Source organism: Rhodanobacter ginsenosidimutans, from assembly GCF_042655685.1.
Taxonomy (GTDB): domain Bacteria; phylum Pseudomonadota; class Gammaproteobacteria; order Xanthomonadales; family Rhodanobacteraceae; genus Rhodanobacter; species Rhodanobacter ginsenosidimutans.
This window is the reverse complement of sequence record NZ_JBHSMM010000006.1, coordinates 56,366-171,708: the sequence shown is the minus strand read 5'-3', so window position 1 is coordinate 171,708 and position 115,343 is coordinate 56,366. Positions and strand designations below refer to the sequence as shown.

Annotated in this window: 72 protein-coding genes and 1 pseudogene (1 of these 73 cut by a window edge); 56 read left to right on the top strand and 17 right to left on the bottom strand. The window is 66.0% G+C overall.

What is annotated here, in order from left to right:
- Nucleotides 1-548: the 3' portion of a VOC family protein gene (locus ACFPK0_RS16065; protein ID WP_377342145.1), read on the top strand. 280 nt of this gene lie to the left of the window's left edge; 548 of the gene's 828 nt are visible here — the last part of the coding sequence; its start codon lies off the left edge, out of view; its stop codon occupies nucleotides 546-548.
- 180 nt (nucleotides 549-728) lie between these two features.
- Here ACFPK0_RS16065 and ACFPK0_RS16060 read toward each other — a convergent pair whose 3' ends face one another.
- A complete protein-coding gene (locus ACFPK0_RS16060; RefSeq protein ID WP_377342143.1) occupies nucleotides 729-2,207 on the bottom strand; it encodes a GH1 family beta-glucosidase in 1,479 nt (492 codons plus the stop codon).
- 109 nt (nucleotides 2,208-2,316) lie between these two features.
- Nucleotides 2,317-3,888: an alpha-N-arabinofuranosidase gene (locus ACFPK0_RS16055; RefSeq protein ID WP_377342141.1), complete on the bottom strand. Its 1,572-nt coding sequence runs from the start codon at nucleotides 3,886-3,888 to the stop codon at nucleotides 2,317-2,319.
- Between the two features lie 376 nt (nucleotides 3,889-4,264).
- Here ACFPK0_RS16055 and ACFPK0_RS16050 point away from each other — a divergent pair, with 376 nt between their 5' ends.
- The 7 genes from ACFPK0_RS16050 (at nucleotide 4,265) to ACFPK0_RS16020 (ending at nucleotide 11,983) form a co-directional block, all read left to right on the top strand.
- Nucleotides 4,265-6,049 (top strand): diguanylate cyclase, encoded by a 1,785-nt coding sequence (locus ACFPK0_RS16050; RefSeq protein WP_377342139.1) that lies wholly within the window; start codon nucleotides 4,265-4,267, stop codon nucleotides 6,047-6,049.
- A 153-nt stretch (nucleotides 6,050-6,202) separates the two neighbouring features.
- Nucleotides 6,203-6,622 (top strand): TonB-dependent receptor, encoded by a 420-nt coding sequence (locus tag ACFPK0_RS16045; RefSeq protein WP_377342137.1) that lies wholly within the window; start codon nucleotides 6,203-6,205, stop codon nucleotides 6,620-6,622.
- Nucleotides 6,623-6,873: 251 nt separating this feature from the next.
- On the top strand, nucleotides 6,874-7,476 hold the full coding sequence (locus ACFPK0_RS16040; RefSeq protein ID WP_377342135.1) for an OmpA family protein: 603 nt from the start codon (nucleotides 6,874-6,876) through the stop codon (nucleotides 7,474-7,476).
- A 235-nt stretch (nucleotides 7,477-7,711) separates the two neighbouring features.
- Nucleotides 7,712-8,755 (top strand): tetratricopeptide repeat protein, encoded by a 1,044-nt coding sequence (locus ACFPK0_RS16035; protein ID WP_377342133.1) that lies wholly within the window; start codon nucleotides 7,712-7,714, stop codon nucleotides 8,753-8,755.
- Between the two features lie 230 nt (nucleotides 8,756-8,985).
- On the top strand, nucleotides 8,986-10,197 hold the full coding sequence (locus tag ACFPK0_RS16030; RefSeq protein ID WP_377342130.1) for an MFS transporter: 1,212 nt from the start codon (nucleotides 8,986-8,988) through the stop codon (nucleotides 10,195-10,197).
- Nucleotides 10,198-10,467: 270 nt separating this feature from the next.
- A complete protein-coding gene (locus tag ACFPK0_RS16025; protein WP_377342128.1) occupies nucleotides 10,468-11,580 on the top strand; it encodes a GGDEF domain-containing protein in 1,113 nt (370 codons plus the stop codon).
- A gap of 217 nt (nucleotides 11,581-11,797) precedes the next feature.
- Nucleotides 11,798-11,983 (top strand): hypothetical protein, encoded by a 186-nt coding sequence (locus ACFPK0_RS16020; RefSeq protein WP_377342126.1) that lies wholly within the window; start codon nucleotides 11,798-11,800, stop codon nucleotides 11,981-11,983.
- A 251-nt stretch (nucleotides 11,984-12,234) separates the two neighbouring features.
- On the opposite strand, the gene ACFPK0_RS16015 is transcribed toward ACFPK0_RS16020, so the two are convergent.
- On the bottom strand, nucleotides 12,235-12,675 hold the full coding sequence (locus ACFPK0_RS16015) for a CHRD domain-containing protein (RefSeq protein ID WP_377342124.1): 441 nt from the start codon (nucleotides 12,673-12,675) through the stop codon (nucleotides 12,235-12,237).
- Nucleotides 12,676-12,953: 278 nt separating this feature from the next.
- On the opposite strand from ACFPK0_RS16015, the gene ACFPK0_RS16010 reads away from it, so the two are divergent.
- The gene (locus ACFPK0_RS16010) at nucleotides 12,954-13,478 is read left to right on the top strand and encodes a DUF3016 domain-containing protein (protein ID WP_377342122.1); all 525 of its coding nucleotides are present in this window, start codon (nucleotides 12,954-12,956) and stop codon (nucleotides 13,476-13,478) included.
- A gap of 7 nt (nucleotides 13,479-13,485) precedes the next feature.
- Here ACFPK0_RS16010 and ACFPK0_RS16005 read toward each other — a convergent pair whose 3' ends face one another.
- On the bottom strand, nucleotides 13,486-14,112 hold the full coding sequence (locus tag ACFPK0_RS16005) for a trimeric intracellular cation channel family protein (protein ID WP_007080380.1): 627 nt from the start codon (nucleotides 14,110-14,112) through the stop codon (nucleotides 13,486-13,488).
- A gap of 152 nt (nucleotides 14,113-14,264) precedes the next feature.
- Here ACFPK0_RS16005 and ACFPK0_RS16000 point away from each other — a divergent pair, with 152 nt between their 5' ends.
- Nucleotides 14,265-15,191 carry a M14 family metallopeptidase gene (locus tag ACFPK0_RS16000; RefSeq protein WP_377342119.1) on the top strand — a complete coding sequence of 309 codons (927 nt, stop codon included), beginning with the start codon at nucleotides 14,265-14,267 and terminating at the stop codon, nucleotides 15,189-15,191.
- A 39-nt stretch (nucleotides 15,192-15,230) separates the two neighbouring features.
- On the opposite strand, the pseudogene ACFPK0_RS15995 reads toward ACFPK0_RS16000, so the two are convergent.
- Nucleotides 15,231-15,386: pseudogene (locus ACFPK0_RS15995) on the bottom strand (HupB); the annotation flags it as partial.
- A 178-nt stretch (nucleotides 15,387-15,564) separates the two neighbouring features.
- Between ACFPK0_RS15995 and ACFPK0_RS15990 the strand changes: the two are divergent.
- From ACFPK0_RS15990 to ACFPK0_RS15930, 13 genes are all read left to right on the top strand, one after another.
- Nucleotides 15,565-15,774 carry a hypothetical protein gene (locus ACFPK0_RS15990; protein WP_056085530.1) on the top strand — a complete coding sequence of 70 codons (210 nt, stop codon included), beginning with the start codon at nucleotides 15,565-15,567 and terminating at the stop codon, nucleotides 15,772-15,774.
- Nucleotides 15,775-15,857: 83 nt separating this feature from the next.
- On the top strand, nucleotides 15,858-17,150 hold the full coding sequence (locus tag ACFPK0_RS15985; protein WP_377342117.1) for a phospholipase D-like domain-containing protein: 1,293 nt from the start codon (nucleotides 15,858-15,860) through the stop codon (nucleotides 17,148-17,150).
- Between the two features lie 172 nt (nucleotides 17,151-17,322).
- A complete protein-coding gene (locus ACFPK0_RS15980; RefSeq protein ID WP_377342115.1) occupies nucleotides 17,323-18,945 on the top strand; it encodes a carboxylesterase/lipase family protein in 1,623 nt (540 codons plus the stop codon).
- Nucleotides 18,946-19,435: 490 nt separating this feature from the next.
- Nucleotides 19,436-20,881: a glycoside hydrolase family 125 protein gene (locus tag ACFPK0_RS15975; RefSeq protein WP_377342113.1), complete on the top strand. Its 1,446-nt coding sequence runs from the start codon at nucleotides 19,436-19,438 to the stop codon at nucleotides 20,879-20,881.
- 41 nt (nucleotides 20,882-20,922) lie between these two features.
- Nucleotides 20,923-23,373: a GH92 family glycosyl hydrolase gene (locus tag ACFPK0_RS15970; RefSeq protein WP_377342111.1), complete on the top strand. Its 2,451-nt coding sequence runs from the start codon at nucleotides 20,923-20,925 to the stop codon at nucleotides 23,371-23,373.
- Between the two features lie 230 nt (nucleotides 23,374-23,603).
- Nucleotides 23,604-26,759 carry a TonB-dependent receptor gene (locus tag ACFPK0_RS15965; RefSeq protein ID WP_377342109.1) on the top strand — a complete coding sequence of 1,052 codons (3,156 nt, stop codon included), beginning with the start codon at nucleotides 23,604-23,606 and terminating at the stop codon, nucleotides 26,757-26,759.
- Nucleotides 26,760-26,830: 71 nt separating this feature from the next.
- Nucleotides 26,831-29,191 carry a GH92 family glycosyl hydrolase gene (locus tag ACFPK0_RS15960; protein ID WP_377342107.1) on the top strand — a complete coding sequence of 787 codons (2,361 nt, stop codon included), beginning with the start codon at nucleotides 26,831-26,833 and terminating at the stop codon, nucleotides 29,189-29,191.
- A 50-nt stretch (nucleotides 29,192-29,241) separates the two neighbouring features.
- Nucleotides 29,242-31,212, top strand: a complete 1,971-nt coding sequence (locus tag ACFPK0_RS15955; RefSeq protein ID WP_377342105.1) for a glycoside hydrolase family 76 protein — start codon at nucleotides 29,242-29,244, stop codon at nucleotides 31,210-31,212.
- An 81-nt stretch (nucleotides 31,213-31,293) separates the two neighbouring features.
- On the top strand, nucleotides 31,294-32,169 hold the full coding sequence (locus ACFPK0_RS15950; RefSeq protein WP_377342103.1) for an endonuclease/exonuclease/phosphatase family protein: 876 nt from the start codon (nucleotides 31,294-31,296) through the stop codon (nucleotides 32,167-32,169).
- A 94-nt stretch (nucleotides 32,170-32,263) separates the two neighbouring features.
- Complete coding sequence (locus ACFPK0_RS15945) at nucleotides 32,264-34,093, top strand: glycoside hydrolase family 2 protein (protein ID WP_377342101.1); 1,830 nt, start codon at nucleotides 32,264-32,266, stop codon at nucleotides 34,091-34,093.
- Between the two features lie 282 nt (nucleotides 34,094-34,375).
- Nucleotides 34,376-37,888: a glycosyl hydrolase 2 galactose-binding domain-containing protein gene (locus ACFPK0_RS15940; RefSeq protein ID WP_377342099.1), complete on the top strand. Its 3,513-nt coding sequence runs from the start codon at nucleotides 34,376-34,378 to the stop codon at nucleotides 37,886-37,888.
- Nucleotides 37,889-38,042: 154 nt separating this feature from the next.
- Complete coding sequence (locus ACFPK0_RS15935) at nucleotides 38,043-41,225, top strand: TonB-dependent receptor (protein ID WP_377342097.1); 3,183 nt, start codon at nucleotides 38,043-38,045, stop codon at nucleotides 41,223-41,225.
- Nucleotides 41,226-41,456: 231 nt separating this feature from the next.
- Complete coding sequence (locus ACFPK0_RS15930) at nucleotides 41,457-43,811, top strand: GH92 family glycosyl hydrolase (RefSeq protein WP_377342095.1); 2,355 nt, start codon at nucleotides 41,457-41,459, stop codon at nucleotides 43,809-43,811.
- 16 nt (nucleotides 43,812-43,827) lie between these two features.
- Here the strand turns inward: ACFPK0_RS15930 and tsaA are convergent, their stop codons facing one another.
- Entirely contained in the window at nucleotides 43,828-44,370 is a 543-nt protein-coding gene (gene tsaA / locus ACFPK0_RS15925) for a tRNA (N6-threonylcarbamoyladenosine(37)-N6)-methyltransferase TrmO (RefSeq protein WP_377342093.1), read from the bottom strand.
- A 207-nt stretch (nucleotides 44,371-44,577) separates the two neighbouring features.
- On the opposite strand from tsaA, the gene ACFPK0_RS15920 reads away from it, so the two are divergent.
- A complete protein-coding gene (locus ACFPK0_RS15920; RefSeq protein WP_377342091.1) occupies nucleotides 44,578-46,347 on the top strand; it encodes a diguanylate cyclase in 1,770 nt (589 codons plus the stop codon).
- On the opposite strand, the gene ACFPK0_RS15915 is transcribed toward ACFPK0_RS15920, so the two are convergent.
- A complete protein-coding gene (locus ACFPK0_RS15915) occupies nucleotides 46,340-46,873 on the bottom strand; it encodes a DUF6630 family protein (RefSeq protein ID WP_056085524.1) in 534 nt (177 codons plus the stop codon). The two genes, ACFPK0_RS15920 and ACFPK0_RS15915, sit on opposite strands and share 8 nt — an antisense overlap.
- A gap of 193 nt (nucleotides 46,874-47,066) precedes the next feature.
- Here ACFPK0_RS15915 and ACFPK0_RS15910 point away from each other — a divergent pair, with 193 nt between their 5' ends.
- On the top strand, nucleotides 47,067-48,755 hold the full coding sequence (locus tag ACFPK0_RS15910) for an ArnT family glycosyltransferase (protein ID WP_377342088.1): 1,689 nt from the start codon (nucleotides 47,067-47,069) through the stop codon (nucleotides 48,753-48,755).
- A 32-nt stretch (nucleotides 48,756-48,787) separates the two neighbouring features.
- Here ACFPK0_RS15910 and ACFPK0_RS15905 read toward each other — a convergent pair whose 3' ends face one another.
- Entirely contained in the window at nucleotides 48,788-49,387 is a 600-nt protein-coding gene (locus ACFPK0_RS15905; RefSeq protein WP_377342086.1) for a YrbL family protein, read from the bottom strand.
- 114 nt (nucleotides 49,388-49,501) lie between these two features.
- On the opposite strand from ACFPK0_RS15905, the gene ACFPK0_RS15900 reads away from it, so the two are divergent.
- Nucleotides 49,502-51,493, top strand: coding sequence for an LTA synthase family protein (locus ACFPK0_RS15900; RefSeq protein WP_377342084.1), 1,992 nt, complete (start codon nucleotides 49,502-49,504; stop codon nucleotides 51,491-51,493).
- A gap of 53 nt (nucleotides 51,494-51,546) precedes the next feature.
- On the opposite strand, the gene ACFPK0_RS15895 is transcribed toward ACFPK0_RS15900, so the two are convergent.
- Nucleotides 51,547-52,014 (bottom strand): Dps family protein, encoded by a 468-nt coding sequence (locus tag ACFPK0_RS15895; protein WP_377342082.1) that lies wholly within the window; start codon nucleotides 52,012-52,014, stop codon nucleotides 51,547-51,549.
- A gap of 136 nt (nucleotides 52,015-52,150) precedes the next feature.
- On the opposite strand from ACFPK0_RS15895, the gene hrpA reads away from it, so the two are divergent.
- Nucleotides 52,151-56,308 carry an ATP-dependent RNA helicase HrpA gene (gene hrpA / locus ACFPK0_RS15890; protein ID WP_377342171.1) on the top strand — a complete coding sequence of 1,386 codons (4,158 nt, stop codon included), beginning with the start codon at nucleotides 52,151-52,153 and terminating at the stop codon, nucleotides 56,306-56,308.
- 73 nt (nucleotides 56,309-56,381) lie between these two features.
- On the opposite strand, the gene ACFPK0_RS15885 is transcribed toward hrpA, so the two are convergent.
- The 4 genes from ACFPK0_RS15885 to ACFPK0_RS15870 form a co-directional block, all read right to left on the bottom strand.
- Entirely contained in the window at nucleotides 56,382-57,746 is a 1,365-nt protein-coding gene (locus ACFPK0_RS15885) for a DUF697 domain-containing protein (protein WP_377342080.1), read from the bottom strand.
- 12 nt (nucleotides 57,747-57,758) lie between these two features.
- Nucleotides 57,759-58,322, bottom strand: coding sequence for a YceI family protein (locus tag ACFPK0_RS15880; protein ID WP_377342078.1), 564 nt, complete (start codon nucleotides 58,320-58,322; stop codon nucleotides 57,759-57,761).
- A complete protein-coding gene (locus ACFPK0_RS15875) occupies nucleotides 58,319-58,900 on the bottom strand; it encodes a cytochrome b (RefSeq protein WP_056608555.1) in 582 nt (193 codons plus the stop codon). The genes ACFPK0_RS15880 and ACFPK0_RS15875 overlap by 4 nt, the downstream gene beginning before the upstream one ends.
- Before the next feature lie 165 nt (nucleotides 58,901-59,065).
- Nucleotides 59,066-60,547 carry a GTPase gene (locus tag ACFPK0_RS15870; RefSeq protein WP_377342076.1) on the bottom strand — a complete coding sequence of 494 codons (1,482 nt, stop codon included), beginning with the start codon at nucleotides 60,545-60,547 and terminating at the stop codon, nucleotides 59,066-59,068.
- Between the two features lie 135 nt (nucleotides 60,548-60,682).
- Here ACFPK0_RS15870 and ACFPK0_RS15865 point away from each other — a divergent pair, with 135 nt between their 5' ends.
- Nucleotides 60,683-64,282 carry a hybrid sensor histidine kinase/response regulator gene (locus tag ACFPK0_RS15865; RefSeq protein ID WP_377342073.1) on the top strand — a complete coding sequence of 1,200 codons (3,600 nt, stop codon included), beginning with the start codon at nucleotides 60,683-60,685 and terminating at the stop codon, nucleotides 64,280-64,282.
- A gap of 121 nt (nucleotides 64,283-64,403) precedes the next feature.
- Here the strand turns inward: ACFPK0_RS15865 and ACFPK0_RS15860 are convergent, their stop codons facing one another.
- Both ACFPK0_RS15860 and ACFPK0_RS15855 read right to left on the bottom strand, forming a co-directional pair.
- Entirely contained in the window at nucleotides 64,404-64,823 is a 420-nt protein-coding gene (locus ACFPK0_RS15860) for a DNA polymerase III subunit chi (protein WP_056085515.1), read from the bottom strand.
- An 89-nt stretch (nucleotides 64,824-64,912) separates the two neighbouring features.
- On the bottom strand, nucleotides 64,913-66,397 hold the full coding sequence (locus ACFPK0_RS15855; protein WP_377342071.1) for a leucyl aminopeptidase: 1,485 nt from the start codon (nucleotides 66,395-66,397) through the stop codon (nucleotides 64,913-64,915).
- Nucleotides 66,398-66,495: 98 nt separating this feature from the next.
- Between ACFPK0_RS15855 and lptF the strand changes: the two genes are divergently transcribed.
- The 28 genes from lptF (at nucleotide 66,496) to ACFPK0_RS15715 (ending at nucleotide 113,523) form a co-directional block, all read left to right on the top strand.
- A complete protein-coding gene (gene lptF, locus ACFPK0_RS15850) occupies nucleotides 66,496-67,611 on the top strand; it encodes an LPS export ABC transporter permease LptF (protein ID WP_377342069.1) in 1,116 nt (371 codons plus the stop codon).
- Nucleotides 67,608-68,699 (top strand): LPS export ABC transporter permease LptG, encoded by a 1,092-nt coding sequence (gene lptG / locus ACFPK0_RS15845; RefSeq protein WP_056085512.1) that lies wholly within the window; start codon nucleotides 67,608-67,610, stop codon nucleotides 68,697-68,699. The genes lptF and lptG overlap by 4 nt, the downstream gene beginning before the upstream one ends.
- A gap of 371 nt (nucleotides 68,700-69,070) precedes the next feature.
- Complete coding sequence (gene tssB, locus ACFPK0_RS15840) at nucleotides 69,071-69,583, top strand: type VI secretion system contractile sheath small subunit (protein ID WP_007080353.1); 513 nt, start codon at nucleotides 69,071-69,073, stop codon at nucleotides 69,581-69,583.
- A 4-nt stretch (nucleotides 69,584-69,587) separates the two neighbouring features.
- Complete coding sequence (gene tssC, locus ACFPK0_RS15835; protein WP_056085511.1) at nucleotides 69,588-71,081, top strand: type VI secretion system contractile sheath large subunit; 1,494 nt, start codon at nucleotides 69,588-69,590, stop codon at nucleotides 71,079-71,081.
- 119 nt (nucleotides 71,082-71,200) lie between these two features.
- The gene (locus ACFPK0_RS15830; RefSeq protein ID WP_377342066.1) at nucleotides 71,201-71,701 is read left to right on the top strand and encodes an Hcp family type VI secretion system effector; all 501 of its coding nucleotides are present in this window, start codon (nucleotides 71,201-71,203) and stop codon (nucleotides 71,699-71,701) included.
- Between the two features lie 80 nt (nucleotides 71,702-71,781).
- On the top strand, nucleotides 71,782-72,579 hold the full coding sequence (locus ACFPK0_RS15825) for a type VI secretion system accessory protein TagJ (RefSeq protein ID WP_235577670.1): 798 nt from the start codon (nucleotides 71,782-71,784) through the stop codon (nucleotides 72,577-72,579).
- Between the two features lie 16 nt (nucleotides 72,580-72,595).
- Entirely contained in the window at nucleotides 72,596-73,099 is a 504-nt protein-coding gene (gene tssE / locus ACFPK0_RS15820; RefSeq protein ID WP_056085508.1) for a type VI secretion system baseplate subunit TssE, read from the top strand.
- Between the two features lie 5 nt (nucleotides 73,100-73,104).
- Nucleotides 73,105-74,988, top strand: a complete 1,884-nt coding sequence (gene tssF / locus ACFPK0_RS15815) for a type VI secretion system baseplate subunit TssF (RefSeq protein ID WP_377342063.1) — start codon at nucleotides 73,105-73,107, stop codon at nucleotides 74,986-74,988.
- Entirely contained in the window at nucleotides 74,952-75,974 is a 1,023-nt protein-coding gene (gene tssG / locus ACFPK0_RS15810; RefSeq protein WP_377342061.1) for a type VI secretion system baseplate subunit TssG, read from the top strand. The genes tssF and tssG overlap by 37 nt, the downstream gene beginning before the upstream one ends.
- 96 nt (nucleotides 75,975-76,070) lie before the next feature.
- Nucleotides 76,071-78,815, top strand: a complete 2,745-nt coding sequence (gene tssH, locus ACFPK0_RS15805; RefSeq protein ID WP_056085505.1) for a type VI secretion system ATPase TssH — start codon at nucleotides 76,071-76,073, stop codon at nucleotides 78,813-78,815.
- A gap of 116 nt (nucleotides 78,816-78,931) precedes the next feature.
- Nucleotides 78,932-79,897: a ribosome-inactivating family protein gene (locus ACFPK0_RS15800; RefSeq protein WP_377342058.1), complete on the top strand. Its 966-nt coding sequence runs from the start codon at nucleotides 78,932-78,934 to the stop codon at nucleotides 79,895-79,897.
- Nucleotides 79,898-80,136: 239 nt separating this feature from the next.
- On the top strand, nucleotides 80,137-80,985 hold the full coding sequence (locus ACFPK0_RS15795) for a hypothetical protein (protein ID WP_056085504.1): 849 nt from the start codon (nucleotides 80,137-80,139) through the stop codon (nucleotides 80,983-80,985).
- 50 nt (nucleotides 80,986-81,035) lie between these two features.
- Entirely contained in the window at nucleotides 81,036-81,323 is a 288-nt protein-coding gene (locus ACFPK0_RS15790) for a PAAR domain-containing protein (protein WP_056085503.1), read from the top strand.
- 98 nt (nucleotides 81,324-81,421) lie between these two features.
- Entirely contained in the window at nucleotides 81,422-82,714 is a 1,293-nt protein-coding gene (locus tag ACFPK0_RS15785) for a tetratricopeptide repeat protein (RefSeq protein WP_377342169.1), read from the top strand.
- Between the two features lie 84 nt (nucleotides 82,715-82,798).
- A complete protein-coding gene (locus ACFPK0_RS15780; RefSeq protein WP_377342055.1) occupies nucleotides 82,799-84,832 on the top strand; it encodes a type VI secretion system Vgr family protein in 2,034 nt (677 codons plus the stop codon).
- Between the two features lie 18 nt (nucleotides 84,833-84,850).
- The gene (locus ACFPK0_RS15775; RefSeq protein ID WP_056085501.1) at nucleotides 84,851-85,396 is read left to right on the top strand and encodes a DUF6931 family protein; all 546 of its coding nucleotides are present in this window, start codon (nucleotides 84,851-84,853) and stop codon (nucleotides 85,394-85,396) included.
- A complete protein-coding gene (locus ACFPK0_RS15770) occupies nucleotides 85,389-85,532 on the top strand; it encodes a hypothetical protein (RefSeq protein ID WP_156458441.1) in 144 nt (47 codons plus the stop codon). Before ACFPK0_RS15775 ends, ACFPK0_RS15770 begins: the two co-directional genes overlap by 8 nt.
- Nucleotides 85,533-85,534: 2 nt before the next feature.
- Nucleotides 85,535-86,851: a type VI secretion system-associated FHA domain protein TagH gene (gene tagH / locus ACFPK0_RS15765; protein ID WP_377342053.1), complete on the top strand. Its 1,317-nt coding sequence runs from the start codon at nucleotides 85,535-85,537 to the stop codon at nucleotides 86,849-86,851.
- A 162-nt stretch (nucleotides 86,852-87,013) separates the two neighbouring features.
- The gene (gene tssK, locus ACFPK0_RS15760; protein ID WP_377342051.1) at nucleotides 87,014-88,351 is read left to right on the top strand and encodes a type VI secretion system baseplate subunit TssK; all 1,338 of its coding nucleotides are present in this window, start codon (nucleotides 87,014-87,016) and stop codon (nucleotides 88,349-88,351) included.
- Nucleotides 88,352-88,391: 40 nt separating this feature from the next.
- Nucleotides 88,392-89,705 carry a type IVB secretion system protein IcmH/DotU gene (gene icmH / locus ACFPK0_RS15755; RefSeq protein WP_377342167.1) on the top strand — a complete coding sequence of 438 codons (1,314 nt, stop codon included), beginning with the start codon at nucleotides 88,392-88,394 and terminating at the stop codon, nucleotides 89,703-89,705.
- A gap of 16 nt (nucleotides 89,706-89,721) precedes the next feature.
- The gene (tssM, locus tag ACFPK0_RS15750) at nucleotides 89,722-93,222 is read left to right on the top strand and encodes a type VI secretion system membrane subunit TssM (RefSeq protein ID WP_377342049.1); all 3,501 of its coding nucleotides are present in this window, start codon (nucleotides 89,722-89,724) and stop codon (nucleotides 93,220-93,222) included.
- Nucleotides 93,223-93,226: 4 nt separating this feature from the next.
- Nucleotides 93,227-94,807, top strand: a complete 1,581-nt coding sequence (gene tagF, locus ACFPK0_RS15745; protein ID WP_377342047.1) for a type VI secretion system-associated protein TagF — start codon at nucleotides 93,227-93,229, stop codon at nucleotides 94,805-94,807.
- Entirely contained in the window at nucleotides 94,804-95,523 is a 720-nt protein-coding gene (locus tag ACFPK0_RS15740) for a PP2C family protein-serine/threonine phosphatase (protein ID WP_377342045.1), read from the top strand. The genes tagF and ACFPK0_RS15740 overlap by 4 nt, the downstream gene beginning before the upstream one ends.
- A 13-nt stretch (nucleotides 95,524-95,536) precedes the next feature.
- A complete protein-coding gene (locus ACFPK0_RS15735; protein ID WP_377342043.1) occupies nucleotides 95,537-99,214 on the top strand; it encodes a bifunctional serine/threonine-protein kinase/formylglycine-generating enzyme family protein in 3,678 nt (1,225 codons plus the stop codon).
- Nucleotides 99,211-99,540, top strand: coding sequence for a hypothetical protein (locus ACFPK0_RS15730; protein ID WP_056085496.1), 330 nt, complete (start codon nucleotides 99,211-99,213; stop codon nucleotides 99,538-99,540). The genes ACFPK0_RS15735 and ACFPK0_RS15730 overlap by 4 nt, the downstream gene beginning before the upstream one ends.
- A 501-nt stretch (nucleotides 99,541-100,041) precedes the next feature.
- Entirely contained in the window at nucleotides 100,042-101,715 is a 1,674-nt protein-coding gene (locus ACFPK0_RS15725) for a ShlB/FhaC/HecB family hemolysin secretion/activation protein (protein ID WP_377342165.1), read from the top strand.
- Between the two features lie 11 nt (nucleotides 101,716-101,726).
- Complete coding sequence (locus ACFPK0_RS15720) at nucleotides 101,727-112,394, top strand: filamentous hemagglutinin N-terminal domain-containing protein (RefSeq protein WP_377342041.1); 10,668 nt, start codon at nucleotides 101,727-101,729, stop codon at nucleotides 112,392-112,394.
- Entirely contained in the window at nucleotides 112,387-113,523 is a 1,137-nt protein-coding gene (locus tag ACFPK0_RS15715; protein WP_377342040.1) for a hypothetical protein, read from the top strand. The genes ACFPK0_RS15720 and ACFPK0_RS15715 overlap by 8 nt, the downstream gene beginning before the upstream one ends.
- 15 nt (nucleotides 113,524-113,538) lie before the next feature.
- Here the strand turns inward: ACFPK0_RS15715 and tssA are convergent, their stop codons facing one another.
- Complete coding sequence (gene tssA, locus ACFPK0_RS15710) at nucleotides 113,539-114,597, bottom strand: type VI secretion system protein TssA (RefSeq protein WP_056608488.1); 1,059 nt, start codon at nucleotides 114,595-114,597, stop codon at nucleotides 113,539-113,541.
- A gap of 166 nt (nucleotides 114,598-114,763) precedes the next feature.
- Complete coding sequence (locus ACFPK0_RS15705) at nucleotides 114,764-115,258, bottom strand: GspH/FimT family pseudopilin (protein WP_056085492.1); 495 nt, start codon at nucleotides 115,256-115,258, stop codon at nucleotides 114,764-114,766.
- Nucleotides 115,259-115,343 lie beyond the last annotated feature (85 nt).

Genomic DNA, 115,343 nt, shown 5'->3' with positions numbered 1-115,343 from the left:
GCGAGTGGTTCTCGGTGCACGACCCGGAAGGCAACGAAGTGCAATTCGTGCAACCGGCCACCAGCGACACCACCGCCGTGGCCGGTGCGATCAGCGGGCGCATCATCCACGTCGGTTACCTGGTCCACGACCGTGCCAGGGAAGATGTGTTCTACCGCGATATCCTGGGCTTTCGCCCTTACTGGCACGGCGCGATGAAGGAAGGCGCGGTCGACTGGATATCCCAGCAGGTACCCGATGGAACGGACTGGCTGGAATACATGATGGTGGGCCCGGGCTCGACGGTACCGCTCGACCATGTCGACGCCCATCAACTGGGCGTGCTCAACCACCTCTCGCTGGGCGTACCGAACATGGAGGCGGCGGTGACGACGCTGATCGACCAGGACCGCTTGAGCCCACGCCACGACGGCCCGCAAATGGGTCGCGATGGCAAGTGGCAGGCAAACCTCTACGATCCGGACGGCACTCGGGTGGAGCTGATGGAGTTCCAGCCCGTGGCCAAACCGTGCTGCTCTCCGTTTACGGCCGAGAGCCCGAAACAGTAAGGCGTTGTGCGGTGCACCCCGCTGCGTCGGGTTTGCCGCCGCAAGTTCCGTTGAATGGGCCGGCGGGGAAAAGTAATTCGCCCTCCAGCGGAGGGCGAATTACTCGAGCGTCGACGTCAACGAAGCAAGGTGCTGGTGGCGATCACCGCGGACTGTTCCAGCGCAGAAAATTTCGAGACGTCACACGATCCTGTTCTGCCGGATCACTTCCTTGTACCAGGCCGCGCTGAGTTTCGGGGTGCGCTTTTGCGTGGCGAAGTCGACGTAATGCAGGCCGAAGCGTTTGGTGTAGCCGTCTGCCCATTCGAAGTTGTCCAGCAGGCTCCACAGGAAATAACCCTTCAGCGGATAGCCTTCGGCGACGGCGTGCTGGAACTGCCCGACGTAGTTGCGCAGGTACATGATGCGGTCGGCATCGTCGATGTGGCCGTCGGTGACCGGATCGTCGGCGGAGGCACCGTTCTCGGTGATGTAGATCGCCTTGGGGTTCCACAGCTCGCTGGTCATGCGCACGCCCCAATACGCCACCTCGGGACCCACGACGAGCCACGGCGAGGCCATGCGCGGCGACGAGGGGATATGCGGGATGTATTTGTAGCCGGCGGGGCTGTCATCGGCGCGCACCCATTCCGGCGCGTAGATGTTGAGCCCCACGAAATCGAGCGGGCTGCTGATGATCTTCATGTCGCCGGGCTCTACCTTCGGTGCGGCGGTGCCTTCCTGTTTCAGGTATTCGTCGATGTAGCGCCCTTCCATGATTGCCGTCATGAACATCGCGTTGTTCTCGCGCGTGGCCTTTTTCGCGGCAGCGATGTGCTCGGGCGTGTCGAACGCGGGCAGGAAGAAGACGGTGTTGTCCGCCAGCCCCACCTGCGTGCCGGGCTTGCTGTGCGCGCGGATCGCCTGGACGGCCAAACCGTGGCCGAGGATGCCGTGGTGGCGGACCTGGTTGACCTCGGCCTGGGGCAGTTTCAACCCCGGCGCCTTGATGCCGGAGCCATAACCCTGATCGGTGAAGCAGCGCAGCTCGTTCACCGTCATGAAGTGGTGCACGCGGTCGGACAACTGGCTGGCGACGAAGCCCGAATAGTCGGCCAGCGCATAGGCGGTGTCGCGGTTCTGCCAGCCGCCGGGCAGCGCGGCGGGAAGATCCCAATGGAACATCGTGACGTGGGGCTCGATGCCCGCCGCCAGCAGCGCGTCGATCACCTTGTTGTAGTGATCCACACCCTTCTGGTTCGGCTTGCCGCGCCCCTCGGGGAAGATGCGTGACCAGGCAATCGACAGGCGGTAGTTGCGCACGCCCAGATTCTTCAGCAGCTCGATGTCTTCCGCATAGCGGTGGTAGCTGTCGCAGGCCACGTCGCCGTTGTCGTTGTTGGCCACCTGCCCGGGCGTGTGGGAGAAGATGTCCCAGTTGGTCTTGCCGCGCCCGTCCTCGTCGACGGCACCCTCGATCTGGTAGGCGGCCGTGGCGCAGCCCCAGCGAAAATCCTTGGGGAAGGTGTAATGGATTGGATGGATGCGCGGTCGCGCCGATGTGGCTTCCATGGCCTTGGCGGCCGATGCCGCGGCCAGGCCTTTTCCGAGTGCCAGGGTGGAGGTGGCGGCGCCGGTGCCAAGCACCAGGCCCGTCCGCAAGAAGTCCCGTCTTTTCATCGCTGTCCCTTCCTGTGAGTTTGCACGATAGGTAGTTGCCGACACCGGCGGTAAAGATCGCATGATGCATCCGAACGGGGCCGCTCCGCGATGGAGCGGCCCCGCACGGTCAAGGCTGCAGCGACACCACGGTCACCGACGCGGGTGGCAGGGTCAGCACGATGGCGCCGTTCTTCAGCGCGCCGCTGATCGACCGGGGCGCCACGGTGCGCGGATGGTCGAAGGTGTTGACGCTGTCGACCTTCGGCGCGCTGAGGGTCTGGCCGTTTGCCGAGGTCGCCTTGAAGCCCAGCGCGGCGGCGTCGACGTCCAGCGGCCGGTTCGGATCGAGGTTGGTCAGCGACAGCCAGACCTTGCCGTCCTTGCCCCTGGCGGCGATGGCGTCGAGGCGCGGCAGGGTGGTGTCGCCGTGCACGTAGGAGCCGGCGTCGTAGCTGACGGGGATGAAGGTGGCGTCCTGGAACGGTACGTACATCTTGAAGACGTCGTAGGTCGGCGTCAGCACCATCTTCGGGCCGTCGGTGAGGATCATCGCCTGCAGCACGTTGATCATCTGCGCGATGTTGGCCGCGCGCACGCGGTCGGCGTGGCGGGCGAAGATGTTGATGTTGAGGGCGGCCAGGATGGCGTCGCGCTGGCTGTTCTGCTGCATCAGGAAGGCGGGGTTGGTGCCCGGCGTCGGCGCCAGCCATGCGCCCCACTCATCGACCACCAGCGCGATCTTCTTCTCCGGATCGTATTTGTCCATCACGGCGGACTGCTTGTCGATCAGCGGGCCCATCTTCAGGGTTTCCTTGATCACGTGCGCGTAGGCCGATTCGTCGAAACCGGTGGACGGCATGTGCGGCGGCCAGCCGTCGTAGATGGTATACGAGTGCAGCGACAGGCCCTGGATGTCGAACGACCAGCCATGGCGTTCCTTCCATGTCTTCATCACCGCCTCGGTCCAGGCGGTGTCGTCGGTGCCGGGGCCGACGGCAATCTTCATCGACGGCTCCTTCGCGTTGTAGCTGCCCACGAAGCGGGCGTAGCGGCGCAGCTCGGCGGTGTATTCGTCCGGCGTCATCAGGCCGCCGCAATCCCAGCTCTCGTTGCCGATGCCCATCATGGCGACGCGGTAGGGCGCGGGGTGGCCGTTGGCGGCGCGCAGCTTGGCCAGCGTGGTGGGCTGGTCGGCGGTCATGTACTCCATCCAGTCCTGCGCCTCGGCCACGGTGCCGGAGCCGACGTTGAGCGAGATATAGGCCTCGGCGCCGACCTGCTTGGCGAAGTCCATGAACTCGTCGGTGCCGAAGGCATTGGAGTCGACCACGTTGCCCCAGGCCGTATTGACGCGCGTGGTGCGGTTGGGGCCGATGCCGTCACGCCAGTGGTAGCTGTCGGCATAGCAGCCGCCGGGCCAGCGCACGTTGGGCACCTTGATCGCCTTCAGCGCGGCCACGACGTCGTTGCGGATGCCGCGCGTGTTGGGGATGGAGGAATCCTTGCCCACCCAGATGCCGCCGTAGATGCCATGGCCGAGCTGTTCGGCGAACTGGCCGAAAAGGTGGCGATCGATGGTGGCGCCGGGCTTGCCGGCATCGACGGTGAGCCGGATCGCCCGGTCGGCGGCGTTCGCTGGCGCCGTGGCGGCGAAGGCGGTGGCCAGCGCGCACAGGCCGACGGTCATGAGATGACGCATGGGATGTCCCCTTGGATGGTCGGTGGATGGTCGGGTGAGCAAGGACGGGGGCACGATGGCGGGTTGGGGGTGTAGCGACGATTCCCTGATCCGCACCGGCGGCCGTCCGAACGGCTGAGCATGAAACAAAACACGGTGTCAGGGCCAGTTCCCGCCGCCGCCGGCCGTGCGGCGGCGCGGCGCGCTGCGCTTTAGGGTGGCGGCTGGGTAAGATGGGCGGCACAACCCTGGTGGGGTGCATCGGGGCAGGGGGGCCGCATGAGGTCATCGAATCGGACCAGCGCAGGGAGACTTCGGGTGGTCGTGGCCGGTACGACGTTTCCGGTGGGCGGTTCGCGGGCAGGGCGCGGGGATTCCGCCATGCACCAGATGTCCCATGGCGCGTAATCCGCCAGCCATTGCGTGGCGGCGGCGCCTGGGCGCGTTTGGCCTGGCTGTTGCCCTGCTTCTCTGCGGCACCGCGGCCCTGGCCGATGCGCCGGCGACGGATTCGGCAACCTTGCTGGCGCAGGCGACGGCGATCCGCGCGAAGGATCATCCGCGCTTTCTGCAGATGCTGGACCAGCTTCACCGCCGCCAGCCGACGCTGTCGTCCAACCAGCAATGGCAGCTGCGTCTGCTGGATGGATGGGAGGCGTTGTTCGAGGGGCAGTATGCGAAGGCCGAGCCGCTGCTTCGCGATGTCGTTGCCCACGGCGACCTGGATCAGCAGAGCCTGGCGAACGGCATGTTGCTCAACATGCTGGCCATCAAGCACCGCTATGACGAGGCTTTTGCGCTGGCCGAGCAGCTGTCGGCCGTGCTGCCGCGATTGCGCGACCGCCACGCTGCTTACGTGGTGTTGTCGCAACTTTCCCAGCTGATGGCGTCGGCCGAGCAGGTGCAGCCGGCGGTCGACTATGCCCGGCAGATGGAGCGGCTCACCCCGCCCGGCGAGTCGCTCTGCCGACCCTACGTCTACCTGTTCGGTGCCTTGAACGCCAAGGGCGACCTGCCGCCCACCGACCCGGCCTATCGCAAGGCGATCGACACCTGTGTCGCGGCCGGCGAACCGATTTACACCAATACGGTGCAGCTGGACCTTGCCCGGCGGCAGGCGGACGTGGGCGATGCCGCCGCGGCGCTGGCCTTGCTCAAGCGCATCGCGCCGGGCGTCATGGCGCAGAACTATCGCGCCCATGTCTACGTGCTTCAGAGCACGTTGGGTTATGCGTACTGGGTCAGCGGCGACGCGGCGTTGGCCAAGCGGTGGGCGCTGGCAGCGTTGGCGACGGATGCGAAGGGCGATTTCGAAGGGCTGTCGGAAAACGTCTATCGCGTGCTTTACGAAGTGGAGAACAAGGCCGGCGATTACCGCGCCGCACTGGACTATTACCGACACTACAAGGATGTGGAATTCCGTTCGGTCAACAACACCCAGGCCATCGCGCTGGCCTACCACGCCGTCCACCAGCAACTGGCCATCCACAAGCTGCAGGTAGCCGAGCTGGGCAGGCAGAACAGCCTGCTGGAACTGCAGCAGGCGCTGGACCGCAAGGCGATGGAAGCCAGTCGGCTTTACGTTGCCCTGCTGCTGGTCGTGCTCGCCTCGATCGGCTTCTGGCTGATTCGGCTCAAGCGCTCGCAGCTGCGCTTCAAGAGGCTGGCGCGCCGCGACAGCCTCACCGGCATCCTCAACCACCAGCATTTTGTGTGGGAGGCCGAGCAGGCACTGCGCTACGCGGAAAAATCCTCGCGCCCTGTCTGCGTGGTGGTCATCGACCTGGACCACTTCAAGCGTATCAACGACACCTACGGGCATGCGGTGGGTGACGCCGTGCTGATCCGCATCACCGCGCTGTGCCGCGCCCATCTGCGCTCCATCGACGTGTTTGGACGGCTGGGCGGCGAGGAGTTTGGCCTGGTGCTGCCGGAATGCTCACTGGATGATGCGATGGAGATCGTCGAGCGGATGCGTGCAGCCATCGCCACCACCCTGTTCGACGAACAGATCGTCGAAGGCGCGATATCGGCCAGTTTCGGGCTGGCCTCCACCGACGGCAATGGCTACGTGTTGCCGGCCCTGATGGCCAAGGCCGATGCGGCCCTGTACCAGGCCAAGCACCGCGGCCGAAACCGCATCGAGATGCACGCCGGGAACGCCAGCTTCGTGCCGGCGTGACGGTGGAAGGCCGCCAACACCATGAGCGCGGCCGCGTTTTGAAGTGCGTACACTTGCCGGGCGTCCTGCCCGCTGCCGTTTGCAAGCGACGAGTCTGATGGACGACCGCGGCCGGCCCGTGTTGGCCGGCGTGCATCCGGGTTGGGGGGCGTCATGGGTTTGGACAGAAAGTATCTGGTGTGGGCACTGGGTTATGCCGTGGTCGGCATGGGCGTGGGCATCTACATGGCCGCGTCGAAGAATCACGCGGAGTACGTGGCGCACGCGCACATCCTGCTGGTGGGTTTCGTGGTGTCGTTGGTGTACGGGCTGATCCACCGGCTCTGGCTGCACCAGCCGCGCAAGGCCATTGCCCGGACGCAGTTCGTGCTGCACCAGGCCGCCACGGTGGTCCTGCTTGCCGGATTGCTGCTGCTCTATGGCAACGCGGCATCCGAGGCGGCGCTCGAACCGTTTCTCGGTATCGGTGCCATCGGCGTTCTGTTGGCGATGCTGTTGATGATCTTCATGGTGATCAAGTACGCAACGGCCGCCGAGGTGGCCGCGCCGGAGCTTCTTCCTCCGGCCGCCTAGACGTCTCCAGCAGCCGCGCTGGATGGGCCATCAGCCTGGAGTGCGCCCCGGATTGATCGGGGTGGAGCGGTTTTTTTGCCGGCCCGGCACGGTCGATGCGCTTTCCTGGCCCGTTTCAGGCTTGCCGTGCGCGGTCGCCGAGTCAGGCCATGTAAATATTTCCGCGGCGTGGCGATGCTAGGTTGGACGACGCCCGAGCCGGTGACTGCGTCTGTGCCTGAGGTCGCCGGCTCCTTACCCGAGGAGAAGCCATGATCAACTCGACGATGCGAAAGGTGTCCGTTCCGCTGTTTATTGCGGCCGTGGCGCTGGGTGGTTGCACCCACTACGTGAAACAGGCGGACTTCGATTCGGCAATCGCCGAGTTGCGTGCCAACGACCAGAAGCAGCAGCAACAGCTGGATTCGCTGACCCAGGAAATGCAGCAGCGATTCGCCAAATACGATGCCCAGATCGCCCAGATGGGCGGCCGGGTACGCGTTGATACCGCGGCGCACTTTGCGTTCAACGACGCCACCGTGCGCGATCAGGACAAGCCCTTGCTGGATGATTTCGCCAAGGTCATCAGCAGCCACTATCCCGGCGCGACCGTCACCGTCGAAGGCTTTGCCGACCCCGCCGGCTCCAGGAGCTACAACCATCGCCTGGGCAAGCAACGTGCAAAGGCGGTGCGTGATTATCTGGTAGGCACGGGCCTGTCGGCCGACCAGCTGCGCGCCGTGAGCTATGGCGAGGACAGCAACCGCCAGGTGGATCGTGGCCAGTCGCGCGATGCGGGCGCATCCAACCGCCGTGTGACCCTGGTGGTGGATTTTGCCGGCAGCGCCAGCAACACGCAGGCCAGCGCCGGCTGATTGCCGGCAGATCACATGTGACATCCCGACAGGGGCGGGGCGCGCTTTTCCGAAAGTCGCGCGCCGCCCCTGTTTTTTGCCGCCGCGAGGTGACGTTGCGTTGATTTGACGCGCTGGATGCCCCGGTTTTCCGCGGCTGCCGGCCCGTTTGTGGCAGCACTGGTCAACGCGCCCGAAAAGGTTAGACTGGCCCCAGTAACCATTCCCGCCCCTCCCCAGGCGTGGAGGTTTCGACATGGTCATTCTGGCGTACGCAGCGTTGCTTGCTGTTGCCTCGACTGTTGCCCCGTCTGCACCGGTGACGCCGGTGTTGCCCGCCATGCCGCGCCCGGAACAGGTCATGGCATTGCCGCCCGAGCTGCGCACACAGTTGCAGGCGCAGGTGATTGACGGGGGTGGCTCGCGGCGGTCACGACTCGAGCGGTTGGCAGGTTTCCTGTTCAAGAAGACCGGCCTGGGCATGGAGTACGCGGTCGACGCCACGTATACCGTCGAACAGGCGTATCGCACGCGCAAGGCCAACTGCCTCACCTTCACCCTGCTGACCGTGGCGCTGGCGCGCGAAGCGGGCCTCGATGCCTATGGGCAGGAGCTGCTCGACGTCGTGTCGTGGCGCGCGGAGCAGGATGTTGTCTACGGCTTCAACCACGTGAACGCGGGAATCCTGATCGGTCAGTCGCACTACACGATCGATGTGGCGCGGGACCTGCTGACGGCGCGCAGCCCGCCCCAGCGGATTACCGACAAGCGCCTGCTGGCGCTGTACTACAACAACCGTGCCGCCGAACTGCTGGTTGGCGTCATGCCCTCGGTAGCCGATCCGTACATGGCGATGGCATTGAAACTGGCGCCGGACTATCCCAGCGCCTGGGCCAACGCGGGCGTGTTGAGCCTGCGCAAGGGCGACCGGGCAACCGCCGAACGCGACTACCTGAAGGCGCTGGAACTGGATCCGGAAAACTCCAGCGCACTGGTCAACCTGGTGACGCTCTACCGGGACGGAGGCGAGGAGGCGAAACGCGCCGCCTACGCACGGCGGCTGGAGAAGATCCAGGCGAAGGACCCCTACTTCGAGTTCGTGCAGGCCGAGGGCGAGGCAAAGAAAGGGGACTACGAGGCGGCCGCGCGGCACTATCGCCAGGCCATCCGCCTGTACGACAAGGAGTCCCGCTTCTTCACCGGGCTGGCCCACGCCTATCAGCAGCTGGGCAAGGAGCGCGCGGCCGAATCGGCCTTGAATCGCGCCGCCACGCTCGGCCGCAGCACGGCGGGGAACTAGCTTCCGGCGGCGCCCGGGACGCCTGCCAAAAGTTCAGTCCCGGTTGCCGCGCGGCGGCCTAAGCTGTGCACTGCGAAACCCCTATGCCGACGCCGCCCAGGCCGTTGCGGCCTGTCCTGTAAGGTAGGGGCGGGCCGGATCATCCGGCTGCCTCTGCTCCCTTCTTCGCGTCGCCGTCGAAAGCCTGCCATGGGCGGTACAGCGCGCACTGCCCATCGCCTGCCTACCTCATGCTGTCCACCATCCGCACCGCGACACCGCTGCTGCTGAGTACCGTCTTCCTGCTGATGGGAGTCGGCCTGCTGCACACGCATATTGCGCTGGAGGGGCGTGCGCTGGGGTTTTCCGTGGCCATGATCGGCGTGCTGACGTCGGCCTACTACGCCGGGTTCCTGCTCGGCACCTATACCATCCCGCGGCTGACGCATCGCATTGGCCACATCCGCACGTTTGCGTTCTGCACATCGCTGGTGGCGGTGGTGGTGCTGGTGCAGGCGCTCGATCCGGTCTACGGCGTGTGGCTGGTGCTGCGCGTGTTGCAGGGCCTGCTGCTGGTCGGCTTGTACGCAATCATCGAAAGCTGGCTCAACGCGGTGGCCGAGCCGGCACATCGCGGTTCGGTGTTTGCGGTCTACATGATGGTGAACCTGGCGGCCAGCGCCACGGCGCAGCAGCTTTTGCGCATCCCGGGCGAGGGCTTCGTGCTGTTCTGCGTCGTGGCCATCCTGTTCTGCGCCGCCAGCCTGCCGGTGGTGCTGACCACCCAGCCGCAACCCCAGCTGCGTTCGATGCCCAAGGTGCAGGTCAGGCGCCTGTTCCGGCTCGCGCCCACAGCGCTGGTCAGCGCATTCATTTCCGGACTGGTGCTTGGCGCGTTCTGGGGCTTGCTGCCCTTGTATGCCGCTGCGCGTGGGCTGGGTGCGGGTGACATCGGCACCTACATGAGCGCGGCGATTGCCGGCGGCGTGGTGCTGCAATGGCCGCTTGGGCGTTTTTCCGACCGCATCGACCGCCGCCTCGCGCTGTCCCTGATCAGCGTCGTCGCGGCGCTGGCGGCGGTGGTCAACCTGTTGCTGCCGACAGCCGGTGGAGTGGTGGCGATGATGGTGATCTTTGTCTTCGGCGGCATGAGCTTCACCCTGTATCCGATTGCCGTGGCGCACCTGGTCGATTACCTGCATCGCGATGAATTGCTGTCGGCCTCCAGCACCGTGCTGCTGGTCAACGGCGTCGGCTCGGCGGTAGGGCCGCTCTTGGCCGGCGCACTGATGTATTTGCTGCGGCCGGAACTGCTGTTCGTGTGGTTCGCGGTACTCGACGGCGCGTTGGCCGCCTACGCGCTGTACCGCTTCACCCGCCGCAAGCGCGAGGTGACGGCGGACGACAACTTCGTGCCGCTGGTGAACACCACACCGACCGCGCTGGGCCCGCGCGCGCCCTGACTTTCTGCCCTGCGCGGTCGATGCGGCGAAGGCCCACGCTGCACCGTTCCACCGCGCGCCCGGCATGGAGGCGCGGCGCGCAAGCTGTTTTTTTTCGTGGCCGGAAGGCATGCTTCGCCCGTGGCCGTCGTCGCCATCGGGCGGCGTCGCCATCGACTTGGCAACAGGGGGCATCAGGATGACCGGAGTCGGGCCGCACTTGTCAGCCCCCTGCGACTGTCGGCGATCGACGATGTTTGGCCCCTCCGCGTGCCGTTCGAACGTATTCCGATGCCACTGAATATCGGCGCTGCCACACCGCCCCCGAACGGCGAGCACCGGCCGGAGCCTTACGCCGGCCGGGAGCGCAAGCGCGCGGCGCTGCTGGCGATTTTTGTGCTGAGTTGGGTCGGCACCACGCTGGCCTGGGCGTTGATGGAATCGCGCGGCGTCTCCTCGCCGACCTTGCGTGCGGTGTTTGCGGCAAACATCGTGTTCCATCCGCTGATGTTTGCGATGGTCTACTGGCGCCTGCTGCCCGAACCGGTGGTCGACCTGAGCTGCCTGCTGTTTGCCACCGGCGTCTGCGCGGCCTGCATGGTGCTGCGGCTGTATTTCCCCTCCTACGGTGGGCGCATCGACCTGGAGCCGTTGTATCTGTGGATTCCGGTGATTTATGTGTTCGCCTTCATCGTGGCCGGGCACAAATCCAGCCTGCGCATCTCGCTGGGGATCATGGCGCTGTTCCTGGTGATCAGCCTGCCTTACCTGCTGCAGTCACCCTCGTCGCGGTTCGCCAACTTCACCGTCCAGCTGCACATGGTTTCGGCGGTGCTGGTGGCGGCGCTGTATTTCTTCTCCAGCTACCAACAGCGCCTGCAGGCGGCGCAGCTGACGATGGACGAGCTGGCCACGCTGTCGCATACCGACGAGCTGACCCGGTTGCCCAACCGGCGCCGGATCTCGCAGGTGGTCGGCTACGAACTCACCCGCTTCGAGCGCTATGGTCGCGGCTTCGCGCTGATCATGCTCGACATCGACCACTTCAAGGACGTGAATGACCGCTTCGGCCATCCGGTGGGCGATCGGGCACTGAAGGCGCTGGCGCTGCGCGCGCGGCAGGCCTTGCGCGATGGCGACACGCTGGGCCGTTGGGGTGGCGAGGAGTTCGTGATCGTGCTGCCCGAGGCGGGGCTCGACGACGCGCTGCGCAAGGCCCACGCGCTGTGCGCGCACGTGGCACGCGCGCCGCTGATCGACGACCTGTCCATCACCATCAGTTGCGGCGTGGCCAGCGTCACACCGGCCGATACGGCCGAAAGCCTGTTCCATCGCGCCGACGCCGCGCTGTACGCCGCCAAGCAACAAGGGCGAAATCGGGCGGAGAGTGCGGCGCCGGCTTGATCGGGCGAGCGCGCGGCGGGCGACGCAACAGGATATGAAAAGCCGTCCGGCTCGTCGGAGGCCGGTATCGAACCAAAGGGGAATGGGATGTCGATCGTCTGGACTTTGCTGGGTACGTTCGGGCAGCTGATGCTGGCCGTTTGCCTGTTCATGCTGGTCGCCTTCTCAGCGGGAGGCCTGGTCAACGGCGGCGATTTTCGGCCGGCTCAGGTGAGGGGTGCTGGATCTGTCGGCGCTGGTGCTGCCCGGCACGTGTTTGTGGAGCGCGGCAATCGTGCTGGTTCGGCACTGGCAAGGCGCTGGCGCGCAGTCGTACGCGTGGTATGCGCTGCCGCTGGGCGCGACGGCCCTCTACCTGATTTATTTCAGCTTCCTGGTCCATCAGTCGCGGGGCGGTCGGTGAATCGAGGCGAGTCGGCAAGCGACTCGCGTCCTGGGGAAAGGTCTGATCAATCGGCTTTTCCTCGTCATTCCGCGGGAGCAGGAATCCAGCGTCTTTTCTTTGCATGGCCTGGAGGCGCTGGATCCCCGCTTGACCGGCCGTTCGGCCGTTGAAAAGCGCCTCGCTGGGATGATGGGCAAAATCAGAGTTTCCCTGAGGCAACGCACTGGATTCTTCCGGCCTCTCAATCTGCCGTAGTGCGTGGGCTGGCGTTACATCCCCGCTGATTCGTCGACCTTCATCTGCGCGCGTGCCTCGCCCTTCGGGTGCGCCTTGGTGTGCAGGTTCACATAGGTCGCGCCGTCGAGCATGGCCGACTGGGTTTCGGCGTCGATGGTCACCGTATGGCTCATGCCGGTCTTGTACGGGCCGGGGATGAGTTTCATCACGCCGGCTTCCACGCCCGGTTTGGCCGGCCCATGGAAGTGCGCGATGGTGACCGGGCCGCTGAGACCCTCGTAATCGATGGTGTATTTGAGCTGATGCGTGGTGGTGTCGAGGGTGGCCGCCACATGCCCCGAGGGCTGGTTGGCGGCGCCGTGCTCACCGGCGAAATCGCCACTGAGGGAAACGTCCTTGGCGATGGCGGCGGTGGAGAAAGCGAGCATGGCGGCCACGGCAAGTGGCAGCAATGTGCATGGCGACTTCTGCATGGTGGAATCCTCTCGGTCGGAATGCCGGTGCGCCCGGCGGGGTGGTCCGATGAGGTCGACGCGTGGGCCGGCAACCGGATCGGGGGGCGAGTGTGGACCCCCGTGCGTGCAAGCAGCGGCAAGGTTTCCGCAAACCTGCGGCGGGGCCGATCCGGCGATGGCTGCGGTTCACCGAACGCGTGGAATCGCGGACGTATACTGGGCCGGAACCGGCTGCCCAGCAGGGCTTTCCCCCGCCAGGCGCTGACGCTGCCCTGACCCGCTTCGGGAGACTTGCGATGAAACTTTCCTCCACGCCACTGCTCGGTTGCCTGGCCGTGCTGGCGCTTGCCTGCGCCAGCGTGCATGCGGCGCCGCCACCGCCGCCACCGACCAACGTCACCGTCCACTACACCGACCCGAAGCTGTTCACCGAGACGAAGCGCAGCGCGTTCGCGCATCCGATCGATGCCAATGGTTATCTGAACCCGCTCAAGGATTACATCGCCCAGCGTGCGTCGCGCATCCTGGCGCCGGGGCAACGGCTGGACATCACGGTGACGGACGTGGACCTGGCCGGCGAATACGAGGCGTGGCACGGACCGAAATTGAGCAGCGTCCGCATCATCAAGAACCGCTATCCGCCGCGGATCGATCTGGATTTCACGCTGTATGGTGCCGACGGCAAGGTCCTGCGCCAGGGCAGCCGCACCTTGCGCGACATGTCCTTCATGGATCGTGCGGGCATCAGCGACAACGATTTGCTGCGTTACGAAAAGCCGATGATCGACCGCTGGCTGCGCCAGGGCCCGGACAAACTCTGAGGCGTCGTCAGGCGTCCGGGTCGCGGCCGAACCGCGGCAGGTTCCAGTGGCGGTGCAGGGACAGGAAGCGCAGCGAAAAACAGAACAGGATGGGCAACCACGTCGCCCACACCGGCGGCCAACCCAGGCGCTCGCCGATCACCGTCATGGCGGCGCCGGCCAGCGCCGCCAGTGCGTAGATTTCCTTCTGCAACACGATCGACACGCGGGTCAGCAGCACATCGCGCGCCATGCCTCCGCCGATCGCGGTAACCATGCCCAGCAACACCGCCACCTCCGCGTTGTGGCCGAACAGCAGCGCCTTGTGCGCGCCGTACACCGCAAACAGGCCCAGGCCCATCGCGTCGAACAGGCGCACGGGGTAGGTCAGCCGTTCCACCCACGGGTACGCGGCGATGGTGAACAGCGCGGCGATCACCGCGGTGAGCAGGTAGCGCCAGTCGGACAGGCCCGCCGGCGGGATCGCGCCGATCATCACGTCGCGCGCAATGCCGCCGCCGCAGGCCGTGATGTAGGCGATGGCGAGGATGCCGAACAGGTCGAGCTGGCAGCGCCGCGCCGCGGTGGCGCCGCTGATCGCGAAGGCGAACGTGCCGGCCAGATCCACCACGTTGAAAAGCAGTTGTTCGTTCATGCCGGTTCCATCACCCGCGCCGCGCGGCGATTCCTGTCGAACAATCTAGCCGATCCGGCGGTGCGAAGAGCATGGTGCCGCACCGCCGCGTTGACCCGGCGGTTCCGCACCCGGTGCTACAGTGCGTGGCTTTCCACGGCGGGAGCACGCGCATGACGACAAGCCAGTCAACCTATCCCATCGGCACGCCAGGCCGTCCGTGGGGCGAGGCGGAAGTGGCGGCCTGGCAGTCGCGCCAGCGCGTGCAGCGCAGCTACCCGGCCGATGTGCTCAATGCCGTCGACGCCCTGCGTTCGCGCTTCGACGTGATCCCCTATGGCCAGCTCGATTACCCGCCGGACAGCTACCCGCTGCTGGCCATCCGCAGCCGCGACTGGCGTGATGCCTTGCCCTGCGTGCTGGTGACGGGCGGTGTGCACGGTTACGAAACCAGTGGCGTGCATGGCGCGCTGCAGTTTGTCGACCGGCATGCGGCCGATTACGCGGGCAGGGCCAACCTGATGGTGGTGCCGTGCGTCAGCCCCTGGGGCTACGAGCGGATCCATCGATGGAACATGCTGGCGCTCGATCCCAACCGTTCGTTTCGCGACAACAGCCCGGCGCAGGAATCGGCGGCGCTGATGCGCCTGGTGGCGCCGTTCCGCGATCGCGTGCTGGTGCACATCGACCTGCACGAAACCACGGACACGGACGAGTCGGAATTCCGCCCCGCGCTGGCCGCCCGCGATGGCGTGGCGTACGTACCGGGCGAAATCCCCGATGGTTTCTATCTGGTGGACGACAGCGAGCATCCGCAACCGGCGTTCCAGCAGGCCATCATCGACGCCGTGGCCAAGGTGACCCACATCGCACCGGCCGATGCCCGCGGCGAAATCATCGGCTCACCCGTGGTGGGGCCGGGCGTGATCGCCTATGCGCTGAAGGCGCTGGGGCTGTGTGCCGGCATCACCGATGCGCCGTACAAGACCACCACCGAGGTCTACCCCGACAGCCCGCGCGCGACGCCCGAACAATGCAACGCCGCGCAGGTGGCGGCGGTATGCGCGGCGATCGACTACGCGTTGCAGCAAGCACGCTGAGGCGCCGGTCCAGTGGGGCGAGGGCGGCGCGGCGGGTCAGGATTTCTTGCCGCCGCCGTCCTGCTTGTTCACTGTTGCCCAGGCGATCCGCTCGGCGGTCTTCTCCGACTTGCCTTCCTTCTTCTCGCTCTTCTCGATGTGCGCCGCCTGGCGCTTCTGCTTGTCGGTGTAGGAGGATTTGTCGCCTTTCGACATGACACGCTCCGTTGGGGGATGGGCGCTCACCGTATCGAGGGCAGGGTTAACCGGCAGTCGTGGATCGGCTGCGACGACGTGAACAAAAACCGCCGTACTTGCAGGCCTCGTCTTCACGTTGCCTGCCACGGGGCTGTGGCATTGATGTGGCTCCACCATCGAGCTGCGAGGTCACCCCATGAGCCAGGCCCATCAGGAACGCACCTTCGAGGACAGCGGCAAATCCTTCGCGGCGATTTTGAACAGGCAGGATGACGGGTTGTTCAGCGCCACCGTGAGGCTCCCCGATGGGTCGCTGCGTACGGTACCCGCGGAGCACTTCGCAAGCGAGGATGAAGCCATGGAGGCGGCGCAATCCTTTGCGCACGAGCTGGTTGGTTCCTGCTAGATCCACACGTTTGGGCGGCAGTCGTCGCGGGCGAGAGGAGATGGCGCGCCTTTCATGGCGATGAAGACACCGAGGATGGCGCGATGGCAATGGTGGCACGGTGGCGACGACACCTTCTCTGGCTGCTGATCGGCGCGCTGGGGGCGGCGCTGATCGGCATCATCCTGCTCAACGTCTGGCCGCAGGAAAACCAGCTGGAGCAGCGGCTTGGCCATGTGAGTGCGGTGGAAAGCGCGCAGTTCCGGCGTGAGATCGGCACGCTGCTGGGGCCAAGCGTCAGCGTGGGCAACGCGGTGGCGGATTTCCAGAATGGCGAGGAAATCTTTCCCGCGATGCTGGCGGCGATCCGCGGTGCCCGCCACAGCATCAACATGGAAACCTACATCTACTGGTCGGGCGAGGTCTCGAAGCAGTTCATCGCGGCCTTGACCGAACGCGCGCGGGCCGGCGTGAAGGTGCATGTGCTGGCCGACTGGCTGGGCTCCACCCGCATGAAGCAGGACGCCATCGATGCATTGCGCGATGGCGGCGTGCGCTTCGAATATTTCCATCCGCTGCACTGGTACTCGCTCGACCGCATCAACAACCGCACCCACCGCAAGCTGCTGATCGTGGATGGCGAGGTCGCGTTCAACGGCGGCGTGGGCATCGCCGACGCGTGGGAGGGCAACGGCATGCAACCGGATCGGTGGCGCGACATGCAGTTCCGGGTGGAGGGGCCGGCCGCGGCGCAGATGCAGGCCATCTTCGGGGACAACTGGCTGGCCACCACCGGTGAAGCGTTGCTGGGCCCGGACTATTACCCCGAAACACCGGCACGGGGCGACCTGGCGGTGCAGGCATTCGCCAGTTCGCCCGACGGCGGCAGCGAGAACATGCAGCTGATGTACCTGATGGCGATCAATGGCGCCCGCCGCCGCATCGACCTGGAAGCGGCCTATTTCGTGCCCGACGAACTCACCCTCACCGCGCTGCGCGATGCGATGAAGCGCGGCGTACGCGTGCGGCTGGTGGTGCCCGGCCCGCACGTGGACAGCAAGGTCGTGCGCAACGCCTCGCAGGCGCAATGGGGCGCGATGCTGCAAGCCGGCGCACGCATGTACCGCTACCAGCCCGCCTTGTTCCACAACAAGCTGATGATCGTGGACGGCTATCTGACCATCGGCGGCTCGGCCAATTTCGACAACCGCTCGTTCCAGCTCAACGACGAATCCAACATCAACATCTACGACCGCGCCTTCGCCGCGCACATGACCGAGGTGATCGACCAGGACATCGCGCGCTCGCACGAGCTGACGCTGGCGCAATGGCGCGAACGGCCCTGGCGCCAGCGCGTGTTCGACTGGCTGTCGTCGCAAGCCGCCGAACAGTTATAGCCCTGTGTAGGAGCGACTTCAGTCGCGATGCTTTTCAAGTTGCGACATGGATCGGAAACATCGTTGCCAACGATCCTCCCGCATCGTCCTTCGAACGGAATCGTTGCGGAACGTGCTGCCGTCCACGCCGGAATGTTTTACGCTGCCCGGACTCTCTCCAGGACGCCATCCGATGAAACTCCCCCTCGTATTGCGCCATCCCCTGCATCGCGGTGCGGCGGTCGCGGCGACGATGTTGCTGGCCTGCACAGCGCTGCCAGCCAACGCCGCAGCACCAACCGTGTCGGTGGCGGCGGGCGCGATAACGGGCAACAGCGCCACTGTGGATGGCGTGGCGTTGCACGAGTTTCACGGCATTCCCTACGCCGCGCCGCCGGTGGGCGCGTTGCGCTGGAAGCCGCCGCAACCGGTTGCGTCGTGGTCGGGCGTGCGCAAGGCGCAGCGCTTCGGGCCGCGCTGCATGCAGCGTCCCATCTTCAGCGACATGGTGTTTCGCAGCGACGGCGTCAGCGAGGATTGTCTCTACCTCAACGTGTGGACGCCGGCGCAAGCGAACGGGAAAAAGCTGCCGGTGCTGGTGTATTTCTACGGCGGCGGCTACGTGGCGGGCGATGCGTCGGAGCCGCGCTACGACGGTGCCAGCATGGCCGCGCAGGGCATCGTCACGGTGACGGTGAATTACCGGTTGGGCGTGTTCGGCTTCCTGGCCTTGCCCGCACTGGCCGCCGAATCACCGCAGCACGCGGCGGGAAACTACGGCTTGCTGGATCAGAACGCGGCACTGCACTGGGTGCAGCAGAACATCGCCCGCTTCGGTGGCGACCCCGCGAAAATCACCATCGGCGGCGAGTCGGCCGGCTCCATGTCGGTGAGCGCATTGATGGCCTCGCCCCTGTCCAAAAGGGTGATCGCCGGTGCCATCGGCGAGAGCGGCGCGTTGATCGCACCGCTGGCGCCGCTGTCGCTGGCCGTGGCGCAACAGCGCGGCGAGAAGTTCATGGCGCAGGTCGGCGCCGATTCGCTGGCGGCGTTGCGCGCCATGTCCGCCGATGCCTTGCTGCAGGCCACGGCGCACAAGTCCACGCCACGGTTCGCGCCGGATATAGACGGCTATTTCCTCACCGAGCCGCCGGCGGCCACCTTCGCGCGCGGCGCACAGGCGGCCGTGCCGCTGCTGCTGGGCAGCAATTCACAGGAAGGTTCCCATGTCGGCCTGCTCGATGGAAAAGCCCCCACGCCCGCCAACTATCGCGCCGCGCTCGATCGCCTGTTCGGCGCGCAGGCGCAGCGCGCGCTGGCGCTGTATCCGGGCAATGATGAGGAAGCGGTGAAGCGCTCGGGTACCGCGCTGGCCGGTGACATGTTCATCGCGCACAGCACCTGGCGCTGGATGGATATGCATCGCCACACCGGCAACGCCGCGGTGTATTTCTATTATTACGACCAGCCGCGACCGGCCAAGCGCCAGCCCGCGGCAGGCGAGACCGCCGATGCCGGCGCCGTGCACAGCGCCGAGATTGAGTATGCGCTGGGCAACCTCGACGGCAATCCTGTCTATGCGTGGACGACGGATGACCGCGAGACTTCGCGCATGCTGCAAGGCTATTTCGCGCAGTTCATCAAGCACGGCAATCCGAACGGCGAGGGCATGCCGGCGTGGCCGGCAACGACCGAATCCGCCGGCGGCCTGCTGCGCCAGACCATCGACGCGCACCCGCGTAGCGTGGTGGACAACGGTGCGGCGCGGCAGGCGTTCCTGCAACAGTTCTACGCCAGGCAGCCGGGCGCGCTCTAGGCTTGTCGCTTCCTCATGGTTGGTGAACGAGCGCGTGTTGTCGCGCCGATCACCACCGGCGGCCGTTCATGGGAATAGTGGCTGACGCGACCTGTCGGGGGTGCCTTCCACGCCACGTTGTGCTCTGGATATCCAACGGCCTGCGCGATGGCGGTGAGCACCTCTCGTGCGGCGCCGCGACCTGCGTGAAGCAGCGCGCTCCCAACGACAGAACGTTCATGTGACGGCCAGCACATGCGTCGTGTTGACTTCATCGGGGCGGGTGGGTAACGTTACCTGAAACCCGGGAGTGGGTTGTTTGCACGTGAAATTCATGTGCATTCGATCTCAGGTTTCGTGCACGGGAAGCTCCGGTTTCTCCGCATGGCCTGGCTCTGAAGATTCGAAACGTCCGGGGAGGACTTCGAATGATGAACAGAGAGACCGGAAGCGTGCATTGCGGTGGTAACGTCACCACGCTGGCTGGCGGCGCCCGCCGCGCAGAGTGCGCATGATCCACGGCCGCCGCGACATGCTGAAAATGATGGCGCTGGCCACGGGCGGCGCGATGGTTGGCCGCGTCTCCAAAGTGATGGCCAAACCGCAGCATCAGGCGTTTCGCAGCCGTCGCCCGCCACCTGCGCAGCGGCGGTTTGTCAGCCCTGCCGTGGAGCAGTTGATCGACCGGACCAAGGCTGGCATTGGCGATCCCGAGTTGGCCTGGCTGTTCGAGAACTGCTACCCGAACACGCTGGATACGACGGTGCATCTGGGCACCCTGCGTGGCAAGCCGGACACGTTCATCGTCACCGGCGACATCGACGCGATGTGGCTGCGCGACTCCTCGGCGCAGGTCTGGCCGTACCTGCCGCTGGCGCCCCGCGACAGCGGATTGCGCCGGTTGTTTCACGGCCTGATCCAGCGCCAGGCCCTGTGCATCTCGATCGACCCCTACGCCAACGCCTTCATGCCCGATCCGACCCAGCGCAGCACGCTGGACTGGGCGCAGCACGACCACACCGACATGCGTCCGGGCGTGGCGGAGCGCAAATGGGAGATCGATTCCCTGTGCTACCCGATTCGTCTGGCCTACGGCTACTGGAAGGCGACCGGTGATGTGGCCCCGTTCGACCAGGACTGGCGGGCGGCGATGCACACCGTGCTGCAGACGTTTCGCGTGCAGCAGCGCAAGGACGGCCCCGGCCCGTACCATTTCCAGCGCACCTCCGAGGTATCCACCGAGAATCCGCCCCTGGGTGGCTACGGCAACCCCGCGAAACCGGTCGGGCTGATCTTCTCGATGTTCCGCCCCTCGGATGACGCCTGTCTGTATCCGCTGTTCGTTCCGGCCAATTTCTTCGCGGTCACGTCGCTGCGCCAGCTAGCCGAGATGTCGGTGGCCATCCATCACGACGCGGCGTTCGCACGCGATTGCCGTGCGCTGGCCGACGAGGTGGATGCGGCGCTGAAGCAGTACGCCGTGATCCACGACGAAAAGGGCGGGGATGTCTGGGCCTACGAAGTGGATGGCTACGGCAATCAACTGTTCATGGACGATGCGAACGCACCGAGCCTTTCCAGCCTGCCGTACCTCGGCGCGCTTGCGCAGGACGACCCGCGGTACCAGCGCACGCGCGCGGCGGCGTGGAGTCATCGCAATCCGTACTTCTTCAGCGGCACCGCGGCGCAGGGCATCGGCGGTCCGCACCAGGGCTTGCGCATGATCTGGCCGATGTCGCTGATCATGCGCGCGCTCACCACCCGCGATGCCGGCGAGATCCGCCAGTGCCTGCACTGGCTGAAGACCACCCACGCCGGCACCGGTTTCATGCACGAATCCTTCGACCAGGACGACCCCGCGCATTTCACCCGCACGTGGTTCGCCTGGGCCAACACGCTGTTCGGCGAACTGATCGTCGACCTGGCGCATCGTCAACCCGAGTTGCTGCGCACCTGAGCGCCTCGGCTTCACCCGTTTCCGCGACCGGAGCACTTTGCATGGTTACCCGTCGACGTTTTCTCCAAGGTTCCGCCACCGCGCTGGCGCTGCTGGGTACGCGTTTCGCCACCTCGCCGGCGTTCGCCGCCGGTCTTGCCGGTTCCGGTCGTGATGCTTCCGGCGCGAATGCTGCCGGGCTCACGCGTTACGTCGACCCGTTCATCGGCACCGGCGGCCACGGCCATACCTATCCGGGCGCCACGCTGCCATTCGGCATGGTGCAGCTCAGCCCGGATACCAACGACAACGGCTGGGATGCCTGCTCGGGTTATCACGAGGGCGACGGCTCGATCATGGGCTTCTCGCATACCCATCTCAGCGGCACCGGCGCCGCCGATCTGCTCGACGTGCTGGTGATGCCGGCGCAAGGCGCGGTGCAATTGCAGCCGGGTGCGCGCGGGCGGCCCGACATCAACTACGTTTCGCAGTTCGACCTGAAGCCGGCGCCGGGAACCCCGCAGCAATGGCCGGTGGATGCGGTGGTCACGCCCGGCCCGGGTTACCGCTCGCGCTTCGACCGCAGCACCGAGAGTGCCCGTCCCGGCTACTACCGCGTCACCCTGAAAGACCACGACATTCTCGCCGAGCTCACCGCCACCGAGCGCACCGGCCTGCATCGCTATACCTTCAACCGGTCGGGCGACGGTCACCTGCTGGTCGATCTTGCCCACGGCTACAGCGATTCCCCGACCGAGCCGTGCCGCGTCTCCGACGCGACCTTGAAGCTGGTCGGCAAAGACACCCTGGTCGGTTCGCGTCGGGTGCACCAGTGGGCGAACGGTCGCCACATCTATTTTGCGATGAAGCTGTCGCGGCCGATCGACAAGGGCGTGCTGTACAGCGACGACAAGGCGTTGCCGGGTGGCTCGCTTGAGGCCAGCGGCACGAATCTCAAGGCCGCGCTGCACGTGAAGGATGCCTCCAGCGCGCCGTTGCTGGTGAAGGTCGGCATCTCCGGCGTCGACATCGACGGTGCGCTGCGCAACCTCGACCGGGAAATGCCCGATTGGGATTTCGATCGTGTCAGCGAGGCCGCCAACGCTGCCTGGGAACAGGAGCTGGGCCGCATCGCCATCGACGCGGCCAGCGACGAGATGCGGCGCATTTTCTATACCTCGCTGTATCACACGATGCTGGCGCCCACGCTGTTCAGCGATGTCGATGGCCGTTATCGCGGCATGGATCTGGCCATCCATCAGTTGCCGCAGGGTGCACACAACTACAGCACCTATTCGCTGTGGGACACGTACCGCGCGCTGCATCCGCTGTTCACGCTTTACCAGCCCGAGCGCGTGCCGGATCTGGTCAACGGCCTGATCCGCATGGCCGCCGAGAGTCCGGAAGGGCCGACGGTGTGGCCGCTGCAAGGCGTGGAGACCGGCTGCATGATCGGCTACCACTCCGCCTCGGTGATCGCCGAAGCGCAGGCGAAGGGTTTCAAGGGCATCGATATCGAAAAAGCCTGGCCGCTGTATCGCAAGCGCGCGATGGATGACGATTACCGCGGCCTGCCGTACTACCGCAAGCTGGGCTACATCCCCAGTGACAAGGAAGGCGAGGCGGTCAGCAAGACGCTGGAGTATTGCTACGACGACTGGGCGGTGGCGCACATCGCCGATGCCGCCGGTGCCGCGGCCGATGGCAAGGCCTTGCGCGCACGCTCGCGCAACTACCGCCATGTATTCGACAAGCAGGTCGGTTTCGTCCGTCCGCGCGACAGCGAGGGCCGCTGGCTGGAGGACCCGTTCGATCCGGTGGCGATCGGCCACTCCGACAAGTGGCGCGACTTCACCGAGTCCAACGCCTGGCAGGCCACCTTCCTCAACCAGCATGATCTCTACGCCTACATGCAGCTGTTTGGCGGCGAGGCGGCGTTCGAGAAGAAGCTGGATGGGCTGTTCAACGCCCCGCCCAGCGTGCCCGGCAACGCGCCACCGGATATCGCCGGCCTGGTCGGCCAGTACGCCCACGGCAACGAGCCGAGCCATCACATCGCCTACCTGTATGCCTACACCGGCACGCACCACAAGACCCAGGCGCGCGTGCGTTCGCTGCTCGACACCATGTACCGCGCCGCGCCGGATGGCCTGGCCGGCAACGAGGATTGCGGGCAGATGAGCGCGTGGTACGTGATGGGCGCGCTGGGCTTGTATGCGGTTGATCCGGTCGGTGCCACCTACGTGTTCGGCAGCCCGCTGCTGAATCGCGCGGAGGTGGCGCTGGGCGACGGACGCAAGCTGGTGGTGACCACCGTCGGCAACGGCGCGGACACGCCTTACATCCAGTCCGTCAGCTGGAACGGCAAGCCGTGGACGCGCAGCTGGATCAGCCATGCCGAGCTGGCCGCGGGCGGCACGCTGACCTTCCACATGGGGCGCACGCCGAACAAGCAGTTTGGCCACGCCGTCGAAGACCGGCCGCCCTCGTTCGGCGCCGCCGCGGCGGTCTGATCATGGCCATGGCCCACCACTTTCTTCCGCCGATGATGGTCTGCCTGAGTATTGCCCGCGGGCGGGGCACGGCGATGGAGCGCGTCGGGATCGTCGACAACCGCTGGACACGCACGAGACGCGATACCGACACATCGTGATCGTGATGCGGGCACCGTTTTTTTGTGGGACCCAAACAGGGGGTCACCGCGCTTTGCAAAAGCGCATGCAGAAATTACGGGGACAAGAAGATGACCCATCTATCGCACGTGTTTACGCGCAAACCCTTGTACGCCGCACTGGCGTTGGCGACCTTGTCGTTTGGTGGCCTGGGCGTGCCTGCGGCCGCCTTCGCCCAGGCATCGACCCCCGCCGACACCCCGGCCGCGTCGCCGGCGCACGCGCCGCAAACCAGCGACAGCAGCAATCGGCGCAAGGCCCGCAACGCCACTCAGCTGCAGACGGTGGTGGTCACCAGCTACCGCCAGTCGATCGACCAGAACGTGCAGGACAAGCGCGATGCCAACGCCATCGTCGAGGTGATCAACGCGCAGAACATCGCGCAGTTCCCCGCCAAGAACATCGCCGATGCGCTGGCGCACGTGCCCGGCGTGGTCATCAGCCGCGAATCGGGCGAAGGCAAGACGGTCAGCATCCGCGGTCTTGCGCCGGAGTTGACGCTGACGCAGTTGAACGGCAACTACGTGGCCTCGGCCGATACCTCGGCCAGCCTCACGCGCTCGTTCAACTACACGTTGATGCCGGCCAACATGTTCTCCGAGATCAAGCTCTACAAGAGCTTGGAGGCGCGGCTGGACGAAGGCGGCATCGGCGGCAATGTTGATCTGCGCACACGTCGCCCGCTGGAGATGGCGGCGAACGACGGCTTCATATCCCTCAACGGTGCCGGCTCCGACAACAGCAGCAAGATCACCCCGCAGATCTCGGCGCTGTGGTCGTGGAAGAACAAGGACGAGACCTTTGGCGTGCTGATTGCGGGTTCGTACCAGAAACGCCGCGACATCAACTACACCGCCAATGCCAACAGCTGGCACTGGTGGGACGACGACTGCACCGACCTTGCCACCTGCACCTCGCCGGCGACCGACGTCAACGGCAAGCCGTATGACGCCGACGTGGCGCCGAATATCGCGCTGTGGTCCGGCGGCGGCGTGGTCGACCAGGCCGGCAACCAATACTCCGGCTACTGGATGCCGCAGCAGTTTTCCACCAGCCGCAACCAGCTGGACCTGAAGACCAAGGGCGTGCAGGCGACGGTGGAGTTCAAGCCCAGCGACCGCCTGCTGCTGACCGGCAACTACTTCCGCTTCCAGCGCCAGCAGGACCAGATCACCAATACGCTGGAAATCCCGGAGTGGGGCCTGCCCAGCAACCACGACTTCACCGACCAGCAGGGGCGGCTGCTGGCACCGAACGGCCTGACCTTCGACCGGTCCGGCACCGTCGTCACCGGGGCGAACTACGTGCTTCCGGCGGCCGGCGTGGGCTGCAACTCCACCACCAACCCGAGTACCGGCGACCAGCGCCAGGCGGTGGACGTCTGCTCCACGGAAATCCCGTGGTTGAACGGCAACTATTCCGTCGAGAAGGCCACCTCGCAAACCGTCAACATCGAGGGTGAGTGGAACACCGGAGGCAACCTCAGCGGCTCGTTCAATGTCGGCCGCACCTGGGCCACGGGCGGCCCGTCGGTGGAACTGGGCATGGCGGCCAAGCCGCGCAACTTCGTCAACGGCCAGTGGGTGGACGGCAGCAACGGCGCGGCGTGGACGCTCAACGGCAAGCCGACCATCACCGCCGCGCCGGACGTGCTGAAAAACATGCTTGCCGGCGCGGGGCAGGTCGATCTTGGCTCCACCGGCTCCAACATGGTCAACACCAGCAACTCGCAGAACTTCGCCCAGGCGGACTTCACCTGGGCCTTCGATTCCGCCTGGATGCAATCGCTGCAGTTCGGCGTGAAATACACCGACGCCCACGCCCAGCAGCAGAACAACGAGGTGCGCTGGTACTGCAAGGGCACCACGTCGAAGTTCCAGACCTGCGACCCGTTCGCCGGCCAGCTGCCCCCCGATTTCCTGCTGCCGAACGAGCTGGACGGCAACAGCGAGGTCTACAACGACAGCATCTTCCCGGCGATCAATTTCCCGGCCTATTACAACCACCTCAACCAGACCTACGACCGCGTGCTTTATCCGCACCCCGAGGACAAATCCTCCATCCAGGAGAAGATCGCCTCGGCCTATGTGCAGGCCAACTTCGATACCGGCACGGTGCGCGGCAACGTGGGCCTGCGCTTCGTCAGCACCAAGCAGGACCTCACCGTTGCCGACCAGATCACCACCAACAACGCGGTGTACTACCACGATGCGGGCGGCAACATCCTGATCTGCCCGGCGTCCGGGCTGAACCAGGCCGGAGGCGCCTGCGCACCGGGTGATTTCCAGTACCGGCCGAACGAGGAGGCGGTGATCCAGACGTACTCCAACGCGACCACGGCCAAGCGCTACAACAAGCTGCTGCCCAGCTTCAATGTGGCGTGGAACCTGACGGACGACTTCGTGTTGCGCGCCGCCGGTTCGCAGGCGATGGCCCGTGCCAACTACACCGACTTGGCGCAACTGGGCAGCCTGACCTACAACAGCCAAGAGTACTACGACGACCGCAAGCAGTTCGGCGCGCCCTTGCCCGGCTGGTACGGCAGCGGCGCCAATGCGGACCTGAAGCCGTTCACCGCGACCCAGTTCGACGTGGCCGCCGAGTGGTACTACGGCCCGCACTCGGTGGTGGGCATCGACCTGTTCAAGAAGAAGGTGAAGAACTTCGTGGTGCCAGTCACCGTCAACAACATCACGGTGAATGTCGGTGGCACACAGGAGAACTTCCTGCAGTACAGCACCAATGCCAACGGCCGCTCGGGCACGTCCAAGGGCATCGAGTTCTACGCGCAGCACACCTGGGACATGGGCTTTGGCTACATCGCCAACTACACGCTCAACAAGACCAACGAAACCCCGGTTTCGCTGGGCGACACCCAGGTCGGCAAATCGGAGCTGATCGGCAGTGCGAAGTACGCGGCCAATGTGTCGCTGTTCTATGAAAAGCATGGCCTGTTGCTTCGCGCCAGCGACAACTGGACCGGCCGCACCATGCGCGGCCTGGCGTCGGGCCTTCCGGTGTATTCGCAGCCGTACCACCAGATCGATCTGAATGGCGACTACGAGTTCAACAAGCACTTCATGCTGACCGCGTCGATCATCAACCTCACCAAGTCCACCCCGCACTCCTACCTGGGATCGGACACCCGCGCCCGGCTGGATTTCCTGGAGTACGCCGGCCGCCAGTACTACCTGGGCGTCACCTACAAGTTCGGTGACGGTGGTTGAGAAACGGACGGGCGGGATCGGGCAGTCGCCCGCTCCCGCCGGATGACTTCCGTTTCCCGCAGGAGCAGCAGATGAATCCAGCGATCCCCGATCGGCGCGCCGTGCTCGCCGTGGCATTGACGATCGTCGCGTTCGGCGGCGTCGACATCGGCTACGCGTGGGCCGCCGAAACGACGCGGGCGGCCGTGGCGCCGGTCGACGAAGCCAATCCCCTGGTCGGCACGGCGCCACTGGATCAACCGCGCCTGATCGGCAACGCGCCTCCGCCGGGCGAGCCCCTGTATTCGGGCATGACGTCGCCGGGCGCCAGCCTGCCCTTGAGCGCGACCGAGGCGGCGCCCGTCAACATCAACGCCGACCTCAGCTTCGCCACCGGCGTGCCGGTTTCCTACGGCTATGGCCGCCCGGCGATGGTCGGCTTCACCAGCGGCGGTTCCACCTACGGCGCGCGCGGCGAGCCGATGATCATGCCGGTGGTGGGCGACTGGACGGTGCCTCCCGATTACGCGACGTCCTATTACGACAAGGCCAGCGAGAAAGCTTCGCCCGGCTACTACGCCGTCGACCTTGCCACGTTCCACACCCGCGTCGAACTCACGGCGACGCAGTGGACCAGCCTGATGCGTTTCACCTTTCCGGCCAGCCATCGCTCGAACGTGGTGGTGAACCTACGCCGCGCCGGCGGTAAGGTGACCGTGGTCGGCGATCGCACACTGCGAGGCGTGGCTCCGGCAACGCGCGGCGACCACGACGGCAACGGACGATTCTTCACCGCCGAGTTCTCGCGCCCGTTCACCCGCTTCGGCACCTTCCACGCGACCGTCAACGACAAGGGCGAAGGCCTGGGCAGGGAAGACGTGCAGGCCGGCCGGTGCACGGTATCGGGCAGCTATGCCGGCGCCTACGTCACCTTCGATACGCGAGCCGGCGAGCAGGTGCTGGTACGCGTCGCGCACGGCCACACGGCCGACGAGGCCGACCAGCGGCTGCATGCGGCGGAGGGCGATTTCGATCGCGCACATGCGCAGGCGCGCACCGTGTGGGCACAACTGTTCGACCGCGTGGCCGTCGACGGCGGCACGCCGAAACAGCGCATGCTGTTCTACTCCACGCTCTACCACTCCTTTGCCAGCCCGCGTCTGATCGCGCGGAAAGGCGAGCGTTACACCGATGCGAACGGCCAGGTCCACGTCGCCGGCTACGACCGCTACGGGCCGGTACCGTTCTGGGATACGGGGCGCAACCAGATCGCCTTGCTGATGCTGCTCGAACCGCCGGTGGTGCAGGACATCATGCGTTCCGAGCTGGATCGCGCCCACGAGCGCGGCTACATGAACACCTCGTTCCACGGCGACCACGCGGTGCTGCTCTACGACGGCGCGATGCGGAGTGGTATCACGTTCGACTACGCCAGCGCCTACGAGGCGCTGCGCAAGAACGCGATGGACCCGAAGGGGCCGCGTGGCTATCTGGCCGAGTACATGAAGAACGGCTGGATATCCGACATCGTGCCGCCGGGAAATCCCAGCCCGCCCTATGCGGGCGGCAAGGCCGGCGTCGCCACCACGCTGGAATATGCCTGGGACGATCACGCGCTCGCCGATGTCGCCCAACGGCTCGGCAGGAAGGACGACGCGGCGATGTTCCTGCGCCGTGCCGCGAACTGGCGCAACGTGTTCGACCCGTCCACTGGTTTCATGCGCGGCAAAACCGCGGACGGCAAGTGGATCTCGCCGTTCGATCCGGCCGAGCCGTACTACAACTTCATGATGAAGGAGGCCTCCGGCTGGTCCACGCTGTGGCTGGTGCCGCATGACGTGCAGGGCCTGATGAATGTGCTCGGCGGACGCGATGCGTTCAATGCCAAGCTTGATGCCTTCTTCTCCACGCCGTACCAGCCCAAGGGCATCTGCCGCGATTGCACGGGCGTGATCGGGCAGTACGTGCAGGGCAACCAGCCGGACCAGCAGGCGGCGTATCTCTACGCATGGAGTGGCCAGCCGTGGAAGACGCAGGCGCTGACCCGCCGCATCCTCGCCGAGTTGTACGGCAGCGACGCCACCGGCTACGGCTATCCCGGCATGGACGACCAGGGATCCACCTCGTCCTGGTACGTGCTCAGCGCGATGGGCTTCTATCCAGTCGATCCCGCCAGTGCGGATTACATCATCGGCAGCCCGGTCTTCGACCGCGTGCGACTGCGGCTGGGCAATGGAAAGCTGTTCGAGATCGTGGCGCGCAACAACTCCGACCGGAACATCTACATCCAGTCCGCCAGCTTGAACGGCAAGCCATGGACCAAGCCCTGGTTCAGCCATGTGGACATCGCCAACGGCGCCACGCTGGTGCTCACGATGGGACCGACGCCGAACAAGACATGGGGTGCGGACGCGGTCGATGCACCGCCGTCGATGTCCGCGCCCAAGCCCTGATTTGCGGGACAACGACTTCGTTTCTTCTGCTCGAGAGGAAGGCCCAGACCATGAACCCGAACACGCAAACCTCGCTGACATTCCTGTCGCGCAAGGTCCCGATGAAAGCCGCCACCGGCGTGGCCGCCGGGCGGGCAGGTTTCCTGGCGGGGCTGGCTGTCGCCGCGCTGCTGGCCTTCGCGCTGGCATCGTCGGCCAGGGCCATGCCGGGCCCGGCGAGCCCGCGCGCCGACGGCTCGACTGCCGTCGCGCGCGCCCGCGTGGTGGCGGACGTGCTAATGAGTTCATACGAGCCGGACAAGGCCTGGTTCCCGTCCAGCTGGTGGAACTCGGCGGTGGCGCTGCAAACCGTTGGCGACTACATGCAACGCACCGGCGACCGTCGTTATCTCGGTCAGCTGGACAACACGTTCGAGAAGGACAAGGGCGCGTTCCCGCCCGGCGTGCTTTCCGGTGACCCCCTGCTTGGCAACTTCACCAGCCGCGCCATCGACGATTCCGAATGGTGGGCGCTGACCTGGCTGCAGGCGTACGACCTCACCGGCAACCGCAAGTACCTGGACATGGCGGTCACCATCGCCAACTTCGTGTACGGCTACTGGGATACCAGCACCTGTGGCGGTGGCGTGTGGTGGAACGCCGAACGCACGTACAAGAACGCCGTCACCAACGGCTTGTGGATCAGGCTCACGGCCGAACTGCACAACCGCCTCCAGGGCGATCGCGAATGGCTCGAACGGTCCCGCACGGCCTGGGCCTGGTTCCAGAGCAGCGGCATGATCAACGCGCAGGGCCTGGTCAACGACGGCCTCACCGATGCCTGCACCAACAACGGCCAGACCGTGTGGAGCTACAACCAGGGCCTGGCGATCGGCGCCGGCCTGGAGTTGTGGCGCGCCACCCGCGACCCGTCCATTCTCGCGACCGTGCGCCACCTGGCGGATGCCGCGATCGGTGCGGATGGCCTCGTCGCGGACGGCATCCTCACCGAGCGCTGCGACGCGCTGGACCAGACCTGCGACGACAACGGCAAGCAGTTCAAGGGCATTTTCATGCGCTATTGGACCGACCTGGCCGACACCACCCACGATCGCCGCTACGCCGATTTCCTCGACCGGCAAGCCGAAAGCATCTGGAACGTGGATCGTGATGCGGCCGGCCGCCTGGGTACGCGCTGGGCCGGTGCCACCAGCGACGCTCACCCCAATGTCTTCGACTGGCGGACGCAGGCCAGCGCGCTCAGTGCCCTGATCGGCGACGTGCCGACGCCGATGCCGCAGGAGTCGCTGGCCGCGACCTTGTCGCCGGCGCAGCCGGTGGTCATGCCGGCGGCGTCCGGCCCATCGGCCATCCCGATGGCATTGAAAACCTCGGCCACCGGGTACCTGCCGCTGCATGTGCTCGCCGTGATCGATGCGCCCGTCGGCTGGGACGTCTCGCCGCGCGCCACCCAGTTGCGTCTGCGGCCCCACGGCACGGCGCTGCCCGTCGACGGCAGCATGCCGCTGACACTCCGCGTGCCGAGCCTGGCGACGGATGGTCACCACAAGGTCACCGCCGATGTCATGGCTGCCGGCTTGCGCTTCAACGCCGAAGCCGACGTGCTGGTGGCGCATGCGATCGACTTCGACACCGGCACCACCGACGAGAACCCGTGGCTGTGGGATCCCGATGGCTCGCAGAGCAACGGCGTGCAGAACCGTTTCGCCGATGGCAACGCCCACTTCACCTACCGTTTCCCGTTCCCGTCGGACACCACCACGGCGCAGGTCACCCTCACCATCGACGCCGAATACGTGGTGCAGGCCAGCGCCGACGGCCAGCACTGGACCACCGTGCTGCAGGAAGACCAGCGGGTCACCGATGGCTCGAACAAGGCTGACCAAGCCATCGACCTGACGCCGTACCTCGGTGCCGGCAGCGACGGATCGAAGCCGGTCTACCTGAAGGTGTCCGACGCGTTCCCCGACGACGGCTGGGGCGGGCGTGTGTACCACGTCAGGGCGGACATCATCGAATAGCCGACCGAACGGAGCCTCCGTTTCCCGCAGGAGACGGAGGTTGTTTCGAATCCCACCCCGACCTTTACCGACGAGTTGCCCATGCGCCTGTTGCCACGTCTTTTCCTGATTTCCGGATGGCTGATTTCCGTCGCGGCGTTCGCCAACCCCGCCACGCCGCCCAGCGCCGGCACGCACGACCTTCGCGTGATGACCTTCAACGTGCGTTACAGCGAGGCGGATGACGGCATCAACGCGTGGCCCAAGCGTCGCGACCTGATGGTGCAGGTGATCCGCCGGGAGCACCCCGACATTCTGGGGACGCAGGAGCTGCTGTTGCCACAAGCCGACTACCTGCAGAAGCACCTGCCCGGTTACACCTGGTTCGGCAGGGGCCGCAACGGCAACGAGATCGACCAGAACGACAACGAACACATGGGTGTCTTCTACGACAAGGCACGCCTGAAAGTGCTCGAGTCCGGCAATTTCTGGTTGTCCGACACGCCAGACAAACCGGGCAGCATCGGCGCGGGCCAGGTGATGCCGCGCATGGTGACCTGGGCGCAATTCCAGGACCTGCGCAGCGGCAAGCGGTTCTATTACTACGACACCCACTTTCCCTACCAGGACGGCGCAGCGGCCGAGGCGGTGCGTGAGCGATGCGCACAGCAGATCCTGCAACGCCTGGCCCGCTTGCCCGCGTCGGCACCGTTCATCCTGACCGGTGATTTCAACACCACGCCCGATAGCGCAACCCATGCCGCCCTGACCAGGGAGCTGCGCGATGCACGCACATCGGCGCCGCAGCGCGAGGGCCCGGACGCCACCTTCCACGACTTCACCGGCAATGCGACCAAGCGCATCGACTGGATTCTCTATCGCGGCATGACCGCCGGCCATGTGCGCACGATCACCACGCACCAGGGCAAGGTCTATCCCTCCGACCACTTCCCGGTGGTCGCCGATTTCAGCTGGTGACGAATCGCGCAGAGGGCGGCCGGTACCCATGCTTTTTGAATCGAGGAATGATGGAATGACAGGCAACACGAACATACGTCGCGCGATCGCTTCAATGGCCATGACCGTAGCGATGGGGCTGGCCCCGATGGCGATGGCCGCGCCGGCACAAACCGCCGTCTGGAACGGCAAGCCCGCGCCCCTGGCTACGCCATGGACAGCCGAGGTGTCGCCGCACAACGCCTTGCCCGACTATCCACGACCGCAGTTGGCGCGGCCGTCGCTGGAGCATCCCCGATGGATGAGCCTCAACGGGTTGTGGCAGTACGCGGCAAGCGACACGCAAGGCGCGCCACCGTTTGGCCGCACGCTGAAGGACAAGGTGTTGGTGCCGTATCCGGTCGAGTCGGTGCTCTCGGGCGTGCAGAAGCATGCGGATTTCATGTTCTATCGCCGACTGGTTGAGATACCCGCGGACTTCACCGCACATGGCCAGCATGTGCGGCTGAACTTCGGCGCGGTCGCCCAGGACGCCACGATCTATGTCAATGGCAGGAAGGTGGCGAATCATCTGGACGGCTATACGTCCTTCGGCGCGGACATCACCTCGGCGCTTCGGCCCAAGGGTCCGCAGGAAATCATCGTCGCCGTGCACGCGCCGGTGGACGGCGCCAACGTGATGGTGGGCAAGCAGCGGCTGAAACCCGAAGGCATCTTCTACACCGCGGCCTCGGGCATCTGGCAGTCGGTATGGCTGGAGCCGGTGCCGGCCACCAGTCTGGCGCAACTGACCTTCACCCCGGCACGCAGCCTCGACGCCTTCACGGTGACGCCGAAACTGCAGGGCAGCGACGGAAACGCCACCTTGCATGTCACCGCCTACGCGGACGGCAAGGCGGTCGGCGAGGCGAGCGGGCCGGCCGATGAACCGCTGCATCTGGCCATCGCGCATCCACACCTGTGGAGTCCGCAGGACCCCTTCCTCTACACCTTCAAGGCCAGCCTGGTGCAGGGCGATCAGCATGACGATGTCACCAGCTATGCCGGGCTGCGCAGCATCGGTATCGAGAAAGTGGGCGGACTCAACCGCATCGTGCTCAACGGCAAGCCGACCTTCCTGCTGGCCACGCTGGACCAGGGCTACTGGCCCGACGGCATCTATACCGCGCCCACCGACGCGGCACTGAAGTTCGACATCCAGAAGACGAAGGACCTGGGCTTCAACACCATCCGCAAGCACATCAAGGTGGAGCCGGCGCGCTGGTACTACTGGGCCGACCGCATCGGCCTGATGGTGTGGCAGGACATGCCGTCGGTGCCCACCGGTCGCAACGACAAGCTCAGCGATGCCGACAAGGCCGGTTTCCGCCGCGACGTCACCGCCATCGTGGAACAGCTCAAGGGCGAAACCTCGATCATCGGCTGGGTTGCGTTCAACGAAGGCTGGGGCCAGTGGAGCATCCCGGCCGCCGCCGAGCTGGCGACGCAGATCAAGCAACTGGATCCCTCGCGTCTGGTCAACGCGCGCAGCGGCGCCAACTGCTGCGACACCAAGGGCGACCCGCATGCCGGTGACGTCATCGACGTGCACGACTACCAGGGCCCCGGGCTGCCGCGCCCGGACGCCACGCGCGCCTCCATGGATGGCGAACACGGCGGCCTGACGCTGGGCATTCCCGGCCATGTGTGGCCCAACACCGCCATCAATCCCTACGGCGCGGTGAAGGATCGCGCCGCGTTGAACGACGGCTACGTCGCCAATACCGCGGTGTTGCGCGACAAGGGGCCGGGCATCGGCCTGTCGGGCAGCGTCTATACGCAGATCACCGATGTCGAGGGCGAGCACAACGGCCTGTTTACCTACGACCGCAAGGTGGAGAAGGTGGACGAGGGCAGGGTGCGCGCGATCAACGAAGCGACGATCCGCGCCAATGGACAGCCCTGAGCATTCGGGCCGCGGCGGCATTGCCGTTCCAGCTCGCTGATCGAGCACGGCCTGCCCGATCGCGCCACGGTGCCGCCACTTGATACCCCGGCGCTCCGCACGCCGGTGGTGTCGTGTTGACTTCAAGAAATCGGTTGGGTAACGTTACCAAAGCTCGCACGGCAATTCGAATCCGTGAGCTCTTTCGTTGCATTCGCTGCCGTGGCGTGACCGGGCGGGGAATGCACCTGGTGGCCGCTTCACGCAGCACATAAGAAGTCGAAAGATCTGGGGAGGATCCGAATGCTGAGCAGAAAGTCCGGCAATGTGCGTCGTCGCATGGCTCGCGCCATCATCGTGGCCGTGTTGAGCCTTGCGGCGCTACCTCTCGCCGCCGCGACTTACGGGCCCTGGAATGCCGAAGTGCTGCAGGGCGGTATCGGGCTGGACGCGCCCATGCCGAAACAGGCTTCCGTACTCGGCGCCGGCGCAGATTGGAGCGCTTATGCCTGGGTGTATCCAGGCCACGCGTCGCCGGCGAAACAGCTGCTGGCCGGCTTCGGTGACCCTGCTGGCGCCGCGCGCTATTTCCTGATCGATCAGGGTCGGCTGGGTTTCTGGTGGGGGAGCCAGTCGACGGTGTCGTCGCGGGCGACCTTGAGTGCGGGGCACTGGCATTTCATTGCGGCCGTCTCCCATGGCGATGGTTTCTCGTTGTACCTGGACGGCAAACGGGTGGCGTCCGCGGCGGCTCCGCAGGTCGCGGTTGCCGCGAAGATGGCCATCGCGCCCGTCGCACCGTGGCCCGGTGCGGATCATTTCGGCGGCAAGGTGGCTGGTTTCACCGTGCAGGATGGTGCCCTCGACAGCCGCCAGCTGGCGACCATGGCGAAGCGGCCGCCCGATCCGCAACTGACCCGGTATGCCGATGCTTCGCCGCACTGGCCGGTGCAGGTCAGGCAGATGGCCGGGCAGGTCGAGCCGCAGCCGCCGGCAACCTTGCCGGTGAGTCGCGCGCCATTTTCCGCGCCTTCCGAAAAAGCACTGGGCGACCGCATGGCCTTGAGGCCTGACGGTGCGCAGCAGTGGGAGCTGGGGCGATGGCAGCTCGCTTCCGCCACGGAACTCGATGGCGCCAAAGGCGCCGCCATTTCGTTGCCGGGTTATGCGACCGGCAAGCCGTGGGTGAAGGCGACGGTGCCGGGCACCGTGCTGACCACCCTGATCGACCGCGGCGTCTATCCCGACCCCGCGTATGGGCTCAACAACATGGCGATCCCCGAGTCGCTGCATCAGCACGACTGGTGGTATCGCACCACATTCGCCTTGCCGGCCGGGCTCGCCGGCCAGCCGTTGCGGCTGACGTTCGACGGCATCAACTACGCCGCCGAGGTGTGGGTCAACGGGCAGCGCGCGGGACAGGTCGTGGGCGCCTTCATTCGCGGCCAGTTCGATGTCACCGATCTGCTGAAGCCCGGTCAGGACAACGCGATCGCGGTGCGGGTGTCGCCGCCGCCGAATCCCGGCGTGGCGCACGAGCAGTCGATCAGCGCCGGCGCCGGCCCCAACGGTGGCATGGAGGCGCTGGACGGCCCCACCTTCATCGCCAACGAGGGCTGGGACTGGATACCCGCCATCCGCGATCGCGACACCGGCCTGTGGCAGAAGGTGGTGCTGAGCGCGGCCGGTCCGGTGCGGATAGGCGACACCCACGTCGTTACCCGCCTGCCGGATGCGGATCATCACCAGGCGGAAATCGACGTCGACGTGCCGCTGGAAAATGCGGGCGCCACACCCGTCGAGGGCCAGCTGCACATCGCCTTCGGTGACGTCGCCGTGGACACCACGGTAACCGTGCCGCCTGGTGGCACGACGGTAAAACTGCGACCCGCCGGATTCCCTGCATTGCAGGTGCAACACCCGCACCTGTGGTGGCCGAACGGCTACGGCGAGCCGTACCTGTACGACATGAAGGTCAGTTTTGCCACGGACGGAAAGACCTCCGACCAATCGCAGTTCCAGTTCGGCATCCGCCAGATCAGCTACGAGCTTTCGCTGTTCGATCAGCAAGGCAGCTTGCGCCGCGTGCTGGTCACGCCGGACATGACGAGTGCGCCCGGCGAACGCCTGGTCGACGTCACCCACAAGGGCATCCGCGAGACACCGGACGCTTGGGCTTACTCCCTGTTGCCGGCGGCGGAACACTCGCCGGCGGTGACCGAGCTGACCGACAAGCGGCTGGCGCCTTATCTGATCCTGCGCGTCAACGGCGTGCGCATCGCCGTGAAGGGTGGCAGCTGGGGCACCGACGATTTCCTCAAGCGCATCTCGCGCGAACGGCTGGAGCCGTATTTCAAGCTGCAACGCGACGCCCACATCAACGTGGTGCGCAACTGGGTGGGGCAGAGCACCGAGCCGGTGTTCTACGAGCTGGCCGACAAATACGGCCTGCTCGTGTTCAACGATTTCTGGCAGTCCACCCAGGATTACAACCTGGAGCCGCAGGACGATGCACTGTTCCTGCGCAACGCCGCCGACACCATCAAGCGCTACCGCAACCACCCCAGCGTGGCGCTGTGGTTTGGTCGCAACGAGGGCGTGCCGCAGCCGCTGCTGAACCAGCGGCTGGACAAGTTGATCGCGGAGCTCGACGGCACCCGGCTGTACATGCCCAGCTCAAACCGCATCAATCTGTGGAACAGCGGCCCGTACAGCTACCAGCCGCCGGCGGCTTACTTCACCACGCTGGCCAAGGGTTTTGCGGTCGAGGTGGGTACGCCTTCATTCCCCACGCTGGAAGCCTTCGAATCGATGATGCCCAAGGCCGACCAGTGGCCGATCAGCGACAGCTGGGCGTACCACGACTGGCATCAATCCGGTAACGGCGACGTCGGCAGTTTCATGGCCGCCATGCGCACCGAGTTCGGCGAGGCCACCAGTTTGGCGGACTTCGAGCGCAAGGCGCAGCTGATGAACTACGTCAGCTATCGCGCGATCTTCGAAGGCCTGAACGCGGGCCTGTGGACGCAGAACAGCGGCCGGCTGTTGTGGATGAGCCATCCGGCGTGGCCCAGCACCACCTGGCAGATATACAGCAGCGACTACGACACCCAGGCGTCCTACTACGGCGTCAAGGAAGCGTCCGAACCGGTGCACGTGCAGATGAATTTGCCCGATCACCGCATCGTGGTGGTCAACAATACCGCCGCACCGTTGCATGGCCTGACCGTCTCCGCGCACGTCTTTGCGCCCGATGGCAGCACCCATCGCGAACTGGCCACCGGCACCGTCACGCTGGATGCCCCGGCCGTCGCGGTCACGCCGGTGACGATGGCAACGGCCGACATCGGCCGCTTGTCGAGCGGGCACGGCCTGGTGTTCGTGCAACTGCAACTGCATGACGCCGGCGGCAAGCTGGTGTCGCGCAATTTCTACTGGGTGGCGCACGAGCCGGCCGACCTGCAAAAGCTTGGTGATCTGCCCGAGGTGGATCTGGACGTCCAGACGCAACGCGACGCGGGCGGCATCCGCGTGGCGGTTCACAACCCGTCGCCGCATGCGGCGCTCAGCACCAAGTTGACCCTGGTCGATGCGCACGGCCAGCGCGTACTGCCGGCTTACTACAGCGGCAACTATCTCAACCTCGCGCCCGGCGAGACCCGTGAGGTCACCATAACCGGCGATGACCCGCCCGCGCTGGATGGTGCGGCCAGGGTGGAAGTGCGCGGATGGAACGTGCACGAGCAGTCGGTACCACTGCCAGCACGAAAGCCCATCGTCCCGGCACCACACGCGCCGCAAGCCAGCGGCCCATGAGCCATGCATGCCGTCGCCCGACCGGGCGGCGGCGCGTGAAGGCGCGAGCGATCTTTCGCTGCGCCGATGGGGAAATCAGCACTCGATTAGGTAGCGTTACCACAATAACAAGGCCAGACAACAGGATGCGGCTCAAACCGCGGAGGAGAGAGAAATGACCCGTTTCAATTACCGCAATTTCCCGATGAAACCCCTGGTAGCGGCGGTTGCCGCCAGCCTTTCCCTTGGATGCTCGGCAGCGGTGTGGGCGACACCCGCCGACGGCGTTGCCGCATCCACGCCAGCGCAGCAAACCACGCCGGCCACCACGCCGGATCAGAACGCCGATACCACGGGCAACGCCAGCGACCAACGCCGCACCACACGACTGCAGGCCGTGGTGGTGAGCGCCGGCATCCGCGCCTCGGAGCAGCGCTCGGTGGAACTGAAGCGCAACGCCACGTCGATCCAGGACAGCATCTCCGCGGTGGACATCGGCAAGCTGCCCGACGTGACGATCGCCGACTCGCTGCAACGCATCACCGGCGTGCAGATCAACCGTTCCGGCGGCGAAGGCAGCTCGGTCAACGTGCGTGGCCTGCCGCAGGTGGGCACCACCTTGAACGGCGAATCGTTCCTCACCGCCGGCTCCATCGTGTCGGTGCAACCCAACTTCACCGACATTCCCTCGCAGCTGTTTTCCGGTGCCGACGTGATCAAGTCGCCCACCGCCAGCCTGTTGAGCAGCGGCATCACCGGCACGATCAATCTGCGCACGCGCCGACCGTGGGATCTGGAATCGGGCTGGACGGTCGCCGGTGCCGCCGACGGTTCGCATGGCTCCAAGGTGGACAAGTGGAACCCGGAGGCCAACGGCCTGATCGGCTTCAACGACGAAGGCAAGTGGGGCGTGCTGGTTTCAGCCGCCTACTCCGATGACACGCTGGAAAATTCCACCGACGGCATGGACCAGTACGGCGGCAAGTTCTACGGCGAGAACGCGGCCAGCGCCACCGACGGCAGCGGTTTCCTCGGGGGCTTCAACACCGCGCCGATTCCCTCGGCCATCCATCAGCTGGGTGGCGGCAATGTCGACGTCAATGGCAACGGCAATGCCGGCGATGCGTTCTACGGCAGCCAGAATTTCACCGCCATCGACCGCCAGCTCGAGCGCAAGCGCCTCGGCATCAACGCGTCGGCGCAAGCCGATCTGGGCGCGGGTTTCACCCTCACCAGCGATGCGTTCTTCACCCGCCAGAAGCAGTTCAACCGGCAGACCGGCTACCAGCTCAACTCGGCCAGCTGGATGGGCGGCACCTTCGTGCCCGTGGTATCGCGCGACACCGGCAAAACGATCCAGGGTGCGTACAACGGCGATGAGGGCTGGAACCAGCAGCTGTACACCACGCAGGTGTACCAGAAGTGGCTGGGCGACCTGGAGACCTACTCCGAGAACGACGTCACCAACACCATCTCGCGCAACTTCAACCTGCAGCTGGATTACGACAACGGCGGCAATTTCACCGGCAGCGTCCGCGGCATCACGGCCAACGCGCATGAATCGCTGATGCAGAGCTATGTGCAGTTCGCCGATGCCGACGGCACGGCGTGGCCCAACGATCCGGTCGATGCGGCGCCGCCGGGCACCTTCATCTACCCGGGTGGCAACCGCGTGTTCAACCCGAACGGCTTCGCGCCCAACGTGGTGCCGGTCACCGTCGACATGCGTGGCGACCATCTCGCGATCACGCTGCCGCAGGCACTGCAGACTTATCTGTCCGATCCGAACAACTACGCGTTGAAGACGGTGTCCAGCGAAGGCAACCATGAGCGCGAAAGCAACATGAACATCATGCGCGCCGATGGTCACTATCGCTTCAACGACTCCGGCTTCAAGCTCGACTTCGGCATCCGCAGCAGCATCCGTTCGGCATCGAACATCAACTTCAACATGGTCGCGCCGGTGTATGCGGGCAACGGTGCCAGCGACCCGAATGGTTGCCTGGTGCGCTGGAAGGCCGCCGACGTGGTGCTGAATGGCGGCGGCATCGACGGCGCCTGCACCGCGGGCAACGCGCAGGGCTTCTACCGCGCCGGCGTCATTTCCGCGCAGAACCCCAGCCAACTGCCCGGGATCATCGGCAACAACATGCGTCACGACAACGGCCTGGCCGGCGTCAGCGGCGTGAGCATCTACAACCTCGACCCCAAGGCGATGGACAACCCGCTCGCGTTCCAGGAAGCCCTGTACCCGGGTGAGCAGCGCAACGTCGATCCGGGCGGCACCTGGGCCGTGCGCCTGAAGGAGCGCACCGCTTATCTGCAGGCCGATTTCGACAGCGACGGCGAAGTGCCGATCAGCGGCAACCTGGGCCTGCGCATGGTGCGCACCACGCTGGATGTCACCCAGCATGCGGTGGGCGACGCCGCGCCGTACGGCCTGCTGGCCGCGGACAACGGCACCATCCGCAGCTCGCGCACGTATACCGACTACCTGCCGGCATTGAACCTGGCGTTCGACTTCACGCCGGAACTCAAGCTGCGCCTGGCGTACTCGAAAAACATGATGCCGTTGAACCTCGACCAGTGGGGCGGTGGCCTGACCCTCAACTACGGCATCGACACCTCCACGCCCGGTTCCACGCTGTTCCGCGTGCTGGGCGGCAACTCCTCCGGCAACCCCGACCTCGACCCGTGGCGCTCGTCGAACTACGACGCCTCGCTCGAGTACTACATGAGCCCGTCGACCATGGTCAGCGTGGCCGCGTTCTACATCGACGTGGACAGCTTCATCAACAACGGCAGCGTGCAGAACTGTGCCTTGCCCGACCAGGATGGCGTGGTGCGCAACCACTGCGTATCGATCAACGGGCCGGTGCAGGGCGGTGGCAACTGGCTGCACGGCTTCGAGTTCGGCCTGAAGCAGGACTTCAAGTTCCTGCCCGGCATCTGGTCGAACTTCGGCCTCGGCGCCAACTTCACCTTCTCGCCCAGCAACACGGGCACCGACCTGGCCGGCAACGACATCCCGTTCCAGGACAACTCCAAGAAGCAGGCCAACCTGGTCGTCTGGTATCAGGATGACAAGTTCGAGGCACGCGTGGCGGGCAACTACCGCTCCAAGCGCGCCGTGTCGCAGAACTTCGGCGGTATCCAGGGCATGGAGGAGTACCAGGCGCCCACGTTCTACGTCGATGCCTCGGTCAGCTACAAGGTGACGCCGAACGTGGAGGTCTACGCGCAAGGCTCCAACCTCACCAACGAGCATGAGCGCTACTACCTGGTGTGGCCTGATCAGGTGGCCAACACGACGCAGTTCGAGCGTCGCGTGATGCTGGGTGTTCGCTCCCACTTCTGAGCGAAATGAGCGCGTGGTGCGCCGGGCAGTTGCCGCAAGCGACTTCCCGGCGTGGCCATGCTGAAGGGACGCGGCAGTGCACATTCGCCGCGTTCTCATCGTTCCGAACTGTTCGAAGTGGCGTATTACACTCGGCCGACACTGGCCGCAGGTTCGACTGACCCGAACGGCGAGCGGCGAGGTCGGTGGCAATCCGAAAGCCGACCATCACTAACCCACGGTGAGGCTGCCATGTCGTCAACCAGAATCTTCATCCACCGCCATGGGCGCCGGATCGCCATCGCCCTGCTGACCCTGTCCGGCATGTGCGCCGCGCATGCCGCGAATGCGGGCACCGACGCCTGGTCGTCAGTCGATCCACGCATCGGCACCGGCGGCGACGGCCACACGTTTCCCGGCGCCACGGTGCCGTTCGGCATGATCCAGCTAAGCCCGGACACGGCGATGCCGGATTTCAAGCATGCGTACAGATGGGCCGCCGGTTACCAGTACGGCGACAGCAGCATCATGGGTTTTTCGCATACGCATTTTTCCGGTTCCGGCCATTCGGATCTGGGCGACGTGTTGCTGATGCCGATCGCCGGTGAGGTGCGGTTGGAGCCGGGCGACCCGGCCAAACCGGGCAGCGGCTATCGCTCGCGCTTCTCGCACGACAGCGAGGTGGCGCAGGCCGGTTATTACGCGGTGACGCTGAGCGATTACGGCGTGCGCGCCGAGCTTACCGCCGGGCGCCGCGTCGGCTGGCATCGGTATACCTTCCCGGCGGGCAAGCCGGCCCACGTGCTGCTGGACCTGCGCCCGAGCATCTACGACTACGACGGCAAGGTGCTATGGGCCAGCCTGCGCGTGTACGACGACGGCACGGTCACCGGCTGCCGCACCACGCGCGGCTGGGCACCCGGTAGGGAACTGTGCTTTGCGATGCGTTTCTCGCAGCCGATGACCTCGCGCCGCTTGCTCAACCGCGAAACCGATGTCGTCTACAAGGGTTTCAAGGGACCGGGCAACCAGCCCGTGGACAGCGATGCACAGAACGGCCGCGCGCTGGTCGGCGTGTTCGATTTCGGCGCGTTGAAGAAGCCGCTGGAGGTGAAGGTGGCGATCTCGCCGGTGAGCGAGGCCAACGCGGTCGCCAATCTGGACAAGGATGGCGCCGGTTGGGATTTCGACGCCCGCCGCGCGGAGGCGAAAGCCGCCTGGGCCAAGGCATTGGCGGTGGTCGACATCGATGCGCCGAAGACCGCCAGAACGCAGTTCTACACCGCGCTGTACCACGCGATGCTGTCGCCGACGCTGAGCATGGACGTCAATGGCGATTACCGCGGACCGGATCACGCGGTGCACCGCGCCAGGGATTTCGAGTTCTATTCCACCTGGTCGCTGTGGGACGTATATCGCGCGCAGCAGCCGTTGATGGTGCTGCTGCATCCCGCGCGCAGCACCGATTTCATCCGCTCGTTGATCGCTGCGCGCGAGGCCAGCCCGTTCGGCATCCTGCCGGTGTGGGCGTACCAGGGGCTGGAGACGTGGTGCATGATCGGTTACCACGCGGTGCCGGTGATCGCCGACGCCTACATCAAGGGCGTGCGTGGCTTCGATGCGGCCAGGGCGTTGGACGCGATGGTGGCCAGCGCCAGCTACGGCCCCTACGGCGACCTGGCCGATTACATGAAGCTGGGCTACGTACCGATCGACAAGGAGCCCGAAGGCGCCTCGAAGACGCTGGAATACGCCTACGACGACTGGTCGCTGGCGCAGATGGCGAAAGTCATGGGCAAGACCGACGTCGCCGCCACGTTCGAAAAGCGCGCAGGCAACTGGAAGAACGCGTGGGACCCGAAGACCGGCTTCATGCGCGCCCGGCTCGCCGACGGCACGTTCCGCGAGCCGTTCGATCCCACCGCGGCGGGCTACGGCAGCGATTTCACCGAAGGCAACGCCTGGCAATACTCGTGGTACGTGCCGCAGGACGTGGCCGGCCTGATCCGTGCGATGGGCGGTGATGAAAAATTCGTGGCGAAGCTCGATGCCCTGTTCGACGCCAAGGTCGACCCCGCGCACTTCAAGCACGTGGAGGACATCACCGGCCTGATCGGCTGGTACGCCCACGGCAACGAGCCCAGCCACCACATCGCCTATCTCTACGATTACGCCGGCGCGCCGTGGAAGACGCAGGCGCGGCTGAAGCAGATCATGGCCAGCCAGTACGCGGCGCGGCCCGATGGCCTCAGCGGCAACGACGACCTGGGCCAGATGTCGGCCTGGTACGTGTTCACCGCGCTGGGCTTTTATCCGGTGACGCCGGGTAGCGATGAATACGCGATTGGCCGTCCCTTCGTGGCGCGTGCCAGCCTGCATGTGGGCAACGGCCGCACGTTCACGGTCAGCGCCTCGCCGCTGGATGATGCCCATCCTTACGTCGGTGCGGTGACGCTCAACGGCAAACCGCTGGCGCGCACGTTCCTGCGTCACGCCGAGATTGTTGCCGGCGGCGAGTTGCATTTCACCATGCAGGCACAGCCCGACAAACGTTGGGGCACCGCTATTTCGGCGCGGCCCGCGTCGATGAGCGCTTACCAACCGTAACCCGCGGCGGCGCGAGCTACGAGGCGGGCGGCGGCGTCTTGCGCGGACGCCGTGGTCCGGGCGCGGATTGCCGGCCCTGGGCCGCGTCGATGGCGTCGATCCATCCCGCGCGCGCCGTGGGGAAGGCGTCGGCGTAGGGCACGTAAGGTTTGATGTCGAGGATCGGCGTGCCGTCGAGCAGATCCATGCCGCGCACGCGCAGCCGCGTTTCTTCCACCGCTACCAATTCCACGGCCGATAGCCCGATCGCGTTGGGCCGGTGCGGTGAACGGGTGGCCAGCACGCTGCGCTTGCCACCGCCGCGCGGTGGCTTCACTTCGGCCTTCCAGCCCTCGCTGCGATGGAAGGCAAACACCAGCCAGATGCGCTCGAACCCGGCCAGGTCGCGAAACGCGGCCGTCGGAAAACCCTCGACGAATTCGATCACCGCCTCGGCCGCCACCGCCGTGGCCGTACCCGCCACCACGGTGGACTGGTGGGGTGCGTCGATGCGCTGTGTATACGGTGACCGCGCATGGGCGATGGCGTGGCAGGGCAGGGAGTAGGGCGTGTCGTGCATGGTCGAAGCGGGTACGGGGGAGCGCCATTATTCCATTGTTGGCCGGGGCTCCGGTTCGTGGCTGGCTGCATCACGAGCCGGGTGAACCCGTTTTCACCCGGGTGGCCGTGTCGAGACGCGAAACACCGGCACGGGTTGACGCACCGGTCACGCTCCGTAAGGCCACGATGTGGCATGGTGAGTTGGGCAGTTTCCAAGGATCCGTGCATGACCGACGCTCCCCAACCTGCGGCAGAAGACGATCGCGCGGAGCGGCTTGTGGCCTTGTCGGCACTGGATACCGAGGCCGATCCGCTGTTCGACGCGCTGGCCCGCAGCACCGCCATTGCGACTGGTGCACCGATCGCGCTGATCACCCTGATCGACAATGAGCGCCAGTGGTTCAAGGCCAACATCGGTTTCGCCGGCACGCGCGGGACGCCGCGTGACGTGGCGTTCTGTGCGCAGACCATCCTCGGTTCCGAGCTCATGGAAGTCACCGACGCCAGCAGTGATCCGCGTTGGGCCGAGAACCCGCTGGTGACGGGGTATCCGGGTATCCGTTTTTATGCGGGGATGCCATTGACGCTGCACGATGGTGTTCGTGTCGGTGCGCTGTGCATTCTTGATCGCACACCGCGCAAGTTGGATGACGGGCAGCGTCGGATACTGGCAGCGCTGGCCGCGGCGGTGACCGAGGCGCTGGAGTTGCGCATGCGGACGCTGCAGCAGCAGGCCGCGCAACAACGCCAACGCGAGGACGCCGTTTCGCGCCTGGAGGCGGCGAAAGCGGCGGCCGCACTGGTCGCCCGCGCCGACAAGCTGATGGGGTCGGGGCGGTGGTCGCTTGATCTGGACACGAAACAGATCCATTGGTCCGATGAAACCTGCGCCGTCCACGACATGCCGCCGGGCCATCGCCCGACCTTGATCGAGGCGTTCAACTATTACACGCCAGAAGCCCGGCCAAAGATCGAATTGGCCGTAAAGGCGGCCATGATCGGGTCGCATGGAAGCTGGGACATGGAGTTGCCCATGCTTACCGCCAAGGGCCGCAAGATATGGGTGCGTACCATCGGTTTTGCGCAGATGCAGCCGGCACCGGCGCGGCTGGTGGGCGTGGTCCAGGACATTTCCATCCGTCGGCGTGTCGTGGCGGCGCTGGAAGCCAGCGACCGCCGCTTCCGCAAGCTGTTCGAGTTCAGCCTGGGCCTGATCTGCACGCACGACTACGAAGGCGTGCTGCTGTCGGTGAACCCCGCCGCGGCGGCGTCGCTGGGCTATTCCGTGGGCGAACTGCTGGGGCGGCCGTTGACCGATTTCATCCCCGTCGAAAGGCATGCCGCCTTCCACAGCTACCTGTTGCAGTTGATGACCAAGGATCGCCACGCAGGCATGCTGGAACTGGTTGCCAAGGACGGCGGCCGACGCGTGTGGCAATACCAGAGCGTGCTGGACGACCAGAGCGACGAGCCCTATGCGCTGGGGCATGCACTGGACATCACCGAGCGCTACCAGCAGGAGTTGCGGCTGTGGGACGAGGCCACCCGCGACCCGCTCACCAAGTGCTTCAACCGCCGTCACCTGGACAACCTGTCCGCTGCGTTCGCGTCCGAGGCGTGGGGCTGCATCACCATCGACCTGGATCACTTCAAGCAGGTCAATGACCAGTACGGGCATCAGCGCGGCGACGAGGTGCTGGTGGCGATGGCCCGGTTCCTGTTTCGCCATGCCCGGCGCGACGACCCGGTGGTACGGCTGGGCGGCGATGAATTCCTGCTGTTGCTGCGCGGCGCGGATGACGAGGCAACCGCGCGGGTGGCACGCGAGCTCGAAGCGGACCGTGCCTCCGCACCGATCGGATTCACCCTGGGCGCGGCCAGTTTCGGCCACGGCGTGTCGCTGTCCGACGGGCTGGGCGAGGCGGATCGGCGGCTTTACCAGCGGCGCGCGATCGACCGCGCACCGCCTGCGGACGCCGCCGATCGGGTCAGCTGACTTCGCTGCCCAGGCGCAGGTTGATGCCCAGCGCGGTGGCCAGTTCGCGCATCGGCTCCGCGTCGCGGGTCAGCGTGATCCAGCCGGCGTGGCTGTCGTTGTCGGCCTCCCACGCCCACAGCGTGTAGCCATGTTCGGCAAGGCAGTCGTAGGCGGTGCCCAGCAGCGAGGCGCCATCCATGTCCTCGAAGAAGTCGTCATCGGCCGGGTCGCCGTTCCAGTCGATCGACAGGTTCCAGCGGGCGCACAACTCGTCGATCACCTGCACCAGCGCCCGCGAATCGCCGACGTCGATGTGGAAGCCGGAGCGCCAGTCGATCACGTGGGCGACCATGTGGACCGGCTCGTAGCTGTCCTCGGCCATCGACGCCACTGTCTCGCGGTAATCGTCGAACTGCTGCAGCGCGGTGTCCTCGTCGCCCGGGTTGATCAGCTGCAGCAGCTGCCACACCAGCGTTTCCACGGAGGCATCCTCGATGTCGTCGAACGCGTCGTCCGCATCGTAGTCGTCGTCGGAAACACTCATGGGGCACGTCTCGGGGGGAGGATGCCTATGGTTACGCGTGCGGGCGGGATTGGAAAGCCTGCCGCACCGCCGGTGGCGGCCTAAGCCGATCCTAACGTCGCCGTTGCACACTGCTCCTTCCCACGCCGGGACGTCCCGGCCAGGTACGCACCGGCTTTTTGCTAAAGTCCCGGCGCAGACAACGGACTGAAGAATGACAACGATTGACGACGATACGCGTGCCCGGCGCATGTTCTGGTGGTTCATGGCGGTGGCGCTGGTGGTGCTGGCCGCGGGCATCGGGCTGCGCGACCCGTGGCCGCCGGATGAGCCGCGCTTCGCGCTGGTCGCGCACCAGATGCTGACATCCGGGCAGTGGCTGTTCCCGCATCGCGGGATCGAGCTGTATTCGGACAAGCCGCCGCTGTTGATGTGGTGCGAGGCGATCACCTTCTGGCTCACCGGCGGCTGGCGCGGTGCCTTCCTGTTGCCCTCGCTGCTGGCCGGGCTGGGCAGCCTGCTGGTGGTCTATCGCACAGGGCGGCGGCTGTGGAATGCGCGCATCGGTTTGCTGGCGGCGGTGCTGCTGCTGGCGGCGATCCAGTTTGTGGATGTGATCAAGCACGCGCAGATCGACCCGCTGCTGCTGTTCTGGGTAACCATTGGCAATGCGGGCCTGCTGGTGCACTGCCTGCGCGGCCCGGACTGGCGCGCGTATTGGCTGGGCTGCTTCGCGGCGGGGCTGGGCGTGATCACCAAGGGTGTCGGCGTGCTGGTTCTGCTGATGCTGCTGCCGTATCTGTTTGCGCGGCTGCGGCACTGGCCGGGGGTGACGCAAACCCGTGGCGATGGCTGGCGCTGGGCCGCGGGTGCGCTGGCGTTCCTGCTGCCGATCGGCTTGTGGCTGGTGCCGATGCTGGTGGCGGCCTACGGCTTCAATACCCCTGAATACATCGCCTACGTGCAGGATCTGCTGTTTCGCCAGACCGCCCAGCGTTACGCCAATTCATGGGCGCATGCGGAGCCGGCGTGGTTCTTCCTCCTGGTGATGGCGCGCGACTGGTTTCCGGTTTGCCTGCTGATCCCGCTGTTGTTGCCGGCGTGGCGCGACGCGTTGCGCGGCCGCGAGGCACGCGTACTGTTGCCGTTGGCGTGGTGGTTGCTGGCCTTGCTGTTTTTCAGCATCCCCTCGGGCAAGCGCGAGATCTATCTATTGCCCGCGTTGCCGATGGTGGTGCTGGCGATGGCGCCGTTCGTGGATGGCTTGCTGGTCAAGCGCTGGTTTTCGCGGGCCGCGTTTGCGCTGGGCGTGCTGATGGGCGTGGTTTTCCTGGCCGCAGGTGCCTGGGCGTTATCGGCTCACCCGCGTGCCGCGCAGCGTATCGCCGCCGGCTACGAACTGCCCGATGGTGGCGCCGCGCTGTGGTGGTGCGCGATCGGCGTGGGCGTGCTGTTTGTGCTGGCGGCGGCGTGGTTCCGTCCCCGCCGTGGCGTGTTGGCGCTGCTGGTGGGGTTGGGCGCGGCATGGGTGGCCTGGCCGGTCAGCACGTACCCGCTGCTCAATGACAACCAGTCGGTGCGCTCGCTGATGCGCAGCGCGGATGAGCGGATCGGCCCCGACGGTGAGCTGGCGCTGGTGCAGTGGCGCGAGGAGCTGCTGCTGCAGGCGCGGCGGCCACCGGTGGAATTCGGCTTCTCGCGGCCCCCGGCGGCGCAGATGCACGATGCGCTGGCATGGCAGGCGCAGGCGCCGCAGCGGCGCTGGATCCTGGTCAACAGCGAGGCGCTCGGCCCCTGCGTGGATCCGGCGCGGGTGGTTCGGCTGGGCGTGGCCAACCGCAATGCCTGGTGGCTGTTCGACGCGGCGGCGGTGAAGCCGGGTTGTTCGATGGCGCCGCAATGAGTCGGCAGCGCCTCGCGCAACGCCGGTGGCGTTCAGGTCACGCCGGCCTGGCAACGGCGCACCAGCCGCTCGAATTTCCGGCGGTTGACGGTGGCGTTGTGGCGGCGGCTCATGGAGCGGTGCGGGATGATGTTTTTCTCGCCGAAGCCATCGATCATCATCAGCCGCGGCGCGGTGCCGTCGTTGCTGCCGTAAACCATGTTGAACGCGTGCAGGTCGGTGGCGATCACGTTGTGCCGCAGCAGTGCGGCGAGCAGGTCGTCCAGCGCCTGCCGCATCGCGTCGGTGAAGCCGTCGCGGCCCAGCCAGGTCGCCAGCGTGGGTGCCAGCGCGCCATCGGCGCCGAGGATCTTTTCCACCACCAGCCCCACGCCCAGGTCGGTGTCGGCCAGGCCGATGACCGCCGCCAGCGGGGTCGGGCCCGGGGCGGCGTGGCGCGAGGCCAGGTATTCCTTGAACTCGCGCACGTAGCCGCGATACGGGCCGGTGCGTGGCCACCGGGCCGTCGCCGCGGCGTTTTCGATCAGGTCGGCGCGGATCACCTTCACCAGTTGCCCCGGTTGTTCCGGGTGCTGGTACACCTGCCGGTGCTTGCCGGTGGCGATCGGCGTGGCCTGGCTGAGTTGAAGCATGCGTGGCATCCCTGTTCGACTAGGCGGTCATTGTGCGGCAGCGCCGCAACGATCGCATCCCGCGGCGCACTCGTAGCGCTGCGCTAAACTGCACGGCTTCACCGGAGACTTCGTATGCGACGGCTTTCCTGGCGCTTTTTTGCGGCCACCATGGTTCTGCTGACGCTCAGTCGGCTCGGTCTGTCGGTGTGGCTCTGGTCGCGGGTGCAGCCGGCGGGTGGGCTGTGGCCGATCCTGTTCGGCGGCTGGCGCATCGACCTGAGTTTCCTGGCGATGGTTTGCGCGTTTCCCATCCTGTTGTCGCCATGGCTGGGCCATCTGGCCTGGCCCACGCGCATCACCGCGTGGTGGTATCGCGTGTGGTGGCTGCTGTTCGTGCTGCTGGAAGTGTCCACGCCGCAGTTCATCCTGGAATACGACACCCGCCCGAACCGGCTCTACATCGAATACCTCAACAGCCCGCACGAGGTGTCGGCGATGTTGTGGCACGGCTACAAGGGCGTGCTGTTTTGCGGGCTGGTCGTGCTGGGGCTGCTGGGTTGGTGGGGCTTCCGCTGGCTGCGCACGCAGCCGGTCGATGCGCGCATGAAACTCTGGTGGCGGCCGGTGGTGACGGCCGTGGCGTTTGCCGTGCTGTTGCTGGTGGCGCGCGGCACGCTGGAGCATCGCCCGCTCAACGCGTCGATGGTGGCCTTCAGCGACGACAGCATGGTCAACACGCTGCCGCTGAACTCCCTCTACAACGTGGCCAACGCGATCCGCGGCATGAGCAACGAGCGCTCCGCCGCGGCCGTCTACGGCAAGATGCCCGAACCCGAGATGCAGCACATCGTGCGCGAGGCGGCGGGTTTCAGCGGCCCCATGCTCGATCCGAAGTACCCCAGCATGCACCGCCAGCAGGCCAGCGCGAAGCCGGCCAAGCCGCTGAACCTGGTGATCATCATGGAGGAGAGCCTGGGCGCGCAGTTCATCGGCACGCTGGGCGGGCAGCAGCTGTCGCCGCAGTTCGATGCGCTGTCGAAGCAGGGCTGGTTGCTGGCGCGTACCTACGCCACCGGCACGCGCTCGGTGCGCGGGCTGGAAGCGGTCAACACGGGCTTCCTGCCGACGCCAGCCGAGGCGGTGCTGAAGCTGCCACGCAGCCAGCGCGGTTTCTTCACCATCGCCGGCCTGCTGGGCGAATTCGGCTACCACTCGCGCTTCATCTACGGCGGCGAGGCGCATTTCGACAACATGAAGTCGTTCTTCCTGGGCAACGGTTTCGACGAGGTGATCGACCAGCCGAAGTTCGAGATCAAGCCCGGTTTCACGGGGTCGTGGGGCGCGTCCGACGAGGACATGTTCAACGAGCTGCATCACCGCTTGATGCAGGACGGCGACAAACCCAACTTCACCCTGGCCTTCAGCGTCTCCAACCACACGCCGTGGGAATATCCGGCCGGCCGCATCAAGGCCACGGAGCCTGCGGCCAGCGTGCAGAACACCGTGCGTTATGCCGACTGGGCGATCGGGCAGTTCTTCGAGCGGGCGAAGAAATCGCCGTACTGGGATCACACCGTGTTCCTGATCGTGGCCGACCACGACGCCCGCGTGTTCGGCGCGAGCCTGGTGCCGGTGCGGCATTTCCACATTCCCGCGCTGATCCTGGGCGCTGGCGTGCCGGTGCAGCGCGACGAGCACATCGTCAGCCAGATCGACCTGGCGCCCACGTTGCTGTCGCTGATCGGCATCAGCAGCGTGCATCCGATGCTGGGCGCCGATCTCACCCGGCGGTATCCGGACCGGGCGATCATGCAGTACGGCGACAACTACGGTTACCTGAAATACGACCAGCTGGTGGTGCTGCAGCCGCACCAGGGCGCGAAGCAATTCCACTACGACGTGGGCGCCGAAACGCTTACCCCGGTGCCGCTCGACCCGACGCTGGACAAGCTGGCGCTGGCGCACGCGTTGTGGCCGAGCTGGGCCTACTTCAACCAGCGCTACGTGTTGCCACCGACCAGCGAGCAGCATGCGGTGCCGGCCAGCGCCGGCAGCGCGGCCAAACCAGCGGTGGTGCCGATCAAGGTGAACACGCCCGATTGCTGCGTGACACGGCAGCTTTAGAAAAACAAAAACCCGGCACGATGCCGGGTTTTTGTTGTGGAAGCGCGTAAAGCTCAACGCAGCAGCGAGCGCAGCATCCACGCGGTTTTCTCGTGCTCCTTCAGGCGGCCGGTGACCATGTCGGCGGTGCCTTCGTCGCCCGCCTTGTCGGCGACCTTGATCGTGTCGCGGGCAGTGGCAGCGGCGATCTCGTGGCCTTCCACCAACTGGCCGACCATCTCCTTCCATTCCGGCACGCCGGGCTCTTCCTTGATCGAGGTGAGCTTGCCGAACTGGCTGTAGGAACCGGGCGCGAACACGTCCAGCGTGCGGATGCGCTCGGCCACCTCGTCGGCGGCCAGCCACAATTCGTTGTACTGCGTCTCGAACATCGCATGCAGGCTGTTGAACTGCGGGCCGGTGACGTTCCAGTGGAAGCTGTGGGTTTTCAGGTAGAGCGAATACGTGTCGGCCAACAGCTTGGACAGGTTCTTGGCGACTGCTTCGCGATCCTTTTTGGCGATACCGATGGAAATGGCCATGTGTTGCTCCTTCTTGGTGATCGATGCGATGGACCCACAGTAGCGGGACGATCGTTGTTGGTGAAATGAAACCTTTATATGCCGCCGATAGCTTTCGACTATCAGGCCGTCGCCAGCAGTTATCATGCGCGGTTCGATGAATGCCTCCGACCCGCCCACTCCCGAATCCGCCGCCGATCCCGGCCTGCGCAAGCTGCGCCGGCAGCTGGATACCGTGGCCAGCCGCGACTTCGGCCGCCTGCTGGGTCGCTGGCGCACGCTGTCGCGCAAGCCCGATGAACACAAGGTGGCGGCGTTGCGCGCGGATATCGAGCGCTCGGCGGCAAAACGCCGCGCCCGCGTCGCCGCCAAGCCGGCGATCCGGCTGGATGAATCGCTGCCCATCAGCGCCCGCGGCGACGACATCGTCAAGCTGATCCGCGAGCACCAGGTGGTGGTGATCGCCGGCGAGACCGGCTCAGGCAAAACCACCCAGCTGCCCAAGCTGTGCCTGGCCGCCGGCCGCGGCGAGGCGGGCATGATCGGTTGCACCCAGCCGCGCCGGCTGGCCGCCCGTTCAGTGGCGCGCCGCGTGGCCGAGGAGCTGGGCACGCCGGTGGGCGACATCGTGGGTTTCCAGGTGCGCTTCAACGACCAGGTGTCCGAACGCAGCCTGATCAAGTTCATGACCGACGGCATCCTGCTGGCCGAAACCCAGGGCGATCCGTGGCTCTCCGCGTACGACACGCTGATCATCGACGAGGCGCACGAACGCAGCCTCAACATCGATTTCCTGCTGGGCTACCTGAAACAGCTGGCGGCAAAGCGGCCGCAACTGAAGATCATCGTCACCTCGGCCACCATCGACACCGCGCGCTTTGCTGCGCATTTCGATGGCGCACCGGTGGTGGAAGTGGAAGGGCGCGCGTACCCTGTGGAGGTGCGTTGGCGCCCGGTGGAACCTGTAGGAGCGACTTCAGTCGCGACAGGCGGCGAGAGGGAATCCGGGTCGCGGCTGAAGCCGCTCCTACAGAAGACCTCGTTGCAGCAAGGCAGCGCGGAGCACATCGCCAGCGTGCTGGACGAGATCACGCATGAAGATCCCCGCGGCGACGTATTGATCTTCCTGCCCGGCGAGCGCGAAATCCGCGACGCGCACCAGCTGCTGTCGCGTCGCCAATACCGCGAAACGGAAATCATGCCGCTGTACGCACGGCTTTCCGCCGGCGACCAGGATCGCGTGTTCAGGCCCGGCACCAAACGTCGCGTGGTGCTGGCCACCAACGTGGCCGAAACCTCGCTCACCGTGCCGCGCATCCGCTACGTGATCGACACCGGCACCGCACGGGTGAAGCGCTATAGCCAGCGCAGCCAGCTCGAACGGCTGCACGTGGAGCCGGTGTCCCGGGCCGCCGCCGACCAGCGCAAGGGCCGCTGCGGCCGCGTGGGGCCGGGCATCTGCTACCGGCTGTACGACGAGGTGGATTTCGCCGGCCGCGCCGCGTTCACCGATCCGGAACTGCTGCGCTCGTCGTTGGCCAACGTGATCCTGCGCATGCTGGCGCTGAAGCTGGGCGACGTGGAGCAGTTTCCCTTCCTCGACGCCCCCGATCCCCGCGTGGTGGCCGACGGCTATCGCCGTCTGGCGGAGATCGCCGCGATCGACGACGCGCGCAAGCTCACCGCCATCGGCCACACCCTGGCGCGGTTGCCGATCGACGTGCAACTGGCGCGCATGCTGGTGGAAGGGGAGAAGCTGCACAGCCTGCGCGAACTGCTGACCATCGTCTCCTTCCTCAGCGTCCAGGACCCGCGCGAACGCCCCGCCGACGCCCGCCAGCAGGCCGATACCGCGCATGCGCTGTTCGCCGATCCCAAGTCCGATTTCATCGGCGTGCTGAACCTGTGGCGCGCCTATCACGATGCCCACGAGGAACTGACCCAGTCGAAGCTGCGCGACTGGTGCTCACGGCATTTCCTCAGCTTCATGCGCATGCGCGAATGGCGTGAGTTGCATCGGCAGTTGTTGCTGGTGGTGGCCGAGTTGGGGTGGCGCCTTTCCTCCGTGACCCCGCCGGGCAAGGTGCCGGTTCCGCGAGATAGTGGAAAGAAGAAGCACGTCCCCCATGAAGCGCCACGCAAGCCCCGACCCCTCTCCTCAATCCTCTCCCCAGAGGGGAGAGGAGGCGAACGCGAAGAGCAGGTTGCTGATGAAAAAGACGCTGCGCGTCTTTTTGAATCCATCCACCGTTCGCTGCTCGCCGGCCTGCCCACCCAGGTCGGTCGCAAGGACGAGAAGGGCATCTACCAGAGCACCCGCGAGCGCAAGTTCCACGTCTTCCCCGGCTCGGCGCTGTCCAAGACGCCGCCGAACTGGATCTTCAGCGCGCAGATCCTGGACGTGGGCGGGCGCGTATGGGGCATGAGCAATGCGCGGGTCGAACCGCTGTGGATCGAACAGCAGGCCGCGCACCTGCTGCGCACCAGTTGCCGTGAGGCGCACTGGTCGAAAAAGCGCGGCTGCGTGGTGGCGTACGAACAGGTGAGCCTGTTCGGGCTGGTGCTGGTGGAGAAGCGGCCGGTGACGTTCCAGCGGCAGGACCCGGCGCTGGCCCACGCGATCTTCCTGCGCGAGGCGCTGGTGCGTGGCGACATCGACAGCAAATCGGATTTCGTGCGGGCCAACCAACGCGTGCTGGAAGAGGCGCTGGGCATTGAGGCAAAGCAGCGACGCGAAGGCCTGATCCGCCATGAAGATGATCTGGTGGCGTTCTTCGAAGGCAAGCTGCCCGAGGACATCGCCAGCAGCCGCGCGCTGGATGCCTGGTATCGCAAGGCGCGTCCCGCCGAGCAGGCGGCGCTGCGCTGGTCGCTGGACGATGTGATGGCCGGTGGCGCGGGGCTGGATGCGAAGGCTTTCCCTGCGTGGCTGGACATCCCGCCGCTGGCCATGGATGGCCGAGTGTCGCGGGCGCAGGATGCGCAGGAGCGACCGCAACGCTACAAACTCGAATACCGCTTCGTGCCCGGCGACGAGGCCGATGGCGTCACCCTGCACCTGCCGCTGGCGATGTTGAACGCGCTGCCCGCCGCGCGTTGCGAGTGGCTGGTGCCGGGCCTGCTCAGCGAAAAAGTGGCCGAGCTGATCCGCGGCCTGCCGAAAACCCTGCGCCGCAATTTCGTGCCCGCGCCGGATTTCGCCCGCGCCTTCGTCGAGGCCGAAGCGCCGCGCGACGCATCGCTGGCGAAGGTGCTGGCCGGTTTCCTGAAACGCACCACCGGCGTCGACATCGACGCAGCGGCTTTCGACGCGGTCGAGTTGCCGGCGCATTTTCTGATGCGCTATCGCCTGCACGAGGGCGATGCCGCAAAACCCGGCAAGACCCTGGCCAGTGGTCGTGACCTGGCCGAGCTGCGTGGTCGTTGGGAAGGCCAGGCGCGCGAGGCGTTCTCGCGCAAGACCGACATCGAGCTGACCCGTGAGGACGTGGCCAGCTGGGATTTCGAGGAGATCCCCGCGCAGGTGCGCTCCGAAGGTGGCCTGGCCGCGTTCCCGGCCCTGGTGGACTTGGGCGAGACCGTGGCGCTGCGCGTGTTCGAGCGCAGCGACGAGGCGCGCGCGGCACACCGACAAGGTGTGGTGCGCTTGCTGCGCAACGCGCTGGCCAGTGAGGCGAAGCAGGCGCGCCGCCGCTTGCCGATCGCCAACCCGCTGTCGCTGAAATACACGCCGCTGGGCAGCATCGACAGCCTGCGCGAGGATCTGGTGGAAGGCGGCTTCACCGACCTGCTGGCGCGCCACGCACTGGATGCGCGCACCGCCGGCGAGTTCGAAAAACTGCGCACGCAGTTGTCGCGCGAACTGTTCGGTGCCGCGGTGGATCGGCTGAAACTGGCCGAGCCGATCATCGAGGCGCAAGCCGATCTGAAGCCCTGGCTGCAGCCGCCGCTGATGGGCTTTGCCCGCGCCAGCTACGACGACCTGCACGAGCAATTCGACGCGCTGCTTACGCCCGGATGCCTGCGCGAGTTGTCGCTGGAACGGCTGGCCCACTACCCGCGCTACCTGAAAGGCATGCGGTTGCGCGCCGAACGGCTGCGCCAGGACCCGGCCAAGGATCAGCAACGCATGCTGCAGGTGATGCCGTACTGGCGCGCCTACCTGCAACACCGCGCCGCTGGCGTCGATGCGCAGGCGCTGGCGGAACTGCGCTGGCTGATCGAGGAGTGGCGCGTGTCGCTGTTCGCCCAGGAACTGAAGACGGCCGAACCGGTGTCGGCGAAGCGCCTGGCCAAGGCGCTGGGGGTTCTGTAGGAGCGGCTTCAGCCGCGACGGGAAGTGCAGCGGTGCGTGGTCGCGGCTGAAGCCGCTCCTACAGGTGGGCGCGTTATCCCCGTTGCGACTTCAGCCGCTTCAGGATTTCCCCGCGCGCCTCGCGCAGGATCGAGTCGCGATCCAGGCTGGCTACGATGTCGGCGACGGCGCGCTTGGCGCCGGCGTCGCCCCAGGATTTGCCGCCGACCAGGTAGCGTTCGGCGGCGCGGCCGATCAGCACCGTGGCATACCAGCCCAGCGCGCCCTGCGCCGCGGCGGTCACCAGCACTGACAAGCCGGCGCTCATGCCCTTGAGCGCGGAAGCCACCAGTTGCATGCCCCAGATGGCGCCCATCAAGGCGGCCAGTTGCGCCGAGATCACCGCCACCAGCCGGCCGGATTCGGCGCGTGTCAGCGGCAGGCCGTAGATGCGCGACAGCTGCACCACCATCGCCGCATCCAGCCCCGCAGCGGCCAGCAGGTCGGCCACGGGAATCGGGTTCAACGCCACCGCCACGCCCTTGGCCAGGCAGTAATGGCGGATCAGTCGGGTGGCGACTTGCTGCCGCGTCTGTGCGATGCGGGCGCTGACCTGGTCAGTGAGCCGGCCCGCATACAGGCCGGCGTTGATGGCCGACAGCGTCTTGCCCTCACGCGCGGCGATCGCCAGCAGGCGCTCGCGCAACGCCGCCACGTCCGGGGCGGGCGCGCGTTGGTGGACGGTTTCCTTGCCTTGCGCGTCGACGTCGACCACGCGTTGCGCTGCGGGTAACGCGGCCGCGGCCAGCACGTCGACGGGGCGCACCAGGCCGGCCACGCGCTGGCGCAGATGGTCCAGCAGGTCGGCCAGTTCATCGGCGCCGTAGCGATCGGCCTTGTTCAACGCCAGCAGCAGCGGCCGCTGGGTGGCGGCCAGGGTTTTCAGGGCGTCCAGTTCCTGTCGGGTGAGGTCGCCATCGCAGACGAACACCACCAGGTCGGCGATCTCGGCCACGTCGAAAGCCAGCCGCTCGCGCGCTTCGCCATCGAGTTCGTTGATGCCCGGCGTGTCGATCAACACCAGGCCGTCGTGTTGCGCCTCGTCCAGCAGCGCCTGGCCGGCTTCGGTGGTGGTGCCGTGCAGTACGCCCACGGGAAACGCCTGGTGACCGAGCAAGGCATTGCCCAGCGCCGACTTGCCCGCCGACACACGGCCGAACACGGCGATGTGCAACTCGCCGCGCTCCAGTTTCGCCAGCATGCTTTCGATGCGAGCGAAATCCGTTGCCAGTTCGTTGCGCACCGCGGCGGGAATGGTGGCGTCGTCCAGCAGGCTGCGCAGGCTGTCGGCCACGCGCGACGACCCGCTGGACGTGCGGGCTTGCGGCGCTGTTTCAGGATCGCGCGGCGTTGGCCGGACGAGTCCGCGCAGGCGCTGCCACAAGCTGTCGATAGCCAATGCCGCGCGCCGTTATTTCGCGGTCAGTTGCAGATGCGCGGTGACCTTCACGTCGGCACCGATCACCGACGTATCGGCGTACTCGCCGCCGCCCACGCCGAAGTCGAGCCGATGCACCACGCCATCCACATCCAGCGTGGCGCCCTGGGCGGCCGGCTGGAACGTCACGTCGAGGCTCACCGGCTTGGTGACGCCGCGCAGCGTGAGCTTGCCGTCGGCGATGACCTGCGCGCCGTTGCGGCGAAAGCCGGTGGTGACGAAGTGGGCGGTGGGGAATTTCGCCACGTCGAAGAAATCGCTGCCGGGCAGGGCGCTGTCGCGATCGCTGTCGCCGGTTTTCACGCTGGCCAGGTTCACTGTGACGTCGAACGCGGCATGGGCCAGGTCGGCAGGATCGTAGCGTATGACCGCGGTCCACGTGTCGAAATGGCCGTTGAAGGTTTCGCCCTGGAAGCTGCCGCTGAAACCCAGCTTGCTGGCGGCCGGTTGCACGGTGTAATCGGTGGCGGCGGCGGCAAGGCAGGGCAAGGCCAGCGCCAGCAGCAGGGCGACAGATGACAGAACGGGGCGTTTCATCGGCGATCTCCTTCGGTATCCGGAAGCGGGCGCGGGCGACCGAACGGCAGCATCCTGCGCAACACATTGTCGTTGTCGAACACATGGTGTTTCAACGCGGCGCCCACATGCGCCACCAGCACCAGCAGCAGAAACCAGAACAGGTACTCGTGCACACCGTGGGCGAAGTGGCGCAGCGTGTCGTCCTTCGGCACCAGCGCGGGCAGGTTGAACTGCTTGAACCATTGCAGCGGCTTGCCGGTGACCGAATTGAACCACCAGCCGCTGAGCGGTATCGCCACGATCAATGCGTACAAAAAAGCGTGCACCGCCCGCGCTGACCATTGTTGCCAGCGCGGTGCCGGCTCCTCAGGTGGCCGACCATCGAACCACCGCCACAACAGGCGCAGCAACGCCAGCGCCAGCACGGTGAGGCCGATGGATTTGTGGAGCGCCAGCCAGTTGATCTTCTGCATCGGTGAATGGGAGAGATCCATCAGCAGGCCGAACGCGCCATTGCCCAGGATCGCCAGCGCGATCGTCCAGTGGAAGGCCTTGGCGATCGCGCCCCATCGATCGGTAGTGCTGCGCAGTTTCATGCGATGTCCTGCAGGCGAAAATGGATGGCCGAAGTCTGGCTGACGGGTAGTGAAGCTGCCAGTAGCAGATCGACGAACGGTGTGTTCCCCCCTGTGGGAGCGGCTTCAGCCGCGATGCTTCTGCTCTGGGGGCCAAAAACAGAAGCATCGCGACTGAAGTCGCTCCTACAGGTTCTTGGCGGGTGGTGGTGCGTCGCGCTCGCGCACGGCGTCGAGGGTGAGCGCGGCCAGCTGACGCAGGCGTGGACCGTCGGCGTCGGTGAGCAGGGCTTTCAGGCGGGTGCCGGCATCGTCCTGGTCGAGGGTGTTGCGTTCGGCCAGCGAGGCGGACAGCGCGCGGCCCATCGCGTCGAAAATCAGCGCGTAAGCGAAGGCGTGCAAGATGCCGCCGCCCAGCGTGCCCAGGCCGGGAAATGCCTTCAGCGCATTGCCGGCCACGGCCAGCACGATCGAGCTGCCGGTGCGCAGGGTGAGCCGGGCCTGGCGCACGAAATCCTCGATCTGCACATCGCTGACCGGCACCTCATGCAATTGCGCCAGGGCGCGGGTGAGGCCGGTGGCGAGCACGCCCTGGATCACCAGGTCGCTGCCGGGCGCCACCGCGGCCAGCGCCCCCACCACGGCGCGGCGGGCGTATTTGCGCACGATGCGCTCGGCTTCCTCGGCACGACTTTGCGTTTCCAGCGCGCCGGTGCGTTGATGCAGACCCGCCAGCACGGCGTTTTCGCGCTGGCTTTCCAGGCCTTCGGCGCCGCGGGCGGTGAGCCGGGCCAGGGCGCGCAGCAACGGTTCGATCGCCGGTTGGCGCTGGCGTTCGACGGTTTCGGTGCGGCCATCGGCCAGCGTGCGCTGGAAGCGCTCGCTGCCGCCGGCGCTGATCGCCAGCACCGCGCTGGCGATGCCGCGCGACAACTGGCGCAGGTGGGCCAGCAACTGCTCGCGCTCGGTCGCGTCCCATTGGTCCGCCTTGTTCAGCACCAGCAGCAGCGGCTTGCCGAAATCGGCCAGCCAGCGTAGTTCTTCAGCCTGCTGGCGGTTGAGGTCGCCGGTGCACAGGTAGATCACCGCATGCGCCCGCAGTGCCTCCTCGCGGGCCAGGGTTTCGTGCGCTTCGCCGCCGGCTTCGCGGCTGCCGGGCACGTCGGCCAGCACCAGGGTGCGTCCGTCGGGCAACTGGCCGTCGTGGTGACGCACTTCGCGCGTGGTGCCGCCGCGTACGTCGCTGGCGGCGATCGCCTGCGGCGCCAGTGCGCGGATCAGGCTGGATTTGCCGGTGGAGATTTCGCCGAACAGCGCCACGTAGACGCGCTCGCTGGCGCGGCGGCGGTCGAGTTCGGCCAGCTCGCTGCCCAGCGCGCCGGTGTCGGCGCCGCGGCTGCGCAATTGGTCGATCCGTTGCTCCAGGCTGCCGCGATCGGGCGCCGCCACCGGTCGGCGCTTGCGTCGCGGCCGCAGCAGCCACCACAGCACCGACAGGCCGGCCGCGGTGAAGATCGCCAGCGCGCCGCCCAGCGTCCATTGCAGCGCTGGGGGCAAGGCCAGGAAACGTTGCGCCAGCGCCAGTGCGCGCTCGGCGGCGGCAAACAGCAGCCACAACAGCGCCGCCAGGGCCAGTGCAGTGAGCAGAAGTCGGAAGCGTCGGGGCATGCCGGCATTCTAGTGTGCATGCGCCCCGGTAACGGAGCGCCGGGGCCGCGGCACGGTGTCAGGCCGCACGCCGGACGCGTCGGCGCTCGCCGCATGTGGCCGCTTTTGGCATGATGGGCGCCGGGGAGGACATCCATGTTGGCAATGTTCCTGCGACACGCAGTGCGTGCGGCCGCCTTGCTGGTGCTTGCCGCGAACATGGCGTACGCCGCGTCGGCGTCCGCCACCACCGCGCCCGTCGCCGGTGCATCGATTGCCGGCCCCCTGCCCACGCCGCAATTCCGTCGCTATGGCGTGGCCGATGGCCTGCCCAGCGGGCCGGTGTATTCGGTGGCGCAGGATCGCAACGGATTCATGTGGTTTGGCTCGTCGGCCGGGCTGGTGCGTTTCGACGGCGTCAGCTTCAAGACGTTTCGGCACTCGGACGCCGACCCCGGCTCGCTGCCGGCCAATACCACCTACGCCTTGTTCGTGGATTGCGAGAACCGTATCTGGGCCGGCGGCATTTCCACCGGGCTGATTTCCTACGATCAGCGCAGTGGCCGCTTTCGCCATTGGGAGCATGACGACGCGAAGCCGGACAGCCTCTCCGGCAACGAGGTGTGGAGCATCGCCGAAACCAGCGACGGCACGCTGTGGGTAGCCACCGACCATGGCCTGGACCGCCTGCGCGCCGACGGCAACGGCTTCGACCATCTCGCGCTGGACGCGGCGGGCGAACACGCCACAGCGTTCGGCGAAACCCGCGCGTTGCTGGCCGATGCGGATGGACGGCTGTGGATAGGCGCCAGGCGCGGCCTGTTCCTGCGTCATGGCGACGGCACCATCAGCCGGGTGCCGATCGATCGATCATTCGAGGGCGACGTCGGCATGGCCTGGCATATCGAAGGCGGCCACGGCGAGGTTCGGGTGTCGATGACCGGCGGGTTGCTGATCATTGGCAGCGACGGCGTGGCGCGCCCCGTGGCGAACAAGGCGCTGGCCGCGCGGCGCATTCCCAGCAGCACGCGCGATGCACAGGGCCGGCTGTGGATCGGCACCATGGATGGCCTGCTGCTGAATACGGGCGAGGGCAAACTGCAGGCCATCGCCAGCCAGCCGCTGCTGCCGGGCGGGCTGCCGGGCAGCAAGATCTGGCAGACCGCGCTGGATCATGAAGGCGGCCTGTGGATCACCTTCGAGCAATCGAGCGTCGCCTACCTGCCGCCGGACTGGAACGGCTTCGCCCGTTTCACCCACGTGCCGGACGACCCGACCAGCCTGTCCAACATCGCCGCCTCGGCGATCCTGCTGGCGCGCGATGGCCAGTTGTGGGTGGGTGGCGAAAACGGCTGGGTCGACAAGCTGGACGCCACCACCGGCAAGGTCCAGCACGTGGTGCGCGGCGTGCGCGGGCAGATCGTGTGGCTGGCGGAGGATTTGCGCGGGCGCCTGTGGATCGCCAGCCCGGGCGAACTGCATCTGTTCGATCACGGCAAGCTGTCGCCCATCGATATCCACAAGGCCGGCATCATGCGGCCGGTGATGCTTTGCGCCGCCACCGACGGCCGCATCTACGTGGCGGCCTGGGGCGGCGGCGTCTTCGCCATCGACGCCGACAGTCGCGCCATATCGAAAATACCGATGGAGGACCCCACCGAGGATTCGGTGGCCGTCGACCAGATCGGCTGCTACGCCGATGGGCCTTGGTACGCCAGCGCCGACGGGCTGCGGCGCTGGGATCCGGCGTCACGGCAGATGGTGCTGGTTGACGGCGTGCCCAGGCATGAAATCCTCACGTTTGCGCGCGATGCCGGCGGCTTCTGGCTGGTGACGCGCCACAGCCTCGACCATTACCGCTACGCCGACGGCAAGGCCCGGCGCGACGACAGTGTCGACATCAGCGCGCAGCCGTTCGCGTCGGTGCTGACCGACCTGCGCATCGACCGGAGCGGAAATCTGTGGATGTTTGCCAATCCCGGTTTGTGGCGGATGGGCAAGGACAGCCGCCAGCTGAGGTCGTTTGGCCCGGCGCAGGGTTTGTCGAATGTGGAGTTCAACAGCGGCGCCGTGGCGGTCGCAGCCAACGGGATGATGTTTGCCGCCAACAGCGGTGGCGTGGTGGCATTCCAGCCGGCGCTTTTCCCCGCGGCGGTGCCCGCCGGCTCGCCGCCGCAGGTGACCCTGGCCAGCCTCAACGTGCAGCGTGATGGCGCCATCCACGCGCTGCCACGCGATGGTTCCGTAGTGCCGTTGCACTGGCGCGACCGCGATCTGCGCGTGGAAGTGCGCGTGGCCTCCTACGTCAACCCGGAGGCCAACCGCTACCGCTTCAAGCTGACCGGCTTCGACACCAACTGGGTGGACGTGGACCATCGCGGCGAGCGCGATTTTGCCGGCCTGCCGGCGGGCGATTACAAGCTCGAGGTGATGGCCGCCGGCCCGGGCGGCGTATGGGGACACCTGGCCACGCCGTTGCGCATCCACGTGCAGGCGCCACCGTGGGCGCGCTGGTGGGCATGGGCCATCTACGCGGCGGTGCTGGCGCTGGTGGGCGGCCTGGCCCTGCGCGGGTGGCGCAACCGCATGGCGCAGCGCTACCGCCTACAGCTCATCGAGCAGCAACGCGAACTGGCCGAGCAGGCCAGCGCCGCCAAGACGCAGTTCCTGGCCACGCTCAGCCACGAGATACGCACGCCGATGACCGGCGTGATGGGCATGGCGGAGTTGCTGCTGAGTACGCCACTCAACGCGCAACAGCACGATTACGCACAAGCCATGCAGCGCTCCGGCGGCATGTTGCTGAAGCTGCTCAATGATGCGCTGGACCTGGCCCGCATCGAGGCCGGCCGACTGGAGCTGGAGCTGGCGCCGTTCGACCCGCGCCAGCTGGTCACCGACGTGGCGCAACTGGAGCAGGGGCTGGCACAGGCCAAGGGCCTGCGCTTCGTGCTGCAGGTGGATGACGACCTGCCCGAACGGGTGGTCGGCGACGCGGTGCGGGTCAAGCAGATCCTGCTCAACCTGGCCAACAACGCGTTGAAGTTCACCCAGCGCGGCAGCGTGACGGTGCGGGCGCAGCGCTCGGCCGATGGCCTGCTTTTCAGCATCAGCGATACCGGCCCCGGCATCCCCGAAGCCAGCCAGGCGCGCCTGTTCGAACGGTTCGAACAGGAAGCAGGGCCGCAGCGGCGCGCCGGCAGCGGGCTGGGCCTGGCCATCTGCCGCGAACTGGCCGACATGATGGGCGGCAGCATCGAGCTGGAATCACGGGTGGCGCACGGCAGCATCTTCCGCGTGCGCCTGCCGCTGCCCGAACCGCCGCCGCTGGCGCCGTCGACGGTTGCCAGCCACCGCAGTGGCCAGGCGCGCCGGATACTGATGGTCGAAGACGACGCCATTGTCGCTGCCGTGCTGCGTGGGCTGCTGGAACAGCAGGGCCACGACGTCTGTCACGTGGCCAACGGCCTGGCGGCACTGGCCGAACTGCCGCATGCGCAGTTCGACGTGGTGCTGCTGGATCTGGACCTGCCCGGCGTGGACGGTTTCCAGATCGCGCGGCTGATCCGGCAACGCGAGCCGGCCGGTCAGCGCGTGCCGATCGTGGCGGTGACCGCGCGCTCGGGCAGCGGGGACGAAGCGCTGGCTCGTGCCGCAGGCATGGACGGCTTCTTGCGCAAGCCGGTCAGTGGCGAACAACTGGCCGATGCACTGGCCAATTTCGCGAAGGTCGACGTGGAAATCGAGCCCGGCTGATGGATCGGTCGGTCGGCGCCGGGAGGGATGGTGTGTGGGAGCGACTTCAGTCGCGATGCCTTTGTCCGGGGCCCCAAAGCAAGAGCATCGCGACTGAAGTCGCTGCCACAGGGCATGACGCTTACATGTCGAACTTGCGTACCTCGAAACCGCGCCGCTGATATTCCTTCCAGCGCGTGCGCGAACCTTCGCGTGCGGACGGGTCGGCGGGCACCACCTCCAGCACGCGCTGGTAGTTGCCGGGCGCGCAGGCGTCACGCAGGTTCAGCACCAGCGGCCGGTCGGCGGTTTCCAGACCCAGCGGCACGATCAGCACCGCGGTCGTCGCGTCATCCTCGTCGCCGGCCAGCTGGTGCGGGATGAAACTGTCCTCGTCGAACGACCACAGCAATTCGTCGACCGCCTCGGCCTGGGCGAAATCGCGGGTCAGGATCAGCAGCGGCTGCTGCGCGGCAAACGCCTTCTTGGTCAGCTCGCACACCAGTAACAACGGTTGCTCGCGGAAGCGGGGTTTGTCGATCAGGTAGAAATCGGCGCGCATTGGGCAGGGAATCGGGAATGGGGAATCGGGAATAGTAAACAACAATCCCGCCGTCACCCCGGTTTTTCCCATTCCCTATTCCCCATTCCCTATTCCCTATCCAGCAGCCACTGCGCCAGCAACGCTACCGGCCGGCCTGTGGCCAGACCCTTGCGGCCTTCATCCCAGGCGGTGCCGGCGATGTCCAGATGGGCCCAGCGCTGGCCTTCGGTGAAGCGCGACAGGAAGCAGCCGGCGGTGACGGCGCCGGCGCTCTTGCCGCCGATGTTGGCGACATCGGCGAAGCCCGAGTCGAGCTGGCTCTGGTAGTCATCCCACAGCGGCAGCCGCCAGGCGCGGTCGAGGGTTTCCTCGCCGGCGGCCAGCAGTTCGGCAGCCAGGTCGTCGTGCTTGCTCATCAGGCCGCTGGCATGTTTGCCCAGCGCCACCACGCAGGCGCCGGTGAGCGTGGCTGCGTCGACCATGGCTTGCGGCTTGAATTGCTGTGCCGTCCAGGTCAGCGCGTCGCACAGGATCAGCCGGCCCTCGGCGTCGGTGTTGAGCACTTCGATGGTGAGGCCGGACAGGCTGGTCAGCACGTCGCTGGGACGATAGCTGTCGCCGCCGGGCATGTTCTCCACGCTGGGCACCACGCAGACCAGGTTGAGCTTCAGGCCCATCTTCACCGCGGCCACGAACGCGCCCAGCACGCCGGCGGCGCCGCCCATGTCGAACTTCATTTCCTCCATGCCGGCGCCGGGTTTCAGGCTGATGCCGCCGGAGTCGAAGGTGACGCCCTTGCCGACCAGCGCGTAGGGCTTGTCGCCGTCGTTGCCGCCCTTGTATTCCAGCGCAATCAATCGCGGCTTGTTGACCGAGCCGCGTGCCACCGCCAGCAGCGAGCCGAAGCCCAGCTTCTCCATCTCGACTTCATCGAGCACGGTGCAGCTGACCTGCGCCTGCCCGTTGGCGAAGGCCTGCGCCTGTTCGGCGATATGGATGGGGTTGCAGATGTTCGGCGGCAGGTTGGCCAGGTCGCGGGCGAAGCGCACGCCTTCAGCGATGGCGCGCGCCTGCTCCAATCCGCGCTGGGCATCGTCGCCGGCGGCGAAGGTGAGCGTGGCCAGCTTCGGCAGCGGGTTCTTGTCACGCGGCTTGAACGTGGCGGTGTAGCGATAGGCGGCGTAATCGGCCGCCAACGCGGCGATGCGTACACGCCAGGCGCTGTCGCGGCCGGGCACGTCCACCTCGGTGAGATACGACACCGCTTCAGTCACCGGCAACTTCGCCAGCGCACGTGCCGCGTCCATGCAGGCCTTGCGGAAGCGCGCGCCGTCGAACGATTTCTGTGCACCCAGGCCGACCACCAGGACGCGTTTTGCGGTGATGCCCGCCGGCGCGAAAAGCGTCACGCAATTGCCGGCCTTGCCGCTGATGTCGCCACTTTCCAGCTGGCTCTTGATGGCGCCTGCCGTAGCGGCATCGACCTGCGCTGCCGCGTTGCTGAGCACGCCGTGTTCGTACACACCGACCACTATGCAGGTGCTGTCGACGGTTTCGGGCGCGGCGGCGCCCAGGCTGAACTGCAATGTCATCGGAAGATTCCTGTGTGGGCCCGGCGCGGGCCGGACAGGCTAAACTCGCGGTTTGCCGGCCGGTCTGGGCACGGCTGGAGAGCGGGTTAGTTTATCGCATGCTGAGCATCCTCGACCGCTATTTCCTGCGTGAATTGGCGCAAACCGTGGCCGCCACCGTGGTGGTGCTGCTGGTGATCGTGGCCGGCAGCGCGTTCGCCCGCGTGCTGCAGCAAGTGGCCGGCGGCAGCTTTCCGGCCAGCGTGATGTTCCAGGTGCTGGGGCTGCGCACGCTCGACGGCCTCACCAACATGCTGCCGCTGGCCAGCTTCATCGGCGTGCTGATGGGCCTGGGCCGGATGTACCGCGAAAGCGAGATGCACGTGCTGGCGTCGTCAGGCATGGGCGCGAGCGGCTTGTTGAAGCCCGTGCTGCTGCTGAGTGGCGTGCTGGTATTGATCACCGCCGTGGTGTCGTTGTGGCTGGGGCCGTGGGCGGTGCGTACCAGCGACATGATGGTGGCCGCGGCCAACCGTTCGGTGATCGCGGTGGGGCTGGACGCGGGCCGCTTCACCGATCTGCCGGGCAAGGGCGGCATCATTTTCGTCGAGAGCCTGAACCGCGACGGCAGCCAGCTGGGACGCACGTTCGTGGCCACCCAGCGCGACGGCGACGGCCAGCCGCACATCAAGCTGGTCAGCGCGGCCAGCGGCCAGCTCTACCAGGAAAGCGATGGCGGCAATCGCTTCATCGCTTTCGAGAAGGGCTGGCAATACGACATCCCGCTGGGCACGGATGACTGGCGCAGCATGCACTACGCGCGCAACGACACTGCGCTTTCGGACGTGCAGGGCGATGAGGACGACGACCCCGTGCACGCGCTGGACAGCTGGACGCTGGCCGGCACCGACGCCCCCGACGCGCGTGCCGAATTCGCCTGGCGCTCCAACGCGCCGGCGCTGACCCTGGTGCTGTTGCTGCTGGCGGTACCGCTGTCGCGGCAGAATCCGCGCGAACCACGTTACGGCCGGTTGCTGCTGGCGGTGATCATCTTCTACCTGTACTACCTGTTGCTGGCCATGGGCCGCGCGCAGATCGGCAAGGGTCACTGGCACAACCAGGCGCCGCTGTGGGGGCTGCATCTGCTGGTGGTGCTGTTCGCCGCATGGTTGCTGTGGAAGCAATACAGTCCACGGAAAATCGCCACCTCGCGGCCCGCAGCGGGGAACGCATGAGCACGTTCACGATCAAGCGGGTCGACCGGCTGGTGGGCATGAGCGTGCTCGGCTCGCTGCTGATGGTGTGGCTGGTGTTGACCGGTTTCGACGCCATGACCCAGCTGGTGCGCCAGCTGCACAACGTGGGCAAGAACGGCTACACGCTCAACAACGCCATCGTCTACGTGCTGGTGACCTTTCCCCGCCGCGCCTACGAGATGTTCGGCAACGCCGCCCTGATCGGCGGGCTGCTGGGTCTCGGTGGGCTGGCGTCGACGGGTGAACTGACCGCGTTGCGGGCGGCGGGCATGTCGCGCTTGCGCATCGCCGCATCGGCCGCCGGGGTGATCGGGGTGCTGATCGTCGGCGTGGTGGTGCTGGGCGAGACGGCCGCGCCGTGGGGTGACCAGCAGGCGCAGGCGATGCAGCTGCGGCTGAAGGCCGGCAACCTCGGCATGGCCACCAACAGCGGCCTGTGGGCGCGCGACGGCAACAACATCATCAACGCCAAGGCCGCCATGCTGAGCGCACGGGGCACCGTGCAACTGGCGGACGTACGCGTGTTCACCATGACCGACGACGGCCAGCTCAGCCGCTTCGACTGGGCGCGCACGGCCGAGCACGAAGGCAGCCAGTGGATGCTGCACGACGTGCGCAGCAGCGTGCTGGATGCGCAGGGCGTGCATACGCGCAAGAGCGACACCCAGTCGTGGCAGTCGAGCCTGGACCCGCAGGTGCTGGCGCAGAACATGATCCAGCCGCAGTACCTGTCGATGCGGGATCTGCTCAGCAACATGGCCTACAAGGAGCGCAACGGCGAAAGCCCCGGCAGTTACGCCGTGGCGTTCTGGGGCCGTGCCCTGTACCCGCTCAACGTGCTGGTGCTGGTGTTGTGCGCGATGCCGTTCGCGTTCGGCACGCTGCGTTCCGGCGGCCTGGGCAAGCGCATGTTCGTGGGGATGTTGCTGGCCATCGGCTGGTATTTCCTGCAACAGGCGCTGGTCAACTTCGGCACGGTTTACGGCGTGCCCGCCTTGCCGGCCAACCTGTTGCCCGCCATGGTGCTGGCGCTGGCCGCCTGGCTTTATTTCCGCCGCCACGCCTGATCCAACCCGTCTGCATGTCGACCGCGTGCGCCCACGCGGACATTTTTTTGCGGCCGTCTTTCGTTTATGAACGAAAGATAAACATCGACTTCGGCGCCTTGAGCAAGTTCACGACGCGACCACGCAGTAACAGGTGGAGCGACATTTCTGTCTGAAATCGCTTCCGCGGCACGTTCCATCGCTGTGTGCGTCTTCGTGCGCAGCCCGCGGGGCGGGCATGACGTGAACGCATCTGAAAAAGGGGTATCAAGTGCTGGTTTTTCGAGGGCATCGCGGCGGTTGCATGGCACCGCTGCGAGCTCATGCGCCCGACGGGCCGGCCACGTTGCGCCCAGTGAACAAGTTGCCCTTCCTCCGAGGAGACAAAAAGCATGGCCAAGCAGAGTAGTCAGAAATTCATCGCCAGAAATCGGGCGCCGCGCGTGCAGATCGAGTACGACGTCGAGGTTTACGGCGCGCAGAAAAAGGTCCAGGTGCCGTTCGTGATGGGCGTGATGTCGGACCTGTCCGGCGTCAACAACAGCGAGCTGCCGTCGATCGAGGAGCGCAAGGCGCTGGAGATCGACGTCGACAATTTCGACAACCGCCTGCAGTCGATGAAGCCGCGCGTGTCCTTTGCCGTGCCCAACACCTTGACCGGCGAAGGCAACCTCAACGTGGACATCACGTTCGAGAGCATGGACGACTTCTCCCCCGCCGCCGTGGCCCGCAAGGTCGCCCCCGTGGCCAAGCTGCTGGAGGCGCGCACCCAGCTCGCCAACCTCAGCACCTACATGGACGGCAAGGCCGGCGCGGAGAAGCTGATCGCCCAGGCCATCAACGACCCCGCACTGCTGCAATCGCTGGTATCGGCGGCCAAGCCCGCTGACACGGACGGAGAGTAAACACATGGCAACCGAAACACAGGCCGAACAGGGCGGCGCCACCGAAACCCTCGAAGCGGGCGACTTCGCCGCGCTGCTGAGCAAGGAATTCAAACCCAAGAGCGAGCGCGCCAAGGAGGAAGTCGAATCCGCCGTGCGCACGCTGGCCGAGCAGGTGCTGGGCAAGGCCGACATCGTTTCCGACGACGTCACCCAGACCATCAATGCCTACATCGCCGAGATCGACCGCAAGCTCAGCGAGCAGATCAACGAGATCATGCACCACGCCGATTTCCAGAAGCTGGAAAGCGCGTGGCGTGGCCTGCATCACCTGGTCAACAACACCGAGACCGACCAGCAGCTCAAGATCCGCGTGATGAACATCTCCAAGAAGGAGCTGGGCAAGACGCTGAAGCGCTACAAGGGCACCGCGTGGGACCAGAGCCCGATCTTCAAGAAGATGTACGAAGAGGAATACGGCCAGCTCGGCGGCGAGCCGTACGGCTGCCTGGTCGGCGACTACTACTTCGACCACAGCCCGCCCGACGTGGAATTGCTGAGCGGCATCGCCCAGGTGGCGGCGGCGGCGCATGCGCCGTTCATCGCGGCAGCCAACTCGTCGCTGATGGGCATGGACAGCTGGAACGAACTGTCCAATCCGCGCGACCTGGCCAAGGTGTTCTCCACGCCCGATTACGCCGCCTGGCGTTCGCTGCGCGAATCGGATGATTCCAAGTACCTGGCCCTGGCCATGCCGCGCACGCTGTCGCGCCTACCGTACGGCGCGGCCACCAACCCGGTCGAGGAATTCAACTTCGAGGAAAACACCGCCGGTGCCGATTCCTCCAAGTACACCTGGCAGAACGCGGCGTACTCGATGGCGGTCAACATCAACCGCTCGTTCAAGGCCTATGGCTGGTGCTCGCGTATCCGCGGCATCGAGTCCGGCGGCGCGGTGGAAGGCCTGCCGGCGCATACGTTCCCCACCGACGACGGCGGCGTGGACATGAAGTGCCCCACCGAGATCGCGATCACCGATCGCCGCTCGGCCGAGCTGGACAAGATGGGCCTGATGCCGCTGGTGCATCGCAAGAACTCCGACATGGCGGCTTTCATCAGCGCGCAGTCGCTGAACAAGCCCGAGGAGTACGACGATCCGGACGCGACCGCCAACGCGGCGCTGGGCGCACGCCTGCCGTACATGTTCGCCTGCTGCCGCTTCGCGCATTACCTGAAGTGCATCGTGCGCGACAAGATCGGCTCGTTCAGCAGCCGCGAGCAGATGCAGAGCTGGCTGACCAACTGGGTCACCAACTACGTCGACGGCGACCCGGCCAACTCCAGCGAAGAGACCAAGGCGCGCAAGCCGTTGTCGGCGGCCGAGGTGGTGGTGGAGGAAGTGGAGGGCGCTCCGGGGTACTACACCTCGAAGTTCTACCTCAAGCCGCATTACCAGCTGGAAGGCCTGACCGTGTCGCTGCGGCTGGTTTCGCGCCTGCCCTCCGCTGCCAAGGCCTGATACCTCGGCAACGGGCAGCGTTTCAATGATGTACCCGCGACAGGAGCATCGATCGCGTCGAGCGCAGGTCTCGGTCGGACGGTATTCCTTTATCAATCAGGAAACAGAGGAGAGGTTTCATGGCATTTGACATGCACATCAAGTTCGGCAAGGGCAAAGTCGAGGTCAAGGGCACGTCCACCCACGCCAAGCACAAGGACGAGATCCCGGTACTGGCGTGGTCGTGGGGTGCCTCCAACTCCGGCAACTTGCACCAGGGTGGTGGCGGTGGCGGTGGCAAGGCACACGTGCAGGATATTTCCATCACCAAGTACGTGGACGGCAGTTCCAACGCGCTGTTGAACGCCGTCTGCACCGGCGGCCGCGTCGAGCAGGCCTGGCTGTACGTCACCAATGCCACCGGCGAACAGACCGACTTCCTCACCCTGGAGCTCAGCGAGGGCGTGCTGATCACGTCGTTGAGCACCGGTGGCAGCGGCGGCGAAGACAAGCTGACCGAGAACATCACGCTGCACTTCGGCAAGTTCAAGTTCATGTTCCAGCCGCAGAAGGATGACGGCTCCAAGGATGGCGGTACCAAGGACTTCACCTACGACATGCAGAAGGTCGCTGCGGCCTGATGCACCACCCTGCTGGCCCGGTTTCGGGTCAGCAGGGCGTTTGTCCCGACTTCGTTCTCCTTACCCAGTGGTGATTGATCGTGGATGCAGATCCCCAGAACCTGCTGCAAGCCGGCCGGGTAAACGAGGCATTGCAGCAATTGACGGCGCAGGTGCGCGGCAAGCCTGCGGATGCCAAGTCACGCGTGTTCCTGTTCCAGTTGCTTGCCTTGATGGGCCAGTGGGAGCGGGCGCAGAACCAGTTGAACGTCAGCGGCGAGCTCGATCCCGGCAACACGTTGATGGTCAACGCCTACACCCAGGCATTGCAGGGCGAGCTGATGCGCGCGCAGGTCGTGGAAGGCGAGCGTTCGCCCTCGTTGATCGGCGAACCGGAACAATGGGTGGCGTTGCTGCTGCAGGCGTTCAAGCTGGATGCCCAGGGCAAGCATCACCAGGCGGCACCGTTGCGTGAGCAGGCGTTCGAGCAGGCGCCGGCGGTAACCGGCCGCATCGATGACACGCCGTTCGAATGGATCGCCGATGCCGATCCGCGGTTTGGCCCGTGCCTGGAAATCGTCGTCAACGGCAGTTACGCATGGGTGCCGTTTGCGCGTTTGCAGATGCTGAAATTCGAATCACCCACCGATTTGCGCGACAAGGTGTGGGCACCGGTGCAGATCACCTGGACCAACGGTGGCCAGGCCGTGGGCTTTATCCCTTGCCGCTATCCCGATTCGGAGCGCTCCGCCGACAGCGACGTGGTGCTGGCGCGCAAGACGGACTGGCTGAGCCCGGCCGACGACTTCTACGTGGGCTCCGGGCAGCGCATGTTCGCCACCGATGCCGGCGAATACCCCTTGCTGGACATTCGCACCATTTCCTTCGACAGCGTTTGACCAGGGCGCACGAGCCATGGCCGAACTCACTACCCAGGAACGATTGCAGCCCTCGCTGCTCGACCGTCTGACCGACGACGAGCCCGGCAAGTCCGAGGAGAGCCGCGAGAAAAGGGTGATCTCGGCTACCCGCCTGCGCGACTGCGTCACGCGCGACATTTCCTGGTTGCTCAACTGCGTGCACATGGGTAACGACGTCGACCTGGAGCTGTATCCCGAGGTGGCCCGCTCGGTGCTGAATTTCGGCGTTCCGGACCTGACCGGCATGGTGCTGGCCGGCGTCGACGGCAGCGCGCTGCAGCGGCAGATCAAGGACGCCATCGTGGCCTTCGAGCCCCGTCTCACCAGCAGCACGCTGCGCGTGACGGTGCAGGCCGACCGTGCGCGCATGGATCACCAGTCGCTGGTGTTCAACATCGAATCGGAGATGTGGGCGCAGCCGATCCCGCTGAACCTGTACCTGAAAACCGAAGTGGACCTGGAAACAGGCAAGTTCAACGTCTCTGAAAGTTTTGGTTGACCGTCATGGACCCGCGCCTGCTGCGTTATTACAACCGGGAATTGCAGCACGTCCGTGAAATGGGCGGCGAGTTCGCGCGCGAGTATCCGAAGATCGCCGGCCGGCTGGGCATGGAAGGCTTCGAATGCGCCGACCCGTACGTGGAGCGGCTGCTGGAAGGCTTCGCGTTTCTGGCCGCGCGCGTGCAGTTGAAACTCGATGCGCAGCAACCGGTGTTCACCCAGCACCTGATGGAGATGATCTACCCGCATTACCTGTCGCCGGTGCCTTCGATGGCCGTGGTGCAAATGCAGGCGGACCTGAAGGACACGGCGCTGGTGACCGGCCATGCCGTGGCGCGCGACACCGCCCTGCGCAGCCTGATCGGGCGCGACGACCGCACCGCCTGCGAATACCGCACGGCGCACGACGTCACCTTGTGGCCGCTGCAGATCACCGAAGCGAAGTATTTCGAAACGCCGGCCGCCATCGCGGCCGCTGGCGTGGCCATTCCTTCCAACCAGACCGTGCGTGCCGGCCTGCGGCTGAAATTTCAGGTGACGGCTGGCGCGCAGGCCAACATGTTGACGCTGGACGAGCTGCCGCTGTTCATCGCCGGCGCCGACGAGCTGCCCAAGCGGCTGTACGAACAACTGCTGGCCAACGCGGTGGGTGTGGTGGTGCGCACGCAAGGCGCCAGTGGCCCGATCGAGGAACATCTCGACGCCGGCAGCATCCACAGCAAGGGCTTCGATGACAACGAGGCGCTAATTCCCTACAGCGGCCGGTCTTTCAGCGGCTATCGCCTGTTGCAGGAATATTTTGCCTGCCCGGAGCGCTTCCTGTTTGCCGTGTTCACCGGCTTGCGCAAGGTGCTGGCGCGCTCGAACAGCAGCGAGTTCGAGATCGTGGTGTTGTTCGACCGCAGCGTCAGCCGTCTGCACAACGCCGTAGACGTAGGCAACTTCCGCCTGTTCTGCACGCCGGCCATCAACCTGTTCCCGCGCCGCGCCGACCGCATCCACCTGCAGCAGGGCAAGACCGAATATCACGTGCTGGCCGACCGCACGAGGCCGATGGATTTCGAAATCCACAGCGTCAGCCATGTCGAAGGCTTCGGCGACCGGCAAGAGCCCGAGCAGCGCTTCCAGCCGTTCTACGGTTGCGACGAGCGCACCTGGCACAGCGGCAACGCGGCGTTCTATACCGTGCGTCGCGAGCCGCGTTTGCTGTCGTCGCGACAGAAACTGCACGGCGCGCGCTCCAGTTACGTGGGCAACGAGATGTTCGTTTCGCTGGTGGACGCGGCCGATGCGCCGTACTCCACCCAGTTGCGCCAGATCGGCATGCAGCTGCTGTGTACCAACCGCGACCTGCCGTTGCAGATGCCGGTGGGCAAATCGCATACCGATTTCACCCTGGACGCGGGTGCGCCGGTGGAATCCATCCGCTGCGTCGCCGGCCCGACCAAGCCGCGCGCGTCGGTGGCGGTGGGCGAAACCGCTTGGCGGCTGCTGAGCCACCTGCAACTCAACTACGTCTCGCTGCTGGGTGACGGCCACGAGGATGGCGCCGCCGCGCTGCGCGAGATGCTGACGCTCTATTGCGACGAGTTCGACTCCAGCGCCCGGCGCCAGGTCGAAGGCATCAAGGCGGTCAGCTCGCAGCCGATCGTGCGACGCATTCCGGTGCCCGGCCCGATCACCTTCGGCCGCGGTCTGGAGATCACGCTCACCTGTGACGACGGCGCCTTCGAAGGCACCGGGGCCTTCCTGCTGGGCTCGGTCATGCAGCATTTTTTCGCGCGCTACGTTTCGGTGAACTCGTTTACCGAAACCGTGCTGCGCACCCTTGAACGCAACGAGGTGGCCCGATGGCCGGTGCGGCTCGGCAAACGACAGACGCTGTAGCGCTGCAGAACGCGCTGCGCGACCGACCGGAGGACTTCGAATTTTTCGAGGCCATCCGTCGGCTGGAGTGCGCGTTCCCCGAGCAGCCGCGTGTGGGCGAATCGACCAAGCCGGCGGAGGACATGGTGCGCCTGTGCCACACGCCGTCCCTGGCGTTCGCACCGCGCACCATCGATCGTTTCGAGCCGGGTGGCGCGGGGGCGCCGGCGCGCATGCATGGGCTGTTCTTCGGCCTGTTCGGCCCCAATGCGCCACTGCCGCTGCACCTGACCGAGTACGCGATCGATCGCCAGCACAACGAGAAGGATTCCACCTTTATCGCGTTCGCCAACATCTTCCACCACCGCATGACCAGCCTGTTCTATCGGGTCTGGGCTGATGCACAGCCCACGGTGCAGTTCGACCGCCCGCAGGAGGATCGCTTCCGTTTGTACACGGGTGCGCTGGTGGGCTTGTCGACGCCCGGCCTTGAGGGCCGCGATGCGATGCCCGACCAGTACAAGCGCTTCTTTGCCGGGCGCCTGCTGGCGCAAACGCGCAACGCCGAGGGCCTGAGTACGTTGCTGGAACAGTTCTTCCGCATCCCCGTGCGCATCGTGGAGTTCATGGCCGAATGGATGCGGCTGCCGCCGACGGCACACCTGCGGCTGGGTCATTCCAGCGAGGTGGCGGGGCTCGGCCTGACCGCAGTGATGGGCGAGTACGTGTGGGGTGCGCAGCAGCGCTTTCGGCTGCAGCTTGGGCCGTTGAACCGCGCGCAGTTCAACAACTTCCTGCCGGGCGGGGAAGCGCTGCGGCAACTGCTGGCGGCTGTCAAGACCTACATCGGCGAAGAGAAAGCGTGGGATGTGCAGTTGGTGCTGAACCGGGATGAGGTGCCGGTGACGCGCCTGGGGCAGGCCGGTCGGCTGGGGCTGACCACGTGGATGGGCAGGCGCCAGCACGACGGCGACGCCGACCAGGTGGTGCTCAGGCCGGCGGGGTAACGCGGCGCGCCAGCGCCACTCGATCACAACAGGTTCGCGACAGCGTTCATCAGCCGCGAATCCAGATGACCATTCAACCGAAGGGATAGAAAAATCATGGCGGAAATCAGTCGCAGCGCACTGTTCGGCAAGCTCAACAAGCTGGCGTACCGGGGCATCGAAAGCGCCACCGTGTTCTGCAAGCTGCGCGGCAATCCCTATGTCGAGCTGGTGCACTGGATCCACCAGATCCTGCAACTGCAGGACTCGGACCTGCACCGCATCATCAAGCAGTTCAACCTCAACCCGTCCAACCTGGCGCGGGATGTCACCGACGCGCTGGACCGGTTGCCGCGCGGCTCCTCCTCGATCTCCGACCTCTCCAGCAACGTGGAGGAAGCGGTCGAGCGCGGCTGGGTGTTCGCCACGCTGATGTTCGGTGAGGCCCAGGTGCGCACCGGCTATCTCCTCGTGGGCGTGGTGCGTACGCGTCACCTGCGCAATGCGCTGGTGGCCATTTCGGCCGAGTTCGACAAGATCAAGCCCGAGGCGCTGGTGGAGAAATTCGCCGAAGTGGTCGCCGGCTCGCCCGAGGATGGCCAGAGCGCCAGCGACGGCTTCCACATCGGCGGCGCTGTTCCCGGCGAAGCCAGCGGCGCGATGGGCCCGGCGCAGATGGGCAAGCAGGAGGCGCTGAAGCAGTTCACCATCGATCTCACCGAACAGGCGCGCGAAGGCAAGATGGATCCGATCGTCGGCCGCGACGACGAGATCCGCCAGCTTGTCGATATCCTGATGCGCCGCCGCCAGAACAACCCGATGCTGGTCGGCGAAGCCGGCGTCGGCAAGACAGCGGTGATCGAAGGTTTCGCCATGCGCATCGCCATCGGCGATGTGCCGCCGCCGCTGAAAGACGTGCAGTTGCGTGCACTCGATGTCGGCCTGCTGCAGGCCGGCGCCAGCATGAAGGGCGAGTTCGAAAACCGCCTCAAGCAGGTCATCGAGGAGGTTCAGTCCTCGACTAAGCCGATCATCCTGTTCATCGACGAGGCGCACACCCTGGTGGGTGCCGGTGGCGCCGCCGGCACGGGCGACGCGGCGAACCTGCTCAAGCCCGCGCTCGCCCGCGGCAACCTGCGCACGATCGGCGCCACCACCTGGGCCGAGTACAAGAAGCACATCGAAAAGGACCCGGCGCTGACCCGCCGTTTCCAGACCGTGCAGATCGACGAGCCCAGCGAGGAAAAAGCGATCCTGATGATGCGCGGCGTCGCCAGCGTGATGGAGAAGCATCACAAGGTGCAGATTCTGGACGAGGCGCTGGAAGCTGCGGTGAAGCTGTCGCACCGCTACATTCCCGCGCGCCAGTTGCCGGACAAGTCGGTCAGCCTGCTCGACACCGCCTGCGCCCGCGTGGCGATCAGCCAGCATGCGGTACCCGCCGAAGTGGACGACACGCGCAAACGCATCCAGGCGTTGGAGACCGAGCTGGCCATCATCGCCCGCGAAAAGAACGTGGGTGTCAACGTCACGACGCGCGAAGAAGCCGCCAACGAGAAACTGGCCACCCAGAAAGCGCGGTTGGAAACACTGGAGGCGAACTGGGTCGCGGAAAAGGAACTGGTCGAAAAAGTCCTCGATATCCGCTCGAAGCTGCGCGGCTCCAACGCGCCGGTGGAAGGCACGGGCAGCGCGCTTGAGGAGTCGGCCAACCAGGAGGCGGAAGCCAAGGGCGCGCCACCGGCCAGCGAGGCCGCGCTGGACGGTGCCGAGCGCGCGGCGGCGCTGGAAGAGCTGAAAGGCCTGCAAACCCGCTTGGCCGAGTTGCAGGGCGAAACCCCGCTGATCCTCGCCTCCGTCGACTATCAGGCGGTCGGCTCGGTGGTGTCGGACTGGACCGGTATCCCGGTCGGCCGCATGGTCAAGAGCGAGCTGGAAACCGTGATGAACCTGGCCGGCCTGATGGGTCAGCGTGTCATCGGCCAGGATCACGCGATGGAGATGATCGCCAAGCGCATCCAGACCTCGCGCGCCGGCCTGGTCGATCCGAACAAGCCGATCGGCGTATTCATGCTCGCCGGCACCTCCGGCGTCGGCAAGACCGAGACCGCGCTGGCACTGGCCGAGGCGCTGTACGGCGGTGAGCAGAACATCATCACCATCAACATGAGCGAGTTCCAGGAAGCGCATACCGTCTCGACATTGAAGGGTGCGCCCCCCGGCTACATCGGTTACGGCGAGGGCGGCGTGCTCACCGAAGCCGTGCGCCGCAAGCCATACTCCGTGGTGCTGCTGGACGAGGTGGAAAAAGCCCATCCCGACGTGCACGAAATCTTCTTCCAGGTGTTCGACAAGGGCGTGATGGAAGACGGCGAAGGCCGCTCGATCGACTTCAAGAACACCCTGATCCTGCTGACCACTAACGCTGGCACCGACATGATCGCCGGCCTGTGCAAGGACCCGGAGCTGATGCCCGATCACGAAGGCATGGCCAAGGCACTGCGCGAGCCGCTGCTGAAGATCTTCCCGCCGGCGCTGCTCGGCCGCCTGGTGACGATCCCGTACTACCCGCTCAGCCCGGAAATGCTGGGCAAGATCGTCAAACTGCAGATCAACCGCATCAAGAAGCGCGTCGAAGCCCGCTACAAGATCCCGTTCGATTACAGCGAGGACGTGGTGAAGCTGGTGGTCGAGCGCTGCACCGAAACCGAATCAGGCGGACGCATGATCGACGCCATTCTGACCAACTCGATGCTGCCGGATATTTCGCGGGCGTTCCTCACCAAGATGATTGAGGGGGAGGAGATCGCGAAGGTGCAGGTGGGGGTGACGGGTGGGGAATTTTCGTATGGGTTTGGGTGATTCTGGGCTGGTCGCGAAACGGACGCATTCGGTCCGATCTTGGAAAGTGCGCTCTGACCCCTGTTTTTTTCCCGGAATGCATCAGGTGTAAGTGTTAGTCGGAATATGGAGGTTACATGATCGACTTCGGAATTCTCGTCAACTATCAAACACCTGGGTCGTATTGCAAAAGCATTGTTAATGCTCGCATTAGGCTTGCTCGCTGGAACGGTCGTGGATTCGTACTTAAGGATCGTTGCAATCATGGTATGTCTAGGGTTTCAGTTGCAGTGTTTGATGAGAACGGAAAATCAGAGATCGATATTATTTTAATGGGTGACACTTTATACGTATTGGGGGCCAGGATGGCCGAGGCGGAAAAGTGGACGGTTTGCATGAGACAGGCTAAGGAATTTAGTGCCTGTGGCTCAAGCATTGCTGGAGAAACGGATTTCGAGTCGGGTTACGGAGCGCTTGGCATATCGATTGATAGTAAAACGAAGATGTTTTCGTTGGGAGATTGTTCGACGCATGTGAATTCTTTGAAAACTTACTTGCAAACTGCAGAAGGTGCGCGTTCGGAGCGTCAGAAGGAAAATGCCAAGTTAGCATTTGCTTACTTCGCCATGACGATAGGGGAATCGATACGTTTTAGGTCCATTTGCGCTCTCTTAGCTCTTCGTGGAATTGATCCGTCTGGATCGCTGCCAGAGTTGCAGAAATGGGTGGTGGATAGCACGGTTAAGGATGATTGCTTTCCCTCGCGGATAGCGGTTTATGGCATCCACGAGAAGACAAACAGTCCTTTGTTTAAGGCTGCGATGGTTAACCTAAATGAACGACCAAATTTGTCGCCAGGTGTTGAGGATTTCAAGATTGCAGCGGGGCATGATCATCATGCAATGGTCGAGGGCCTAATGGATTGGCTTCCAAAACAGAAGGAACCCATTCGCCTTGCCGCGCTAGCGGCGCTTCGAAGTGCCTTTTTCAAGAACCGACTTAACGGAACACAGTTTGTCAATGGATTGAAATATTTAAGTGATCAAACGAAAAAAAAGAATGTTGGAGTCAACCACTTTGCTGGCATTGATCAGAATCTTTAGTGAGGCATGGAGAACAAACAACACAGGGTTAGGGTGCACTTTCATTTTGAGCCTGGGGAAAATGGCTGGGCCAATTTGGAAAAATGGATGAGTTTCATCTGATAGGCGAAGAGGAAGGTCGGAATCGGTTCCCGCGAACGGGCCTCGGGCGCTCTGTCGCCTATTCCGGTTTGCAGTTAATTACCATCGTTACTTTACCGTTACCTTCATCTACTTCAACTTGAAAGCTTGGGGGTTGTGTGAGCATATTTACGAGCAAGAAAGTCACGTGGCGACGTGGAATCCAAGCGCACGTCGACAGTCGCCGGGAGTTCGGTCAGCTTGAGCGACTGATCGGTCGCGAGAATGCCAAACGTTTCCTGGAGACGGTTTACGACAAGTGGACGCAGAACTTCAAGATCGACACGTTGAAGGCTAGCGACACGGCAATGTTCATGAAGACCGAGCGCGAGAACTTCACGAACCGTAAGCAATACGTCGATTCGCTGGTGCCGCAGTGCAATAGCGGCGCGTTGGGGACGGTACTCAACGCCAATCTCCGCGCAGTGGGCGACTATTACAAGAATCCGTCAGGCGGCGGCTTGGCCGGGCGTGCCCTGGCTATCGATCAGGCGGCGAACTGGATCTGCGGCAACTACACCGCCGGGCTCGCATCGACCCGGGACTTGCTGTCGAAATATATCCCCGTGACTGGCGGGCACCCGGGTCCCATGGGCATGGCGCTTGGCCGCACGACGCAGCCGCTGCGCAAGATCTACAAGCGCATCATGCCCGACGCAGCGCCCTACCGGATCAACCTGATGGGGGGGGCCAAGTACCCGTCGACCATCGGTGGAAGCGTGTTGCTGGATCACATTCTCGGTTTGACCTCCGGATGCGGCGACAATACGTGGCCTGCCTTCGGGGACGCCCAGTGGGAAAGCATCGCGATGTTCTACATGACCAGCATCGTGCACGTGCAGGGCTTTCCGGACGGAAACAAGCGCACCGGCCATATCGCGTACTCGATCGTTTTGATCAAGGGCACCCATCAGTTCAAGGCGCCGACCCTGGCCAAGGAAAACGAACTGTTTCGCATGAACGGTTGAGCGTGCGATTGATTTTCCATCTTTGAATCCATTAGCTCCGCGAGGACTCCATGCAACCTGCCGCCCGCCTCACCGACATGCACACTTGCCCGATGACCACCGGGCCGGTGCCTCACGTGGGTGGCCCGATCATGGCGCCGGGTGCGCCGACGGTACTCATCGGTGGCTTGCCGGCGGCGTGCATGGGCGACGTGGTGACCTGCGTCGGGCCGCCGGATTCGATCATCAAGGGTTCGGCGAAGGTTCTGGTCGGCGGCAAGCCCGCCGCGCGCATGGGTGACAGCACGGCGCACGGCGGCGTGATCGTGTTGGGTTGCATGAAGGTGTTGATAGGCTGATGGCAAGGGGAAAAGGCGTGGTAGCGAAGAACGCGAACGTGAGCTGGCGTGCGCCGGCGCCGGTACAGCCGGCGTATGCAGTGGTGCTGGAGCGCGCGATGCAGGCACACCAGGCGCGTGATCTGGACACCGCCGAGCGTTTGTACGGTGAGGTGCTCGAGCTGCGCGCGGCGCAACCTGATGCGCTGCATTACCTGGGCGTGCTGATGCACCAGCGCGACCGCAGCGATGAGGCCGTCAGGCTGATCCAGACCGCGCTGAAGATCACGCCGAAGCACCCCGATGCGCACAACAACCTGGGCAACATCCACAAGGAGTGCGGTCGCCTGGCCGAGGCCGAAGTCTGCTACCGGCGCGCGCTGGAGTGCGGCCCCTCGCATTACAACGCGCTCAGCAACCTGGCCTTCGTGCTGGAGGTGCAGGAGCGGCCCGACGAAGCATTCGAGACGTATACCCAACTGCTGCGCGAGGCTCCAACGTTCGCCCACGGTCAGTACATGATGGGTTTGTTCCTGCGTAATTTCGCCCAGAACGTGGAACATATCGAGCAGTCGATCGAATGTTTCCGCGAGGCGTACCGGCTGGACGCGCGCAACGTGCGCGCGCTGGAAGGACTGGGTGTTTCGCTGTACACGCTGGGACGCCACGACGAGGCCAGGGAGGTCTACCGCGACTGGCTTCAGCGCGAGCCGAACAACCCGATACCGCGCCACATGCTGGCGGCCACGGGCGGTGCCGATATCCCGCCGCGTGCGGACGAGGCCTACGTGCGCAACGTGTTCGACGGCTTTGCCGACAGCTTTGACGAGCAATTGCTGAAGAACCTCGACTACCGCGCTCCCGAGGTGCTGGCCGGCGCGCTGGGTGGAGTATTGCCCGCCGCCGATGGCAGTCTCGACGTGCTCGACGCCGGCTGCGGTACGGGCCTGTGCGCGCCGTTGCTGCGCGCACGCGCACGCACGCTGGTTGGCGTGGACCTTTCCGGCGGCATGATCGAAAAAGCGCGCGCCCGTGGTGGCTACGATGAGCTGGTGGTGGCGGAACTCACCGCGTATCTGCAGGCGCATCCCGCGGCCTACGACGTGGTGATCTCGGCCGATACGCTGATCTATTTCGGTGATCTTGCCCCGGTGCTGGAAGCGGCTCACGGCGCTCTGCGGCCCGGTGGCTGGCTGACGTTCACGCTGGAAGTGCTGGAGGGCGAGGGGGATCGTTACGAGTTGTCATCCAGCGGGCGGTACCAGCACACACGCGATCACACACAGGCGGTCGTCGAGGCCGCGGGCTTCGAGCACATCACGATCGGCATGGACATGTTGCGCAAGGAGCACGGCAAGATCGTATCGGGCTGGGTGGTGCTGGCACGGCGAGGGGGGAATGACATGCGCTGATGCGGATTCCCGCATCGGCATCGGTGACGACCCACTGCACCGTACGTTGTTCGGCGCGCACAGATTTCCCCGGAGACGCGACACATGGCACACGCGATTACCCTTTCCACTGATCTCGGCGACAAGCTGCTGTTCAAGCGCATGGCGGCCACCGAGCAGCTCGGGCAGCTGTTCCGTTATCGCGTGGAGATGATCAGCCGCGATGAAAAGGTGGATCTGCGCAAGCTGCTGGGTACGCCGATGACGGTGACGCTGAAAGCCGAAGACGGCTATGCGCGCCATTTCAACGGCATCGTCTGCGAGGCGGGCCAAACCGGCTTCGAGACCATCGATGACGTGCGCTACGCCATCTACAGCGCCACCCTGGTGCCCAAACCCTGGTTGCTGACGCGCAAGATCGACTGCCGCATCTACAGCAAGATGAGCGTGCCCGACATCATCAGCGCCGTGCTGGGCGAGATCGGCTACGCGGACATCAAGAAGAGCCTCAGCGGCAATTACGCCAAGCGCGACTATTGCGTGCAATACCGCGAGGACGACTTCAGCTTCATCAGCCGATTGATGGAGCAGGAAGGCATCTACTACTACTTCACGCATGCCGCCGGCACGCACACCATGGTGCTGGCCGATGCGCTGGGCGCGCACCAGCGCACTTCCGGTTTCGAAAAAATCCCGTACTGCCCGGTGGAACAGCGGGGGCCGTTCGCGCCGGCCTCGATCACGGCATGGAGCTCGCGGCAGACGGTGAACTCGCTGAAATTCCAGCTCACCGATTACGACCCGTTGAACCCCAAGACCTCCCTGTTGGGCACCGGCACGGTCAGCGGTGACCATCACAATCTCTCCGGGCTGGACGTCTTCGACTACCCCGGCAGCCACATCCTGGCCGACCAGGGCCAGCACTATGCGCAGATGCGGGCCGAGGCGATGAACGTGCCGCATGCGGTGGCAAAGGGCGCCACCGATGCCTGCGGCATGAGCATCGGCGCGCTGTTCGAGATGCAGGACTTTCCGCGCGCGGAGCTGAATCGCGAATACCTGCTGACCTCCACCGAAATAAAGCTGGAACACCCCGACTACGTGTCCGCGGACGATGGCGCCGCGGTGGAACCGTTCCGCTGCAGCTTCGAGGCCATCGCCAGCAGCCAACCCTTCCGCAGCCCGCAGACCACACCAAGGCCGCGCATCGTGGGCCTGCAGACGGCGGTCGTCACCGGCAGCGAAACCGACGAGGACATCGCCGTCGACAAATACGGCCGCGTGCAGGTGACGTTCCACTGGAACAAGCCGGACAAGGACAAGGCGCAAAGCTCCTGCCCGGTGCGGGTGGCGTCGCCGTGGGCAGGCAAGACCTGGGGGGCGGTGAACATTCCGCGCGTGGGCCAGGAAGTGGTGGTGAGTTTTCTCGAGGGTGATCCGGATCGGCCGCTGATCATCGGCAGTGTCTACAACAACGACAACATGCCGCCGTACACGCTGCCGGACAACAAGACCCAGAGCGGCATCAAGAGCCGCAGCCTCAACGGCGTGGCGGCCGATGCCAACGAGCTGCGCTTCGAGGACAAGAAGGGCAGCGAGGACTTCTTCATCCACGCGCAGAAGGACATGCACGAGGAGGTGGAGAACGACCACGTGGTGGCGATCGACAACGACGAAACCATCATCATCAAGAACGACCAGACGCTCACGGTCAATCACGACCAGACGGAGAAGGTCGATAACGACCGCAAGCATACGGTGGGCAACAACGACACGCTGGACGTGAAGCAGAACGGCACCACCACCATCGGGCAGAAGTTCAAGCTGGACGCGGGCAGCGAGATCGAGCTGGTCACCGGTTCGTCCAGCATCGTGATGAAAAGCTCGGGCGAGATCGAGATCAAGGGCGTCAACATCACCATTACCGGCGACAGCTCGGTGAAGGTGAACGGCCAGACGTCCGTGGCCATCAAGTCGGGCGCCACCATGGACATCGGCGCGGGCGCCAGCATGAAAGTGAAAGCGGACGCCATGCTGGACATGGCTGGCGGGGCGATGACCACGGTCAAGGGTACCAAGCTGACCCTGACCGGCGACGGGATGGCGCAGTTGTCCGGCGGCATCATCATGATTGGTTGAGCAGGGGGAATCGTCGACATGTCAGCGGTAATGCAAGCATCCACCGAGATGGAACTGTCCGAGCCCTCGAGCGCGCGGCTGCGCGCGGACATGGCGCCGTTGGCGGCGGTGCAGTTGCTGATCGAAGCGGGCGAGACACCCGAGGCACTGAAACTGCTGGCGCGGTTGCTGCCCAAGCGCTACGCCGTGGCCTGGCTGTGCCAGTGCGCCCGCGATCAGTCGTTGTCGATGGAAGACAAGGCGGGTGCTGCGCTGGCCGAGGCGTGGGTGCGCGATCCCGACGAGCCGCGCCGGCGCGCCGCGCTGGATTTTGCCAGCGCGGGCGAATACCGCTCGCTGGGCGCGTGGATCGCGGCGTCGGCCGGCTGGTCAGGCGGCAGCCTGGCGCCGGCCACGCAGGAGGCTGCCGTACCGCCCGCCGACCATCTCACTGCGCGCGCCGTGGTGGCCTCCATCAACCTGATGGCGGCGCTGGATATCGAGCAGTTCACCGAGCGTCGCAACGGCTTCATCGAACGGGCTATGGTGCTGTTGGGCAACGGGGTGGGGTCGCGACATGACTGAGTACATGCCGTCGCGTCATTACCCGCTGCGCGGCGGTGCGCGGCAGCCGGCGGTCGCGCGGGCGTGGCGTTCAACCATTCAACAAAAGGGCCGCGGACAGGGCACCGCGGCGCTGATTTTCTTCGAGGTGATTTGATCGTGTCGACCCCACAGACATTGCTGCTGGCCGTGATCGGACACCAGGCGGCGCAATTCGGCAGCCGCAGCCAGAAGGCGTTCGAAGGGCGCGACGGCAGCATCGGGCGATCGGAGGATTGCGACTGGGTGTTGAGTTCGTCCGGCGTTTCGCGCGTGCACGCGATGATCCGCTGCCTCAACGGCATCTATTTCATCGAGGACCGCAGCACCAACGGCATGCTGCTCAACGGCCGTCCGCTGATCAAGGGCGACCCGTCCGCGCTGAAGGAAGGCGATCGCCTGCAGATCGACACCTTTGAGGTCAGCGTGAGCCTGCAGAGCGGTAATGCGGAGACCATCTTCGCGCACTCGACGCCGATGGCCGCCGCTCCCGCACCGATCGCCAGCGACCCGCTGGATTTCGGCCTGCTCGATCTCGGCGCGCCCGCCGCGTCGTCGCCCGGCGATCTGCTGGGCGACAGCCTGATCCCCGGCAGCGGCCAGGGCGATGCGGGCGCGTTTCTCGATCCGCTGAGTTTTCTCGATGCGCCGCCGGCGTCGTCGCCGCTGATTCCCGAGACGCCGGCAAGCAGTGCCGGCTCCGACTGGAACCAGAACGTGGGGCTGGAGGATCACTTCCGTCCACCCACCACCACCGGCCAGCGCCAGGCCCTGCCGGAGAACTGGGACCTGACCATGGGCGATTTCGGGGCCAAGTCGCCGGCGCCCAGTCCGGCACCGGCACCTGCGCCCGTGCCGGCCCCGATTGCACAGCCAGCGGCGCCGATGGTGGCCGCGCCGGCGACCGCCATGCCGCCGGAAGTCGAGCAGATTTTCCAGATCGTAATCGACGGCGTGATGGATGTGCTGCGCGCGCGCGCGGAGATCAAGAACACCTTCCGGCTGCCGGTCACGATCATCCAGCGCTCGGAAAACAACCCGCTGAAATTCGCGCCCACCGCCGAAGAAGCCATGCAGAAAATCATGGCGCCGTCGAACACCGCCTTCCTGTCCGGCTCGGCGGCGTTCCAGGACGCTTTCGACGACATCCGCTGCCACCAGATGGCGATGCTGGCAGGCGTGCGCGCGGGCTTCGATTCGCTGATGGCGCACTTCAACCCCGAACGGTTCGAGCACGAGGTCGATGGTGGCAAACGCTCCGCGTTCGGCGGCAAGGGCAAGTATTGGGAAAAGTACCAGGACAACTTCGAAGGCCTGATGAAAGACCCCGACGAATGCTTCCGGCGGCTGTTCGGCGACGAGTTCGCTCGCGCCTATGAAGAACAGCTGTCGCGGCTGAAATCGGCGCGACGGGCCAGCCATTCGTCACCGCGCTGAGCACGCATGTAACGAGCGTCGCAGCACGACAGCGACGAAAGAGAAGGGGCAGGGGTAGCGGTACGACAGCAATGAATGCGCCCGCATCGATCCGTCGATGCGGGCGGGCAACGTCCGGCGGCAGCGCCGGCATGGTTCACCAAGATGGGCGGAAGCAAAGCGATGACGCAGAACAACAAGGTGGTTTGGAGCGAAGGCCTGTTTTTGCGGCCCCAGCACATGCAGCAGCAGGAGCGCTACCTGGAGCGCCTGGTGGAGCTGCGCGCCGGCGCCCTGCGCCCCTACACCTGGGGTTTCACCGAACTGGAGCTGGAGGCCGACCTGCTGGCGATCGGCAAGTTGGGCATCCGCAGCGCCCGCGGCACCTTCCCCGACGGCACGCCGTTCTCGATGCCCAACGACGACCCCCTGCCACCGGCACTGGAAGTCGATGCGAACTGGCGCGACCAGACCGTGTTCCTCACCCTGCCGCTGCGCTCGCCCACGCAGCCGGACAGCGGCCGGCCCGAAGCGCCGGCGGAGAAATTGTTCCGCTTCCGCGTGCGCGAAACCGAGGTGCGCGATGCCTCCGGCAGCGTCGATGGCCTGACCCCGCTGGAAGTCGGCGGCATGAGCAGCCGGCTGTTGCCGCAGTCGCAACCGATGGAAGGGCTGACCCACATCCCGCTGGCGCGCATCGTGGAGTGCCGCGCCGATCGGCGCGTGGTGCTGGACGAGGCATTCATGCCCACCGCGCAGAGCTGCCGCGCGGTACCGCGGCTGGTGACCTTCCTCACCGAATTGCTGGGCCTGCTGCACCAGCGCGGCGAGGCGCTGGCCGCGCGGGTGGCATTGACCGACCGTGGCGGCGCGGCGGAAATCGCCGACTTCCTGCTGCTGCAAGTGGTGAACCGGTTCCAGCCGTTGATCGCGCACCTGGCCGAATCGCCGTCGCTGCACCCGGAGGATTTCTACCGCACCCTGGTCGGCATGGCCGGCGAGCTGGCCACGTTCACGGCGCCGGGCAAACGCCCCACCGCGTTTCCGCCGTACCGCCATGAGCTGCTGCGCGAGAGCTTCGAGCCGGTGATCAGTGCGCTGCGGACCAGTCTCAGCGCGGTGATGGAGCAGACTGCCACGCCGATCCCGCTGCAGCAGCGCAAGTTCGGCGTGTGGGTGGCGGTGGTGCCGGACCTGACCCTGCTCGATACCGCCGCCTTCGTGTTGGCGGCCAAGGCCGACATGAAGTCCGAGGACCTGCGCCGGCAACTGCCCGCGCAATCGAAAATCGGCCCGGTCGAGAAGATCCGCGACCTGGTCAACCTGCAACTGCCCGGCATCGCGGTGGCGCCGATGCCGGTGGCGCCGCGGCAGATTCCGTACAACGCCGGCTATCTGTATTTCGAGTTCGACAAGCACTCGCCCATGTGGCGTCCGCTGAAAACCTCGGGCGGCATCGCGTTCCATTTCGGCGACGAGTTCGCCGGTCTCGACCTGCAACTGTGGGCCATCAGGGGCTGATCACATGAATAACGGCAACGGGCCCATTGACGACGATCCCATGCGCGACGCCACCGTGGTGCGGCCGCGTTCGGCCACGCCCACGGCGGCGCCTCCTTCCGCGGTGCCGGCACCATCGTTGGCGCGCGGGCCGGCGCCGCGTATCGACCAGGCCAGTGCGGCGGAAATCAGCGAGTTTCTTGGCGGCGGCATGAACCCGCTGGTGCAGACCGCCAGCGCGCTGTTGCTGCTGGCGGTGCAATTGCGCCTGAGTGCCTCGCAGCCCGATGCCGCGCACCTGCGTGAGCAGGTGATCGCCCAGGTGCGCAAATTCGAAAGCCACGCGCAGGCGGCCGGCATCCCCGCGCAGACCGCGGTGGCCGCACGCTACGTGCTGTGCGCGATGCTGGACGAATCGGTGTTGAACGCGCCGTGGGGCGAGCACAGCGGCTGGGCGCAGAAAACCTTGCTGGTGACCTTCCATGGCGAGTCGTACGGCGGCGCCAAGTTCTTCCAGATCCTCGAGCGCCTGTGCGCGGATTTCGCCAAGCATGTCGACCTGATCGAGCTGATGTACATCTGCCTGGCGCTGGGTTTCGGCGGCCGCTATCAGATCGAGTCCGGCGGCCGCGCCAAGCTGGCCGAGATCCAGGAGGACCTGTACCGACGGATCAAGGCGCAGCGCGCGCCGGCCGCGGAAGAGCTGGCGCCGCACTGGCGCGGCGTCGAGGATCGCCGCAACCCGCTGGTGCGCTACGTGCCGCTGTGGGTGATCGCGGCGGCGGCAGCGGTGCTGTTGCTGGCGGGCTTCGTGTATTTCTATTCGCGCCTCAACGATCTGTCGGCGCCGGCCAGCGGCCAGATCGCCCAGATCGGGCTGGAAAGCGCCACGCCGCCGGACACCGCGCGCCTGAACCAGGCCCAGCCCAAGCCCGCGCGTCCGACGCTGAAGCAACTGCTGGCGCCGCAGGAACAGGCAGGCGAGCTCAGCATCATCGACCGCGACGATGGGCAGGAGCTGCTGCGCCTGAGTGCGCCGTCGATGTTCGCCTCCGGCGGTACCGAGGTGAGCGCGGGGCAGCTGCCGCTGCTGCAGAAGATCACGCAGGCGCTGAACCAGGTGCCGGGCCGGGTGATCGTGGTGGGCCACACCGACGACCAGCCGATTCACTCGCTGAAGTTCAAGGACAACTTTGCGTTGTCGGCGGCGCGCGCCCGTTCGGTGTTGCAGATCCTCAGCCAGGGCATCGACAACGCCGCGCGGCTGGAATCCAGCGGCGCCGGCGCGTCGAAACCGATCGCCCTGCCGCCGGACCTTCCGGCCAATCGCACGCGCAATCGCCGCGTCGAAATCATCTACATCCCCGAGGGTTGAGCGAGTGAGCAAGCTGATGACGTTGTTTAGGACCGGCTGGTTCATCACCCTCGTCGGGATCGTGCTGCTGTCGGTGCTGATCTGGCTGGGCGGCCCGTACCTGGGCCTGGGCGATTCGCAGCCGCTGGCCAGCCCGATCACGCGGCTGGTGCTGATCGTGCTGATCGTGGTGGTGTGGGTGGTGTGCCTGCAGGTGCAGCAGCTGCGCGTGCGCAGCAAGACCAAACAGATGTCCGGCGACCTGGCGGGGCAAGGCACGCAGGACGCGGGCGATGACCGCAGCACGGCCGAGCGCGCGCAGTTGCAGGGGCGCTTCCAGGAGGCGATCGACACCTTGCGCAAGACCCGCCGCGGCGGCAGCAACCTGTACACCTTGCCGTGGTACGTGGTGATCGGCCCGCCGGGTTCGGGCAAGAGCACGCTGCTGCAGAATTCCGGCCTCAACTTTCCGTTGTCCGACCGCTTCGGCAAGGAAGCGCTGCGCGGCATCGGCGGCACCCGCAACTGCGACTGGTGGTTCACCGACGAGGCGGTGTTCCTCGACACCGCCGGCCGCTACACCACGCAGGATTCCGACCGCGGCGCCGACGCGTCGGCGTGGACGGAGTTCCTTAAGCTGCTGCGCAAGTACCGCAAGCGGCGGCCGATCAACGGCGTGATCATCGCCATGAGCATGTCCGACCTGCTGGTGCTGGACGAGACCGGCCGGCACGAGCATATCCAGGCGATCCGGCGGCGGCTGGACGAACTGGTGGAACAACTGCGCATCGGCGTGCCGGTGTACCTGGTGTTCACCAAGTGCGACCTGATCGCCGGCTTCACCGAGTTCTTCGACGACCTCAACCCGCAACTGCGCAGCCAGGTGTGGGGCATGTCGTTCCCCGTCGGCAAGACGGTGGACGGTACCGCCGCGCGCAGTTTTGCCGACGAATTCGGCTTGCTGCTGGACCGGCTCAACACGCGCATCCTCGACCGCCTGCATACCGAGCGCGATCGGGCGCGGCGCGCGGCGATCCTGTCGTTCCCGCAGCAACTGGGCGCACTGCGCGAGATCGCGCAGCAGTTCGTCGAAGGCGTGTTCAGCGGGCACAAGTACGGCACGCCATTGTTGTTGCGTGGCGTCTATCTCACCTCGGGTACGCAGGAAGGCACGCCGATCGACCGCATGATGGGCGCGGTGGCGCGCACGTTCGGCGTGGATGCGGCGCAGGTGCAGGCACCGGGCGCGCAGCGGCGCACGTTCTTTGTCGAGCGTCTGCTGAAGGACGTGCTGTTCAAGGAGTCGGGCTTTGCCGGCACCAACCCGAAACTGGAACGGCAGAAGGTGCTGCTGCAGGCCGCCTCGTACGTGGGCGTGCTGCTGCTGACGCTGCTGCTGTTCGCGGGCTTCACCACCAGCTACGGCCGCAACAAGGCCTATCTGGCGCAGGTGCAGACGTCGCTGCAGGGCTATCCGGCCGATAGCGACCCTTCGTCCGCCACCAGCCAGAAAGCCTATTTCGCGATGGCGCTGGAGCGGCTGGAGGCGTTGTCCGCCGTGCAGGACACGGCGCGCAAATACCAGGGCGACGTGCCGCTGTTGATGCGCTTCGGTTTGTACCAGGGGCATGCCGTGGGTGACGAGGTGCACGACGCCTATATCCGCGAGCTCAACGGCGTGCTGCTGCCGGGCGTGGCGTCGCAGTTCCGCAGCGGGCTCACCGGCAGCGCCAGCGATCCGCAGGCCCTGTACTACTACCTCAAGGGCTATCTGATGCTGGGTGAGCCCGAGCATCAGGATGCCGATCAGCTGATCGCGCTGACCGACATCGAGTGGCGCAAGATCTTCCCCAACGATCCGGTACTGCAGAAGGCGTTGTCCAAACACTTCCAGGCCTTGGTGGCCGAACCGGGGCGGCTGCATCCGCTTACGCTCGACAACGCGTTGGTGGAGCAGGCGCGCAGCACGCTGCGCACGGCGGATCTGTCCACGCTGATCTACGGCAGCCTCAAGCTGTCCGCCACTGGCGCGGACCACCCGCCGTTGCGGCTGGACAAGGAGCTGGGCTTGCTCGGCAACGTGTTCCGGCGCAAGAGCGGCGCAGCCCTGTCCGACCCGTTGCCGGCGCTGTTCACCCAGCCGATGTTCGCCGACGAAGCCGGCAAGGGCATCGAGCAGGCGGTGAAGCAGTTTGCCGCGGACGACTGGGTATTCGGCGGCAGCAAGATCGACGCGATCGCACGGGCGCGCCTCGTGCAGCAGGTGCTGGCGCTATACCAGCAGGATTACATCAAGGCATGGGACGCGCTGCTCGATGACCTGGAGCTGCAGCCGATCAGCAGCATCCAGGATGCCAGCGCGATCGCGGCCAAGTTGTCCGGCCCCAGCTCGCCGCTGAAATCCCTGCTGCAGGTGGTGCGCGATAACACCCACGACATGCTGCGCGCGCCCCCGGCCAGCGCGGCCGAAAGCGCGGCAGCGCTGGCGGAGAAGACCGCTTCGAAAAAGGCCACGCAGAGTGCGTTGTCGCGCGCGCTGGCCAACGCCAACGGCGCGCCGGCCGCTGATACCGGCGAGAAGCCGGGTGCAGCGATCAGCGAGCATTTCGACACGCTCAACAAGCTCACCGATGGTGCGCCCGGCGCCGCGCCGATCGACCGCACCTTGAGCGTGCTCGACCAGCTCAGCAAGACCTTGCTGACGATGACCGACTTCAGCAGCGCGGCTGGCCAGCCCAACCCGCAGTTGCTGATGGCGCAGCAGGAAGCGGCACAGTTGCCGCCGCCGGTATCCGGCTGGGTCAACGCGCTGACCGGCAAGAGCCAGGCGCTGGTGGCCAGCGGCACCAAGGGTGCGCTGGGCGACCAGTTCCAGCAGGCGGTGGGCAACGATTGCGCCGATTTCATCCGTGGCCGTTATCCGTTTGCACCCAACGGGCGCTCGGAAATCCCGCTGCAGAACTTCGGCGAGCTGTTCGGCAACGGCGGCCGTTTCGACACGTTCAACAAGCAGACGCTGGCCAAACTGGTCGATGCCAGCGGACGCAACTGGCAATGGAAAACCGGCCCCGGCGCGGTCGCCGGCCCGCCCGGCGTGCTGAAGCAGGCACAGGCAGCCGACGACATCCGCCAGATGTATTTCCGCAGTGGCAACCAGCCCGAGGTGGACTTCACGATCCTGGCGCCCACGCTGGATCCGGCCATCGGCAAGCTGGTGATCGACGTCGACGGGCAGAAGTACGAATACCAGCCCGGCGGCGCCACCAGTGCCGCGATGAAATGGCCGGGACCACAGCCGGGCAGCGTCACCATCGCCGCCTACGACACCGCCGGCACGCTGATCAGTTCGTTCGATTACCAGGGTGATTGGGCGTTCTTCCGCGCGCTGCAGGCGGCGAATCTGCAGAAACAGTCGGACCTGCGCTTTCTGGCCAGCTTCAACTTTGGCGGACACGTGGCCAAGGTGACCCTGCAGGCCAGCAATCTGCGCAACCCATTCTTGAACACCGAGGTGCAGCACTTCAGGTGCGGAGGCTGAGCGCATGCCGAATCCGACAGGGGCAGGATTCTTCGGCAAGCTTCCCGGGGTAGGGGATTTCGTGCAGCGGCGCCTGCCGGTGCGTTTCGTCGACTGCTGGGACCAGCATTTCGAGCACGCGGTGGACGCGGCCCGCGGCGTGCTGGGCAACGACTGGCCAGCGGTGTACCACGCCAGCCCGACCTGGCGTTTCGCGATGCCCGCGGGCATCTGCGGGGATTCGGCATGGGTCGGGGTGCTGGGGCCAGCCAGCGATCGGGTGGGGCGCTGTTTTCCGATGGTGATCGCCGCGCCATTGAATCGCAGCGAAGCGGTGACGCAAGCGCTGCTTCAGGGTGACCACTGGTTCGACACGCTGGCGCGCGTGCATGCGCGCGCGCAGGCCGATCCGTCGATCCACGCCGAGGCCTTCGATGGCCTGGTGGCCGATGTGGCCGGCCCCGGCAGTGGCGACCCGATTGCCGCACCACAACCGCCGCAGCCGCTGGACTGGCGCAGCGCCAGTCACTGGCGGTTCCCGCTGGCGCAAGGCGCCGCGGGGGCAGCGCAGTTGGGCGGGTTGTGGTCGCAGCTCACATCCGCTGGCGACTGGTGCCTGTGGTGGACGGCGGGCGCGGCGCGCGTGCCACCCACGTTGCTGGCCACGCGCGGCCTGCCGCAGCCGGCGGCCTATGCCGCATTTCTCGATGCCGCGCACGCGGGCGCGCCGTGGCAGTCGGCGGGCGACTTCGGCCACCGTGCGGATGCGGAAACCACGCAGAACCGGCGCATCGCGTTTCCGCCGGCGCCGGCAATCGAGGTGGCGGATGCACCGCCTGCCGCCGCGCCGCGAACGCTGTTGCCCGACGATCTCTCCGAACTTTTCGCCGACCTGATCGTGCCCCCGGTGGCCGACGAGCTGCCCAGCCACCTGGGCGACGTGCTGGAGGATGGCCCGGTCCGCTATCGCGCCGATGCGGCGCTGACCCTGGTGGCCGCCGATGACGGCTTGCGCGATCCGCGCCGGCAGGCGGCCGCTGTCGCGCATGCGCTGGTCGATGAGCTGGATGTCGCGGACCTGGCCGGTGGCGTCGGCGTGTTGCGCCAGCGCCTGCTGGCCTCGCATGCGCCGCTGCGTCGGCGCGGCGAGGATCTGATCGATCCGGTCAGCGAGGATGCCGCCGTGGTGGCCGCGCAATTGAATCATCAGCACGCTGCCGTGTTGCGCATCGGCAGTGCCGGCGTGTGGCATTACCGCCATGGCCAGCTGCACGCGCTGTTCGCCGCCGGCGAAGCGGCGGACGACGACAGCCTCGGCTATGGCGGCGAGTTCGACGACTTGCTGTTCAGCCGTGTCACCGCCGCCGCGCCCGGGCTGGGTGCCGCGAGCGATCCCGTTTGCGAGGAAGCGGCCTGCACCGTGGCCACCGGCGATCGCCTGTTGCTGATGGCGACGCAGGCGCTGGTGCAACTACCGCTGGAACTGCTGGCCGAGGCGCTGGCACTGCCTTCCATCGACGGCGCGCGAGCGCGCATCGCCGCCGCGGCCGGTTTCCGGTCGCCCGCGGTCCACTGGCCTTTGGCCATCATCGAGATCACGCCATGACGATGCGCCATCAATCCGCCGGCTATACCGTGACCGGCAAGATCCGCAAGCACAACGAGGACGCGATCCTGGTGCGCGAGGACGTCGGCCTGTGGGTGGTGGCCGATGGCATGGGCGGCCATTCGGCCGGCGATTACGCCAGCGCGATGATCATCGAACGGCTGGGCGCGCTACCGCGACCGGGCAGCGTGTACGACTTCATCGAATCGATCGAGGACGCCTTGGTGCAGGTCAACACCGACCTGGTGCGCACCGCGGTGACCCGTGGTGTGGACATCATCGGCTCCACCGTCGTGGTGCTGGTGCACGACCGCGATTTCATGCTGTGCGGCTGGGTTGGCGACAGCCGCGTGTACTGCTTCGAGGAAGGCCGCCTGCGCCAGATCACCAGCGATCACGTGCACGGCATGAAGGAGGACGTCACCCAGTTCGGCAGTGCCGCGGTGCAGCCGCAACCCGGCGCCGGCGCGCTGACCCGCGCCGTGGGTGCCGAGGATCACCTGTTCGTCGATTGGGTCGTGGCCGGCAGCCGCCCCGGCATGCAGTTCGTGCTGTGCTCGGACGGCATCAACAAGGAAATGTCCGATGCGGAGATCGACGCCGAATGCCGCCGCCAGCTGGCCCCGTCCGAACTGGCCGCGCGATTGATGGAGCTGGCCACCAGCCGCGCCGCCCGCGACAACATTTCCGCCGTCACCGTACGGCTCCAGGATTGACGAAGACGTATCCATGAATTCCCTTGCTGAACTGATCGCCGCCTACCACGCCGGCACGCTGAAACTGCTGGCGCTGTTCAACGCCGTGGCGGCACGCGGCCCCCAGGCGGAGGACGACCACCGCGCCGAGGTCGCGCTGGTCGAGAAGATGGAAGCGGAGGGCACGCTGGAAGCGGACATCGCCCGCGCGCTGGTGTCCAAGCTGGTCAAGCTGCAGGCACCGCCGGCGGCCGACGAAGCCGAGGCCAACGACGACGCCACGGTGATCAAGCCCGCCTCGCAGAGCCGCCCCGTGGCCGACGATGCCACCGTGGTGCAACCCGCCTCGCGGCCCGCCGCCACGCCACCGCATGACGATGCCACCGTGGTGAAGCCGGCTTCGTGGACGCCGCCGGAGGACAACCAGTCGACCGGCACGCAAGGCCGTACCGGCACCGGCACGCATTCCAACAGCACCTTCAACGCCGACACCTGGCAGCGCGTGGCCGATGCCGAAGGCGGCGACTACGCCACCGTGGGTATGCTCCTGAAGGGCCGCTTCCACCTGGAGCGCGAGATCGGCCGCGGCGGCATGGGCGTGGTGTTCCTGGCGCGCGACGAACGCAAGGTCGAGGCGCGCGACCGCGACCCGTACGTGGCGGTGAAGGTGTTGAACGACGAGTTCCGCCGCCATCCCGATTCGCTGATCTCGCTGCAGCGCGAATCGCGCCGCTCGCAATCGCTGGCGCACGACAACATCGTGCGCGTCTACGACTTCGACAAGGATCGCACCATCGTCTTCATGACGATGGAGTACATCGACGGCAGCGACCTGAAAACGCTGATCCGCGAGCGCGCCTATAACGGCCTGCCGCTGGCCGAGGTGCGCCCGCTGATCGAAGGCATGGCGTGGGCGCTGAAGCGCGCGCACGCGGCCGGCGTGGTGCATTCGGACTTCAAGCCCGGCAACGTCATGGTCACCCGCGACGGCGTGCCCAAGGTGTTCGACTTCGGCATCGCCCGCGCCGGCAAGCACATGGGCGACGCGGTGGGCGAGCAGACCGTGTTCGACGCCGGCACCCTGGGCGCGTTGACCCCGGCCTACGCCAGCCTGGAAATGATTCGCGGCGCCGAGCCCGCGCCCACCGACGACATCTACGCGTTGGGCTGCGTGGTGTTCGAACTGCTCACCGGCAAGCATCCGTTCGACAAGGTCAGCGCCGAGGTGGCGCTGAAGGAAGGCCGCAAGCCGCCGCCGGTACCGGGGCTCAGCCGGCGCCAGTACAAGACGCTTTGCGACGCCATCGCATTCCACGGCGAGCAGCGGCTGAAGAGCGCCAGCGACCTCATCGAAGGCTTGCGCGAGGTGGGTTGGCGCGAACGGCTGGGGCCGTACCTGGCCTACGGCGGCGCGGCGGCCGTGTTGCTGGCTGCCGGCGGCTGGGGTTTCGGGCGCTACCTGCACGAGCAGCAGGTGCGCGGCGTGATCGCCGGGTTCACCGTGACCGACCCGCGGCATTACCTCAACGAGGACCAGGCGCTCACGGCGTTCGACCGCCTCGGCGATGATGACCGCCTGCGCATCGTGGCCGACCAGGGCGATGCGATCCAGAACTTCCTGCTGAGCCGCGTCGATGCGTACTGGAACCCCGACCAGGGCCGTTATGCCTACGCCCGCGCGCTGCACGTGTTCGCGTTGCGCGACAAGCTCAAGCTGTATTCGCCCGCGCTCGACCTGAAGCGCAATGCGATCGAGGAACAGAAGAACGCCCTGCTGAACACGCTCGACACGCAGCTGACCCAGCGCATCGACAAGGGCGCGATCTTCGAGGACCAGCCCGACAGCGCAGTGGCCACGCTGAAGCAGATCCGCGCCATCGATCCGGACAGCAGCCTGCTGAAGAACGGCGAGCTGGAGTTGAAGTACGACAGCGCCATCGGCCAGTCGCTGGCGGGCGGTCGGCTCGACGAAGCCGGCGCGCGGCTGAAACTGGCCAGCCAGTTGTTTCCCGCCTCGGTGCGATTGCAGCGACGTGAAGCGCAACTGGCCAGCCTGAACCAGACCGCCATCGCAGCCGCCGCACCGACGACCAGCCATGTCGCGCAAACCGTACCGCAGGCCCGCCAGGCGCTGACCGATCTGCTGGCCAAGCCGACCATGGATGGCAAGTGGCAGGCCGCCGTGGCGGACGCAATGCTCACGCTGAAGGGCGACAGCGCCGCCGAAACCACGCGTCTGGTCACCGCACTGGCGGACGCCATCGCGACCGAAACCGGCGGTCAGTCGGACCCGTTGCACCTGGCCCGGGCCGGCGAACTGGTGGCGTTCGGCCTGCGTTATGCGCCGGATTCCAAATCGCTGCTGGCGCAGCGCGATCGCATCGATGCACTGCTGCATCAACAGCAGGCGCAACTGGATCAGGAAAGCGTGGCGGCCGAGGTCACCTCGCGCATCGAATCGCTGAAGCGCGCGGCGGCGGCCGGGGACACGGCCAAGGCGCAGGAGTCGCTGGCGCGGGTCCAGGCCCTGCAACCGGACAATGCCTTTCTCAAGCACGACGGCCCGCAACTCGTGGCGAATGCCTACCTCGGCAAGGCGCGCGAGGCGTTCCGCAAGGGGCGCGATACCACCACCGCATCGGTACTGGCGCAGGCCACGCAGGCGTTGGGCGATCGCGCCGATTTGCGCCATGCCGGCACCGGTTACGCGCTGGCGTCCGGCGTGATCAAGGCGCGCGGCAAGGCCGTCGCCGCGGCCGACTACCAGCGCCTCAGCGCCCAGCTGGCCGAGCTGCGTCGCGTCGATGCCGACGGTCTCGCGCAGCTGGAATCCGACATGAAACTGCGCGGCCAGCTGCCCGAGGGCAGCCTGTCGCGCGCACTCGATGCCTTGAAGACCGGTGCCAGCGCACCGTCGCCAATCGCCACGCCCGGCCCCGCCGTGGCCGCGGCACCCACGCCGGCACCGACCGCCGCGACGCCCGTCGCCCCGACGCGGAATGGCACCAGGCCGGCGGTCGTCACGGCCAAGCCGGCAGCGCCCGGTCAAGCGACCGCGGCGCAGGGGTCGGCACCGGCCAGCGCCGACCCCTGCGGCCAACCGGCGCTGGTGGGGCAGGGTCGCAGTTGCTTCGACCCGATCGCCGGCAAGCGCGGCCCCAGCCTGGTGGTGGTCAGCGGTGTGGGCGGCGGCAAGCCTTATGCGATTTCGCGTACCGAGATCACCGTCAACGAGTTCAACCGTTTCTGCGCGGCTACCGGCAAGTGCACGGCCATCACGGTGGCCGACCGCGAGAGCGGCGTGCTGCCGGTCAGCAACATCACGCTGGCCCAGGCGCGCGCTTATGCCGCCTGGCTGGGCAGTGCCAGCGGCTACGTTTATCGCTTGCCCACCGATGCCGAGTGGATGCATGCGGCGCAGGCGGGTTCGGGCTGGAAACAGGCACCCGACAGCAACTGCGTACCGCCCGGCGCCATCGGTGGTGATGGCTCCGGCGGACCGATCTCGGCCCGCGGGCGTGAGCCCAACCCGTGGGGCCTGGTCAACCTGACCGGCAATGTGTGGGAATGGGTGAGCAGCGGCGGCAGCGCCATGGTGCGCGGCGGCAGCTACACCAGCTACTGGTCCGATTGCACCGTGGCCAGCCATCGCCAGGACAGCGGTGCGGCGGCGAAAGACGTGGGTTTCCGGATTGTCAGGGAATTGAAATGACCGAGCAGGAACGAAAAGCCAACCAGGATCTGCATGCGCTCGACGAGGCGCACCGGCTGGGGCGGATCACCCGTGAGGACTACCGTGCGCGCCGCCGCCGCGTGCTCGGCGCCCTGTGCGACAGCAACGGGGTCACCGCGCGCAATGCCATCACGCCGCCACCGGCCAGCGCCCGGCGGCAGGCGGCGGATACCACCGCCCCGGGCGAGGCGTTGAACATGCTGTTTCCGGCGCGCTCGGGCCAGACCCGGAAATATCTGATCGGCCTGGTAGTGGTGGCGGTGGTCTGCGCGCTGCTGCTGTACGGGTTGTTGCACGGCAAATGACGTAGTGCGGGTCGATGCTGCAGCGCCACAACGACGGTTGATCAAATTTTCCGCCATTTGACGCATTAGCAGAAAACGGCCCGGATGTACCACGAGGGCATGGCAGTTTCTGGTCGTCAGGCTGCCACGATCAACGATTGCAAGGGGAATGTCGTGCGGATTGCTTGCCTGGCAGGGGCGTTGGCGCTGGCCTTGAGCGGTACGGTGTTGGCGCAGGAGACGGCGCCGCCGCCGGCCGCCGCGCCGGAGAGTGGCGCGAGCGCGGCAACCCCGGACATGGCCGCGCCGCAGATCCTGATCAGCGGCATCGCCCCGGGCGACGCTGCCGCGGCCGCCGCCGCACAGCAGGCCATCGATACCGAATACAACAACGCCGTGGCCGCCGCTGGTGGCGCCACCACGCTCAGCCCCGCGCAATGGCAAGCGGTTGCCGACAAGGTGACCGCAGCGCTGCAGCAGGCCGGCCATCCCGACGCCCGTGCCTATCTGGCCACCCAGCTGATGGCGTTCCGCCCGCACGCGCCGGCCGCGGTGGCGCAAACCACTCCCGCCACCCCCGCTGCGCCGGCGGACAACGTGGTGCCGCCGGTGCGCGACCGCGAAACCGACGCGGCCGTGTCGCAACAGATCGCTGTACGCGGCTTCCGCGTGCAGGGCGTCGGCAATCACCCGGACAACGACATCACCCCGGCCTCGATCCAGGCGCTGGCCGATGCCCAGTTCAAGGCGCTGGGCGGCGACGCGGCAACGCCGGCCCAGCTGGATTTCACCCAGCTGCAGGAGGTGGCCGACAAGATCACCGCGCGCTACCGCAACGCCGGCTTCATCGTGGCCACGGCGTTCCTGCCCGCGCAGACCGTGGGCGACGACAAGCTCATCGAGATCAAGGTGCTGGAAGGCACCATCGGCAAGATCATCGTCAAGGGCACCAAGCGCTATCGCCCCGGCGTGATCGCCGCGCCGGCGGAGAAACTGCGCGGCAAGCCGTTGCGCAAGAGCGCCGTCGACACCGCCCTGCTTTACGACCGCGACTTGCCCGGCGTGTCGGTGACCTCCACCTTCCAGCCCGGCTCGAAGACCGGCGAAACCGACCTGGTGATGGTGGCGCGCGAGGCGAAACGGCCGTTCACCTTCACCACCGGCGTCAACAATTACGGCAACGAATTGACCGGTCGTTACCGCGCGCAACTGGGCGCCACCTGGTTGAGCCCGCTGGGCATCGGCGACAGCCTGGCCGCCAACGTCGACTACGCCTTCAACCCGCGCAACAACGTCTACGGCTCGCTGGTCTATCGCGCGCCCACCGTGGTGGTGCCGGGCCTCAGCGCCGTGATCGGCGCCACCCGCAGCGCGATGCAGATCAACACCGGCACCTTTACCGCGTTGGGCGTGAAAGGCCCCAGCTCGCTGTATTTCGGCGGCGCCGACTGGGCCTTCGTCAATACCGACGCGCTGAAACTGCAGGGCACGCTGCGTTACATCAAGGAGCAGTCCAAGCTCAGCACGGTCGGCACGACGTTGTCCGACCAGCGCTTCGACGTGGCCGAGCTCGGCTTCGGCATGAACCACACCGACCAGCGCTTCCACGGCATCGACCTGCTGCAGCTGGCCGTGCGCAAGTCGGTGAAGGATCGCTCGCGCCAGCCGGATCTGGTCAGCCCGGATCACGCCCGCAGCTTTCTCAGCGCCAAGCTCTCCTATACGCGCCTGCAGTTTCTTACCGACCGGCAACGGCTGTATTTCAAGCTGGCTGGCCAGTTCACCAACGACGCGCTGGTGCCGCTGGAGCAGTTCGGCCTGGGTGGCCCCGACAGCGTGCGCGCCTATCCGATTTCCGAGGGCCTGGCTGATCGGGGCTATTACAGCTCGCTGGAATACCACGTCGATGCGCCCGGCTTCGGTGACAAGGTGTCGCCGTTCTACGGCCGGCCGTGGCGCGAGCTGCTGGAGTTCGAGGCCTTCGTCGATTACGGCAAGGGCTACCCGGCCGGCGCCAATCGTCGCAACAAAACCCGCTCGGTCACCCTCAACGGTATCGGCGCGGGGCTGATTTTCCGCTTGCCCCAGTTCCATCAGTTCGAGTTCCACCTCGACGGTTCCGTACCGACGAGTCGGCAGCGCGCATCCGACGACAACGGCTACCACATCTATTCGCGCTTCGGCTTCACGTTTTGACGGGTGACACCATGAACAACACTATCGACGCGAAGACCCGCGGCGCACACGCCGCCACCCTGCCGCCGCATGCCGGCCGGCTGCGGCGAAAACTGTTGCCGGTAAGCCTGTCGCTGCTGCTGGTCAGCCCGTTCGTGTTTGGCGGTGAAGCGATGGCCGCCGCCGTCGGCGCCACCACCGGACCCACCGGCGGCACCGTGGTGGGCGGTGTCGGCAGCATCACGCAGAACGGCGCCAACACCGTCATCAACCAGAACTCGGCCAAGCTGGCGCTGGACTGGCAGACCTTCAACGTGGGCAAGGATGCCTCGGTGAAGTTCAACCAGCCGTCGTTCAATGCGGTGGCGCTGAACCGCATCCTGGACCAGAACCCCAGCCAGATCTTCGGCCACATCAGTTCCAACGGCCAGGTGTTCCTGATCAACACCCACGGCATCATCTTCGGCGCCAGCGCGCAGATGAACGTGGGCGGCCTGATGGCCAGCACGCTCGACCTCACGCCCAAGGACTTTCTCGCCAGCCGCTACAACCTCGACGCGCACGGCGCCAATGCCGGCATCGTCAATCACGGCCTGATCAAGGCCGCCAGCGGCGGTTCGGTGAGCCTGGTCGGTGGCAGCGTCGCCAACGATGGCGTGATCCTGGCCAACTACGGCCGCATCAACCTCGACGGCGCCGATCGCGCCGTGCTCGATTTCGACGGCAACGGCCTGATCAACATCCAGGTCACCGGCGAGCTGAAACAGCGACTGGACAACAACCAGGCGGCGGTAACCAACAAGGGCACGCTGAAGGCCGACAGCGGCACCGTGGTATTGCAGGCGTCTGCCGCGAAAGACCTGTTCACCAACCTGGTCAACAACAGCGGCGTCATCGATGCCGGCGGCATCAGCACCCAGGGCGGCGTGGTGCGGCTGGTGGCGGCCGGTGGCAACACCGAGAACAGCGGCGCCATCAACGTCACCGGCGCACAAGGCGGCAGCGTGCAGTTGCTGTCGGACCAGAACGTCAGCGTCACCGGCAATGTCGATGCCTCCGGCAGCCATGGCGGCGGCAGCATCCGCGTGGGGGGCGGCTACCAGGGCGACGAAGGATTGCAGGCCGCGGCAGTGACCTATGTCGGCCCGGGCGCGCGATTGAACGCCGACGCCTTGCAGTCGGGCGATGGTGGTTCAGTGGTGCTGTGGTCCAATACCGCGACCGGCTTCAAGGGCAACATCAGCGCACGCGGCGGCGCGGCCGGCGGCAACGGCGGCATGGCCGAAGTTTCCAGCCGCGGCTACCTGGAATTCGGCGGCATGGCGGATTTGCGCGCCGACCACGGCAGCTGGGGCAACCTGCTGCTCGACCCCGGCAACGTGACGATAAGCAGCGCGGTCGACAGCTTTGGCGGTTTCGATGGCGCCGGCAATTACGACCTCGGGGCCAGCGACGCGGACACCAACATCAGCGTCACCACGCTGCAGGGCCAACTGGCGAGCAGCGATGTAACGGTGACGGCGGGCAACGACCTTTCGGTGCTCGATGCGATCGACTATGCAGGCAGCACCGACCGCACGCTGACCCTCGATGCAGGCGGCATCCTCAGTTTTGCCAACGGCGCACTGGTGGGCGCCAGCGGCACCGGCAAGTTGGCAGGTGTACTGACGGGAACCGGCGGCGTGACCTTTGCGGCCGGCTCGGGCTTCGCCACTGACGGTGGCGACCTCGCGATCAGCGGTGGCGCACTGACTCTGAACGGTGCACTCAATGCCGGCACCGGCAACATCAACCTGATATCGACTGGCACCATCACCCAGGGAACGGGGGGCAGCCTCGCTACCGGCACGCTGACCGGCAGCTCAACGGGCGACACCACGCTGAACCAGTCAGGCAATGCGGTCGGCACGCTGGGTAATTTCACAGCGGCAAATCTCACGCTACACAATGCCCAGGACCTGATACTTGATGGCGCGATCAGCGTCGGCCAAGCCGGCACGCCGGACGTGCCCGGCAACGTTTCGCTGACGTCGACTGGCACGATCACGCAGGACGCCGGCAGCACCATCTCGAGCAACGGCGGCGACATTTCCCTCACCGGCAGTGCGGTGACCTTGAGCGGCACGCTCGACGCCAGCAATTCGGACACCACCGGCGATGTGACCTTGACCAGCACGGCGGGCGGCCTGTCGGTGGAGGACATCACCGGTGACACGGTGACGCTGGCTGCCACGGGCGGCGGGATCACGCAAACCGACGGCGTAATCACGGCGGCTACGCTCACGGGCAGTACCACGGGCGATGCCACGCTCAACCGGTCCACCAACGTCATCGCAAAGCTGGACGACTTCAGCGCGGCCAGCCTTTTGCTGGCGAACAACACGGCGCTCACCATCGCGGGCAACGTCGTTGCAGGCGATGCGACCGGCACGCCGGTGGTGCCGGGCAATATCACGTTGAGTTCCGGCGGCGTCATCACGCAGGAAGCCGGCAGCAGCCTGTCGAGCAATGGTGGGGACATTTCCATCACGGGAAGTGCCACTGGCCCGGGCTCTACGCTGATCCTTGACGGCACGCTCGACGCCGGTACAGGTGGCGTAAGTCTGACCACCGATGCCGGCGATCTGTCGCTGGGTGGCGCTGTGACTGGCGCCATGGTGACGCTGACCGCAAACGGCGTGGACGGTGCCATCAAGCAGACCGCGGGCAGCATCACCGCCACTGGCGGTAACGTCACGTTGAACTCGGCTGGCGGCACGCAACTCGGCAAGATCGAGGCGGGAAGCCTGACCGTGACCGCCGGTGGCATCACCCAGTTGAGTGGTGCAGGCGATGCGTTGCTCGTCAGCGGCACATCGAGTTTCGACGCGGGCGCGCACGCCATCACGCTGGACAACACCAGCAATCACTTCACGGGCGCGGTGAGCCTCACCAACAGCGACGCGAACGCCGTCACGCTCAACAACGGCGGCAATGCGCTGGTGCTGGGTGATGTGCAGGTGGGCAGTGGCACGCTGACGGTGTCGGGCGTGGGCATCACGCAAGCGACCGGGAGCACGATCACCCAGGCGGCAAGTGCCGGTGCGGTGCAATTCAACGCCGGTGCGGGCGTGCTTCAACTGGACAAGGCCAACACCTTCACCGGTGCGGTGAGCCTGGCCAACAGCGACGCGAACGCCGTCACGCTCAACAACGGCGCCGATGCGCTGGTGCTGGGTGATGTGCATGTGGGCAGTGGCACGCTGACGGTGTCGGGCGTGGGCATCACGCAAGCGACCGGGAGCACGATCACCCAGGCGGCGAGTGCCGGTGCGGCGCAATTCAACGCCGGTGCCGGCGTGCTTCAGCTGGGCAACGCCAATGCCTTCACCGGTGCAGTGAGCCTCAAAAACAGCGGCGCCAACAATGTCACGCTCGACAACGGCACCAATGCGCTGGTGCTGGGTGATGTGCAGGTGGGCAGCGGCGCATTGACGGTGACGGGTGTCGGCATCACGCAAGCGACCGGCAGCACGATCACCCAGGCGGCGGGCGCGGGTGCGGCGCAATTCGACGCCGGTGCCGGCGTGCTTCAACTGGACAAGGCCAACACCTTCACCGGTGCGGTGGGCCTCACCAACAGCGGTGCGAATGACGTCACGCTCAACAACGGCGCCAATGCGCTGGTGCTGGGCGATGTGCAGGTGGGTAGCGGCGCGCTGACGGTGACGGGCGTGGGCATCACGCAAGCGACCGGGAGCACGATCACCCAGGCGGCAGGTGCGGGTGCGGCGCAATTCAACGCCGGTGCCGGCGTGCTTCAGCTGGACAAGGCCAATACCTTCACCGGTGCGGTGGGCCTCACCAACAGCGGTGCGAATGACGTCACGCTCAACAACGGCGCCAATGCGCTGGAGCTAGGCGATGTGCAGGTGGGCAGCGGCACGCTGACAGTGTCGGGTGTCGGCATCACGCAAGCGGCCGGCAGCACGATCACCCAGGTGGCGGGCGCGGGTGCGGCGCACTTCAACGCCGGTGCCGGCGTGCTTCAGATGGACAGCGCCAACACCTTCACCGGCGCGGTGAGTCTGACCAACAGCGGCGCCAATGACGTCACGCTCGACAACGGCAGCAATGCGCTGGTGCTCGGCGACGTGCAGGTGGGCAGCGGTACGTTGACGGTGTCGGGTACCGGCATCACGCAAGCGGTCGGCAGCACAATCACCCAGGCGGCGAGTGCAGGTGCGGCGCAGTTCGACGCCGGTGTTGGTGCACTTCAGCTGGCCAACGCCAACATGCTCACTGGTGCGGTCAGCCTGAAAAACAGCGGTGCCAACAACGTCACGCTGAACAATGGCGCCAACGCGCTGATCTTGGGTACATCAACGCTGGGCAGCGGCACTTTCAACCTGACGGGTACCGGTCAGACAACCTTGGCCGGCAACCTCAGCACCAGCGGTGGCGCGATCACCTTGTCGGGACCGGTGACGCTGGGTGCAGCCAGCACCGGTGTCGATACAACCGATGGTGGCAGCGTGGCGGCGGGCGCGGCGATCACGTTCAGCGGCGCGGTGGATGGCGCTTCGACCCTTACCCTGAATGCCGGTACGGGAGGTGCGGTTACGTTGGGCGGAGCGGTCGGTGCCACGACAGCCTTGACCGGCCTCGACGTCACGGCAGGCAGCTTCAGCGCGAACACGTTGAACATCGGTACCGGCGGGCTGGCGGTTACCACCCGCGCCGGTGACATCACGCAAGGCGGTGCATTCACGGTCACCGGCGCTTCGAGTTTCGACGCGGGCGCGCATGCCATCGCGCTGGCCAACACGAACAATCACTTTACCGGTGCAGTGAGCCTCGCCAACAGCGATGCGAACGACGTCACGCTCAACAACGGCGCCAATGCGCTGGAGCTGGGTGATGTGCAGGTGGGTAGCGGCGCATTGACGGTGTCGGGTGTCGGCATCGCGCAAGCGACCGGCAGCACGATCACCCAGGAAGCGAGTGCAGGTGCGGCGCAATTCAATGCCGGTGCCGGCGTGCTCCAACTGGACAACGCCAACACGCTCACCGGTGCGGTGAGCCTCAAGAACAGCGGCGCCAACGACGTCACGCTGGACAATGGCAGCAACGCGCTGGTGCTGGGTGACGTGCAGATCGGCAGTGGTGCGCTGACAGTATCGGGTGTGGGCATCACGCAAGCGGTTGGCAGCACGATCACCCAGGCGGCGAGCGCGGGTGCGGCACAATTCAACGCCGATGCCGGCGTGCTCCAACTGGACAACGCCAATACCTTCATGGGTGCGGTGAGCCTCAACAACAGCGGCGCCAACAACGTCACGCTGAATAACGGGGCCAACGCGTTGGCCCTGGGTACGTCCACGCTGGGCAGCGGCACTTTCAACCTAACGGGCACCGGCCAGACAACCCTGGCCGGCAACCTCAGCACCAGCGGTGGCGCGATCACCTTGTCGGGACCGGTGACGCTGGGTGCAGCCAGCACCGGTGTCGATACAACCGGTGGTGGCAGCGTGACGACGGGCGCGGCGATCACGTTCAACGGCGCGGTGGATGGCGCTTCGACCCTTACCCTGAATGCCGGTACGGGAGGTGCGGTTACGTTGGGCGGAGCAGTCGGTGCCACGACAGCCTTGACCGGCCTCGACGTCACCGCGGGCAGCTTCAGCGCGAACACGCTGAACATCGGTACCGGCGGGCTGTCGGTAGCGACCCAGGCCAGTGACATCACACAGGGCGGTGCATTCACGGTCACCGGCGCGTCGAGTTTCGACGCAGGCACACATGCCATCACGCTGGCCAACACGAACAATCACTTCACCGGTGCAGTGAGTCTCACCAACAGCGGTGCGAATGACGTCACGCTCAACAACGGCGCCAATGCGCTGGAGCTGGGCGATGTGCAGGTGGGCAGCGGCACGCTGACGGTGACGGGTGTCGGCATCACGCAAGCGACCGGCAGCACGATTACCCAGGCGGCGGGTGCGGGTGCGGCGCAATTCAACGCCGGTGCCGGCGTGCTTCAGCTGGACAGCGCCAACACCTTCACCGGCGCGGTGAGCCTCAACAACAGCGGCAACCACGACGTGACGCTGGACAACGGTACCCACGCGTTGACCCTTGGCACGTCCACGCTGGGAAGCGGTGCCTTCAGTCTCGAGGGCAGCGGCCAAACGACCCTGGCCGGCAACCTCACCACGACGGGCGGTGCGATCACCTTGTCCGGTCCGGTGGCCCTGGGCTCACCCGTTACCGGCATCTACACGACAGGCGGCGGTGCGACGACAGGTGCGGCGATCACTTTCGACGGCGCGCTGGACGGTGCCTCCGGCCTGACCCTGGATGCGGGGACGACAGGCGTGGTCACCCTGGGCGGAGCCGTTGGCAATACGACGGCCTTGACCGGCCTTACCGTCACCGCAGGCAGCTTCAGTGCGAATACGCTGAACATCGGTAGCGGTGGATTGTCGGTGACCACCCAGGCCGGCGACATCATGCAGAGCGGTACGGGCGCATTTACGGTGGTGGGAACGTCGGACTTCACCGCCATGAATGGGCACGAGATCACGCTGGAGGCCGCCAATAATGATTTCCAGGGGAGTGTCAAAGCCACCGGTACCGGGGTGTCGATCACCGACACCAACGACCTGACGATCGACACACTGACCAACGGCACCAACGGTACCGTGAGCCTGATCGCCGGCGGCGCGCTGCTGTTGCCCACCGGTTCGATCGACACCGGCACGGCGGACCTTACGCTGGAGGCGAATGGTGGAACCCTGGTTGCACCCGGTGTGCTGAAGGGTGCCAACGTAACGCTCAGCAGCCAGGGCAATATCACCCTGAGTGACGCGGTGACGGCAACGGGAACCTTGAGCCTGACCAGCCTCGCCGGGGCGATAGGACAGAGCCTCACCGGCAACCTCACGGCGGCAGTGCTGACCGGCAGTTCGTTCGGCAGCACACTGCTCGATGGCACCAACCACATCGCCAGCCTGGGCAATTTCAGCGCCAGCGGATTCAGCCTGACCAACAGCCAGGCCCTGTCTGTCAGCGGCGTGGTCGATGGTGGCAGCAGCGCCGCGCTGACCACCACCAGCGGCAACCTGACGGTCGGCGGCAGGCTCAAGGGCACGACGGTCACACTTACGTCCGCAGGTGCGATCGACGAAGGCGGCACCAGTACTGGGGTGATCGAGGCGGGCACGCTGACAGGCACTTCGCAGGGCGATACCTTGCTCGATGGCGCCAACCTGGTCGACACGCTCGGCAGTTTCAGTGCGGCCAACTTCACCCTCGTCAACAATCAGGGCCTGGCGGCAAACGGCCCGCTGACCACAACGGGCGGCACCGGCAGCATCAGCCTGAAGACCACCACCGGGGCCTTGAGCCTGGGCAGCGACTTGTCCGGTGGCGCCATTTCGCTGGAGTCAGCCGACGGCCTCGTGCTGGCCAAGGCCATCAACGGCAGCACGGTCGAGCTGATTTCTTCCGGTGGCGGCATCAGCCAGAGTGCCGGCGCCATCACGGCAGGCACGTTGAGCGGTCATGCCGCGGATAGTGTCGCGTTGAACCTGGGCAACCGGGTTTCGGCGCTGGGTAACTTCGATGCCGATGGATTCAGCCTGACCAACGACGCGGCCCTGGCTGTCAACGGCGTAGTCGATGGCGGCAGCAGCACCACGCTGACCACCACGACCGGCAACCTGACGGTCAACGGTACGCTCAAGGGCACGGCGGTCACGCTCAGCTCCGCCGGTGGCATCGGCGAAGGTGCCACTGGTGTGATCGAGGCGGATACGCTGGCCGGCCACTCGCAAGGCGATACCTTGCTTGGCGGCGCCAACCTGGTCGACACGCTCAACAATTTCGACGCGACCAACTTCAGCTTCGTCAATGCGCAGGATATGGCAGTCAGCGGTCCACTGGCGACGGGCGCCGGCGCTGGCAGCATCAGCCTGAAGACGAGCAGCGGGACCTTGAGCGTGAATGACGACCTGGTGGCGTCGGCCGTGGCGCTGACCTCAGCCGACGGTCTCACGTTGACCCACAACATCAATGCCACCGCGGTGTCGCTGGCGGCCGGCGGCAACATCAGCCAGAGCGCTGCCGTCATCACTGCCGGCACCTTGACGGGTCAATCGACGGGCACCACGACCCTGGGCCTTGCCAACCACGTCGGCACGCTGGGCAGTTTCAAGGCGGCGAACTTCAGCCTGGTCAATGACGCCGGGTTGTCCGTCAACGGTCCGCTGCAGATCACCAGCCCCAACGGCGGTGTCAGCCTGAGGACGACATCGGGCATCCTGACGGTCAATTCGGTGCTGAGCGCCGGTGCCGTCAGCCTGGACTCCGCCGGCAACCTGGCGTTGGCACATGAAGTCAGTGGTGGCCTGGTCACGCTGAAGTCGGGCGGCAATATCAGCCAGACGGCCTCGGGAACACTTACGGCCACCACCTTGACCGGCAGCTCGGCAGGCAGCACCACGCTCAACGGGTCGGGCAACAAGATCGGCACACTGGGCAGCTTCACCGCGGCGGGTTTCAGCCTGACCAACAGTCAATCGCTGTCGGTCGCCGGCCCGGTCAATGGCGGTGCCAGCACGTCGCTGGCGACCACGGCCGGCAACCTGGCGATCAACGGTGCCGTGAACGGAACCACCACCGCCTTCAATGTTGCCGGCAACATCACCCAGGGGGCAGGCGGCGTCATCACGGCGGCTACGTTGCGCGGTACGGCGGGGGGTGCGGTAGCGCTCGGCGGCAACAACCAGATCGACACGCTGGGTGACTTCAGCGCCGCCGGGTTCAGCCTGAAAAACGCGCGGGACCTGACCGTCGCCGGCACCGTGAATGGCGGCAGCAGCGCAGGGCTGGCGACGACAGGCAACCTGATCATCAACGGCACGCTCACCGGTGCAACCACCACGCTCGACGTGACCGGCGCCATCAGCGAGGCCAGCGCGGGCAGCATCGTCGCCGGCCGGCTCAATGGCGACACCACCGGGGCCGTCAGCCTTACCGGCAACAATCGCATCGGCGCGCTGGGCGATTTCAGTGCCGCCTACCTCAACCTCGGCAATGCCCAGGCACTGACCGTGGCCGGCACGGTCGACGGCGGCACCAGCACCACGCTGACCACCACCAGCGGCGATCTCACGATCAACGGCGCGCTGAAAGGCACGGCCATGACGCTGGACTCGGCCGGCGCGATCAACGAAGGCAGCCAGGGAGTGATCACCGCCGCCACGTTGACCGGGCGTTCAACCGGCGTCACCGCGCTCAACGGTGCCAACCGTGTCGGCACCCTGGGCAGCTTCGATGCGGCGGGCTTCGACTTCACCAACGCGCAGGCGCTGTCGGCCAACGGCCCGCTGACGATCGCCAACGGTGGGCGCCTGCATCTGACGACGTCATCGGGCGTGCTGTCGGTCAACTCCGCGTTGCGCGGTGGCGACGTGGGCTTGAGTTCCGCCGGCGACCTGACCCTGACCCAGGCGGTGCAGGGTGACACGGTTACGCTGGTTTCGGGCGGCAACATCAGCCAGACCGCCAGCGGCATTGTCACGGCAGGCACGCTGGCCGGCCGTTCCGTCGGCAGCACCATGCTCGATCCGGTCAACCATGTGGACGCGCTGGGCAGCTTCAGTGCCAATGGTTTCGACCTGGCCAGCGACCGGACACTGACCGTCATCGGCCCAGTCGATGGTGGTGACCACGTCAACCTGATCACCACCAACGGCGACATCATCATCAACGGCCTGGTCAGTGGCACCCGCACCACGCTCAGCTCGGCCGGCGCCATCAATCAGGGCTCGGCAGGTGGTATTGCCGCCAGCACGCTGAGCGGCAGTTCGACGGGCGCCACCACACTGGAAGGTGGCGGCAACCGGGTGGCCACGCTGGAAGCATTCAAGGCCGCGGGCTTCAGCTTCACCAACGGGCAATCCCTGATCGTGGCCGGCCCGATCGACGGTGGCGCGCGCACCACGCTCACCACCACCCGCGGCGGTGACCTGTCGATCGACGGCGCCGTTCAGGGCGGCATGATGACCCTGGTTTCCGCCGGTGCCATCAACGAAGGCGCCAGCGGCAGCCTCACCGCCGATACGCTGACCGGCAGCGCGACGGGCATGGTCATGCTGGGCGATGCCGCGCACCCGCTGGCCAACTACATCGGTACGCTGGGTGGTTTCTCGGCGCCGGCCGGTTTCAGTCTCACCAATGCACAGACCCTGACCCTGGCGTCGGTGAACGGCAGCGGCTACACGGTGGATGCCGGCACGTCGTCAACCTACCTTTCGGTGGTCAACGGCGACTTGCTGCAGGCCGACCAGGCATGGCTGTACAACGGCGCGGGCGTATGGGCGTCCACCGGCCACATGGGTGTCGGCGGCGCGCCGATCTATGTGACTGGTGTCGACGCGCAGGTCATCGTGCCGGGTGGCATTTCGCCTGCGTATTTCTATGCGGTGGACCGGCAGGGCAACATCCTGCCGCTCACCGGTGGCAGCAGCATCAACGTGCCCACGTCGGCGTTGACCAGCCGCGCGCAGAACACCAACAAGCACACCGACTCGTACATCGACTCCAGCGTGATCTCGGCCAACTACCGCGCTTTCGGCATCGTGCCGTCGGGTTTGCTGCTGCCGCCCGACCAGCAGCGCTGCGCACCCGATGCGATGGATTGCGATGATGAGTAAAGCCCGTCCCATCCGCGCACGTGCGATGCGATGGTGGATTGCCGCGGCCGGTTGCGCGCTGGCGACCCCCACCGGTGCCCAACTGGCGCCGCGGGTCACCGGTGAAACGGTGATCGCCCAGCTCGACGCGGCACAGCATGACCTGGCCGCGAAGGCGCATGCGTCGTCCGATCCGCAACTTGTGGCCACCAGCGACCAGCTGGCGCACATGGCCAGCGACTTGCGCGCCACGCTGGGCGGTTCCGATGCGACCAAGCCCGTGGACATCATCGACGGGCGCGCGCAGGCAAGAGCCCGGCGTGCGCAGGCCGCCGCGCAACGCACGCGCGCCTATCTCGACATTTCCGGTGGATGCGTCGGCGGCGACGCCCGCGCGCTTGCCGATGCCCTGGCTGCCAGCGTCAAGCGGCTGGCCGACGCCGAGGATGCGTCCAAGGACGCGCAGCCGGTGATCGACGCGGTCGAGACGCTGGATCACAAACCGTTGTTCGCCCTGCATCCCGGCGACAAGCCGTTGGCGTTTGCCCTGACCGGCACGAACCTGTCGGACGCGCAATGTGCCGATCCCGAAATTACGGCCACCGACGGGCAGGGCGCGCCGCTCGCGGTGCAACCGGTGATCACCGGCGTCTCGGCGGCCCGCATCGAACTGAAACTGCCACCCAGCCAGATGCTCGAACCGGGCAGCTACGTGCTGCACGTCGTGCCCAAGCGCAAGACCTTCCTGCTGGGCTGCGTCACCCAGCCCGAAGCGGTTGCCGTGGTGCAGATCGCGAAACCGTTGCGACTTTCCGTGGACTACAGCTTGACGGCCATGTGCGCCGCCGACCCTGGTGGTGCAGGGAAAAGCGTGCCGCTGGGCGCGGGCACCTTGCCCGACATCAGCGCCTACGGCAGTACCGTTTCGCAGCAGATCGATACCACCGCCTGCGGTGATCCGCTGAGCTACGCGGTGAGCGCCACGGTCCGGCGCGCGGACGGCAGCAGTGCGTCGATCGGGCCGATCGTGCAAAGCGCCAATGCCAGCATCACCGCCGGTTTGCCCGGCGGGCTTTCGCTGAACTGGAATCCATCGATCCACACGATGTTCGTCCGCTCCGGCGCAAACACCTGCAAGGGCGTCCATTGACGCCCTTGCCGTGTTTCATTCGTATTCGGTGCGGCCGGAAACAACCTGCAGCTCGCTGACCCCGCCGGGGGCCAGGTCGTTCAGCAGGTCCAGGAAGCTCTTGTCGACCAGGCGCTTGGCACGCTCCAGCAACAGCGGGATCGGGCTGGACGGCTCGTTTTTCGCGTAGTACTCGCACAGTTCGTCGAGCCGCTTGATGACGTCCTGCGAGTTCTCGATGCGGCCGCTGGCCACGGGCTTTGCGTGGCCTGATGCAACGGCTTGCGCACCTTCCTCCGCTTCGTATTCGCCGGCGGCCTCGTCTTGCGGCATGCGCTTGGCAAGCTGTGCTTCCACGAATTTTTTCAGCTCATGGATATCGCCGATCAATGCCTTCAGGTCCGGGCCGGCGGTACCGATCTGCTCGCTGAAAATGCCGTCGATCGCTTTGGCCTGATCCAGCGCCTCGTTAATCGCCGTGGCGTTGGCCAGCAATTGCTCTTCCGGACAATCCAGGCAACACGCCTCGATCTCGGTCAGGCCGGGTGCTTCGCCGGACTCGCTATCAGTCGAGCTGATTTTCAGCGTGCCCTGGGCAATCTGCAGATCGCGCAATGAAAAACGCCCCAGTCGCGGCGACTGCACAAAAGGCGTGGTGCGGAAATAACCGAGCACGCTCTGGGTGTCGCTGATCGGCACCACGGCATTGACGCGGGCGGTCGGATCGTTGTCGTCCTCGGCGTCCAGTTGCGGGTGCACGCCATCCCAGTAGTTTTCCAGCAAGGCGCGAATCAGGCCAAGGCCCGACGCCCAGCCCGGCATGCCATCGGTACGCATCCAGGCGGTCGCCAGGTGCGTGGCAACGCGCAAATCTTTGGAGCGACCCAGCAGCGCTTCGGCCATGCTGGCGACCTTCTCCCAGTCCGGCTCCTCGGCGGCCTTGACGCTGTCGCCGATGGCGCGTTCGGCCTTGGGCGAGGCGGCGCGGTCGAGCGCCAGAAAATCCTGGTCGTATTCCAGGTTTTCACCGGTGGGCAATTCATCCCCCAGCGGAGCAATCAACGATTCCAGATCATGGTTTGACATGGCGTCCATATATCGCGGCAATGGAGGCCCTCATGGTAACGCAATTGCGCCGTTCCATACGATCTCGTGGCGCATTTTTAACGTGTTCCCATAATCATTTTTCCGGCGTGGTCACGGCTTAATCGCGTGGTGCAAGATAATCGTCGCGAGGGACCGTGCAAGCCACCCGCAGGGTTCAATGCTGTTGTGCACAGGCAGCTGCCTGCGCGGCACTTGCCTGGCCACCGCGGATGCGTCCGGAGTTGGCCACCACGACGTTGAGCGCCTGCTCGGGCGTGCCGCGGCGGCAGAACACGAAGGTAAGGTTGCTGCCGCGGGCGCTGCCGTCGGCCTGGAAACGTACGTGGTGTCGGCCGACCGAACTCTGGATCGTGAGGCGTTCGGCGTAGTTGCCATTGACATGCAGCGGCTGGCCGTCGGGCTGGTTGTCATGATCGCGATCGGCGGCAAGCAGCCAGCCATGGTCCCAGCGCTCTTCATCGGCGCATTGCCGACCGTCGCGGCTGGGGCAGAACACCGTGGCATGCCGCGCAATCACGGCCGCTTCGCGGGTGTGATGCAGGGCGCCGATGAAATCGGCCTGGGCTGTCCGCAGTTGATTCCGGTCGAGCAGGTGCCGCATCGACGGCATCGCGGCACCGACCAGGGTCGCGATGATCGCGATCACCATGACCTGTTCGACGAGCGTGACGCCACGCTCCCGTTGACCGTTTATCCATCCCTGATCCGGCACGTTCACGCTCCTGCGTCGCCTG

Coding starts and splice junctions, on each gene's coding strand:
- ACFPK0_RS16060 (WP_377342143.1), bottom strand. CDS start 2,207: ATGAAAAGACGGGACTTCTTGCGGACGGGCCTGGTGCTTGGCACCGGC.
- ACFPK0_RS16055 (WP_377342141.1), bottom strand. CDS start 3,888: ATGCGTCATCTCATGACCGTCGGCCTGTGCGCGCTGGCCACCGCCTTC.
- ACFPK0_RS16050 (WP_377342139.1), top strand. CDS start 4,265: ATGGCGCGTAATCCGCCAGCCATTGCGTGGCGGCGGCGCCTGGGCGCG.
- ACFPK0_RS16045 (WP_377342137.1), top strand. CDS start 6,203: ATGGGTTTGGACAGAAAGTATCTGGTGTGGGCACTGGGTTATGCCGTG.
- ACFPK0_RS16040 (WP_377342135.1), top strand. CDS start 6,874: ATGATCAACTCGACGATGCGAAAGGTGTCCGTTCCGCTGTTTATTGCG.
- ACFPK0_RS16035 (WP_377342133.1), top strand. CDS start 7,712: ATGGTCATTCTGGCGTACGCAGCGTTGCTTGCTGTTGCCTCGACTGTT.
- ACFPK0_RS16030 (WP_377342130.1), top strand. CDS start 8,986: ATGCTGTCCACCATCCGCACCGCGACACCGCTGCTGCTGAGTACCGTC.
- ACFPK0_RS16025 (WP_377342128.1), top strand. CDS start 10,468: ATGCCACTGAATATCGGCGCTGCCACACCGCCCCCGAACGGCGAGCAC.
- ACFPK0_RS16015 (WP_377342124.1), bottom strand. CDS start 12,675: ATGCAGAAGTCGCCATGCACATTGCTGCCACTTGCCGTGGCCGCCATG.
- ACFPK0_RS16010 (WP_377342122.1), top strand. CDS start 12,954: ATGAAACTTTCCTCCACGCCACTGCTCGGTTGCCTGGCCGTGCTGGCG.
- ACFPK0_RS16005 (WP_007080380.1), bottom strand. CDS start 14,112: ATGAACGAACAACTGCTTTTCAACGTGGTGGATCTGGCCGGCACGTTC.
- ACFPK0_RS16000 (WP_377342119.1), top strand. CDS start 14,265: ATGACGACAAGCCAGTCAACCTATCCCATCGGCACGCCAGGCCGTCCG.
- ACFPK0_RS15990 (WP_056085530.1), top strand. CDS start 15,565: ATGAGCCAGGCCCATCAGGAACGCACCTTCGAGGACAGCGGCAAATCC.
- ACFPK0_RS15985 (WP_377342117.1), top strand. CDS start 15,858: ATGGCAATGGTGGCACGGTGGCGACGACACCTTCTCTGGCTGCTGATC.
- ACFPK0_RS15980 (WP_377342115.1), top strand. CDS start 17,323: ATGAAACTCCCCCTCGTATTGCGCCATCCCCTGCATCGCGGTGCGGCG.
- ACFPK0_RS15975 (WP_377342113.1), top strand. CDS start 19,436: ATGATCCACGGCCGCCGCGACATGCTGAAAATGATGGCGCTGGCCACG.
- ACFPK0_RS15970 (WP_377342111.1), top strand. CDS start 20,923: ATGGTTACCCGTCGACGTTTTCTCCAAGGTTCCGCCACCGCGCTGGCG.
- ACFPK0_RS15965 (WP_377342109.1), top strand. CDS start 23,604: ATGACCCATCTATCGCACGTGTTTACGCGCAAACCCTTGTACGCCGCA.
- ACFPK0_RS15960 (WP_377342107.1), top strand. CDS start 26,831: ATGAATCCAGCGATCCCCGATCGGCGCGCCGTGCTCGCCGTGGCATTG.
- ACFPK0_RS15955 (WP_377342105.1), top strand. CDS start 29,242: ATGAACCCGAACACGCAAACCTCGCTGACATTCCTGTCGCGCAAGGTC.
- ACFPK0_RS15950 (WP_377342103.1), top strand. CDS start 31,294: ATGCGCCTGTTGCCACGTCTTTTCCTGATTTCCGGATGGCTGATTTCC.
- ACFPK0_RS15945 (WP_377342101.1), top strand. CDS start 32,264: ATGGCCATGACCGTAGCGATGGGGCTGGCCCCGATGGCGATGGCCGCG.
- ACFPK0_RS15940 (WP_377342099.1), top strand. CDS start 34,376: ATGCTGAGCAGAAAGTCCGGCAATGTGCGTCGTCGCATGGCTCGCGCC.
- ACFPK0_RS15935 (WP_377342097.1), top strand. CDS start 38,043: ATGACCCGTTTCAATTACCGCAATTTCCCGATGAAACCCCTGGTAGCG.
- ACFPK0_RS15930 (WP_377342095.1), top strand. CDS start 41,457: ATGTCGTCAACCAGAATCTTCATCCACCGCCATGGGCGCCGGATCGCC.
- tsaA (WP_377342093.1), bottom strand. CDS start 44,370: ATGCACGACACGCCCTACTCCCTGCCCTGCCACGCCATCGCCCATGCG.
- ACFPK0_RS15920 (WP_377342091.1), top strand. CDS start 44,578: ATGACCGACGCTCCCCAACCTGCGGCAGAAGACGATCGCGCGGAGCGG.
- ACFPK0_RS15915 (WP_056085524.1), bottom strand. CDS start 46,873: ATGAGTGTTTCCGACGACGACTACGATGCGGACGACGCGTTCGACGAC.
- ACFPK0_RS15910 (WP_377342088.1), top strand. CDS start 47,067: ATGACAACGATTGACGACGATACGCGTGCCCGGCGCATGTTCTGGTGG.
- ACFPK0_RS15905 (WP_377342086.1), bottom strand. CDS start 49,387: ATGCTTCAACTCAGCCAGGCCACGCCGATCGCCACCGGCAAGCACCGG.
- ACFPK0_RS15900 (WP_377342084.1), top strand. CDS start 49,502: ATGCGACGGCTTTCCTGGCGCTTTTTTGCGGCCACCATGGTTCTGCTG.
- ACFPK0_RS15895 (WP_377342082.1), bottom strand. CDS start 52,014: ATGGCCATTTCCATCGGTATCGCCAAAAAGGATCGCGAAGCAGTCGCC.
- hrpA (WP_377342171.1), top strand. CDS start 52,151: ATGAATGCCTCCGACCCGCCCACTCCCGAATCCGCCGCCGATCCCGGC.
- ACFPK0_RS15880 (WP_377342078.1), bottom strand. CDS start 58,322: ATGAAACGCCCCGTTCTGTCATCTGTCGCCCTGCTGCTGGCGCTGGCC.
- ACFPK0_RS15875 (WP_056608555.1), bottom strand. CDS start 58,900: ATGAAACTGCGCAGCACTACCGATCGATGGGGCGCGATCGCCAAGGCC.
- ACFPK0_RS15870 (WP_377342076.1), bottom strand. CDS start 60,547: ATGCCCCGACGCTTCCGACTTCTGCTCACTGCACTGGCCCTGGCGGCG.
- ACFPK0_RS15865 (WP_377342073.1), top strand. CDS start 60,683: ATGTTGGCAATGTTCCTGCGACACGCAGTGCGTGCGGCCGCCTTGCTG.
- ACFPK0_RS15860 (WP_056085515.1), bottom strand. CDS start 64,823: ATGCGCGCCGATTTCTACCTGATCGACAAACCCCGCTTCCGCGAGCAA.
- ACFPK0_RS15855 (WP_377342071.1), bottom strand. CDS start 66,397: ATGACATTGCAGTTCAGCCTGGGCGCCGCCGCGCCCGAAACCGTCGAC.
- lptF (WP_377342069.1), top strand. CDS start 66,496: ATGCTGAGCATCCTCGACCGCTATTTCCTGCGTGAATTGGCGCAAACC.
- lptG (WP_056085512.1), top strand. CDS start 67,608: ATGAGCACGTTCACGATCAAGCGGGTCGACCGGCTGGTGGGCATGAGC.
- tssB (WP_007080353.1), top strand. CDS start 69,071: ATGGCCAAGCAGAGTAGTCAGAAATTCATCGCCAGAAATCGGGCGCCG.
- tssC (WP_056085511.1), top strand. CDS start 69,588: ATGGCAACCGAAACACAGGCCGAACAGGGCGGCGCCACCGAAACCCTC.
- ACFPK0_RS15830 (WP_377342066.1), top strand. CDS start 71,201: ATGGCATTTGACATGCACATCAAGTTCGGCAAGGGCAAAGTCGAGGTC.
- tssE (WP_056085508.1), top strand. CDS start 72,596: ATGGCCGAACTCACTACCCAGGAACGATTGCAGCCCTCGCTGCTCGAC.
- tssF (WP_377342063.1), top strand. CDS start 73,105: ATGGACCCGCGCCTGCTGCGTTATTACAACCGGGAATTGCAGCACGTC.
- tssG (WP_377342061.1), top strand. CDS start 74,952: ATGGCCGGTGCGGCTCGGCAAACGACAGACGCTGTAGCGCTGCAGAAC.
- tssH (WP_056085505.1), top strand. CDS start 76,071: ATGGCGGAAATCAGTCGCAGCGCACTGTTCGGCAAGCTCAACAAGCTG.
- ACFPK0_RS15800 (WP_377342058.1), top strand. CDS start 78,932: ATGATCGACTTCGGAATTCTCGTCAACTATCAAACACCTGGGTCGTAT.
- ACFPK0_RS15790 (WP_056085503.1), top strand. CDS start 81,036: ATGCAACCTGCCGCCCGCCTCACCGACATGCACACTTGCCCGATGACC.
- ACFPK0_RS15785 (WP_377342169.1), top strand. CDS start 81,422: ATGCAGGCACACCAGGCGCGTGATCTGGACACCGCCGAGCGTTTGTAC.
- ACFPK0_RS15780 (WP_377342055.1), top strand. CDS start 82,799: ATGGCACACGCGATTACCCTTTCCACTGATCTCGGCGACAAGCTGCTG.
- ACFPK0_RS15775 (WP_056085501.1), top strand. CDS start 84,851: ATGTCAGCGGTAATGCAAGCATCCACCGAGATGGAACTGTCCGAGCCC.
- ACFPK0_RS15770 (WP_156458441.1), top strand. CDS start 85,389: ATGACTGAGTACATGCCGTCGCGTCATTACCCGCTGCGCGGCGGTGCG.
- tssK (WP_377342051.1), top strand. CDS start 87,014: ATGACGCAGAACAACAAGGTGGTTTGGAGCGAAGGCCTGTTTTTGCGG.
- icmH (WP_377342167.1), top strand. CDS start 88,392: ATGCGCGACGCCACCGTGGTGCGGCCGCGTTCGGCCACGCCCACGGCG.
- tssM (WP_377342049.1), top strand. CDS start 89,722: ATGACGTTGTTTAGGACCGGCTGGTTCATCACCCTCGTCGGGATCGTG.
- tagF (WP_377342047.1), top strand. CDS start 93,227: ATGCCGAATCCGACAGGGGCAGGATTCTTCGGCAAGCTTCCCGGGGTA.
- ACFPK0_RS15740 (WP_377342045.1), top strand. CDS start 94,804: ATGACGATGCGCCATCAATCCGCCGGCTATACCGTGACCGGCAAGATC.
- ACFPK0_RS15735 (WP_377342043.1), top strand. CDS start 95,537: ATGAATTCCCTTGCTGAACTGATCGCCGCCTACCACGCCGGCACGCTG.
- ACFPK0_RS15730 (WP_056085496.1), top strand. CDS start 99,211: ATGACCGAGCAGGAACGAAAAGCCAACCAGGATCTGCATGCGCTCGAC.
- ACFPK0_RS15725 (WP_377342165.1), top strand. CDS start 100,042: ATGGCGTTCCGCCCGCACGCGCCGGCCGCGGTGGCGCAAACCACTCCC.
- ACFPK0_RS15720 (WP_377342041.1), top strand. CDS start 101,727: ATGAACAACACTATCGACGCGAAGACCCGCGGCGCACACGCCGCCACC.
- ACFPK0_RS15715 (WP_377342040.1), top strand. CDS start 112,387: ATGAGTAAAGCCCGTCCCATCCGCGCACGTGCGATGCGATGGTGGATT.
- tssA (WP_056608488.1), bottom strand. CDS start 114,597: ATGGACGCCATGTCAAACCATGATCTGGAATCGTTGATTGCTCCGCTG.
- ACFPK0_RS15705 (WP_056085492.1), bottom strand. CDS start 115,258: ATGGTGATCGCGATCATCGCGACCCTGGTCGGTGCCGCGATGCCGTCG.